Origin of the sequence: Nostoc sp. 'Peltigera membranacea cyanobiont' 210A, from assembly GCF_002246015.1 — a bacterium.
GTDB lineage: Bacteria > Cyanobacteriota > Cyanobacteriia > Cyanobacteriales > Nostocaceae > Nostoc.
Genome location: NZ_NOLJ01000002.1, coordinates 639791 through 735005, shown reverse-complemented (window position 1 = coordinate 735005; position 95215 = coordinate 639791). Strand labels below are relative to the sequence as shown.

The 95215-nt window shown below is 42.2% G+C and carries 77 protein-coding genes and 1 pseudogene (1 of these 78 only partly in view); 45 read left to right on the top strand and 33 right to left on the bottom strand.

Going from position 1 to position 95215, the window contains the following annotated elements; translation table 11 throughout:
• Positions 1 to 43 precede the first annotated feature (43 nt).
• On the bottom strand, positions 44 to 3304 hold the full coding sequence (gene carB, locus CDG76_RS08065; protein ID WP_094348516.1) for a carbamoyl-phosphate synthase large subunit: 3261 nt from the start codon (positions 3302 to 3304) through the stop codon (positions 44 to 46).
• Between the two features lie 580 nt (positions 3305 to 3884).
• On the bottom strand, positions 3885 to 4439 hold the full coding sequence (locus tag CDG76_RS08060) for a Dps family protein (protein WP_094348515.1): 555 nt from the start codon (positions 4437 to 4439) through the stop codon (positions 3885 to 3887).
• A gap of 453 nt (positions 4440 to 4892) precedes the next feature.
• Between CDG76_RS08060 and CDG76_RS08055 the strand changes: the two genes are divergently transcribed.
• Together CDG76_RS08055 and CDG76_RS08050 are read left to right on the top strand one after the other, a co-directional pair.
• On the top strand, positions 4893 to 5141 hold the full coding sequence (locus CDG76_RS08055) for an Asr1405/Asl0597 family protein (RefSeq protein WP_094348514.1): 249 nt from the start codon (positions 4893 to 4895) through the stop codon (positions 5139 to 5141).
• A gap of 72 nt (positions 5142 to 5213) precedes the next feature.
• Positions 5214 to 5882 (top strand): (2Fe-2S) ferredoxin domain-containing protein, encoded by a 669-nt coding sequence (locus CDG76_RS08050; RefSeq protein WP_094348513.1) that lies wholly within the window; start codon positions 5214 to 5216, stop codon positions 5880 to 5882.
• 553 nt (positions 5883 to 6435) lie between these two features.
• Here the strand turns inward: CDG76_RS08050 and CDG76_RS38210 are convergent.
• A complete protein-coding gene (locus tag CDG76_RS38210) occupies positions 6436 to 9006 on the bottom strand; it encodes a tetratricopeptide repeat protein (RefSeq protein ID WP_223265175.1) in 2571 nt (856 codons plus the stop codon).
• Positions 9007 to 9750: 744 nt separating this feature from the next.
• On the bottom strand, positions 9751 to 10224 hold the full coding sequence (locus tag CDG76_RS08040; RefSeq protein ID WP_094348512.1) for a hypothetical protein: 474 nt from the start codon (positions 10222 to 10224) through the stop codon (positions 9751 to 9753).
• A 166-nt stretch (positions 10225 to 10390) separates the two neighbouring features.
• Here CDG76_RS08040 and tumA point away from each other — a divergent pair, with 166 nt between their 5' ends.
• Both tumA and tumE read left to right on the top strand, forming a co-directional pair.
• Positions 10391 to 10621: an antitoxin TumA gene (tumA, locus tag CDG76_RS08035; protein WP_094348511.1), complete on the top strand. Its 231-nt coding sequence runs from the start codon at positions 10391 to 10393 to the stop codon at positions 10619 to 10621.
• Entirely contained in the window at positions 10611 to 10994 is a 384-nt protein-coding gene (gene tumE / locus CDG76_RS08030; protein WP_094348510.1) for a toxin TumE, read from the top strand. The genes tumA and tumE overlap by 11 nt, the downstream gene beginning before the upstream one ends.
• A 73-nt stretch (positions 10995 to 11067) precedes the next feature.
• Here tumE and CDG76_RS39365 read toward each other — a convergent pair whose 3' ends face one another.
• Positions 11068 to 12375, bottom strand: coding sequence for a Rid family detoxifying hydrolase (locus CDG76_RS39365; RefSeq protein ID WP_094348509.1), 1308 nt, complete (start codon positions 12373 to 12375; stop codon positions 11068 to 11070).
• A gap of 110 nt (positions 12376 to 12485) precedes the next feature.
• Positions 12486 to 12917: an NUDIX domain-containing protein gene (locus tag CDG76_RS08020; RefSeq protein WP_094348508.1), complete on the bottom strand. Its 432-nt coding sequence runs from the start codon at positions 12915 to 12917 to the stop codon at positions 12486 to 12488.
• A 232-nt stretch (positions 12918 to 13149) separates the two neighbouring features.
• On the opposite strand from CDG76_RS08020, the gene malQ reads away from it, so the two are divergent.
• The gene (gene malQ / locus CDG76_RS08015) at positions 13150 to 14658 is read left to right on the top strand and encodes a 4-alpha-glucanotransferase (RefSeq protein WP_094348507.1); all 1509 of its coding nucleotides are present in this window, start codon (positions 13150 to 13152) and stop codon (positions 14656 to 14658) included.
• A 234-nt stretch (positions 14659 to 14892) separates the two neighbouring features.
• Here the strand turns inward: malQ and CDG76_RS08010 are convergent, their stop codons facing one another.
• On the bottom strand, positions 14893 to 15705 hold the full coding sequence (locus tag CDG76_RS08010; RefSeq protein ID WP_094348506.1) for a helix-turn-helix domain-containing protein: 813 nt from the start codon (positions 15703 to 15705) through the stop codon (positions 14893 to 14895).
• A 29-nt stretch (positions 15706 to 15734) separates the two neighbouring features.
• Positions 15735 to 16493: a pseudouridine synthase gene (locus tag CDG76_RS08005; RefSeq protein ID WP_094348505.1), complete on the bottom strand. Its 759-nt coding sequence runs from the start codon at positions 16491 to 16493 to the stop codon at positions 15735 to 15737.
• Between the two features lie 134 nt (positions 16494 to 16627).
• Between CDG76_RS08005 and CDG76_RS08000 the strand changes: the two genes are divergently transcribed.
• Positions 16628 to 17341, top strand: a complete 714-nt coding sequence (locus CDG76_RS08000) for an LmeA family phospholipid-binding protein (RefSeq protein WP_094348504.1) — start codon at positions 16628 to 16630, stop codon at positions 17339 to 17341.
• A 167-nt stretch (positions 17342 to 17508) separates the two neighbouring features.
• Here CDG76_RS08000 and CDG76_RS07995 read toward each other — a convergent pair whose 3' ends face one another.
• Both CDG76_RS07995 and cbiT read right to left on the bottom strand, forming a co-directional pair.
• Positions 17509 to 18396 carry a phosphatidate cytidylyltransferase gene (locus tag CDG76_RS07995; protein ID WP_094348503.1) on the bottom strand — a complete coding sequence of 296 codons (888 nt, stop codon included), beginning with the start codon at positions 18394 to 18396 and terminating at the stop codon, positions 17509 to 17511.
• 146 nt (positions 18397 to 18542) lie between these two features.
• On the bottom strand, positions 18543 to 19145 hold the full coding sequence (gene cbiT / locus CDG76_RS07990) for a precorrin-6Y C5,15-methyltransferase subunit CbiT (RefSeq protein ID WP_094348502.1): 603 nt from the start codon (positions 19143 to 19145) through the stop codon (positions 18543 to 18545).
• Between the two features lie 93 nt (positions 19146 to 19238).
• On the opposite strand from cbiT, the gene CDG76_RS07985 reads away from it, so the two are divergent.
• Both CDG76_RS07985 and tatA read left to right on the top strand, forming a co-directional pair.
• On the top strand, positions 19239 to 20642 hold the full coding sequence (locus CDG76_RS07985) for a serine/threonine protein kinase (RefSeq protein WP_094348501.1): 1404 nt from the start codon (positions 19239 to 19241) through the stop codon (positions 20640 to 20642).
• A gap of 81 nt (positions 20643 to 20723) precedes the next feature.
• Positions 20724 to 20897 carry a twin-arginine translocase TatA/TatE family subunit gene (tatA, locus tag CDG76_RS07980; RefSeq protein ID WP_094348761.1) on the top strand — a complete coding sequence of 58 codons (174 nt, stop codon included), beginning with the start codon at positions 20724 to 20726 and terminating at the stop codon, positions 20895 to 20897.
• A gap of 48 nt (positions 20898 to 20945) precedes the next feature.
• On the opposite strand, the gene cphA is transcribed toward tatA, so the two are convergent.
• Entirely contained in the window at positions 20946 to 23651 is a 2706-nt protein-coding gene (gene cphA / locus CDG76_RS07975) for a cyanophycin synthetase (protein ID WP_094348500.1), read from the bottom strand.
• A gap of 171 nt (positions 23652 to 23822) precedes the next feature.
• Positions 23823 to 24686 (bottom strand): cyanophycinase, encoded by an 864-nt coding sequence (locus CDG76_RS07970; RefSeq protein ID WP_094348499.1) that lies wholly within the window; start codon positions 24684 to 24686, stop codon positions 23823 to 23825.
• Positions 24687 to 25224: 538 nt separating this feature from the next.
• Between CDG76_RS07970 and trmD the strand changes: the two genes are divergently transcribed.
• From trmD to argH, 8 genes are all read left to right on the top strand, one after another.
• Positions 25225 to 25956, top strand: a complete 732-nt coding sequence (gene trmD, locus CDG76_RS07965; protein WP_094348498.1) for a tRNA (guanosine(37)-N1)-methyltransferase TrmD — start codon at positions 25225 to 25227, stop codon at positions 25954 to 25956.
• A 17-nt stretch (positions 25957 to 25973) separates the two neighbouring features.
• Entirely contained in the window at positions 25974 to 26459 is a 486-nt protein-coding gene (gene ispF, locus CDG76_RS07960) for a 2-C-methyl-D-erythritol 2,4-cyclodiphosphate synthase (protein WP_094348497.1), read from the top strand.
• Positions 26460 to 26514: 55 nt separating this feature from the next.
• A complete protein-coding gene (locus CDG76_RS07955; protein WP_223265174.1) occupies positions 26515 to 27027 on the top strand; it encodes a hypothetical protein in 513 nt (170 codons plus the stop codon).
• Positions 27028 to 27036: 9 nt separating this feature from the next.
• Positions 27037 to 27636 carry a PIN domain-containing protein gene (locus tag CDG76_RS07950; protein WP_094348496.1) on the top strand — a complete coding sequence of 200 codons (600 nt, stop codon included), beginning with the start codon at positions 27037 to 27039 and terminating at the stop codon, positions 27634 to 27636.
• Positions 27637 to 27660: 24 nt separating this feature from the next.
• Positions 27661 to 29442 (top strand): ABC transporter substrate-binding protein, encoded by a 1782-nt coding sequence (locus CDG76_RS07945; RefSeq protein WP_094348495.1) that lies wholly within the window; start codon positions 27661 to 27663, stop codon positions 29440 to 29442.
• Positions 29443 to 29521: 79 nt separating this feature from the next.
• Positions 29522 to 30310: a nickel pincer cofactor biosynthesis protein LarB gene (larB, locus tag CDG76_RS07940; RefSeq protein WP_094348494.1), complete on the top strand. Its 789-nt coding sequence runs from the start codon at positions 29522 to 29524 to the stop codon at positions 30308 to 30310.
• 106 nt (positions 30311 to 30416) lie between these two features.
• Positions 30417 to 30623 (top strand): hypothetical protein, encoded by a 207-nt coding sequence (locus CDG76_RS07935; RefSeq protein WP_094348493.1) that lies wholly within the window; start codon positions 30417 to 30419, stop codon positions 30621 to 30623.
• Positions 30624 to 30727: 104 nt separating this feature from the next.
• The gene (gene argH, locus CDG76_RS07930) at positions 30728 to 32113 is read left to right on the top strand and encodes an argininosuccinate lyase (RefSeq protein WP_094348492.1); all 1386 of its coding nucleotides are present in this window, start codon (positions 30728 to 30730) and stop codon (positions 32111 to 32113) included.
• A 172-nt stretch (positions 32114 to 32285) separates the two neighbouring features.
• On the opposite strand, the gene CDG76_RS37150 is transcribed toward argH, so the two are convergent.
• On the bottom strand, positions 32286 to 32453 hold the full coding sequence (locus CDG76_RS37150; RefSeq protein WP_012412073.1) for a hypothetical protein: 168 nt from the start codon (positions 32451 to 32453) through the stop codon (positions 32286 to 32288).
• A 715-nt stretch (positions 32454 to 33168) separates the two neighbouring features.
• Between CDG76_RS37150 and CDG76_RS07925 the strand changes: the two genes are divergently transcribed.
• Positions 33169 to 33663 (top strand): NUDIX hydrolase, encoded by a 495-nt coding sequence (locus tag CDG76_RS07925; RefSeq protein ID WP_094348491.1) that lies wholly within the window; start codon positions 33169 to 33171, stop codon positions 33661 to 33663.
• Positions 33664 to 33862: 199 nt separating this feature from the next.
• A complete protein-coding gene (locus CDG76_RS07920) occupies positions 33863 to 34705 on the top strand; it encodes an alpha/beta fold hydrolase (protein ID WP_094348490.1) in 843 nt (280 codons plus the stop codon).
• 2 nt (positions 34706 to 34707) lie between these two features.
• On the opposite strand, the gene CDG76_RS07915 is transcribed toward CDG76_RS07920, so the two are convergent.
• Both CDG76_RS07915 and CDG76_RS07910 read right to left on the bottom strand, forming a co-directional pair.
• Positions 34708 to 35154, bottom strand: a complete 447-nt coding sequence (locus CDG76_RS07915; protein WP_223265173.1) for a hypothetical protein — start codon at positions 35152 to 35154, stop codon at positions 34708 to 34710.
• A 119-nt stretch (positions 35155 to 35273) separates the two neighbouring features.
• Entirely contained in the window at positions 35274 to 36122 is an 849-nt protein-coding gene (locus CDG76_RS07910; protein WP_190240789.1) for a pantothenate kinase, read from the bottom strand.
• Between the two features lie 109 nt (positions 36123 to 36231).
• On the opposite strand from CDG76_RS07910, the gene CDG76_RS07905 reads away from it, so the two are divergent.
• Both CDG76_RS07905 and CDG76_RS07900 read left to right on the top strand, forming a co-directional pair.
• The gene (locus CDG76_RS07905) at positions 36232 to 37956 is read left to right on the top strand and encodes a diflavin flavoprotein (RefSeq protein ID WP_094348488.1); all 1725 of its coding nucleotides are present in this window, start codon (positions 36232 to 36234) and stop codon (positions 37954 to 37956) included.
• A 160-nt stretch (positions 37957 to 38116) separates the two neighbouring features.
• Positions 38117 to 39829: a diflavin flavoprotein gene (locus CDG76_RS07900; protein WP_094348487.1), complete on the top strand. Its 1713-nt coding sequence runs from the start codon at positions 38117 to 38119 to the stop codon at positions 39827 to 39829.
• A 295-nt stretch (positions 39830 to 40124) separates the two neighbouring features.
• Here the strand turns inward: CDG76_RS07900 and CDG76_RS07895 are convergent, their stop codons facing one another.
• From CDG76_RS07895 to ribBA, 3 genes are all read right to left on the bottom strand, one after another.
• Entirely contained in the window at positions 40125 to 40364 is a 240-nt protein-coding gene (locus CDG76_RS07895; protein ID WP_094348486.1) for a type II toxin-antitoxin system HicA family toxin, read from the bottom strand.
• Positions 40364 to 40588, bottom strand: coding sequence for a type II toxin-antitoxin system HicB family antitoxin (locus CDG76_RS07890; RefSeq protein WP_094348485.1), 225 nt, complete (start codon positions 40586 to 40588; stop codon positions 40364 to 40366). Before CDG76_RS07890 ends, CDG76_RS07895 begins: the two co-directional genes overlap by 1 nt.
• A gap of 107 nt (positions 40589 to 40695) precedes the next feature.
• Complete coding sequence (ribBA, locus tag CDG76_RS07885) at positions 40696 to 42369, bottom strand: bifunctional 3,4-dihydroxy-2-butanone-4-phosphate synthase/GTP cyclohydrolase II (protein ID WP_094348484.1); 1674 nt, start codon at positions 42367 to 42369, stop codon at positions 40696 to 40698.
• A 306-nt stretch (positions 42370 to 42675) separates the two neighbouring features.
• Here ribBA and argC point away from each other — a divergent pair, with 306 nt between their 5' ends.
• Complete coding sequence (gene argC, locus CDG76_RS07880) at positions 42676 to 43734, top strand: N-acetyl-gamma-glutamyl-phosphate reductase (RefSeq protein WP_094348483.1); 1059 nt, start codon at positions 42676 to 42678, stop codon at positions 43732 to 43734.
• 110 nt (positions 43735 to 43844) lie between these two features.
• Here the strand turns inward: argC and eno are convergent, their stop codons facing one another.
• The gene (gene eno / locus CDG76_RS07875) at positions 43845 to 45134 is read right to left on the bottom strand and encodes a phosphopyruvate hydratase (protein ID WP_094348482.1); all 1290 of its coding nucleotides are present in this window, start codon (positions 45132 to 45134) and stop codon (positions 43845 to 43847) included.
• Between the two features lie 269 nt (positions 45135 to 45403).
• Here eno and gloA point away from each other — a divergent pair, with 269 nt between their 5' ends.
• From gloA to CDG76_RS07820, 11 genes are all read left to right on the top strand, one after another.
• Entirely contained in the window at positions 45404 to 45838 is a 435-nt protein-coding gene (gloA, locus tag CDG76_RS07870) for a lactoylglutathione lyase (protein ID WP_094348481.1), read from the top strand.
• An 895-nt stretch (positions 45839 to 46733) separates the two neighbouring features.
• Complete coding sequence (clpB, locus tag CDG76_RS07865; protein ID WP_094348480.1) at positions 46734 to 49376, top strand: ATP-dependent chaperone ClpB; 2643 nt, start codon at positions 46734 to 46736, stop codon at positions 49374 to 49376.
• 633 nt (positions 49377 to 50009) lie between these two features.
• Positions 50010 to 55004, top strand: a complete 4995-nt coding sequence (gene hpsA / locus CDG76_RS07860; RefSeq protein WP_094348479.1) for a hormogonium polysaccharide biosynthesis protein HpsA — start codon at positions 50010 to 50012, stop codon at positions 55002 to 55004.
• Positions 55005 to 55208: 204 nt separating this feature from the next.
• Positions 55209 to 55856 carry a hormogonium polysaccharide secretion pseudopilin HpsB gene (gene hpsB, locus CDG76_RS07855; protein ID WP_094348478.1) on the top strand — a complete coding sequence of 216 codons (648 nt, stop codon included), beginning with the start codon at positions 55209 to 55211 and terminating at the stop codon, positions 55854 to 55856.
• Positions 55857 to 55921: 65 nt separating this feature from the next.
• The gene (gene hpsC / locus CDG76_RS07850; protein ID WP_094348477.1) at positions 55922 to 56914 is read left to right on the top strand and encodes a hormogonium polysaccharide secretion pseudopilin HpsC; all 993 of its coding nucleotides are present in this window, start codon (positions 55922 to 55924) and stop codon (positions 56912 to 56914) included.
• Between the two features lie 38 nt (positions 56915 to 56952).
• Positions 56953 to 57654 (top strand): prepilin-type N-terminal cleavage/methylation domain-containing protein, encoded by a 702-nt coding sequence (locus CDG76_RS07845; RefSeq protein ID WP_094348476.1) that lies wholly within the window; start codon positions 56953 to 56955, stop codon positions 57652 to 57654.
• A gap of 188 nt (positions 57655 to 57842) precedes the next feature.
• Positions 57843 to 58811 carry a hormogonium polysaccharide biosynthesis glycosyltransferase HpsE gene (hpsE, locus tag CDG76_RS07840; protein WP_094348475.1) on the top strand — a complete coding sequence of 323 codons (969 nt, stop codon included), beginning with the start codon at positions 57843 to 57845 and terminating at the stop codon, positions 58809 to 58811.
• Between the two features lie 19 nt (positions 58812 to 58830).
• Positions 58831 to 59826 carry a hormogonium polysaccharide biosynthesis glycosyltransferase HpsE gene (gene hpsE / locus CDG76_RS07835; protein WP_094348474.1) on the top strand — a complete coding sequence of 332 codons (996 nt, stop codon included), beginning with the start codon at positions 58831 to 58833 and terminating at the stop codon, positions 59824 to 59826.
• Positions 59819 to 60784, top strand: a complete 966-nt coding sequence (locus tag CDG76_RS07830) for a glycosyltransferase (protein WP_094348473.1) — start codon at positions 59819 to 59821, stop codon at positions 60782 to 60784. Before hpsE (CDG76_RS07835) ends, CDG76_RS07830 begins: the two co-directional genes overlap by 8 nt.
• Before the next feature lie 53 nt (positions 60785 to 60837).
• Entirely contained in the window at positions 60838 to 61488 is a 651-nt protein-coding gene (locus tag CDG76_RS07825; protein ID WP_094348472.1) for a pilus assembly FimT family protein, read from the top strand.
• Between the two features lie 30 nt (positions 61489 to 61518).
• Positions 61519 to 62154, top strand: a complete 636-nt coding sequence (locus CDG76_RS07820; RefSeq protein WP_094348471.1) for a TIGR04282 family arsenosugar biosynthesis glycosyltransferase — start codon at positions 61519 to 61521, stop codon at positions 62152 to 62154.
• Positions 62155 to 62312: 158 nt separating this feature from the next.
• Here CDG76_RS07820 and CDG76_RS07815 read toward each other — a convergent pair whose 3' ends face one another.
• Positions 62313 to 62969 (bottom strand): NAD(P)H-binding protein, encoded by a 657-nt coding sequence (locus tag CDG76_RS07815; protein WP_094348470.1) that lies wholly within the window; start codon positions 62967 to 62969, stop codon positions 62313 to 62315.
• 178 nt (positions 62970 to 63147) lie between these two features.
• On the opposite strand from CDG76_RS07815, the gene CDG76_RS07810 reads away from it, so the two are divergent.
• Positions 63148 to 63819: a DUF1997 domain-containing protein gene (locus CDG76_RS07810; protein ID WP_094348469.1), complete on the top strand. Its 672-nt coding sequence runs from the start codon at positions 63148 to 63150 to the stop codon at positions 63817 to 63819.
• An 81-nt stretch (positions 63820 to 63900) separates the two neighbouring features.
• On the opposite strand, the gene CDG76_RS07805 is transcribed toward CDG76_RS07810, so the two are convergent.
• A complete protein-coding gene (locus CDG76_RS07805; RefSeq protein ID WP_094348468.1) occupies positions 63901 to 64371 on the bottom strand; it encodes a DUF4079 domain-containing protein in 471 nt (156 codons plus the stop codon).
• A 196-nt stretch (positions 64372 to 64567) separates the two neighbouring features.
• Between CDG76_RS07805 and CDG76_RS07800 the strand changes: the two genes are divergently transcribed.
• A complete protein-coding gene (locus CDG76_RS07800) occupies positions 64568 to 65851 on the top strand; it encodes an ankyrin repeat domain-containing protein (protein ID WP_094348467.1) in 1284 nt (427 codons plus the stop codon).
• A gap of 571 nt (positions 65852 to 66422) precedes the next feature.
• Here CDG76_RS07800 and CDG76_RS07795 read toward each other — a convergent pair.
• From CDG76_RS07795 to nusB, 3 genes are all read right to left on the bottom strand, one after another.
• Entirely contained in the window at positions 66423 to 67814 is a 1392-nt protein-coding gene (locus CDG76_RS07795) for a PP2C family protein-serine/threonine phosphatase (RefSeq protein ID WP_094348466.1), read from the bottom strand.
• A 1359-nt stretch (positions 67815 to 69173) separates the two neighbouring features.
• Positions 69174 to 70847, bottom strand: a complete 1674-nt coding sequence (gene ftsY, locus CDG76_RS07785) for a signal recognition particle-docking protein FtsY (RefSeq protein ID WP_094348464.1) — start codon at positions 70845 to 70847, stop codon at positions 69174 to 69176.
• Between the two features lie 254 nt (positions 70848 to 71101).
• Positions 71102 to 71743, bottom strand: coding sequence for a transcription antitermination factor NusB (gene nusB / locus CDG76_RS07780; protein ID WP_094348758.1), 642 nt, complete (start codon positions 71741 to 71743; stop codon positions 71102 to 71104).
• 117 nt (positions 71744 to 71860) lie between these two features.
• Between nusB and CDG76_RS37145 the strand changes: the two genes are divergently transcribed.
• Entirely contained in the window at positions 71861 to 72100 is a 240-nt protein-coding gene (locus CDG76_RS37145) for a hypothetical protein (RefSeq protein WP_190240788.1), read from the top strand.
• Here the strand turns inward: CDG76_RS37145 and CDG76_RS07775 are convergent.
• The 3 genes and pseudogenes from CDG76_RS07775 to hpsJ-B form a co-directional block, all read right to left on the bottom strand.
• A pseudogene (locus CDG76_RS07775) lies at positions 72078 to 72841 on the bottom strand (DUF502 domain-containing protein). The gene CDG76_RS37145 and the pseudogene CDG76_RS07775 overlap by 23 nt on opposite strands.
• Before the next feature lie 622 nt (positions 72842 to 73463).
• A complete protein-coding gene (locus CDG76_RS07770; protein ID WP_094348462.1) occupies positions 73464 to 74372 on the bottom strand; it encodes a glycosyltransferase family 2 protein in 909 nt (302 codons plus the stop codon).
• A gap of 126 nt (positions 74373 to 74498) precedes the next feature.
• On the bottom strand, positions 74499 to 75341 hold the full coding sequence (gene hpsJ-B / locus CDG76_RS07765; RefSeq protein ID WP_094348461.1) for a hormogonium polysaccharide biosynthesis protein HpsJ: 843 nt from the start codon (positions 75339 to 75341) through the stop codon (positions 74499 to 74501).
• A gap of 790 nt (positions 75342 to 76131) precedes the next feature.
• Between hpsJ-B and CDG76_RS07755 the strand changes: the two genes are divergently transcribed.
• The gene (locus CDG76_RS07755; protein WP_190240787.1) at positions 76132 to 76779 is read left to right on the top strand and encodes a glycoside hydrolase family 24 protein; all 648 of its coding nucleotides are present in this window, start codon (positions 76132 to 76134) and stop codon (positions 76777 to 76779) included.
• Between the two features lie 24 nt (positions 76780 to 76803).
• On the opposite strand, the gene menH is transcribed toward CDG76_RS07755, so the two are convergent.
• From menH to metG, 5 genes are all read right to left on the bottom strand, one after another.
• A complete protein-coding gene (menH, locus tag CDG76_RS07750) occupies positions 76804 to 77622 on the bottom strand; it encodes a 2-succinyl-6-hydroxy-2,4-cyclohexadiene-1-carboxylate synthase (RefSeq protein WP_094348458.1) in 819 nt (272 codons plus the stop codon).
• A gap of 229 nt (positions 77623 to 77851) precedes the next feature.
• Entirely contained in the window at positions 77852 to 78253 is a 402-nt protein-coding gene (locus CDG76_RS07745; RefSeq protein WP_094348457.1) for a metal-sensing transcriptional repressor, read from the bottom strand.
• A 92-nt stretch (positions 78254 to 78345) separates the two neighbouring features.
• On the bottom strand, positions 78346 to 79512 hold the full coding sequence (gene lptC, locus CDG76_RS07740; RefSeq protein WP_094348456.1) for an LPS export ABC transporter periplasmic protein LptC: 1167 nt from the start codon (positions 79510 to 79512) through the stop codon (positions 78346 to 78348).
• Between the two features lie 44 nt (positions 79513 to 79556).
• Positions 79557 to 80186 carry a LabA-like NYN domain-containing protein gene (locus CDG76_RS07735; RefSeq protein WP_094348455.1) on the bottom strand — a complete coding sequence of 210 codons (630 nt, stop codon included), beginning with the start codon at positions 80184 to 80186 and terminating at the stop codon, positions 79557 to 79559.
• A gap of 166 nt (positions 80187 to 80352) precedes the next feature.
• Entirely contained in the window at positions 80353 to 81957 is a 1605-nt protein-coding gene (metG, locus tag CDG76_RS07730; RefSeq protein WP_094348454.1) for a methionine--tRNA ligase, read from the bottom strand.
• A 379-nt stretch (positions 81958 to 82336) separates the two neighbouring features.
• Here metG and CDG76_RS07725 point away from each other — a divergent pair, with 379 nt between their 5' ends.
• The 9 genes from CDG76_RS07725 to fabD all read left to right on the top strand — a co-directional run bounded on the left by CDG76_RS07725 (position 82337) and on the right by fabD (position 91644).
• Positions 82337 to 83062, top strand: coding sequence for a lysophospholipid acyltransferase family protein (locus tag CDG76_RS07725; RefSeq protein ID WP_094348453.1), 726 nt, complete (start codon positions 82337 to 82339; stop codon positions 83060 to 83062).
• 246 nt (positions 83063 to 83308) lie between these two features.
• Positions 83309 to 84127: an alpha/beta fold hydrolase gene (locus CDG76_RS07720; RefSeq protein ID WP_094348452.1), complete on the top strand. Its 819-nt coding sequence runs from the start codon at positions 83309 to 83311 to the stop codon at positions 84125 to 84127.
• Between the two features lie 170 nt (positions 84128 to 84297).
• A complete protein-coding gene (locus CDG76_RS07715; protein WP_094348451.1) occupies positions 84298 to 84534 on the top strand; it encodes a hypothetical protein in 237 nt (78 codons plus the stop codon).
• Positions 84531 to 84878, top strand: coding sequence for a type II toxin-antitoxin system PemK/MazF family toxin (locus CDG76_RS07710; RefSeq protein WP_094348450.1), 348 nt, complete (start codon positions 84531 to 84533; stop codon positions 84876 to 84878). Before CDG76_RS07715 ends, CDG76_RS07710 begins: the two co-directional genes overlap by 4 nt.
• 152 nt (positions 84879 to 85030) lie before the next feature.
• A complete protein-coding gene (locus CDG76_RS07705; RefSeq protein ID WP_094348449.1) occupies positions 85031 to 86197 on the top strand; it encodes an EcsC family protein in 1167 nt (388 codons plus the stop codon).
• A 566-nt stretch (positions 86198 to 86763) separates the two neighbouring features.
• Positions 86764 to 88245, top strand: coding sequence for a leucyl aminopeptidase (locus CDG76_RS07695; protein WP_094348447.1), 1482 nt, complete (start codon positions 86764 to 86766; stop codon positions 88243 to 88245).
• Positions 88246 to 88503: 258 nt separating this feature from the next.
• Entirely contained in the window at positions 88504 to 89526 is a 1023-nt protein-coding gene (gene plsX / locus CDG76_RS07690; protein WP_094348446.1) for a phosphate acyltransferase PlsX, read from the top strand.
• A gap of 155 nt (positions 89527 to 89681) precedes the next feature.
• The gene (locus CDG76_RS07685; protein WP_094348445.1) at positions 89682 to 90674 is read left to right on the top strand and encodes a beta-ketoacyl-ACP synthase 3; all 993 of its coding nucleotides are present in this window, start codon (positions 89682 to 89684) and stop codon (positions 90672 to 90674) included.
• 88 nt (positions 90675 to 90762) lie between these two features.
• Entirely contained in the window at positions 90763 to 91644 is an 882-nt protein-coding gene (gene fabD, locus CDG76_RS07680; RefSeq protein WP_094348444.1) for an ACP S-malonyltransferase, read from the top strand.
• 275 nt (positions 91645 to 91919) lie between these two features.
• Here the strand turns inward: fabD and CDG76_RS07675 are convergent, their stop codons facing one another.
• A protein-coding gene (locus CDG76_RS07675) for an ATP-binding sensor histidine kinase (RefSeq protein ID WP_094348443.1) crosses the window boundary here: on the bottom strand, positions 91920 to 95215 show its 3' portion. It continues 2083 nt past the right edge of the window; only the last 3296 of its 5379 coding nucleotides appear in the window; its start codon lies off the right edge, out of view; the stop codon is at positions 91920 to 91922.

Genomic DNA, 95215 nt, shown 5'->3' with positions numbered 1-95215 from the left:
CTGCTTCCCCTACTTCCCTTGCTTCCCCTGCTTCCCCTACTTTCTACACCCTCGCACAATACTCTTGGATAGTTTTTACATCCAAAGTCGTATTTTGTAAGGAACGGATGGCGGCGACAGTAGCTTTTGCACCGGCGATGGTAGTAATGATGGGAATTTTGTAAGCTAAGGCTGTGCGGCGGATTAACCTAGCATCAGTCTGGGCTTCTTCCCCGGATGGTGTGTTGATAATAAGTTGGATTTTTTGGTTTTTGATTGCATCTAGGACGTGGGGACGACCTTCATGGAGTTTTAAGACTAATTGAATATTTAGCCCCTGTTCCAGAAGAACTCGGCGTGTACCAAGGGTAGCCATCACTGTAAAGCCCAAATCGATAAATTCCTTCACCACACCACTTGCAGCAGCTTTATCGCGATCGCTCATTGATACAAATACAGTTCCACTTAGTGGTAAACGCTCCCCAGCACCCAATTCTGCTTTGGCAAAGGCACGGCCAAAGTCGCTGTCAATCCCCATCACCTCACCAGTGGATCTCATTTCTGGGCCCAATATTGTATCAGTTCCTGGGAATTTATTAAAGGGTAATACTGCTTCTTTTACAGCAATGTGAGTTGGGATGACTTCCTCAGTGAAATGTAGCTCCTCTAAGGTTTTGCCTGACATAATTAGGGATGCTAATTTCGCCAATTGTATGCCTGTTGCTTTAGATACAAAGGGGACTGTGCGGGAAGCGCGGGGGTTGGCTTCCAAAATGTAAACTTGGGGAGAATAGCTGCTTGCGCCGACAACGGCAAATTGGATATTCATCAATCCCACGACTGACAGCGCTTGTGCTAGCTGCACCGTCCAAGTGCGAATTTGATTGAGAACTGCTGGTGATAGGGAAATGGAAGGTAAGGAACAAGCGGAATCTCCTGAGTGAATTCCTGCTTGTTCGATGTGTTCCATGATGCCGCCAATGACTACCCGTCCCGTGTGATCGGCGATCGCATCGACATCGACTTCAATGGCGTTTTCCAAAAACTTATCAATCAAAATCGGATGTTCTGGTTCCACTAGTACCGCAAAGGTCATGTAGCGTTCCAACTCAGCATCGGAATAAACGATTTCCATCGCCCGTCCCCCCAACACATAGCTGGGACGCACCACCACCGGATAGCCAATACGTTTAGCAACAATCAGCGCATCTTCGTAACTCCGGGCAATACCATTAGGTGGTTGGGAAATATTCAACTGTTGGAGAATCTTTTCAAACCGTTCCCGGTTTTCTGCCATATCTATGGAATCGGGTGATGTACCCCAGATTTTAGTCAGGAGTCCAGAGGTGTCATTGTTAAGAAACTCTTGTAATGGGATAGCCAACTTTAGCGGGGTTTGTCCGCCAAACTGGATTATCACCCCAACTGGATTTTCAGTTTCGATGATGTTAAGGACATCTTCTTTTGTTAACGGCTCAAAGTAAAGGCGATCGCTGGTATCGTAATCTGTCGAAACTGTCTCTGGGTTGGAGTTGACCATAATCGTCTCATACCCCGCTTTCTTCAAAGCATAGGCGGCGTGACAACAACAATAGTCAAACTCAATTCCCTGCCCAATGCGGTTGGGGCCACCACCCAAAATCAACACTTTTGGCTTGGTTGCTGGTAAAACCTCTGTTTCTTCTTCGTAGGTAGAGTAGTAGTAGGGGGTAAACGCTTCAAACTCAGCGGCGCAGGTATCTACGGTTTTATAAACTGGGATGATTCCTAGTGACTTGCGGTAGGCGCGAACTTCATCTTCGGTGGTTTTGGTGGCATAAGCAATCTGGCGATCGCTATATCCGTCTCGCTTCACTTCATAAAGTTGCTCTTTTGTCAATTGCTGCAAAGGTGTCCGCTTCAAAAATTTCTCGACATCTAGAAGTTGCTGCAATTTATCTAGAAACCAGCGGTCAATACCTGTGAGTTCGTAGATTTCCTCAATAGTCATCCCTTGCTGCAAGGCATGACGCACAGCAAAAATGCGATCGGGGTTAGGTGTCCGTAGTTGGGCGCGAATTTGTTCGCCACTAGGTAATTTTTCGGCTTTGTCGCAACCCCAACCAGCGCGTCCGGTTTCGAGCGATCGCAGCGCCTTTTGAAAGGATTCGTTGAATGTGCGCCCAATTGCCATTGCTTCCCCCACAGATTTCATTTGGGTTGTCAGCACTGGGTCAGAACCAGGGAACTTTTCAAAGGCGAAGCGGGGAATTTTTGTCACCACATAGTCAATTGTCGGCTCAAAGGACGCGGGAGTTTTCTTGGTGATGTCATTTTTAATTTCATCCAAGGTGTAACCCACAGCCAATTTTGCGGCCATTTTGGCGATGGGGAAACCCGTGGCTTTGGAAGATAAAGCTGAACTGCGGGAAACACGGGGGTTCATCTCAATTACAACCACATCTCCATTAACCGGATTGACAGCAAACTGGATATTAGAACCACCAGTTTCCACCCCGATCTCACGGATGATTTTAATTGCCATATCCCGCAGCCTTTGATATTCTTTATCAGTGAGGGTTTGCGCGGGAGCGACGGTAATCGAGTCCCCTGTGTGAATGCCCATAGGGTCAAGGTTTTCGATGGAGCAGATAATCACCACGTTATCTGCCAAATCACGCATCACTTCGAGTTCATATTCTTTCCAGCCGAGTAAAGACTGGTCAATGAGAATTTGCGAAACGGGGCTGGCATCTATACCTACCTGTGCCATTTCTTCAAATTCTTCTTGGTTGTAGGCAATACCGCCGCCACTTCCTCCCATTGTGAAAGCTGGGCGAATAATTAGGGGATAAGTACCAATTTGGCGGGCAACAGCTTTGGCTTCTTCCAAAGTTTCGGCTGTATCGCTGGGACAAACAGCTACCCCAATCCTTGCCATTGCTTCACCAAACAGTTTTCGATCTTCGGCTTTTTCGATCGCTGGGAGTTTAGCGCCGATTAACTCAACGCCGTACTTTTCCAACACGCCATTTTTGGCTAAAGCAACGGCGAGATTGAGGGCGGTTTGTCCTCCCATTGTTGGTAGTAAAGCATCGGGGCGTTCTTTCTCAATGACTTTTTCGACCAATTCCGGCGTCAGCGGCTCAATGTAAGTGCGATCGGCCGTTTCCGGGTCGGTCATAATCGTTGCAGGGTTGGAGTTGACCAAAACCACTTCATAGCCTTCTTCTCGGAGCGCTTTGCAGGCTTGAGTGCCAGAGTAGTCAAACTCACAGGCTTGTCCGATCACAATTGGACCAGAACCTAACAGTAGAATCTTCTGGAGGTCGTCACGGCGGGGCATAGTCGTTGCCTTGGAATATGAGAATAGAAATCCTGATCATTTTAAGGGTCTTTACCCCCTCTGGTGCTTTTTATTATTAAGTTTTCTAAGTTTGATGACACGAAGGAGTGGGGAACGGGGAGCAGGGGAACAAGGGGACAAGGGGACAAGGGGGAATTATTGAACTAAGTCTCTCCCTTGTCTCCCCTCTCTTCCTTGTCTACCTTGTCTCTTTCTCCATGCCCAATGCCTAATGATTATTTTGTATTTTTAATTTTATTTAATTATGATGCTCAAATTTCTAAAGCTTTTGCGAATCTTTATTATTTAATCTGATAACTCTTGCGATAAATGATGATTTATTTTGGTATCTATCTGTCTGCTTATTTATACACAAATAGATTACTTAGATAAAAAATTATCTTAACTAGCTAATTGCTAAACATTTTCAACGTTAAATATTATATAAATATGTTTACTTAGATTAAAAATGGCAGAGAAATAGGGATACCATTCTCTGCCATTTTTTATAATATTTTAATAGTTGGTGCTGCCAACTTTTGCTTTCAGTCTAGTTAGACAAATCTAGATTATGAAAATTTTAGCTTTGAGCAGCTTGCACAAACCCTAAAGTTAAGCTGTCTTTGGCGAGGAAGTGAGATAAATGATACGCACGTTCCTCAGTTTTCAACAAAATCTTTTCGTATAGATAGCGTGTGCCCCGATCGCCTAAACTCTCTGCCTGAGCGGCTTGGCGACGAATTACGCCAATGATTGCTTGTTCGGCAGCTAGGTCATTTTCCACCATTTTGCGAGAGGAATATACGCCTTCAGATTCTTGCTCAAAACAGGTTAATTCTGCTAATTTGCTGAAGGTAGCTACTGGCACACCGCCCAGTCCATCTAAACGTTCTCCAATTTCATGAACGTGGTCTTGTACTTGGTTGTAGCTTTCGTTAAAAAACTCATGCAGAGAGTAAAATTCTGAGCCTTCAACTACAAAATGATGCTTTTGGTACTGCAAGTACAGTGCCTGGAAACTAGCTAATACAACGTTAAATCCTTCTGTAACTGGAGCGGTTACACTGTGATCCAGCAACACAGGATTGTCATATACATGACCAAAGTTCCGTAACAAAGTTTGCGTTTCAGACATTGTTCTCCTCGTTATTTAGCAATTATAGATTTTAACTGCTTATTCCTTACATATTAACATTTTCACAATAATAGCAAGCCAATTTGCCATCACAAGATTTTGTATTTTTGTTTACTAAAAGTCTTAAGTTTATCATTGGCTAAATTATGGCAAGCTCATCAAGTTGTGTATATTTCTCATTACTATTGACATGAACAGTTAAGTGTGCATACCTACCGAAGGAGTGAGGGGAGATGGAGGAGTAAATGCCTCCTTGCCCTAATACTCCTTGTCATCCCCCGATCTCTCTCATGGGACGATCGCAAGAATTTTATTTTTTTTGCAAAATTAATGAGAATTGTTTGCACTTAAGGTATGCTGGTTTGAAGAGGCTAGACTACTAATATTTTCAAAAAGCAGGGAGTTAAATGGCGGTAGTTACTGCAAGTTTGTTGCACTTTGAGGGCAATTCTCTTGAAATCGTATAGTTCGGAAATAGAAATAAACCACCTTGTAGAGGTGAATTGGGTAGACCGCTGGCAAGTCTATCAACGCTTAGAGGAGTTAGACATTCCCTGTAGTTGTGCGGCTAACCAGCCATTAAAAGTTGAAATTAGCAATCTGACTGCGGCTGTTCAACTTTGGAGTGTAGTACAGCGATTTACAGCCTCTCGTCAAGACCAGATTTGGACTCTTGAGTGTTGCTGGAAAAGTCGCTATTAACAGTTCTAATGTTTAGCTACTGCTGAGAATATCTCGCTTGACAGCTTGTCTTAACTAAAAGGAGGTTAAAAAATGGGTGCATCTCAGAATATGGAAGTATCAGAATTTTGCCTTGAGGGCAGATTTATAGATTTTGTGATTAAAGACGGCTATAAGCTGAAAGGTTTAGTGCTAGGTACTCATGAGGGTGAATGCTACGTTAAACTTGCTAAACACTTACGGGCTGCTTTTGATTTGCGGCTACCAGCAGGTACTTGGCTACAAGTTGTTGGTTATAAAGAATACGATATAAAAAAAGACAAAGTTACACTGAAAGCTGAACGTGTGATGGCGGCGCGTTCTGAAATAGCAACAATTCAAACGATCGCAGCACCACAAGAACCCCCATCTATTGATAATGTCAAGGTAAAACCAGCTAAGACTAAGGCCACGATTTTGGTGTGTCAAAAGTCTGATTGTATGAAACGCGGTGGTAAAGCAGTTTGTCAGGCGTTGGAGGCGGCTTTAAGCGATCGCGGTTTAGAAGACCAAGTTACAATCAAGGGCACTGGTTGTATGAAGAACTGTAAAGCTGGGCCGAATTTAGTAATGCCAGATAAAACCCGCCATAGCCGAATTCAAGCTGCACAGGTTCCAGCCTTGATGAATCAGCATTTTGGCGACAAAAATTTGTCAGCACAGCCTGAGAATTTAAGGAAAGTAGCGATATCTAATGGCAAACTTTGGGGAACTAGTTCATAAAATCTTGACATTTGAATGAGAAAGCTTAATAATATCTTCTCAAGTGTGTTCCGTTAATACTCGGCCGTAAAGTCCGATAGAAGTTTGCAATAAAATCAAAAAACTGGCTTTAATTAAGGCCAGTTTTTTGAATGAAGAGGATTTTTATTAAGCAATTTTTAACTGGGATGCTTCGATAATTTGGAAAAGTTCAAGGGAATGTGATTGATTGGTGAGTAGGTAGACGCACTGTATCTAACATCTCTATGCAATTGAATTGAGCGATCGCTTACGATTTGTCATGAGCAAGGCAAAGTAGTTGCGATCGCTTAATATTTGTATGTAATTAATTTTAGCCGCCAGTCTCCCGAAGGCAAGCTAGCTGGGATTTTGCACTTACCCATGCGTCCGCCAGAGATTGAAATCTCAGGCTCATAGCGCAAGTCCACTCAAGTGGACTGAAACCCTTTTCTAGTTTTGTTTAGAAGACTTTAGGTATAAGAGAGGGAATTGATTCCCAGGCGGTTGTTGGGACTTGTGAATTTTCTGGCGGGTAGGTTGGAAATTACATGACCTAAGTTAGAGAAGACTGTAACAACTGTCGCATGGATGTAGCCTGCACATGGTCAGGGAAGACAGTTAAAAAGTCATTGAGGTTTTGGATAGCTTCACGAATAGATTCTGAAGAAGTACCTTGAGATAAGGCATAGCGATATAACTGCTCTGCTGGTTGATTATATTGAGCAGCTAAATAGTAAAGGGCTAAGTTAAAGGTATTACTCCAGTCTTTAGCATCTTTTTCGCAATGCTGTTTAGCAAGCTTGATGGCAAGCATGAAATCAGCCCGTGCTTTATCTGCTAAGTTAAGGGCTTGGTAGGCTAAAGCGCGATTATACAATTTCCAATTACTGTCAGAATCTAAGTTAATAGCGCGGTTGAAATCTGCAAGAGCCTCATTATGTAGCTTTAGCATCAAGTAAGTTTGACCGCGACTTGCGATCGCCCAATTGGATTTGGGATTGAGTTCAATAGCACGGTCAAAATCTTGTAGAGCTTCCGTATAACGCTCCATTAAGCGGTAAGTTTGACCGCGACTTGCGATTGCCCAGTCAAGTTTGGGGTTAAGTTCAATCGTGCAGTTAAAATCTTGTAGAGCTTCCGCGTAACGCTTCATTAAGCGGTAAGTTAGACCACGACTTGCGATTGCCCAGTCAAGTTTGGGGTTAAGTTCAATAGCGCGGTCAAAATCCTGTAGAGCTTCCGTGTAACGCTCCATTAAGCGGTAAGTATAACCGCGATTTGCGATTGCCCAGGCAAATTTAGGATCAAGTTCAATAGCACGGTCGAAATCTCGTAGAGCTTCTGCGTAACGCTTCATTAAACAGTAAGTATAACCGCGACTTGCGATCGCCCAGTCATATTTGGGATCAAGTTCAATGGCGCGGTTTAAGTCTTGCAATGCTTCCTCGTAACGCTTCATTAAACGGTAAGTCTGACCGCGCCAACCTAGAGCAATTGGTTGCCATTTAACCTCAATTCTAGAATCCTGTAAAACTGCGGTAAACATTTCTAATGTAACTTGATAAAGGTTTTCTTCATAAGCTTTTAACCCATTTGCTAATTGCTCACCCCAACGCTGAACTTCAGCAGAATCTACATCTTTACCAGCCTGAAGCATCGTTTCTGCATGTTGTTGGGCAAATTTGCCTTGATTTTTGAGTGCTGCAAGAAATTGATTCAGAGATACAGATAAATTCCTTTGCGGTGACTGACATAACCTGTGATACAACACGTTTAAAGTATGACTTTGCCAGCTAGGATCGCGCTGTTTTTCCTCTTCTTCCAATTGAAGATCATTCCGCAGGCTGTCATAATAGTCTGCCAACTTACCATGTATGTCAGCCCAACCTTGCGGTGACGAAAGGCGCTTGTGGCGTAACATTTGGGTTTTAACGACATCATGATAAGCCCAGCCGTCGGTACGTTCGTTGACAAAGGATGTTTCTTTTAGCCAAGTAAATAGCTCATCAGCTTCTTCTTCTGCTCTCAACTTAGCTATAACATCTCGATTCAAACACCGAGGAATGGCAGCATCAAGCGCCACTTGTCGCCGATTGGGGTCATCAATCCATTTTAAAAAGCGTTCTACAGCACTGCTGCTAGGCTCAACTACTTGGTTAGGGTCATTGGGATGAGCATCTGCTAGCATTCCTACCAGCAGGGGTAAATTTCCAGAAAGGCGCAAAATCACTTCAATAATGCGATTGTCTGTAATGCCTTTCCGAATTAGATATTGTTGGGCTTCTTCTTCTGTAAAGGGTTCCAGAGGAAAACGAACTATTACCCCCTCGTAAGGTTCCCAATGATTTTTATCTAATTCCTGCCGACCAGCAATGGTTATCAATATATTGAGAGAGACTTCACCGTGGCGACCCTCTAGAATTTCGCGTAGCCAGTTATCTAGGAATTCTCCAGTGCGTTCATAAGTATCAAAAAACAGGACAACAGGAGTTTTCTCAGCAATTTTAAAAATATCTTGCAAAAATAGCGGGGTCAGCACTTCTTCAGGTTCTTGAACTAAGCGCACCTCGTCTTTATTTGTTATTTTTTTAGCAACATAAGAAGCCCATTCTCCAGCTTGGGTAGCCAAAGCATCCTCATCTACAAAGTCAAATACAGCACCGCCAACGGGAACTCGACGCGCTAGACGCACACCAGTTTTTACCATAGTTTTCCCGACAAAAGCCGAAAAGCCTTGAGGAGCTTCTGGATCAGTTTCTAATTCTTGGCGCTTTTGACGGTAAACTTTGTAGCGTTCTGTAAACTGCGTTAGTTTATGACCTTGCCGTTCTAACTCCTCAGCTAAACGACCCATGACTTCTGGTACAGTTTTTTCAGCTTCATCAATGTAAGCCGAAATGATTTTTGCTTCGTCAGCAATTTTACGAAACTGTCGCAGCAGGGTACTTTTACCAACTCCGCCTTGACCCCAAACGTTATACACAAAACGACGGCGATCATCTTCTGGAGGTAATGCTAAATTTTGACGAAATTGGTTTACTTGGTCTTCACGACCCACAAAACCTAATCGCTGGAGTTGCTTAAGTTTATCTTGTAGATTCTTGGGCTTATTTTGCGGGTTCATTACAAGATTCAATTTTGAGATACGAATGCTTACAGAATAACTACTAAATATACAAGGTGTATTTCGTAATTTACTGAACTTTGCCTGGGTAGTTTTTATGCATTGACCTTCTGAGGCTCAATGTTGACCTTCTGAGGCTCGACGTTGACCTTCTGAGGCTCGACGTTGACCTTCTGAGGCTCAACTTTGACCTTCTGAGGCTCGACGTTGACCTTCTGAGGCTCAATGTTGACCTTCTGAGGCTCAACTTTGACCTTCTGAGGCTCGACGTTGACCTTCTGAGGCTCGACGTTGACCTTCTGAGGCTCAATGTTGACCTTCTGAGGCTCAAAAATGCCCTAGCGACTAGAAGTCGCGGCTACACAGACAAAACCCGCATTTCTCTACGAGACGCTGCGCGTAGCTTGCTTCCCCGTTCGCGTAGCGTCCCGTAGGGAAGGGGTACGACATGGTTCGACTCCGCTCACCAGCCGCTCAGTGACCACCTGCGCGGGTTTCAAAAATCTTTAAATTCAAAACGCGAAAAGGGCATAACATTGTTATGCCCCTAGAAATGATATGATGTCCGCCAAATTACCCATAATAAAAGAACCCCACCCCGCCAAAGCTGTGCTTTGTCTCCCCTCCCCGCAGGCGGGGAGGGGTTGGGGGTGGGGTTCTTCGGGTTTAATAAGTAATCAAGCGGACATAATATGACGTGTATTTTACCAAGTTGACAACTGGTATAATTGCCTGTTTCAAGCTTTAGCTAACTGGGACTTCGGATTGCTTTTTCTTAGAACGGCGGTTAAACCTGCGTCCCATCTCATCAATTACTGCATCTAAACCTGCGATATCACCGCTAGCTTTGGCATAGCTATAAACTGCTAATGCTGCTGCATACGCTTCACTAGCAGCAGCTATACAGGTATCATCCACCAATTCTTGCAGTTGCGTTAGAGACAACAGCACCGGATACAAGTCCTCATATATTTCCAAGTCCCGACGCATTTCTTCTAAATCAAAGTAACGAGGCAAAAAGTTAGGGTTTTGTGTTGCCACTTGTAAGGCTTTGCTGACAAAAGCCCGACTTTTATCTCCCATCTTCAGCATTGTTCGCCGATCTTCAGGGGTCAAATCAACCAAAAACGGTAACTTTTCTCTAATTGTAGCGATCGCCTGCATAACCGCTTCTTTGTCTGCTGGGGCTAAACTGGCACTGATACGATTTTCTGCCATTTTTAATACTCCTTTAGGGTACTTAATTTCAGTATTCCCAAAGTTGTAGAGGCGATCGCGTTTGTTGAGAGGTAATTAACAGAATTTTATCTAGATTTGCAAAAAAGAGACGGGAGTTTATAAGAAGAGGCTTAGGATAAACTAATGAAAATGAATGCAGAAATAAATGCGTAAACAAATCATCGAATATACATCTCCACTAGATGCGCTGATTGCTTTGACCAAACAGTTAAATACTTATGAAATAAAGTACCAAATAAATTCAGAAGAATTTTTTGCTAAATATAGCCAAGGCGAAACTTCTGACGATGAAGTGTTTGTCGAATGGGCAGCAAACTACCAACATTATCTAGCTCTACACCAAGAACTAGAGAGCAAACTCAGAGATGTCGCGTAAAGTTCTTCAAGCCTATTTAGATGAAGTTGAGCAACTTTTACTCAACTGCCCTAACACATACGTTGAGGAATTTAATGCAGTAATTTTAACGACAGAGAGAGCCAATCTCCGCATTAGGATACGTTTCGCTCTTAAATATTTACTGGCAGTCAGTGAAGCCTTTGTTATTGTAGATAATCAAATTACATATATCTATTACCGCTATCACTTTCAAGATGAGCAAAATAGTCTGATTTTTGGTTATGACAGTACACCACACTTTCCCAACTTGCCTAGCTTCCCGCACCATAAACATCTTTTCGACAACGTAATTGCTTGCGAAAAACCACATATAGCCGATGTGCTACAAGAAGTGATGGAGTTTTTAGAGTAGAGTATGGAATTTGTATCGCAAAACAGAACCATCAAATGTAACCGTTAAAATTTTGCTCATTGTTCTATTTTCTCTAACCGCTAATCACCGCGATCGCATCAATTTCTACCAACACGTCTTTAGGTAAGCGCGATACCTGCACACAAGCCCGCGCTGGGGCTGTATCTTCCGGGAAATATTTAGCATAAACGGCATTCACCGCCGCGAAATCATTCATATCAGCTAAAAATACAGTGGTCTTCACGACATCTTGAAAAGTCGCTCCGGCTGCTGTGAGGATGGCTTCAAGATTAGCTAATACCTGCTCAGTTTGCTTTTTGACATCATCAGTGTAGACGACATCACCAAGGCGGGGATCGATGGCAATTTGTCCAGCGATGAATACAAATTGACCTGAAGCTGCGATCGCTTGATTATAAGGGCCCACTGGTGCGGGTGCGTTATCAGTATTAATTACTTTACGGGTCATAGATATTACTTTCTCTAACGATGTTTCCTGTTTACCGATTTCCGCTTCAGAAGCGATCGGCTTGTAGACTTCTCCATCTGGCATTATCGCACCAGTTAGGTCAGCATCTTTAAAGCTCATACCGTAAGTTATTGCACCAGTTAAATCTGCTCTTTTCAAGTTTGCTCCATCCAGATTTGCCTTAGTTAAATTTGCCCGTCGCAAGTTGGCTCTTTCTAAATTTGCTCCTTGGAGAAATGCTTTTGTAAGGTTTGTACCTTGAAAAGATGCTGCTGTAAAATCTACACCAGCCAAATTCATACCTGACAGATCAACTTGGTTTAAATTTGCTCTATAAAGTTTAGCTCCTTGAAGGTTGGCACTTTTCAATATTGCCTCAGTTAAGTTTGCTAGAGTTAAGTCAGATTCAATTAAGTACGCTTCACCCAAACTTGCTTTATTTAGATTAGCTTTACTGAGATTAGCTTTAGCTAAGGAAGCCGCAGTCAGGTTTGCACTACTAAGGTTTGCTCCACTTAAATTTGCTGTATCTAAGTTTGCATTGATTAATTGTGCATTACTTAGGTCTATAGCTGTTAGGTTTGCCTGTTCTAAGTTTGCATGATTCAAATTTGCGCTATTCAGAGTTGACCGACTTAAGTCAGCGCCATTAAAGTCTGTCCAAGCAAAAATTGCTGAAGAAGCACTTACCAAATTTAACTTTGCATCTGCTAGAGATGCGTTAGTGAGATTGGTACTATTAAGCTTTGCTTTGGTTAGATTTGCCCCACTTAAATCAACTCCAGTCAAATTTGCACTAGTTAGGTCTATCTCACTGAGGTCTGCACCTTTGAGATTTTCTTCACTCAAATTTACTGAATGAAATTTCCGTTCGCCTGCCGCGTATTTCTCTAAAAGTTCTTCAGCATCCATAATGCACCATTAAATACCACTGACACAGTATAATCACAAAAACTTTGTGTCACAGATATTCCTCTCTCCTCTTCTCTCTGCGCTCTCTGCGCCTCTGCGGTTCGTTCCTCTTACCCCAACCTCGGACGTATCCCATAATGCCGATATCGCCAATAATCCCGCAAAATGCGATCGTGGTCAAAACATAAATTACCAGGCACACACCAATACTCAAAAATGCCTACACCCTGAGCATCATCACCAGCCTTTGGTTCACCCTTAGCTGTCGCCAAAAACACAATACTAATCGTATGCTGACGCGGATCGCGATTTGGGTCAGAATATACCAGTAATTGTTCAACTAATTCCACCTGTAAACCCGTCTCTTCCTCAGCTTCTCGCCGCGCCGCCACTTCCACAGCTTCGCCATAATCTACAAAGCCACCAGGAATAGCCCAACCTAAAGGTAGATTATGTCTTTCAATTAACACTATTGGCCGATGAGGTCGATCTACTAGTTCAATGATGATATCAACTGTTGGTGTAGGATTTCGGTAAGTCATAGTTATTTAGTCATTAGTCATTGGTCATTAGTCATTAGTCACTTGTACTGAGCGTAGTCGTTGGCGCAGCCTCTCGTAGAGAAGTATTGGTTATTCCCAAAGGACAAAAGACAAATGACAAACAAAATGAGTTTACTTGATTTCCCCTGCAAATACCGTTCAGTGATAAATTCGATGCGATCGCATCTTGTCTCTATCAGATAATTGCTCCCTCTCATAATTCAGGTTATTTATGCCTTTTCCTAGATCCAGTGGCATTTTGCTGCATCCTACCTCCTTTCCCAGTCGATTTGGCATTGGGGATTTAGGCTTAGAAGCCTATCGCTTCATTGATTTTCTTAAAGAGAGCCATCAACAATATTGGCAAGTTTTACCACTGGGCCCCACTGGATACGGGAATTCTCCGTATATGTGCTACTCGGCAATGGCAGGAAATCCTCTGTTAATTAGCCCAGAAAAACTCTTAGAAGAAGGTTTACTATCTGAAGAAGACTTTGCTAATTTACCAGGATTTCCGGTAGAAAAGGTAGATTTCGACCAGGTTGTGCCGATTAAGATTGGGCTACTCAAAAAAGCCTGTGACCACTTTAGAGCCAATGCTACGCCTATCCAGCAGAAAGAGTTTGCAGGTTTTTGCGATAGTAAAGCCTATTGGCTGGATAATTACGCCTTATTTATGGCGCTGAAAGATGCCAACGAGAATGCAAACTGGCACGCATGGAAGCCAGAATTTGTCAAGCGCGATCCCCAAGCATTGGAGCAAGCACAGCATCGGCTCAATGGAGAGATTTATTATTACAAGTTCGTCCAATTTGAGTTTTTCCGGCAATGGTCTGACCTGAAAGCCTACGCTAATATGCGCGGCATTGACATTATTGGCGATATTCCCATCTACGTAGCTCATGATAGTGCCGACGTGTGGGCGCATCCCGACATATTTTGCTTAGATCCAGAGACTGGACAAGCAGCACAAATGGCAGGAGTTCCACCCGATTACTTCAGCGCCACCGGTCAATTGTGGGGAAACCCGGTTTATAACTGGGAGGAATTGCAAAAACAAGATTTTAAATGGTGGGTACAGCGCTTTGAGGCAATGCTGGATTATGTAGATATAATTCGCATTGACCACTTCCGGGGCTTTGAGGCTTATTGGTCTGTGCCCCAAGGTGAAGAAACTGCCATGAATGGGAAATGGGTGGAAGCACCTGGAGATGCTTTTTTTGCAGCGATTAGGGAGAAGTTGGGCAAGCTACCCGTCTTGGCAGAAGATTTGGGAGTAATTACACCAGAGGTAGAAGCGCTCCGAGACAAGTATGAATTTCCTGGGATGAAGGTTTTGCAGTTTGCTTTTGGTTCCGATCCTGGTAATCCATTTTTACCATTCAATTACCCGCGAAATGCTGTAGTTTATACCGGCACTCACGATAATGACACAACTGTAGGCTGGTTCAATTCAGCTAATGACAACGAAAAGCATAACTTATGGCTTTATTTAGGTTGTATTAGTCCTGAAGGCATCCAGTGGGATTTAATTCGCCTAGCTTTGAGTTCCATAGCCAACCAAGCGATTATTCCCTTGCAAGATATTTTGGGATTAGGAAACGAAGCGCGGATGAATTTTCCTAGTGTTGCTGAGGGGAACTGGGAGTGGCGCTATCAAGCAGGAGCGATAACAGACGAATTACGCGATCGCTTAAAAGTTCTTACCAGACTCAATGGACGCGCCCCGGAAGCACAATAAGGTAGTTCTTGAGCAGGGAAGCAGGGGGAGATGGGTAAAAGAAGGCAGACAAGGAAGACAAGGGAGAGGGAAGAGTAAATCCTTCCTTTTCCTCCTTTTCTCCTTGTCCCCCTTATCCTTCTCATCTCCCACAGTCTTTTTGTTCTCTATGAGACGCTGCACCTAGCTTGCTTCTCGGTAAGAGTACAATTTTGAATTTTGAATTTTGAATTTTGAATTGATTTCTCCCTCATCTCAAAACTTAGGCTTGGCAGCAATCCTAACTTCTTCCTCTTTCCCTGGTTCTCCCATTTCCTTAGCTTTCTCTTGATTGACGCTCACCAACACACCACCAGCATTATCAGTTTTCACTGTCAGTTGCTCTTGGGCTTTCCAAACTCGGTGAGTTCCCTCTGGCAGGATACCCTCAAACTCGGTTTTGCCATCGGCTACTACACGAATCCAAGATGAGGCTTTCAAAGTCACACCAACCTGTACAACCTGTCCCTTTTGGACACCGCTCAGGGTATCGCTGACAGGTTGTACCTGAGTTGACTCTTTTAGTTGAGCTAGTTCTGGTTTAACAACAGACTTTTGTTTTGGATATTGCTGGTTTGGGCTATTACCTGCTTGTAGTAACGCGTTATTTAATAACTGAGATAACCCATTTACAGAGCATACTATTAGCAATATGTAAAGAAAGTAAAGATGAACTGGACGTAGTTGAGCCAAGGGTGAATTATTCCCCCTACTTAGAGGGCTAACTTGTGCAGAACTGATCGGAAAAGTGCCAGAAAATTCTACTCCATTCAGGCCTAGTGCATCGGCAAATTGCCTGATTAAACCCTGAATATAGACTGGTTCTGGTAGATCGTTTAAATTACCTTCTTCGATCGCCTGCAATAATCTTCGGGGAATCCGAGTCAATGCAACCACTTGCTCTAGAGATAAACCCTGTTCTTGACGCAATGCCCAAAGTTGAGCGCCTAACTCTGCCAACTTTTCGGCTCGTTGTTCCTCTAATGAAAGTGATGGCTGGTGCTTATTCTTCTTTCTTAGCCATTTCATGCCTACTGACACTCCTTAACTCCACTGAATCAATAATTAGGTTGCGTTATCTGATCTTGCAAAAAGTGAATCTCACGATCTTTGAGGGAACGATATTTACCCTCTGACAAAAAGGGTTGCTTTGGAGTTTGTAATTGAATTGGGCCGATAGCAGTCCGATGCAGTTTGATTACTGGGTATCCCAACTGTTGAGCTATACGGCGAATTTGGCGATTTCTTCCCTCCTGCAACACTATTTCTAAAACGCTTTCCTCGGTACGACGTTCGATTAGGCGTACCTTAGCGGGCCTGGTTTTTCTACCCTCCAACATCACACCTTGACGCCACGTCTGTAGTACTGTTTCTGGAGGATGTCCTTTGACCAAAACATGATATGTCTTGGAAATACTGTGACGTGGATGGGTTAGTCCAAATGTCAGTTCTCCGTCATTAGTCAGGATTAATGCTCCTGTAGAGTCTGCATCTAGACGGCCAACTGGGTGAATACCTGAACCCTCCCGTAATTCTTTCGGTAGTAGATCCAGGACTGTTGTTCTGCGATGAGGGTCATAGCAAGTAGAAACCACTCCCGCTGGTTTGTGCAGCAATAGATATATTAAAGCCGGACGCTGCTTTTCGGATACAGGCTTACCATCAATTGCGATCGCATCTTTTTCAGGATCAACTTTTTGACCTAAATGTGCCAATACCCCATTAATCCGCACCCGTGAGTGCCTAATCATTTCTTCGGCTTCACGACGTGAGGCGATACCCCATTGAGCAAGAATTTTTTGTAACCGTACCTCCATGTGGAAATTGCTTATTTACTGTTATCAATTAAATGATATTTGCATTTTGTAGCGAGTAGGCATAAATGTTACATTTAAAGCTTATTTAATTTCGGTTCGGTTGTTGAGCAAATACTCCTAAATAGATTGGTTAAATGCCAGAGCAAAATCCCCAAACAACAAGTGGAAATAAAATCCGCATAATTACGCAGGTACTCACAACAGCAGTCAAGCTCTGGTTGAGAGCGCAGGTCAGCCAAATATCGGAATTAGAAGTGGAGATTAAAGCTAGCGATCGCCAACTTTTCTCTGGACGCATTCCTTCGGTATCTGTTTTTGCTACTCATGCAGTTTATCAAGGTCTCCTAATTACACAAATTCAATTAATAGCAGAAAATATTCGGGTAAATATCGGTTCCGTACTCAAGGGAAAATCTCTGCGACTGTTAGAAACAGTACCAGTGGTTGGCGATTTAATCATAGACGAGAAGGATCTGAATGCTTCTCTCTCATCAGACTTATTATCGACTGCTTTGAGCGATCTCTTGGTTAAGGTTTTACCAAAAGATTATCCCCAGTCACAACCAATCAAGTGGCAAGAAATTCTCCTTGGGAACAACCAAATTATACTGCGAGGTTTGAAAGTAACCAATAGCGAAACAACGCCTTTAGAGATTTGTCTGGGCTTACAATTACTCAGTGGACATGAGTTGCAACTGTTACATATCCCAATCAAACGCGATCGGGAAGATATATTAAAGGACAATTATGAGTACAATCTGGATCTCGGCTCAGATGTCGATATACAAGAACTAACGCTGATCCCAGGCAAGCTAGTATGTCGTGGGCGGATTAACGTTAACCCTTGATGATCGCAAATTAAAAAATATTAATACCCTATTTTAAATGATGTGGCATCTCTTGGAATAAGAGCAGGGGGCAGGGGAGCAGGGGAGAAGTTGCAGTAAGTTTTTCCCCTCTCTCTGCCTCTCTGTCCCTCTGCCCCTCTGCCTCTTGTTCCAAATTCCCAACTCACCTATTTACTAAGTAGTGGCAAAAGTAATGTCACAAAATAGTAAACCAAAGGAGCAGTAAAAATATAACTATCGGTACGGTCTAAAATACCACCATGACCGGGGATTAACTGCCCAGAATCTTTAACTCCAGCATCCCGCTTGAGCATAGATTCTGTAAGATCCCCTAAAAGACTAGCAATACCAATCAGCAAACCTAATGCTAAACCTGTGAAGGGGGATTTAGGCAAGTGAAGATAATAAGCTCCTGCTATGGCTACGGCAACACTTGAAGTAATACCAAAGACAGCGCCTTCGACTGTTTTTTTCGGGCTAATATCAGACAAACGGGTTTTTCCAAAGAATTTGCCAATGGTATAAGCACCGATATCAGCTGCCCAAATACACAAAAAAGTTAGTAGTGTGGCTGTAAAACCTTGTGCTAAAGAAGCGGAATTTGCCTTTTCCCAGAAATCTGTCCAGGTTGTGGGCCAGTAACCTCCGAAAGGGAGATTACTAAAAGCAGCACTATCAATTGCTCGTAACCGCACCCAGTAACTTGGTAAATAACCGACGTAAAATAGCCCCATAATAGAAGCGGAAACATCAGCGATCGTGGCAAATTTGGGTTGAAACAGCAAGTAAAAACAAATAAGTGTGCCAGCTATTGGCATCACAGCGTCAGCTAAACTGCCATCAAGGGTACAAATCACCAGCAAGACTTGGCTGACACCCATAGTGGTTTTAGCGGCGGGAGCGATGCCTCTGGCTCGCACCAAATTAAAATATTCCTGTTGACCCAAAAAGATGATGACCGCAAAGATGATGGTAAAGTACCAACCCCCCAAAAGGGTTGCGGAAAGAGCAAGAGCGATCGCAACAATTCCACTTATAATCCGAGACCAAGGCATAGAAGTATTTGGGATTGGGTACTGGGTACTAGGGATTGGGTACTGGGTACTGGGTACTGGGAATTGAGTACTGGGTATTAGGTATTTATTTGGAAAACTTTTTCCTAGTCCCTAGTCCCTAGTCCCTAGTCCCCAGTCCCCATTCCCTAATCCAGTTTCTCACCACTGAGGATAAAAATGGGATCGACGGCGGTAAAGGTTTGAGAAAAGCCGCGTGTCTCTAGGCGGTTAACCGCAGATTGGACGACTTCGATATTTCTAGCCCTTAATAGGGAAAAGCTTTGGGAAATAGCATACAGACTTTCTAGATTAGCAGCTGTGGCTACAACCCGACCGGATGGCGGCAAATAATGCCAAGCTGCTTGCAGTATTTCTTGAATGGGGCGACCTCCCTCAATACAAACACGGTGAGGGGTAATCTTGAGGTCATGTAAACACTCTGGGGCGCTGCCTTCAACAACTTCGACATTTTTTACATCAAAGCGATCGCAGTTACGCTTGATCAAATTAGCTACTTCTTCATCCCTTTCGATAGCGATAATCTGTCCGCCTGGACACAATAGCCCCACCTCTACCGGAATTGTACCCGTCCCTGCGCCAATATCCCACAACACAGAATCTGATTTTAGCCGCAGTTGAGAAATCAATAGCAGTCGGACTTCTCGCTGGCTCAGGGGAATTCCTGGCAAATGCTCAAACAAGTCATCGGGAATACCTGGGGTAATATAAGGCCAAAGTTGGGAGAGCATAGAATTACGCAATTATACTAAAGATATCGATTTGCCAAATTGAAAAGCTATCAGCTATAAAACTTTTCAACCGTAGCATTACAAGAAAACATAATGATTGGTGAAATATTAAGCGATCGCTACGAAGTTCAGCAGCTATTAGGAAAAAAAGCAGGGCGGCGGACGCTATTAGCTCGTGATTTGCAAACTCAGGAATTAGTTGTCATCAAGTTACTCTCTTTTAGTAGTGATTTTGAGTGGGATTCACTCAAGTTGTTTGAGCGAGAAGCCGAAACTTTAAAAAACCTAGCACATCCCTCAATTCCTGGCTATTTAAACTATTTTGAGGTAAATTTACCAACCATCAAAGGATTTGCTCTAGTACAAACTTATATCCCTGCACAAACTTTAGAGCAATACTTACAAGCTGGACGGACTTTTACAGAAACTGAAATCAAACAGATAGCTAAAGCACTTTTAAAGATTCTCGTTTACCTACATGAACTACATCCGCCTGTAATTCACCGTGATATTAAGCCTAGCAATATTTTATTGGGGGAGCGTTCTGGAAATAGTGTCGGTCAAGTTTATTTAGTAGATTTTGGCTCAGTACAGACAGTTTTAGCTAGCGAAACCGGGACAAGAACTGTGGTAGGAACCTATGGCTATATGCCACCAGAGCAATTTGGCGGACGCACTGTTGCAGCATCAGACCTTTATAGTTTAGGCGCAACTTTAATTTACTTGGTGACGGGTACTCACCCAGCCGATTTACCCCAAAAAGATTTTCGCATTCAGTTTGAACAACTGGCGAATCTCAGTCCCAGCTTTAGCAATTGGTTAAAGTGGATGATTGAACCTAATTTAGAACGGCGTTTAAGTTCTGCTACCGAAGCGATGGCAGCTTTAGAGAAACCACAACCGACAAACTTACCTACTTTGATTGTTGGCAAACCAGATGGGAGTAAGATTCAACTAACCAAAAATGGGGATTCTTTAGAAATTATCGTTCCACCATCTGGTTTTGATCCATCAATAATATTTACAGGTTTATTTGCGATCGTCTGGAATTCATTTATCTTATTTTGGACAATTGGCGCACTCTCAGCACCTTTTCCTGTCAACATCCCCTTTGCCTTGTTTTCACTTCCATTTTGGGGTGCTGGCTTTATGATGGGGTATAAATTTTTCTTTCATTTATTTGGACGCATCTGCTTACGCCTGAATCCCGAACAAATAACCCTAACCTGGGAGTTGTTTGCTTGGAAATTTTATCGTCCCCGTGCATTGCCAAGACAAAGTATTAATAAGTTAGTTTACATTCCCAAACATTTTACTAAAGATTCTGAAGGCACTAGAAGTGCCGTTCCCGCACAATTGGATATTTGGGTAGGAGTAAAAAAATATCAGCTTGGTGGTAGTGGTGGTGCAATTAAATCTGAAGCAGAACTGGAATGGCTAGCTCAGGAATTAAGCGATTGGTTAGGTTTGCCAATTACCAATCCAATTAGAAGTTAGTTGCGCTCATCAATGGCAAACTTATGGGATGTGAGCCATCAATGTCTATATTTAATTACAGATGCCTTAGAGGAAATTTATATGTTTGGACTGGGATGGCCAGAAATAGCTGTAATTAGCATAGTCGCTATTCTAATTTTCGGCCCAAAAAAAATTCCTGAACTGGGAACTGCACTGGGCAAAACCCTACGAGGTTTTAAGGAGGAGATGAAAACTCCCAGTGAGGAAACCAATCAGGAAGAAGAAAAACAGTAATTAAAAGAGTCAGGAGGAGCCAGCACACTGCTTTCTCCTGATTACTCGCTACAGCAAGGTATTAACAACAGAAGAAGGTGCGATCCCATTTTGGGAATCGATGACAGTTGTACCGGGATTTTGTTGGTGTGTCTCTTCCTTGGCTAAACCACGCAGCTTAATTAATTTAATCGCGCGAGTAACACTTTCTGGCAAAATTACCACCAGGCTGTTATCAGGAGCCATGTCTAAGCCTTTATTGATCGCTTGGGTTTCATCCAGAATTGATTCATAGCGGCTATCAGGCTTAACTTCCGTGATGCCTTGAATAATCAACTGGGCAGCTGATCCCCGTAGTCGTCCCCGTGTATCATCATCTTCTTTGATGATGATGTAATCAAAAATTTGTGCTGCTAATTTACCCAAAGTAACAAAATCTTCGTCACGGCGATCGCCTGGCCCGCCAATTACGCCAATCCGTTGTCCTGTAGTCCAGTTCCGCACAAAGGAACCTACAGCTTCGTAACTGGCTGCGTTGTGGGCATAGTCCACCAAAGCATGGTAGTTTCCTAAATTAAATAGATTCATTCGTCCCGGTGTTTGGCTAACTGAAGCCCGGAAGGTCTTCAAACCAGCCCGAATCTGTTCAATTGTGACGTTTTGCACAAACGCTGCCAAACTTGCTGCTAAAGCGTTGGCAATCATAAACGGCGCACGTCCGCCCATTGTTAAAGGTATATTTTCGGCTCTTTCTATGCGGTGTGTCCAATCACCTTTAACAATTGACAAATAGCCATTTTCATATACTGCCGCTACTCCACCCTTTTGGATGTGCTTCCGCACTAATTCCGAATCGGGGTTCATGGTGAAGTAAGCAATATTAGCTTTAGTTTTTTCTGACATAGCGGCGACGCGGCGATCGTCGGCGTTAAGTACAGCATAGCCATCAGGGAATACAGCTTCCGCTACTACGCTTTTGAGGTTAGCTAACTGCTCAATGGTATCTATATCGCCGATTCCTAAGTGGTCGGACGCTACATTCAATACCACCCCTACATTTGCGGCTTCAAAGCCTAATCCAGAGCGGAGAATGCCACCGCGAGCCGTTTCCAGTACTGCTACTTCTACTGTTGGATCTTGGAGGATGACGTGGGCACTTTGGGGACCTGTATTATCGCCAGATTCTACTAAGTAATCACCGATGTATGTCCCATCGGTAGTCGTATAACCTACTACTTTGCCCGTCTGTTTATAAATATGTGCTAGTAGTCGAGTAGTGGTGGTTTTGCCATTAGTACCCGTGATGCTGAGGATGGGAATTTGGCTAGATTGCTCGTTAGGAAACAGCATATCCATGACTGCGCCAGCGACGTTGCGGGGAATACCAACACTTGGGGCAACGTGCATCCGAAAACCGGGAGCGGCATTAACTTCAACAATCACGCCATCAACTTCCCGCAGAGGACGGCTAATATCCGTGGTGACAATATCGAGTCCAGCAATATCCAAACCGATAATCTTGACAACTCGTTGTGCCAACCAAAGATTTTCTGGGTGAATTTCATCGGTACGGTCAACGGCACTACCACCTGTACTCAAGTTTGCCGTGGCTCTGAGATAAGAAATAGTACCCTTGGGTGGCACGCTATTTAGGGTGTAACCTTGCCTTTCTAGCAACTGGTAGCTGGTGCGGTCTAGTTCAATTTTGGTCAGGACGTTATCATGTCCTTCACCGCGATTCGGGTCAAGGTTGGTTTCTTCGATTAGTTCGGAGATGGTGGATCTGCCGTTGCCGATGACATGAGCCGGGACACGTTCCGCTACTGCTACTACTTTCCCATTTACCACCAGTACCCTGTGGTCACGTCCAACGTAATATCTTTCGACAATAATTGACCGGGAAACTTGTCTGGCAGCTTCATATCCGGCTTCAGCTTCTTCCCAAGTTCTGATATCAATGGTGATCCCACGTCCATGATTGCCATCTAGTGGCTTGATAACGATGGGATAGCCGCCAACGAATTCAATGGCTTGTTCTAAATCGTCTAAGAAGTTGATTACTGTACCTCTGGGTACTGGCGCACCAGCCGCAGCGAGGATACGTTTAGTGGCTTCTTTATCGCAAGCTAGTTCTACACCCAGAATGCTGGTGTTGTCAGTCATTGTCGCCTGCATCCGCTTCTGGTTGACGCCGTAGCCTAGCTGAATCAAAAAGCGGGCTTCCAGGGACATCCAGGGAATGCCTCTTTTTTCTGCTTCTTTGACGATCGCTTCGGTGGAAGGGCCTAAAGAAGCATCACGGGTGAAGTCTTTCAGGTCTTGGATATCTTGCTCTAATTCTGCTTTGGGATAACGGCCTCGATCAACGATACTCTGGCACAGCCTTACTGCGGCTCGTCCAGCGTAGCGTCCCGCTTCCTCATTCAGGTACTCGATTACTACTTGGTAAATTCCGGGTGTGGCAGTTTCGCGGGTGCGACCAAAGCCGACGTGCATACCAGCTAATTCTTGGAGTTCTAAGGCTACGTGTTCCACTATGTGGCCAATCATAGTGCCTTCTTTGACTCGCATCAGAAAACCACCGCGACAGCCAGGCGAACAATAGTGACCCTCCAGACTCGGCAGCGCCTCAACTAATCCTTCATAAAAGCCAGGGATTTCATTCGAGGGCGTCTCGCCAAGGGTTTCTAAATCGAGGCGCATGACGATCAGTTTGTGGCGTCGAATGCTCCAATAGTTTGGGCCGCGTAATGTCTGGATCTTGAGGATTCTCATGGGAATAGGTAGATGGAGATTCGGAACCAAAATTCTAGTTTCTTACTGGAATTGACCGCTAAACTGTTCATCACAAACAGTTTTTTCTCTTTACATGGTATTCTTATCATTTTTCTACGGTAAGAAATAAATGTGCGGTCAACTCAGTGTAACCTCAGATACTCTATCCCGTCAGCTGGAGATTCGGTGTACAGCAGGCAATACAGTCCGCTGGTACAAGTGGAAGCGATCGCCGTAGCTGAGGATATGGAGACGTAAATTATGTACGGTTAAGGGTTCATTAGCGCCGACGTGGGGTTCGTTGGTGTGGGTTAGCTCAGTGGGATCAACAATAGTTACACTGCCTTTGCCCATGACTTGTAACCAACCATCACGTTCAAACACAGCACAAGTATCTTCGTCAATGCCGATACCTAAGCGATCGGGATGAGCTGCGATCGCACTAATCAGTCGCCCCATCCGATTACGGTTGTGAAAGTGTTGGTCAACGATTACTTCAGGAATAAATCCCAAACCCGTTGCCATATCCACTAGAGAACGATTGGGCGTCTCTCCACTACCGCCGCCAGCAATCATGTGATGCCCCATCACCGCCGCTCCTGCACTGGTGCCTGCTAACGTCAGTTGCCCCGCCCTCACCCGCTGGCGAATAATTTCCATTGCTGGCGTATCTGCCAATACGCCACAAAGACGCAGCTGGTCTCCTCCTGTCAAAAATACCCCACTACAGGCTTCTAAGGATGCTTTGATCTGGGAGGCTTCACACTGTTCTCGTTCGCGGATGTCTAAAATCTCTACCTTCTGGGCACCCATTTCTTCAAAAATGCGAATATACCGACCACCAATGATGGCAGGTTCGCGAGAGGCAGATGGAATAATTGTAATATAAGCCTTACTAGCACCGGCGCGTCCAAAAAAAGTTCGTAGGATTTCGCGCCCATGAACTTTATCTTCTGCACCTCCGATAACCAGAACGGCGGTTTTAGTTGCTTGGGGTGTCCTCATTTCTAGCGATTTAGCTTGTAATTGCGGCATTTTGGTTCTCCTGTCAACAACTTCAGGTGAATTTAACAAGGTTCAGTTGCCTGATAGTTTTTGCACTTTGCAACTTTCGAGAGGACACTTTTTGGAAGTTTGGAACTGGGTCAGCCACTCTCCAAATTCTCGCTTAACGCTCGCGTTGCCTCAGTCTAAACGTGTTTGTTCACATTCCTCAAAGCCAGCGCCTTGTTTTTCACCTGTCCACTTGTAGCAGGGCAAAATAGTCTTTAAGTGGCTATATTCCCCCTTTAGGGTTGGGGAAGAGCAGTTAAGACTACGCTTTTTTCTGAGGCTGGCTCGATGCATCCTGGAAGTTGTTAACTTGATATGATTATTAATTTAAATGTAGTTGTGACAACATTTAAACATAAATTAAGTAATTAGAAAAACTTTTGATCCCATCTAAAATCCAGGAGGTCTGGTAGTTTTAGATACTATTGATAAAGTTTAACTGGAGTTTAACCCGACCTTGGCTTGCTGGTGTTTGCTAGACATTCAAATTTAAGATTAGTGTCCTCGAATACGAATAACTGTGCGCTTTGATATAGTTACGCTTTTTCCTGACTGTTTTAACTCTGTTCTCAATTCTGGGCTGCTAGGTAAAGCCTTAGCCAAACAGATTGCTGAAGTGCATCTGATTAATCCACGGGACTTTACCACTGACAAACACCGAAAAGTAGATGATGAACCCTACGGTGGTGGTGTTGGGATGCTAATGAAGCCAGAACCTATTTTTACCGCTGTGGAGTCGCTGCCGATTCTATCCCGAAGAGAAGTAATTTTGATGAGTCCCCAGGGTCAAACAATTAATCAACCTCTTTTGAAAGAATTGGTGACAAATTATGACCAGTTAGTAGTTATTTGTGGGCATTACGAAGGAGTTGATGAGAGGGTGCTACATTTGGTAACTCGTGAAGTATCTTTGGGCGATTTTATTCTGACTGGTGGGGAAATTCCAGCAATGGCTTTGATTAATGGCGTCGTGCGGCTGCTCCCAGGAACTGTGGCCAAAACTGAGTCCCTCATAGCAGAAAGTTTTGAGGAAGGGTTGTTGGACTATCCCCAATATACTCGCCCTGCGAATTTTCGCGGTTTGAAAGTGCCTGATGTCTTGCTCAGTGGGAATCATGCAGCGATCGCCCGGTGGCGTTACGAACAACAAATTCAAAAAACCCGCGATCGCCGCCCCGATCTTTTGGAGAAATTGCAGCAGGGGGAACAGGGGGAGCAGGGAGAGAATAATAATTTCATTTCTAACTCTTGACCAATGACTAATAACTAATGACTAAAATTCGTATTGGTAACGGCTACGATATTCACCAACTGGTGAGCGATCGCGCTTTGATTTTAGGTGGAATTAAAATTCCCCATGAACTGGGTTTGTTGGGGCACAGTGACGCTGACGTACTAACCCATGCGATTATGGATGCCATGCTTGGGGCATTATCTTTGGGGGATATTGGTCATTATTTTCCGCCTAGCGATCCTCAATGGGCGGGAGCAGATAGTTTAATACTATTAACTCAAGTAAATCAACTGATTCGCGATCGAGGCTGGCAGGTGGGAAATATTGACTCGGTGATAGTAGCAGAACGTCCAAAATTAAAACCGCATATTCACAATATGCGTGACAAACTAGCGGCGGTTTTAGAATTAGAACCAAATCAAATTGGTATTAAAGCTACCACCAATGAAAAATTAGGCCCCGTTGGACGGGAAGAAGGTATATGTGCTTATGCTGTTGTCTTACTAGTTGCTTCAGAGTAACTTTTGTTTTAGCCGCTGATTCAAAGATATTCAAGACTGATTAGGATGGAAATAAATGATTGATAGCGTTAAACAAAGCTTAACTTGGTGGGGAATTAGAACCATGCAAGCTACAAACTTAGAAGATGTAGACTTTCCCGATATTGTCGCCCTCGACAAAGAGGGGCAAATTATTCTCATAGCTGAAGTTAAAGGTTTCCCCTTAAAATTTCAAGAAACAAAAGCCCAAGATTATGCTAATTTACGGCTAATCGATTACCTGCAAGCTGCAAAGATAGCGATTCCATTTGCCATGCTTGTTGATGTAGATAAAATTCAAATTGTAAAATGGGATGGCAATAATTTATCAGAGCCAATTGTCTGCTTTAATACTGCTGATGTGCTGAGTCATTACGAGCCAAAATTCCGCGACAAAAGGATATTTAGTCTTTATCTTAAAGGTCTTACAGAAGCTTGGCTACGTGACTTGGCATATCATTGGAAATCGGCAATACCACCTTTCACAAAGGAAATGGCAAAGATTGGTTTATTGCAATTAATAGAAGATGGAACAACTGAAATTTCTTAATGTTGTGTAGTGATCATTTACGTTGAAACTAATTTCTTGATGAGTATTGCTAAAGGGCAAGATTCACAAGCACAAGAATTACTGCAAAATCCACCATCATCTCTACGTATCGTAGTGCCAAGTATTTGTTTTGTAGAATCGTTGACAACATTAGAACAAGAAGAAAAATATAATTTAGATTTTCTCCGAAATTTAGATATACAAATTAATCAAGCAGAGCGAGATAATTCAAGCAATGCACGATCACTACTGTCTCACCTAGAGAAATCAAGAATTAGCTTTCTTCAAAGAAGTAATGAAGTTAAAGAACGTTTTGATGTAGCTTTTAATCGGCTTATCAATACATCAGAAATGATTATATTAAGTAAAGATATTTTTCAATTAACCTTAAATAGAGCAATCTTTGAGAAGCACATTATAGATAGAATAATCTTGGAATGTATAATTTTTCATGCTGGCTTACATCCTAATGAAAATAAAGTATTTTTAAGTAGCAATTCTAAAGAATTTGGCAGACGTGAAGTTTTAGAGATTTTACGAGATAGAGAAATCCAGTATTTCAATAAAACCCAAAACTTCCTTGGTTGGCTACAATCTCAATCAAATTAATGACACTACTCGCGTATTGAAAGTATGAAATCTTTTAGAAAAATATTTCTGGCAATTAAATATTTTTGGTTGCCAATAATTTTGACTTCAGCAACAGCACTTACACTTACCGCCTGCAACCCCGCTAACTTTAAAAGTGCAGCTGCTCAAATGCCGCAATTGGTCAGTGCCATTCTCAGCGATCCCAAAACCTTTAACTACCCTTTGAGTCAGGAATCTCCGAATGTTTTTCCTCTGATTTATGAAGGGTTAACTTCTGAAAACCCCATAACTGGCAAAATTGAGCCTTCTTTAGCAGAATCTTGGGAAATTTCTGATAACAAATTGCGATTTGTTTTTACCTTGCGTAAGGAATTGAAATGGTCTGATGGGGAACCCTTAACAGCAGATGATGTAATATTTACCTTCAACCAAATTTACCTGAACGAAGCGATTCCCGCAGATGCTAGAGATGTGCTACGCATTGGTGAAAGTCGGGCTTTACCAAAGGTACGAAAAATCGATACTCAACGGATTGAATTCACAACTCCAGAACCATTTGCACCATTTTTGGGAACTCTAGGACTACCAATTTTACCTGCTCACACCCTAGAACCATTTATCAAGACAAAAGACCAAGAGGGTAAGCCCATATTTTTGTCAAAGTGGGGTGTTGATACTCCTCCAGATCAAATTATCGTTAACGGCCCTTACAAACTAGAGCGCTACGACACCAGCCAGCGTGTAGTGTTCAGGCGCAATCCCTATTATTGGCGCAAAGGGCCAAAGGGAGAATCCCAGCCTTATATTGAACGGATTGTGTGGCAAATTGTAGAATCAACAGATACCTCCTTGCTACAATTTCGTTCTGGTGGATTAGATACTGTGGGAGTCTCACCAGATTATTTTTCTTTGCTAAAGGTGCAAGAAGAGCAGGGAAATTTCAAAATTTTCAATGGTGGCCCAGCAACTGGTACGACGTTTATTTTATTCAATTTAAATAAAGGTAAAAGGGATGGAAAACCGCTGGTCGATCCAGTTAAATCGCGTTGGTTCAATACTGTAGAGTTTCGGCAGGCAGTAGCCTATGCAATTGATCGGCAAACAATGATTAACAACACTTTTCGTGGCTTAGGTAAACCACAAAATTCGCCAATTTCTGTGCAAAGCCCTTATTATTTGTCGCCAGAAGAAGGCCTAAAAGTTTATAACTACAATATAGAAAAGGCGAAGGAACTGCTACTAAAAGCAGGATTCAAATATAACAACAACCAACTAATTGATGCTCAAGGAAACCGAGTTCGCTTCTCGTTGCTTACCAATGCTGGTAACAAAATCCGCGAAGCAATTGGATCGCAAATTAAACAAGACCTGAGTAAAATTGGTATTCAAGTCGATTTCACTCCTCTAGCGTGGAATACTTACACAGATAAGCTGTCAAATTCATTAGACTGGGAAGTTTCTATGCTGGGTCTGACTGGTGGGTTAGAACCAAATGATGGGGCTAATGTCTGGTCTCCCGAAGGTGGATTACACATGTTTAATCAGAAACCCCAAGCTGGACAAAAGCCAGTGCAAGGTTGGGAAGTGGCTCCTTGGGAAGCAGAAATTGCTAGGTTATACATTCAAGGAGCAAGGGAATTAGATCCAGCAAAGCGGAAAGAAATTTATGCCGAAACCCAAAAGATTACCCAAGAAAATTTACCGTTTATTTATCTAGTTAACGCTTTATCAATGTCAGCAGTGCGTAATCGCTTTGAAGGCATCCAATACTCTGCACTTGGTGGCGCATTCTGGAACATTCATGAAATTAAAATAACAAATTAGTTATTAGTCATTGGTCATTACTTGCAGATAAAAATAAATGACAAATGACAAATGACAAAGGACAAAGGACAAATGACAAATGACTGATGAAAAAACTTTGCGATCGCTACTCGTTGCGGTTGCCAATGGTAAAGTTACCCCAGATACGGCATTAGACTCCCTCAAAGACTTAACTTATGAATCTGTGGGTGAGTTTGCCAAAATTGACCATCATCGCCAGCTAAGAACTGGTTTCCCAGAGGTGATTTGGGGCCCTGGTAAGACTCCCGATCAAATTGCTCAAATTATGGAGGTGATGCGTCTCCGTAATCCGGTGGTGATGGCGACTCGGATTGAACCAGCAGTTTATGCCGTATTAGAATCAAAAGTTAGCAGTTTGCGATATTACGAATCGGCGCGAATTTGTGCGATCGCTCCCCCTACCATCGAACCACAATTCCAGGGTGAAATTGGCATTCTTTCTGCTGGTACCGCCGATTTACCTGTTGCTGAAGAAGCAGCTGTCACTGCTGAACTTTCTGGTTTTCGAGTACAGCGTCTCTGGGATGTTGGCGTTGCGGGAATTCACCGCTTATTAAGTAACCGTCACCTGATTGAGTCAGCATCAGTGTTGATTGTCGTAGCTGGGATGGAAGGCGCTTTACCCAGCGTTGTCGCAGGTTTAGCGAGTTGTCCCGTGATTGCCGTACCCACCAGCATTGGTTATGGCGCAAGTTTTGGTGGTTTAGCACCTCTATTGACAATGCTTAACTCTTGTGCTGCGGGAGTAGGCGTAGTAAATATCGATAATGGTTTTGGCGCAGCAGTTTTGGCGGGGCAAATTTTGCGGACAGCCGAGAAATTGCGGTTGGCATCGGCTACATCTTGAGTTAAGACATTGAAGTTACATCCAATATTTCAGTAAATATCAGTAATTAATGTAAATAATAAGCTGATGCTGAAATTTGCCACCCCTAACTTCTTAATCACCAAAGATGAGTAATTACAGCGATTTGACATCTCAGTTACTTTGGCATTTGCCTGTAAATTTGACAGCATTAGCACAAACAATCACCGATCCAAACGTTATGGGTCAGATGCAAAAAGCTTGGAGCCACTTTATACAAACAGGTCAAGTGTGGGCATTGTTGATTGGTTTAGTCATTGGCTATATGATTCGGAATCTAACTAGCTACGGTTAAATTTAAAAGTTAGGAGTTAAAAGTGAGGAGTGAGAAGTTAGGAGTCAAAAACTCATAACTCCTCACTCTTAACTCTTAACTCTCGCCCACTCTTTTCATAATTTATGACCAAAAAAGAAACTTGGAGCCAGCGGTTTGAATCAGCGTTGCATCCAGCGATCGCTCGTTTTAATGCCAGTATAAGTTTTGATATTGAATTAATCGAATACGACCTGACTGGTTCTCAAGCTCATGCCAAAATGCTTGCTCACACAGGCATTATCTCCCCAGAAGAAGGAGAGCAACTGGTTGTCGGTTTAGAACAAATTCGCCAAGAGTACAGCCAGGGAAAATTTCAGCCCGGTGTCGATGCTGAAGATGTACATTTTGCAGTTGAAGGCCGACTGACAGAAATTGTTGGCGACGTGGGTAAAAAGCTGCATACAGCGCGATCGCGTAATGATCAAGTTGGTACTGATACCAGACTCTACCTCCGTGACCAAATCCAACAAATCAAAAGCGAATTGCGAGAATTTCAAGGTGTTTTACTAGATATAGCCGAAAAGCACGTTGAAACCCTGATTCCTGGCTATACCCACCTCCAACGCGCCCAACCCGTGAGTTTAGCTCATCACCTCTTGGCATACTTTCAAATGGCGCAACGTGACTGGGAACGCTTAGGAGATGTTTCTCGCCGCGTGAATATTTCACCTTTGGGATGTGGTGCTTTAGCGGGAACGACTTTCCCTATTGACCGCCACTACACAGCCAAACTCTTGAATTTTGACGATATTTATGCTAACAGCCTCGATGGAGTGAGCGATCGCGATTTTGCGATCGAATTTTTGTGTGCTGCTAGCTTGATTATGGTTCACCTCAGCCGCCTTGCAGAAGAAGTCATTCTTTGGTCATCTGAAGAATTTCGCTTTGTCACCCTCAAAGATAGCTGTGCTACGGGTTCCAGTATCATGCCCCAAAAGAAAAACCCCGATGTCCCAGAATTGGTGCGGGGGAAAACGGGACGTGTATTCGGTCATCTCCAGGCGATGTTAGTGATTATGAAGGGGCTACCTCTGGCATATAACAAAGACTTACAAGAAGATAAAGAAGGTCTATTTGATAGCGTTAATACAGTCAAAGCGTCTCTAGAAGCGATGACGATTTTGCTCAGGGAAGGCTTAGAATTTCGTACCCAACGGTTAGCATCAGCTGTGGCAGAAGATTTTTCTAATGCTACCGATGTAGCAGATTATCTGGCAGCACGGGGCGTTCCTTTTCGGGAAGCTTACAACCTTGTGGGTAAAGTGGTAAAAACTAGTATTGCCGCAGGTAAACTCCTAAAAGATTTGAAATTGGAAGAGTGGCAACAACTACATCCGGCATTTGCAGCAGATATTTATGAGGCGATATCCCCCCGTCAAGTTGTTGCTGCGCGCAACAGTTACGGAGGTACTGGCTTTGTACAGGTAAACAAAGCACTTACAGCCGCCCGTGCCCAAATTGCTCAATAGAGGAATTGGGGAAAAGGAGACAAGGGGGAGTTTTTGAATAAATCTCTCCCTTGTCTCCCTTGTCTTTTCTCTATGCCCAATGCCCCAATCCCCAAAAATAAATAAGGGCGTACAAATAAATGTGCGCCCCAAAAGGTAAATAACCCAAACAATAAGGATTTAGGCAAGCAGCTTAGTCAGTGTCAGCTGCTGTTGCTGCGCCTTCTTCTTCTTCACTCTTTGGTGGTCTTTGTTGGAACCTTCTCTGCATTCTTCCTGTCGTAGTCCGTTTACGAAACTTTCTGGCATACGCCTGGTTACGTAGCGCCTTTTCTTTTTTCGGGTTACGGCGCTTGGCCATGTTCACCTCTATTAATAAACAACAAAAAAGTAGCAACTAGGCATCACGTAGGCAATATTAGCTACCAATGTTATTGATATACTTTTAACCTAGTGCAGCAATAAATACGCTTTAAACAGTGTACTAGTCTATCGCATTATACCTAAATTTGTCAATAAAAATTATGAATTTTCCCTGGTAGCAAGACGAAAAATATCTTTTCTGAGATTCTAATCTATTTAATAGATTGGAAATTAGCTCATTAGTTGTTGTTCTTGAAACAAACCAATATTATCAAGAAATAATTCAGAAGGCATCGGTGGGTTTAAGCATAGAGTCTAAATATTTGATTTAGCTATCTTTAATTAATTGTAGGTTTTAAACCCTACTTAATTGCCTCTTATAAATTCAGAATTCATAATTTTGGATTTTGACTTATTATTCATATTATTTCTTTTAATGTGTTCTAAAAATCTATTAGTAACAGCTAGTTTCAACAGCACTAATGCTAGCTATCAACTGAAAATTTACCTGATTCAAGAAATATTATGTATATATAAACACAGTGCTTCTATTGAAACTTGATGTTAGAATTGATAATATTCTACGTAAATCGTGAGAATAAAATCTCAACCCACAAACATTTTTGTATAAAACAAAACTCAGCAAAAATTTTATTAGTTGAGCCTATGTAAGTGGTAGGGAACTATAGAATACAACACATAAATTTTGAAGATTGAACGTTATTGCTTTTTTTCCGGCAGCTGTAGAGTCCACACGTAGCTTATGGCGTATTGGACAAACAGTATTGGGTATAATATTTCGTCATCCCATTACTGGCACTAGTATCATCCCAATTTTACCCGATGGTCGGATTGTACTGATCCGGCGGCGCGACAATGGTCTTTGGTCATTGCCTGGAGGGATTGTGGATTGGGGAGAAGATATTCCCAATACAGTTCGCCGGGAATTGATGGAGGAAACCGGGCTAGAATTGGTGAAAATTAACCGTTTGGTAGGAGTTTACTCTGCACCAGACCGCGATCCCAGAATCCATTCAATTTGTATTGTGGTTGAAGCCGAAGTGTATGGGACAATGGAGATTCAAGACACTTTAGAAGTCATGGAAATCCAAGCTTTCTCTCCCAGTTTACTACCTTCAGAAAAGATGTCTCACGACCATACTAGGCAGTTGCAAGACTACTTGAATGGCTTGACAACACTGGCATAATAATATTTTGTCATTTGTCATTTGTCATTGGTCATTGGTCATTTGCCACCAAAGTTATGATTTAAGGAATCTTCTCTACGAGAGGCTCCCCCAAGGAGACGCTAAACGAATCGCACCACATCTTTGTGTTTGTAATTTGACTAATGACTAATAACTAATGACTATTTATTATGGTGCTAAAAGTTAACTACTAAATAAAATGGATACACTATTCCGTAACTCCCGGAGAAAGCTCTCTCAAGGGCTACTTTTCTGGCGTGAAGTTGGTGAAAAAACTCCTATAATTTTTTTACATGGGGCTTGGAATGAGAGCAGTCAATGGTTATCTGTGATGGAATCCCTTGCACAAGATTTTCATTGTTTTGCACCTGATTTGTTAGGATTTGGTGAATCAGAAAATCCCAATATCCACCATTCGATAGATTTACAAGTTGAATGTCTAGCTGAATTTTTGCAAGCTGTGAAGCTAGAAAAAGTATATTTAGTGGGGCAGTCTCTTGGGGGTTGGATTGCTGCTAGCTATGCTTTAAAGTATCCAGAGAAAGTTGATGGTGTGGTATTGGTAGCACCAGAGGGCGTGGAGATAGCAGGACAAGAAGAGTATTGCCGGAAGATGCGGCGATTATTGAATTATCCACCACTAGTAGTTAAATTGTTGCGATCGCTAACTCCCTTGACTAAAATCCTGGGTTGGCATGAAAAAATTGCACAAGACTTACAGTTGCGTCAATCGCTATTGCCGTATCCCATAGGTTGCCAGTTACTTTTCAAACGGCGACAAGTAGAAATTGAGGCGGAATTACTGCAAAAGCAGCTTTATATGATAGATGTCCCAGTTTTTATTTTACAAGGTGGACAAGATACACCAGATGCTTTAGCCAGAAGCCGTGTTTATGCTCAACTGATACCGAAAGTCGAGTTAAAAATGGTTGCCCATGCTGGAAACGATTTACCAGAATCTTGTGCTGAGGTTGTGGCGACCGAAATTCAGGAGTTTATTCAAGGTATTTTAAAAATCCATAATTTCAACGAATTAAACTAGCTTTACATCCGGTTTGGATTCAAGCCTGTCTCAATCTGTGGGTAACTTTGTTCATCATATCCCGATTCATCAGCTATCCATTCGTCAACCAATCCTATTACTTTTTTTAAGGTATCATCCACTTTTGCTTCCGATTCAGAAAATTGGGCAAGTTGGTTTTGCCTTGATTCTCGTAACCAGGTTGGCAAGAGATTTGTTGCATTTGTTCCAAGTGTGTTTATGGTTGCAAGTGCAGCAAGGATGTCTACATCGTTATTATCATTATGAATGAATGTAAATCTACTAAAACTCCCACGATATGCAATATTTTCAGTGTTCCGAACGTTACGCCAAGGAAACAAAGGTGGTATAACTTTACCCAATGGCAACGATTGTCCCTCAATCAAGGCATCGATTTTTGCCCTAACTACTAGCAATTCTGCTGAAGAAAGGGCATCCAAGTGCTGCATAATTACATCTAGCTGTGAAGTTTTGGGAATAGTTTATTTAGGGGTAAACTTCTCTTTTAATTCTATGCTATCTGGGCTTTGGATTTTGGATTGTCTCTTTGCCGGGAAAAATTGGATTCCTATTCCTTATTCTCCATTACTATTTCGCGCATTCCCAAAAAAATCAAATTTTGTTCCACAATTAAACGTGCTGCAATTTCAGGATATAAAGCTTGCAAATAGTTAATTAATAAAGTGCGATCGCCCCCTTTAATCGCAATTTTTCCATCAGCAAATAAATCCCACCATGCTTCAATAAAATTTCTAATTCCAGCTAATACTGTGTAAATTACTCCACTTTTAATTGCTTCTGTAGTATTGAGAGCAAAATGTGGTGGTAGAGACGGAAAATTTTGCATTTCCACTAATGGTAATTGTCCTGTTTGTTGACCAAGTGTTGCAAATTGCAAACCTAATCCTGGCAAAATTGCACCTCCAACTAAATACTCATTCGCATCCGTAGCTGTAAAAGTTAGCGCTGTACCAGCATCAATCACCAACATCGGAAAACCCCAAGTTTTCCCCGCACCCCACAAAGCTAAAGCGCGGTCAATTCCTAATGTGGGATACACTCCTTTTAGTGGTATTTGGTCTAAGGTAATAACGTGAGTATTTGGGTAAGTTTGCCAAATAGCAGTTTGGCTGGGAACTACCGAGGCGAGGAGAAGAGGGCACGGGGGCAGAGAGACAAAAGTGCAAAGGGGTGAAGTATTTGTGAGAAAATTACTTTGTTGATCGGGTGGAGAAATTGCTAGCAATAAATCATCTAGGGTTTGACATTCAGCTAGATGTTCTATGACAGACTGAGGAAAATAGTCGGTATCCCAAGCTGAGTAAAGTGTCTCGCCAAAAAACAATGCCCAATGCAGCCGAGAATTACCAATTTCCAAGGCTAGCCAAATTTCCTCTATGTGCCTCTGCGGTTTCACACTTTTAACTTTTTTAAGTCAACTATAGGTTTTTTAATAAAAATTAACATTCAAGCCGTGTCACAATAAAAGAAGAGGAACAAATACTCATTGTGTCAAGGAGGGAGTTATGGTAGCACTCACCGAAAAAACTGAAAAACGGCTCACCATACAGACTGTAGAGATTGCTCAAGAGACGACGGCTATTCGCTCTTTGGATTGGGATCGCGATCGCTTCGATATTGAGTTTGGTCTGCAAAACGGTACTACTTATAACTCGTTTCTCATTTGTGGAGAGCAGACTGCCTTAGTTGATACCTCCCACGAAAAGTTTCGTCAACTATATTTTGATACGCTTACTGGACTAATCAACCCAACAGAGATTGATTATTTAATTATCAGCCACACTGAGCCAGACCATAGCGGTTTAGTTAAAGATTTGCTGCAAATGGCTCCAGAAATAACCGTTGTCGGTTCTAAAGTGGCGATTCAGTTTCTTGAAGATTTAGTACATCAACCATTTAAGCGGCGGATTGTGAAAAATGGCGATCGCTTAGATTTGGGCAATGGGCATGAATTTGAATTCGTGATTGCTCCAAATTTACATTGGCCGGATACCATTTTCAGCTTTGACCACAAAACAAAAGTTCTCTACACCTGCGATGCATTTGGGTTGCACTATTGCTCAGATAGCACCTTTGATGAAAACTTGGCAGCGATCGAAGAAGACTTTCATTACTACTACGATTGCTTGATGGGGCCGAATGCTCGGTCAGTTCTGTCTGCCCTGAAGCGGATGGCAGAACTGAAAACCATCGACATGATTGCCACAGGACACGGGCCATTATTATCTCACAATGTTGAAGAACTAGTTGGACGTTATCGCACTTGGAGCCAAAGCCAAACCAAGGCAGAAACAACAATTGGGATATTTTACGTTTCTGAATACGGATATAGCGATCGCCTTGCCCAAGCAATTGCCAACGGTATCGGTAAAACCGGTGTAGCAGTGGAAATTGTCGATTTGGGATCTGAAGTAGATTTACAAGAACTGCGGGAACTAGTTAGCCGCTGTGCTGGACTAATCGTTGGTTTACCTCCGGCTTCTGGTGCTGCTAGTATCCAAGCTGCACTCAGCACAGTTTTAGGATCTGCCAAAGAAAAGCAAGCTATTGGCGTGTTTGAAAGTGGCGGTGGCGATGATGAGCCGATAGATCCTTTGGTGAGTAAATTCCGCAATTTGGGTTTGACAACAGTTTTTCCAGCGATTCGGATTAAACAAACGCCTACGGAAAATACTTACAAACTGTGTGAAGAAGCGGGTACAGACTTAGCTCAATGGGTAACACGCGATCGCAGCATCAAAGCTATGAAATCTCTTGGCGCTGACTTAGATAAAGCACTAGGTAGAATCAGTGGCGGCTTATATATTATTACTGCTAAAAAAGGCGATGTATCCAGTGCCATGTTAGCCTCTTGGGTTGCTCAAGCTAGCTTTAAACCATTGGGATTCTCCATTGCAGTCGCCAAAGATCGGGCAATTGAATCACTTATGCAAGTAGGCGATCGCTTTGTTCTCAACGTCTTAGAAGAAGGTAATTTCCAACCACTAATGAAACACTTTTTGAAACGGTTCGCTCCTGGTGCTGATCGCTTTGAAGGTGTGAGAACTCAGCCAGCCGAAAATGGTGCGCCCATCCTCAATGACGCCCTAGCTTACATGGAGTGTGAAGTCGTTAGTAGAATGGATTGCGGCGACCACTGGGCAGTATACAGCAACGTCTACGCTGGACGAGTTTCTAAACCAGATGCTTTGACTGCTGTGCATCACCGTAAAGTTGGAAACCACTATTAATTTTGGATTTTGGATTTTGGATTTAAGATTAATAATCCAAAATCCAAAAATACTCAATAAAGCATTTGTGCAGTATAGCCCTTCCTACTTAATATCCCGAATTTAGATGTTGAATTAATAATCCAAAATCTAAAATCTAAAATCTAAAATTGTTTCAGCCATGTCAACAAATAAACCCCGTGACGTTCAAGTTGTTCCCATTGCTACAAATACGAGAATACTGCGATCGCGCAGTTGGTCAAGGCTGAGATTTGAAATTGAATATGCTCTTGCTAAGGGTACAACTGCTAATTCTTATTTAATCGAAAGTGAGAAAACTGCCATAATCGATCCTCCAGGGGAAACGTTTACGGAAATTTATTTAGAAGCTTTGCAGCAACGTTTCCATCTCGAAGATTTAGATTATGTAATTTTGGGACATGTAAATCCTAACCGCGCTGCAACTTTGAAAGCTTTGTTAGAAATTGCCCCGCAAATCACCTTTGTGTGTTCTAATCCAGGGGCGAGAAATTTACGTGCGGCGCTGGAAAATCCAGATTTGCAAATTCTTGTCATGCGCGGCGAAGAAACTCTAGATTTAGGTAACGGGCATAATTTACAATTTATTCCCATCCCCAATCCCCGCTATGCAGATCAACTTTGTACCTACGATCCACAAACAGAAATTTTGTACACAGATAAGTTATTTGGGGCGCATGTTTGTGGAGATCAGGTATTTGATGAAGGATGGGAAGTATATAACGAGGATCGGCGCTATTATTTTGATTGCCTCATGGCTCCCCACGCCCGTCAAGTTGAAACAGCACTGGATAAACTTGCTGATTTTCCCGTGCGAATGTATGCCAATGGACACGGGCCTTTAGTACGCTATGGCTTAATCGACTTAACCAAAGCTTATCGGGAATGGAGTCAACAGCAAACTTCTGCTGACTTGACAGTAGCGCTAATTTATGCATCAGCTTATGGAAATACAGCCACATTAGCCCAAGCGATCGCTCGTGGCATTACAAAAGCTGGCGTCGCCGTAGAATCCATTAACTGCGAGTTTATTGAACCAGAAGAAATCCGGGCGGCTGTGGAAAAAGCTGGTGGTTTCATCATCGGTTCTCCTACTCTCGGCGGTCATGCACCGACACCCGTACAAACAGCTTTAGGAATTGTCCTATCCACCGCTACTAACAATAAACTCGCCGGTGCTTTTGGTTCCTTTGGCTGGAGTGGGGAAGCAGTTGATTTAATTGAAAGTAAATTAAAAGATGCTGGCTATCGGTTTGGTTTTGATACCATCCGCGTAAAATTCAAACCCGACGATGCCACCTTACAATTATGTGAAGAAGCTGGAACCGACTTTGCCCAAGCACTGAAGAAAGCGAGAAAAGTGCGATCGCCAAGTCAACCTGCAACAAATGTAGAACAAGCAGTTGGTCGGATTGTAGGTTCTCTTTGCGTGCTTACAGCAAAAGAAGGCGATCGCTCCAGTGCCATGTTAGCTTCTTGGGTATCTCAAGCCAGCTTTAATCCACCTGGTTTAACCATCGCCGTCGCCAAAGATCGGGCAGTGGAAACACTGACGCATACAGGAAACAAATTTGTCCTCAACATCCTTAAAGAAGGCAATCACTTGGGATTGATGAAGCACTTCCTTAAACCTTTTGGCCCAGGACAAGACCGATTTGCTGATGTCGCCGCCCAAGAAACAGAAAGTGGTTCTCCCATACTTACGGATGCCCTAGCATATCTCGAATGTTCCGTACAAAATCGGATGGAATCTGGCGACCACTGGCTGGTTTATGCAACTGTCGAGAGCGGCAAATTGTTAGATAATGATGGCGTTACAGCCGTCCATCATCGCAAGTCGGCAACTCATTATTAATTGGGAATTGGGAATTGGGAATTGGGCATGGGGCATGAAGTGAGATGCTAGAGGGTAGTGTAAAACTATTCTCTAAACTCCATTCGTCTCTATAAAACTGAAGTGTCGAGTTATCATCTCGGAGTTCCGAGTTCAGAGGCCAAAAGTAGAAGCTTGGAGAGCGATCAGCATATCATCTTGTTTTCACGAATCGTGTATTGATAACCTTCTCTGGAGAAATGCGATCGCTTAGTTAAAGAATATATTTGTGACTGTATCTTTTAAAGTGTTTTGAGTGAAAATGGAACGCAGCCTTTCAGATTTGCTCATAAGCAGATAAAAAATCCTCTCTTGAGATACCCGCTTGAGTACAGATGGATCTCAACGTCGAACCTTTAATTTGAGAGTGGTTAGGCATAGTCAGTGGGGTTTTTGTTCCATCTTCGTTTTCTCGTTCCATAACAATATGTTCCCGTTCTCTAATAACAGTGAATCCCAGAAATTCCAATGTCTTAATTACTTTAGCTTTCGGTACGTCTACTGGGAATTTAACCATTAAATAGGAACCTCAGCTTCCGCCACAAAAGCTTCTAGAACTGGTGATTCCTGTTCTAAAACCTCTTGACCAAATATCTCTATATGGCAGTGGATAGCAGATTTAACATCAGCTAGTGCTTCTTCATAGCTGTCACCTTCGCCAACTACAACCCCCTTGATACCCAACGGATAGGCTACGTAACCGTCATTATGTTTTTCAACAATAATTTTGATTGCTCTCATTGGTTTTTGCTGTAGTCTGGTCACAAGCAGGGTATATTGCGATATAATTTATCGCGTAAAAAATGACACGAGCGCCTAACGCACCGCCATGATAATATGGTGCGTGGCTATTTGCTAAAGCTGTAAATTTGCTGTGTCTCCAAGCGATCGCTAATTGATGAAGGCAGTGTACCTTCCGCGAATGTCTGCCGGTCTAGTTGGACTTGTAAATTACTCAAAGGATCGCAACCAGAAGAAATTAGAAATTCTAGTTTTTGGATGTATGGCAAAGTAGCAAGGTTGTCCAAAATTTGGAAGATTGCCTGTATGTAAGGATGGCCACTCTGCTGATACCAATCACAGCTAGCAACTTTTGCCTGATCGAAACCTAAGTGTACTGTTAAAGATGGCTCGTCAAATATAGCGATCGCTAACGGACGCGCTTCTTCCTGCAACAAAAGATCGTTAGTTTTCGCTAAGTGTCGCAGTTTCTCTAAGCGTTCATAACGTTCCGTTACAACTTCCGGGTCATCTTGCCAATGGATTGCTACTGTCACCAGATAAGTCTGTAACAGCATGTGACCCAGCTTTTTCGCCTTTGTTGCTAGATAATAGGAATTGTAATCGGTTGCCTCAATCAACAATGGCACGCGATCGACTACTTCCAATCCATAACCCTTGACTCCAGCAATTTTGCGGGGATTATTAGTAATCAAGCGAATCTTTTTGATGCCCAAGTCCATGAGCATTTGTGCCCCCATACCGTAATCTCGCAAGTCAGCAGGAAATCCCAAACGCTCATTAGCTTCCACTGTATCTAGTCCCATATCTTGCAACGAGTAGGCTTTCAGCTTATTAATTAAGCCGATTCCCCGCCCTTCTTGACGTAGGTATACAACTACACCTTGACCGGCAGCCTCAATCATTTTCAGTGCAGCTTCAAGCTGCATCCGACAGTCGCAGCGCAAAGAACCCAAAGCGTCACCAGTTAAGCATTCTGAGTGCATCCGCACCATCACTGGCTCATCCTTGAAGTTAGCTGGATCGCCCTTGACAATTGCAACGTGTTCTGTATTATCCAGGGTATGGCGATAGGCGTAAATTTCAAACTGACCGAATTGACTAGGCAGCTTGGTAATCACCTCACGATACACTAAGTGATCGTGCTTTAGGCGATAGCTGATTAAATCCGCAATACTAATAATTTTTAAATTGTGACGTTTCGCGTATTCAACTAACTGCTGCAACCGCGCCATTGAACCATCGGGGTTTTGAATTTCACAAATTACCCCAGCTGGGTATAGCCCTGCTAACCGAGCTAAGTCCACAGCTGCTTCCGTATGTCCTGCACGTTTGAGTACGCCTCCAGCCTTAGCCCGAATGGGAAAAATATGACCAGGACGACGCAAATCGGTAGGTTTTGTGGCTGGGTTGAGAGTAACCTGGATAGTTCGGGCGCGGTCTTCTGCTGAAATGCCTGTAGTGACACCTAATTCTGGCCCGGCATCAATACTGACAGTGAAGGCAGTTTGGTTAGTATCTGTAATATTGCTTACCATCAAGGGTAAGTCTAGCTCGTCTAGGCGATCGCCTGTCATTGCCAAACAAATTAGTCCTCTTGCTTGCACCGCCATAAAATTAATCATGTCGGGTGTGGCAAATTGGGCAGCACAAATTAAATCGCCTTCATTTTCTCTATTTTCATCATCTACCACTACAATGACGCGACCAGCTTTTAGGTCTGCTAAAGCGGCATCAATCGAATCAAATTTAAAAGCTTGGGTAGGATTAGTCTGTGACACAGAAAGATTTCCAGCTATAAACGTAAATTTTTTTTACAATTTCTTCTTTTAGATTGTAGCTCCTTTATAAGGCAGAGAAGTAGACTAGCAATGATTTGATAACGGGGCAAAAATTTTTGCCATAAAAAGTGGAGCGACAGTAAAAGATGAAGGGGATGAGGAAGAATAATAATCGTTTGTTTGCTCGCCCATCTTCCCAGAACAAAGTAGAGGGGTTTAAGACGTTTTGTGCGCTGTGCGTCTGGTCGCTGATATTGTTGATAGCTGAGAACGAATTAACCATTCATGGGATAAGGATTTCAGATCATGGGCAAATTTAGACGCGTACCGGTTGGGATTGTTGGCGCGTCGGGCTATGGTGGAGTGCAGTTAGTACGACTACTGATGGATCACCCAGAAGTCGAAATCGTTTATTTAGGAGGTGAGAGTAGTATCGGGAAATCCTTTGGGGATCTCTACCCACATCTGGCTCATGCAACTAACCTGCTAATAGAGGCAGTAGAACCAGAAATAATTGCTCATCGCTGTGAAGTAGTTTTCCTGTCTTTACCAAATGGTCTGGCTTGCCAAATCGCGCCCAAACTGTTGGAAAAAGGATGTAAAGTACTAGATTTGAGTGCAGACTATCGGTTTAGTGATTTGACAACTTATACAAATTGGTATGGTACAGAGAGAAGCGATCGCACAATCGCAGCTACAGCAGTTTATGGATTACCAGAACTTTACCGCGATCGCATTACCGAAGCTCAACTCATTGGCTGTCCTGGTTCCTATCCCACTGCTAGTCTCCTTGCACTTTCGCCACTTTTAAAGCAAGGTTTAATCGTACCAGAAACAGCTATTATCGATGCCAAGTCTGGTACATCTAGCAGTGGACGACAGCCTCAAACCAACTTATTACTAGCTGAAGCAGACAACTCGATAGCCGCTTTCAACGTCGGTCGTCACCGTCATACCCCAGAAATTGAGCAAATTTGCAGTGACTTAGCTGGTCACGAACTCATGATCCAATTTACGCCACACCTAATCCCAATGGTACGCGGTATTTTGGCAACGGTATATGCCAAAATGAGCGATCCTGGTCTAGTGCGAGATGACTTAATCACAATTTTCTCAGCCTTCTACCGCAACTCTCCTTGGGTAAGAGTCTGCGGTAGCGGCGTTTACCCCCAAACCAAATGGGCTAACGGCAGCAATCTTTGTTATATCGGTGTAGAAGTTGACCCACGGACAGGTCGCGTAATTGTCATGTCAGCAATTGACAATCTAATTAAAGGACAGGCGGGCCAAGCTATTCAGTGTCTAAACCTGATGATGGGCTGGGATGAAACCTTGGGGTTGCCCAAGTTGGGGTTTTATCCGTAATTGGGGATTGGGGATTGGGGATTGGGAAGAATTCTAGTCCCCAGTCCCCAGTCCCCAGTCCCTAGTCCCTAGTCCCCAATCCCTAGTCCCCAGTCCCTAGTCCCCAGTCCCTACTTCGGCCCTAACCCCACAGCACCAGCATAAACGGCGCGATCGCCTAGTTGATCTTCAATTCGCAGCAAGCGATTATATTTTGCTACGCGTTCGCTGCGACACAGAGAACCTGTTTTGATTTGACCGGCACGGGTTGCTACAGCTAAATCAGCGATCGTTGTGTCTTCTGTTTCACCAGAACGATGGCTAATTACTGAACGGATACTGTTGCGAGTTGCCAAATCAATCGTTTCCAAGGTTTCGGTGAGTGAACCAATTTGATTGAGTTTAATCAAAATGGCATTAGCGGCTTTTTCCTGGATGCCTCTTTGCAAGCGAGTAACGTTCGTTACAAACAAATCATCCCCTACCAATTGCACCCGCGAACCTAACTTCTGGGTCAACAATTGCCAACTTTGCCAATCTTCTTCGTGCAAGCCATCCTCAATTGACACAATTGGGTATTGGTCAACTAGTTGTCCTAAATAATCAATAAATTCAGCCGGGGCGTGAGGTTTACCATCGTAAACATACTGACCATTCTTGTAAAATTCGCTAGCCGCCACATCCAACGCCAAAGCGACTTGTTCCCCTGGTTTGTAACCAGCTTTCTTAATGGCAGCAACCAGCAATTCTAAAGCCACCTGATTTGACTCTAGGTTAGGGGCAAAACCACCTTCATCACCCACGCCAGTAAGCAAACCCTTTTCATCTAATACTTGACTGAGGGTAGCAAACACCTCTGCACCCCAGCGCAATGCTTCTCGAAAAGAAGTTGCACCAATTGGGACAATCATAAACTCTTGAAAGTCCACGTTATTTGAGGCGTGTGCGCCACCGTTAATCACGTTCATCAACGGCACTGGGAGCAAATTCGCTAAAGGGCCACCCAAATAGCGATATAGAGGAATATCTAGAGATTCAGCACCTGCTTTGGCTGCTGCTAAGGAAACCCCCAAAATCGCATTCGCGCCCAAATTGGATTTGTTAGGAGAACCATCTATGGCGATCATCGTGCGGTCTAGGAGTTCTTGGTTGAGGGCATCTAAGCCTAGTAATTTTGGTGCAAGTGCTTCCTTGACATTTTGTACTGCTTTGAGTACGCCTTTGCCCCCATAACGGCTTTTATCACCATCACGCAGTTCGTGAGCTTCAAAAGTGCCAGTAGAAGCACCACTGGGAACTTGCGCCAGTCCGACAACACCGTTAGCTAAATGCACTTCGGCTTCAATTGTCGGTCTACCGCGAGAATCAAGAATTTCACGGGCTGCGATCGCCTCAATGGCAGTATCTAGAAATTTACTCATCTGTACTTTATCCTTTATTCGAGTGTGTTACGCATCCAGTCCAGTTGCCTAACCCAATCGCTAGCATAGGCGGTTAAGAGACTTTCTCGGCTGAGATTAAAGAAGATTTCCATTATAGGGATCGGGAGCAATGCCCAGAATGGGTAATTGTTTATTCTGTCCTTTCGGCTTTTAATTCTTTCTGTGACAGCATTTTTACCTTAAGACTTTGAGCTAGGTAAAATGTTTGCAGAGAATAACACTAAATCAATTACAGAGAAAAGGTCAATATGCGATTACTACACACAATGCTGCGGGTGGGCAACCTTGAAGAATCCTTAAAGTTCTACTGTGAAATTCTCGGAATGAAACTGCTGCGCCGAAAAGATTATCCAGGAGGAGAATTTACCCTGGCTTTTGTTGGCTATGGCGACGAAAGCGATAACTCGGTAATCGAACTAACCTACAACTGGGGCGTGGAAAAGTACGAATTAGGTAATGCTTACGGTCACATTGCTCTTGGCGTTGATGATATTTACGCTACGTGTGAGGAAATTCGCAATCAGGGCGGTAAAGTCGTGCGCGAACCAGGGGCGATGAAACATGGTTCGACGGTAATTGCTTTTGTGGAAGATCCAGATGGGTATAAAATTGAACTGATTCAACTGGGAACTCAAGGTTCAGGAGTCAAACAGGAATCACAAGAGCAACTTGTGAGTCAATAATTTTATCAGGGATTTCCAAAAAATCAATTATCCGGTAGGGTGGAATGTCATTTATTTAAGCTAGATTCAGATCCTCGACTTCTTCAAGAAGCCGGTAATCTGGGCAGCAACTTGTGCTTAAGAGCCATAGGAAAATCCACACAGATGTCTTAAAAAGTTGAGCTAGAGAGAGATTGATTCTTCCTGCACACTGTCGTCTCGTGTCAGGAAACCCAGACGCGCGAGACTTTTCCCTTTTTAGGCGGGTTAAGGGATCTCCTCTACGTAAATCCTATTAGTATTACTCCAATACTGTTCTTGATCAGCAACACTAATAGCGACATCGATAGCGTTCGCGTAGCGTCTCGTAGAGAAGCGTTAGCGAGTCCGCGTACTCTTACAGAGAAGCAAGCTCAAGCTACGCGCAGCGTCTCGTAGAGAGCGTCATAGCCCGTCGTAGACATCGCTCCAATAACACCATCGGGGAAAGTCTGCCCATAACAGTGTTTTCGTTTTAAATTAGGAAATAGGCAATCGATTAAACTATCATCAATTGCCAATCCCAAATTGCCACTGGAGATACACGCGGATATACGCTGAGAATGTTTGGATAATTATCTGGGTATTAAAGAGTAGGGTTACAACCATAGGTGTCAACTTAACGCTAAACCCGCTTGGTGAAAACGTTTTGCCCTCACCCCCAGCCCCTCTCACGGATGGGAGAGGGGAGCTAGACATTCAATTCCCCTTTTCCCAAGGGAGAAGGGGTTAGGGGATGAGCGTGTAAGGGATTTGCAAAACGCCTGTCCGATATAGTTTTCGGCTTAAGTTGACACCAATGGGTTACAACCACTCCCTACTCCCTTTAATAATCCCCAATCCTTAAACTAAAAATTCAAATTCCAAAATTCTAAAGATGCAACCTACAGATCCCAATAAATTTACTGATAAAGCCTGGGAAGCAATTGTTAAATCTCAGGATATAGTCCGTGCTTATCAACAACAGCAACTAGATGTTGAACATTTAATTATTGCCCTGTTAGAAGAACCCACTAGTCTAGCAATACGTATCCTGGCTCGATCTGAGGTCGATCCAATCCGCTTGCAGCAACAGCTAGAAGCCTTTACCCAACGCCAGCCCAAAGTTGGTAAAAGCGATCAGCTTTACCTTAGCCGCAATTTAGATATTTTACTAGACCGAGCCGAAGAAGCTAGAGTTAGGATGAAAGACTCCTACATTTCCGTGGAACACATACTTTTGGCCTTTGCTGAAGACGATCGCATTGGACGAAAGATACTCAAAGGCTTTAGCGCGGATGCACCTAAACTCGAAGCTACTATCAAAACCGTTCGCGGTAGCCAAAAGGTGACAGATCAAACCCCAGAATCCCGCTATGAAGCCTTACAAAAATTTGGCAGAGATTTGACAGAACAGGCAAAAGCTGGAAAACTCGACCCAGTGATTGGGCGGGATGATGAAATTCGGCGGGTAATTCAAGTATTGTCTCGTCGTAGCAAAAATAACCCTGTATTGATTGGTGAACCTGGGGTAGGTAAGACTGCGATCGCAGAAGCATTAGCACAGAGGATGGTAAACGGTGATGTTCCTGAATCTCTGAAAAACCGCAAGTTGATCTCGTTAGATATCGGCAGTTTAATTGCTGGAGCAAAATTACGAGGTGAATTTGAAGAACGCCTAAAAGCAGTTCTCAAGGAAGTTACTGAATCTAACGGTGACATTGTTCTGTTTATTGACGAACTGCACACCGTAGTCGGCGCAGGCTCTACTCAACAAGGGGCAATGGATGCCGGAAATCTGCTCAAACCAATGCTGGCACGGGGAGAATTGCGTTGTATTGGCGCAACTACCCTTGACGAATTCCGCAAACACATTGAGAAAGACGCTGCTCTAGAACGCCGCTTTCAGCAAGTATTTGTTGATCAGCCAACTGTGGAAAATACTATTTCCATACTGCGGGGGTTGAAAGAACGCTACGAAGTGCATCACAACGTCAAAATTTCTGATTCGGCTTTGGTAGCAGCAGCAACTCTGTCAGCACGTTATATTAGCGATCGCTTCTTACCAGATAAAGCTATTGACTTAGTAGATGAAGCAGCAGCACAGTTGAAAATGGAGATTACCTCCAAACCAGCCGAATTGGAAACCATCGATCGCCGCCTCATGCAGTTAGAAATGGAAAAGCTGTCATTAGCTGGCGAAGAAAAGGGTACTCCCCAAACGAAAGAACGTTTAGAGCGCATTGAACAAGAAATCGCCAATTTAACTGTAAAGCAGCAAATATTTAATGAGCAATGGCAAGGTGAAAAGCAGATATTGGAGGCTATAAGCGCCTTAAAGAAAGAAGAAGATGCGCTGCGAGTGCAAATTGAACAGGCAGAACGCGCCTACGATCTAAATAAAGCTGCCCAACTGAAGTATGGCAAATTGGAGGGAGTACAGCACGAGCGCGAAGCCAAAGAAGCGAGCCTTTTAGAAATTCAAAACCAAGGTTCCACGTTGCTAAGAGAACAAGTTACTGAATCCGATATTGCCGAAATTGTCGCAAAGTGGACAGGAATCCCCGTCAATCGCTTGTTGGAATCGGAACGACAAAAATTACTGCAATTAGAAAGTCATTTGCATCAACGAGTCATTGGGCAAGAAGAGGCTGTAGAAGCAGTAGCAGCCGCAATTCGCCGCGCCCGTGCGGGGATGAAAGATCCCTCTCGTCCCATTGGTTCATTTCTGTTCATGGGCCCCACAGGCGTAGGCAAAACCGAACTCGCCCGTGCCTTAGCTCAGTTTCTCTTTGATTCTGATGATGCATTGGTGCGCTTGGATATGTCTGAGTATATGGAAAAACACTCAGTTTCTCGCCTTGTAGGAGCGCCTCCAGGATATGTAGGATATGAAGAAGGCGGCCAACTTTCCGAGGCGATTCGCCGCCGTCCCTACTCAGTGGTGCTGTTGGATGAAGTGGAAAAGGCGCACCCCGATGTGTTCAATATTTTATTACAGGTTTTAGATGATGGGAGAATTACTGATTCTCAGGGAAGAACGGTAGATTTTCGTAACAGCGTTATTGTGATGACCAGTAACATTGGTAGCGAACATATTTTGGATGTATCTGGTGATGATTCCCAGTATGAAACGATGCGGAAACGGGTAATGGAAAACTTGCGATCGCATTTTCGCCCCGAATTTCTCAACCGCGTCGATGATATTATTCTCTTCCATACCCTAAATCGCACAGAAATGCGGCAGATCATCCGTATTCAACTCAAACGGGTAGAAAATCTCCTCCGCGAGCAAAAAATCTTCTTTGAGATATCCCAATCTGCTTGTGATTATCTTGTCGAATCAGGCTATGACCCAGTTTACGGTGCGCGTCCACTGAAACGGGCAATTCAGCGAGAAGTAGAAAACCCCCTCGCCACCAAATTATTGGAAAATACTTTTATCTCTGGAGACACAATTATCATAGACAAAAATGAAAACGGTTTGTCTTTTAGCAAAAAAGTGCTGGTGAAGGTGACAGTACCACAGATTGCTACATAGCACCTAAGTGGATAAACTCCGTGTAGTTGCAGTTTCTAACCGCCCTTTTTAACGTTAATCCCTTTTTGCTTCTGCCACAGGGTACTAATTTCTCGTACCTGTGGTATGAGCTTGCTTGCACTTAAAGGTAGTAGTGGGATTTATGCCAAGCTCTACTAGTGAGTAATTAGTAATTAATCAAAGCAATGTCAACAACAAGATTCCTGACTTCTTTAAATTAAGAAGTCGGGAATTTAAGCTGCACATCTGATTATTTTGCACCTAACTGATATCTTTCCTTTAACGGATGGGTATTATAAGCCTACTCTGTTGATAACATCTTCATAAATTTGTCTTCAAATAAAACACATTTACGCAAATATACTGTGAAGTAATGCTCTTATGATTTATCAGACTGGAGCCAAATAATTCTGAAAAAATCAGTGTTTACCGGATCAAATGAACAATTCATAAATGATATAACTTTAATAAATTATCTTTTTTATAACTACTTTGTTTGGAGGTTAGCAAAGCCAAATAAAGTAGTTAGATAAATATCGTCTCATCCAATGCCTGTAGAAATACTTGATAGGTATGAGTGAAACTTTGAAAAAATAGAAAATCCGCTATAATCTACTCGTTCAGGAAGCAGATATGTCTCGAAAACGTCAGCTATTCAAGGTAATTCAAAAAAACTTCAGACAAATTAATAAGCAGCTTTTATCTGCAATCAATAAGCAAATTATTTGGCTTTTGCGAACTATCTTTGGTACTCAAAGAAGACGCGGTTCGGTTAATTCTGGCTTTGTATTGCCAACAGTGGCGATGGTAGTTTTGGTAGTCGTACTGTTAACAACTGCAATTTTATTTCGGTCTTTTGAGCGTTCTAAAAATGCTAGTAACGTCCGTGTGAATGAAGCAACAATGCAAGCTGCTACCCCTGCTTTAGACAGGGCTAAAGCCAAAATAAGCGCACTGTTTGCCGACCCGACTTTACCACGTTCTGTCCCATCAAATCTAACCCTATACAATACCTTAATCAATAAACTTTCTATCTATACATTTGGTGATGAAACTCCTATAACCCTGGCTTATAACATTGATAAAAGTACTACAACTCCGAAGATTCAAGCAGGTAGTACTATCGCTTTAGAAAATCAAGAAAACATACAAACAGCCTGGAAATTTCCTGCCGATACAGATAATAACGGTAAATTTGATAGCTTTATTCTCTATGGGATCTACTTCCGTACTCCCCCCCAAACTGGTACAACCCAAACTAGAAGTAGAAGCCCACTAGATGCTAGAACCCCTCCTATGCTACCAGCTAAGGCAGGTGGAGCTTGTGACGTAGCTGGTGATACTAGTGCTAGCTTAGTAGGTAGTTCGGGTTGGTATAAACTACCAACTGGCGAATTGAAAAAAAGCTTTTTCGTATATGCAGTAACGGTTCCAATTAGTGATATTGCTCAAGCGACTTCTCTTGATACAACTAAGTATGAGAAGTATCGAGGTAATAAGGGCTTCTCGGCATTAGAAATGCAACAAGATCGTAGTCAAGTTTCTATTACTAATAATGCCGTTGTCTATGAAGATGACTTAGATATTACACCAGGGCCTAGATTCCGTCTCAATGGACGCATCTTTACCAACAGTAACTTATTTACTGCTAAAACTAGTGAAGATATAACCTTATTTCAGGTCAGTAGTAGGTATTCATGTTACTACGAACGAGAAAATAGCAAGATAGTTGTTGGCGGCAATATTGCAACTAGTAGTCCAATCAGTACAAGTAATACAGGTGGAACATACGTAGATTTATTTGTAGAAAATGGTGCGCCTACTACAAATAAAACTTTAGCATCTACTAATAAAACTACCTCAAATAACTCAAATGACATTGCCTATAACACTCAGGCTTATGCTCAACGCATAGACTTATTAGTGAAGGCACAACTTAACAATGCTGCTACTACCGATCCTCAAGAAATCAGAACTAATATAACTAACCGTACTCTAAACGATCCAAGTTTAGATGCGACTAAAGTACGCAAGGAAGAATTAGAAAACTGGTTCCGTAAACGTACTAGGCGTGTACCATTTAAAGAAGTTCTTTATGGTAATTCTGCTATTATAAAAACTGGCACTACTGAGTACGACTATATAACAGATGCAACAACCTTTATGAAAGGTTCTGTTAATACGCTACGTCCAATGGATGCCTGGATTTATCCAACAGATACTAATACAACACTAACACTAGATACAGCGCAACTACCTACCAGAGATCCAGATGTTGTAGATAATACTCCCGTAATAGAAACACAGTTAGGCGATCGCATCGTACTAGGCAACAACCTACCTGAACTAATATGGGACAGCACAAAAGGAGACTTTGTAGGAGACAACGATCCTCAACCCATCAGTCCTGCTGTGAGGTGGACAAGTAGTACTACCAAAGATCGAACTCGTACCACTCGCGTCAGACAATTATCAGATTTAGGGGTAACAGGACGTGATGGTTTTTGGGAAATTTCAGCCGCTTCACCCCGATCTAATCCCCTTGATGTGGTCGGTGGACTGAGGGTGATTACAGGTGCTGGAGTATATACACCTACAGGTTCTGGACTAAGAACACTCGTTCAACCTACTCTTTCAACACGAGGAGGAAAGCCCGAACTGATTGACGATCCAAGCACGTCGGGAGTCAACGAAAGTTATGGCACTGTAGTCTGGCCTGATACTATGCCTATGGTTGTACCCGATCCGACCGATCCTCTGAATGCAAGTAAACAAAAACGTGGTGATTTGGTAATGCGTGCCACGGTGGTGTATCACTACAACCGGGATTCCTATAATCCTCAGGCGAGTACACCAGACGATTATCAAACACCCATGGCCTGTGTAAGTAGCTACTACAACCCTACTAATCAGACAACAGCAACTACAAACACTTATGATCCCCTTACTTCGACAGCAGTAGCAGCATCTAACAATGGGCTTGTTTATGCTGCTCCCGCTACTGCATCTGATGGTATAACTAGAGGACAAACAGTAGATGCCAATGGTTTTTTTACACCTGGGGCTAATGCTGATGATGTGACCAACACTGGTGTAACTTTGCTAAATCGTTTGAAATATCAAGCTAACTTGGTATTTCCGAATGGCCGCCTTGTGAATCCTCTACTACGGCAAGCACTGGCCAAAGCAACAACCAGCAAACTTACTCTCTCTGAACAATCAGCAATTGACTCTACTATCTGTGCAATACAGATTGCTGATGGCACTCTGACTCGGAGTACTACCTATATTCCTGATGGCGCAATCAAAGAAATTACATTTCTTGATGCCCGACAAATTAAGGCTATAGATAAAGGTGGTACATTAACTGGCAACTACAATTTAGAAGTTGAACAGCGTCAGCCTCTAGAAATTCGTGCCACTACTATAGATTTAGGTCTGCTTCGCACACAAGCAATCGGCACTGCATCGGTTGCATCGGATAACGAATATCTATTGCCCAATAGCGGCATTATCTATGCCTCTCGTGATGATGCTCAAAAAGATCGCAGTAACCCAACTAGCGAAAATATCAGCGCTAGTGACTACAATCTCGATCCAGAACGGCGACCTAACGCCATTATGTTGATTAATGGCAGTAACTTGAGTCGCCAGACTGATTACAGAGCACAAGAAAAAGGCTTAATTTTAGCAACTGAGCTACCAGTGTATGTTAAAGGCGATTTTAATCTACACACTAAACAAGAATTCAAAACCCCGGATCTTTTACCTGCTCCCAGCGCTGCTACCTACGATACTAAATTTTACACTCGTGCTGCGGCAAATCGCGATCGTGACTTTGCTTGTCGGCCTAATGACCCTAGACTACTACCCAATTGCACAACAGGCGAAACCTGGCGACCAGCATCAGTAATTGCCGATGCTGTTACCTTGCTCTCTGGTAACTTCCGTGAAGGTTTCCGCAATGAGGGTGATTACGATTTGCGAAATAACCAAGGGAGCGATCCTAACGTCGTACTCAGTCGGCTGAAGGTAGGTTTCTGGAATAACAACTTTCTCACTTCATCTAAATTCTTGACTGACTCTGGTGGTGATACCTACTATACAGGTACTCCCGCTGCTGCCGACTCAGTAAACAATAACAGTTCTTACGTGAACAACTTCGTCACGCCCATTCAGCGTCGAGGAAGTTTCCCAGAGTATGTAATGGAGATGTGCTTCAAAATACCAGTTTCAGAGTGTCAACCGGGTGACTGGTATGTGGGTTTAGATAATGATAATGACAAGTCTAATGATAAAGATGCAACCAATGGTTTGAAGCTAACAGATATCCTAAAAAGGTCTAGTGATGTAACTGTAATAGGTGCAGATCCTGAAAGACTCTTAGCTGGTACAACTGCGCGATCGCCAAGGGCTGATTTTGCTCAATTTGCTCGTAGGGTTGCGTTCAAACGGAAATACACACCAACAAGTGATCCTGATTTTGGTAAGCTTGTTAATACTAGTAACAACGCCATAAATTATACTAGTGCTAATCCCATTCCACTAGGTATTAAATCAGGTGTAGTAAGAGAATTGCCGATAAATTTCATAAGTGGTGTGTTAGACCCGCTTAGTATACCTGACATAGCAACTAATGCTCTATGGTTTGCAACCACAACAAATACTAGTTCCCCTAATAGCCCACCACCATCGACAATGAGCGAGATCAAATACAACAACACCGATCGTGTATTTTACAGATACCCCAGACTACCGGCTTCTGGTTCGCTTAGGGATTTTCCTGGAGATACAAGCGCGTCACTATTTAACCCTGCTTCACCCGCCAGAGATGCGTCATACCAGCCTCTATTTGAACCTGTATTGCAATTACAAGTAACAACCGCAACACCACCTAGTACTCAAAATTACGCCGCTTTAGCAGGATCATCTAGTGTCGTTAAAAACACTAGATGGTTGTCTCAGGCAAGTCAAACAAATTTTAATCTAGTAGTTGCTGCTGGTGATACTCCGGCTCGTGTGGGTGCAAGTACCTACGAAATCAATGGGGGTTTGCATAACTTTGTGCGCTTCTTAGAAAACTGGGATGGGGTTGATGCCAATATCAACGGTTCATTCATCCAATTTAAACGCAGTATCTATGCTACTGCACCATTCCAAGCTCTTGTCAGACCAGGACCAACAACTCCTCCTGCAACCACTTCTGACCCTAATAGTACTAGCGCTGCTGACCTTTTGAAGAATAACAGTATCTTTTTCAGACTTCTGAATTCTGCAAGACCTGGTTACACATCAGATAGTACTTTCATTACTAATCCTAGTGGTGAAGCGCCTTATTATATGCCTCCTAACCGTAACTGGGGTTTTGATGTAGCGTTATTGGCGCAAAACCCCGACTTGTTTGCCCAGCGCTTTGTAACTCCAGCAGCAGATCCTCCAAATGAATACTTCAGAGAAGTAGGCCGCGATGACCTTTGGGTGAAAACTCTGTTGTGTGGTGTACAAACTCAAACATCGGATGGGTTTGATATGGATGCTACTGCGGACACTAATTATTATGGCAGTGGTTTCAAATTTGCACTACCTGCAACTGAACGTCCTACTAGCTGCCAACTCCAACCATCCTAAAGTGTTTGAATGAGAGTTTTTACATCACTTTTCGGGTGAATAGACCACGTTAACAGACCTAACCCTCTAGCCCCCTTCCCTAATAGGGAAGGGGGAAAATTCAAAGCTTCTCCCCTTGTAGGGGAGAGGTTTTAAGAGAGGTTACGAGTGTATTACACCCGATCGCAAATTACTTTAAAACATAGCCTTATTAAGAAATTGAGTATGAACCCACGCCAACTACAAAAATTATCTGCTCAGTCTAACGATTCTGGTTTTACGATCATTGAATCGCTTGTGGCGATCCTCGTGGTTGCCATTTTGCTGGTAGCGATCGCACCTGTCCTAGTCATGTCAACTGCAACCCGTGTCCAAGCTAGACGCATAGAATTAGCAACAGGAGCAGCTAAAGCCTTTATTGATGCTATTAAGTCTAAAACAATCTCAGATCCGACAATCACCGTTACACTGGCTGCTAGCACAACTAGAAATGTATCCAGTTCAAGTGGTGACTATTTATTGAGTAGTACGTCAGCTCCTACTGTTAGCACTGGTTTGTATTGCTTTAACAAAAATGGCAGCCTTGCTAATCCCGACTGTACTAGCGATCTATTTTACATTCAGGCTATTCGCGTTGCTGTCACAGGTAGCGACGCTGATAAAGGTCAAGGCTATCGTTTGGGAGTTAGGGTATATCGTTCAGATGCTGAATTTGGTACCTTAACTGCGGGTAGCAGTGGAAAAAAAGCAGCAACATTCACTGGGGGACTAGGCGATCGCAAAGCACCACTAGTAGAAATGACAACTGAAATTGTCAGGGGTCAAAGCTCGTATAGCGCTTTGTGCGATCGCCTTGGTGGTTGTCAACCATAATTAACCCGGTAAACATAAATAATTTCATGACTCAGTATCAGTCACTAAGGAGAATCTGTAACAAAATGAATATATTGAGGTGGCTGTTAAGTACTCAGCTAAAACCCTCTCACAAGCAAAACAAAAATAGTGGTTTTACCCTGATTGAATTATTGGTGGCTATGCTCATTGCATTTTTAGTAATTACGCCGTTACTAAGTTTTATGATCAGTATTTTAAACACTGATGGTCAGGAACAAGCCAAATCAACCTCTGAGCAAGAAATTAAAGCTGCACTAGATTATATTACTCGCGATCTCCAACAAGCAATATATATATATAATGCTACCGGAATTGCTTGTCTAAGCGGTACTGTTGATACTAACACTTGCCCAAATGCAAGTACAAATCAACTACCTAGTCCAACAAATGGAGTTCCTGTGCTTGTCTTTTGGAAACGAGAATTAATTAATCAAGCAATTACAATTACAGGCACTCAAAAAGATGATACTTTTGTTTACTCATTAGTTGCCTACTATTTAATTAAAGACACTAGTACTACTTGGTCTAACGCTGCACGTATCGCCAGATGGGAAATTAAAGATGGCGTTCCAAATACTGCTGCTACAGTGACTTGCCCTGGATTTGCTGCAACCGACAAATATCTCCCATGTCCAGATAAAGGTTTTAAACCATTTGACTTGTCACAAAAGGGCATAACGTTACAAGCAAAAATGAATAGTTGGACAGGAGGGGGAGCTTACAGTCAAGATCCCGTGGTTTTGGTTGATTTTATAGATCAAACAACAATAGCACAGGGAGCGCCAGCAGCAACATGCTCTACTAACTTTAGTCAAGTTCCAGTAGCAGCAACTAGTGTTAGAACAGGATTCTATGCTTGTATAAATTCAGTTAGCGCAGATAATAGAAGTGCTGCGGAAGTTTATTTAAGAGGTAATGCACAAGCTCGCCTAATACAAAATGATGAAACTAAAGTACGTTACGCGCAGAGCAAATCTAGTTATTTCCCAAGTGCAAACATTAAGGTTCAAGGAAGCAGCTTCATTTTTACAAAATAGCTTCTATCTTTGATAAATATTAATAAAAGCAGGATAGTATGCCGAATATTCTTAGTTTAAAACTATTAGATTCTTTCCAGTTGCACAGCCGAAAAACAAAGCTAAAGCAGCAATATTTAGCAAATAGACCCTCTACCAATGGCTACAATCAACAAGATGCTGGATTTAGTCTTATAGAGTTAATAGTAGTACTGCTGCTAGTAGGAATTTTAGCAGCGATCGCAGCTCCTGGTTGGGCTGCCTTTGTAAATCGGCAACGGATAAATAAGTTTAACGACGCCGTTTTCGCAGCATTGCAACAAGCACAGCGCGAAGCTAAAAACAAAAAACTTAGCTACAGTGTCAGTTTTCGGAAAAATAGCACAACCCAAGAGGTTGCTATTTATCGTACCGATATTGGAATCAGCACATGGAAACCTTTAGGAACAGATGTAGGCGTTAGCTCTGATAAATTTTTGCTCGGTACAAATCTAAATAGCACTACTGAAAACACTGCCGATTCTACTGTATCCTATTCTTTAAATGCATCAGCAAAAATTACTTTTGACTATATGGGAACTTTACCCAATGCCAGCTTTGGAACACCTATAGCCCCTTCGACAGAGCCACCTGGGTTAAAAATAGTGGTAGCTGTACCAAGCTCTGCAAATCCTGCATCGGCTAGTAGCGTAAAGCGATGCGTCATTGTAAAAACTCTCTTAGGCTCGATGCTGACAGCAAAAGATGATAAATGCAGTTAAGTAATTTAAATACCACCATTTATTTAAAAATAGGTAATATTGCTGAACATAAAACTGCACGTTGATAGCAAAATTGAAACATCATGTGCAGTTTTAATATTTGATAGAGTTATTTAAGAGCCATTGATAAATTAGCCATTGCCTGAACATAATAAAAAGCGTCATCATCAAAATATACTTTTCGGAAAATGACTAAGAACCTTGACTTTACTGTAGCTATCCCAACTTATAACGGTGAAAGTCGTTTGCCTGAACTACTAGAACGACTACAAAACCAAGTTCACACCGAAAATTTATATTGGGAAATCATAGTTGTAGATAACAACAGCACTGATAATACAGCTAAAGTTGTTCAAAACTATCAAAAAAATTGGCAGTCTCCTTACCCTTTAAAGTATTGCTTTGAAGAAAAACAAGGTGCAGCTTATGCGCGAAAAAGGGCAGTTGCAGAAGCTAAAGGTAGACTCATAGGTTTTCTAGATGATGACAACTACCCAGTATCAAATTGGGTATCAGCAGCTTGTACTTTTGGTGAAAAATATCCGAAAGCGGGAGCTTATGGCAGCCAAATTCATCCTGACTGGGAAGTAGAACCACCTGAAAATTTTCAGAGAATTGCTCCATTCTTGGCAATTACAGAGCGAGGTAATTTACCACTATTATATGAAGCAGCTAAAAAATTGCTACCACCATCTGCCGGACTTGTTGTCCGTAAACAAGCCTGGTTAGAAAGTGTACCAGATAAGCCTATTCTAACTGGGAGAGTTAAAGGCAGTATGCTTACCAGTGAAGACTTAGAAATGTTGTCTTATATCCAAAAAGCAGGATGGGAAATTTGGTATAACCCAGAAATGGAAATTTCTCACAAAATACCAAAATTTCGTTTGCAAAAAGATTATTTAATTCCATTTTTTCGAGGTATTGGACTTAGCCGTTATGTAACTAGAATGGTAAATGTAAAACAGGTGTATAGACCAGTTGCTCTTTTCGCCTATATGGTAAATGACGTGCGGAAAATTACTTTACACTTACTAAAATACCGGAATCTGTTGAAAACCGATTTAGTTGCAGCTTGTGAAATGCAACTTTTTCTAAGTAGTTTAGTTAGCCCTTTTTATCTCTGGAAAAATGGCTATTTAAGTAGAAAATGCAATTAAAGATTAAATATTTACAATCATGAATGAAGTAATTGAAAAACTGGATTTTACCGTTGCTATTCCTACATACAATGGTGCAAAACGCTTACCTCAAGTTTTAGATTTGCTACTTAAGCAGACAGGAATAGAAAAGCTAAACTGGGAAATCATTATTATTGATAACAATAGTCAAGATGATACAAGTGAGGTAATTAAACATTATCAAAAAAGTTATAGCCAGAATATTTTTTTGAGGTACTTTTTAGAGAAAAAACAAGGTATACCCTTTGCAAGAATGCGGGCTATAAGTGAAGCTAGAGGCGAGTTTATTGCATTTGTAGATGATGATAATCTACTAGCATCTGATTGGATTTTACAATCTTATAATTTTGGCAAAGAGCATCCTCAAGCAGGTGCTTGGAGTGGACAGATTCATGGTGCTTTTGAAGTAAAACCGCCAGAAAACTTTGAACGAATTCAAGCTTTTTTAGCTATAAGAGAACATGGATCAGATCCACATCTATTTGATGCAGCTAATTTAAGACTTCCTCCTGGTGCGGCGCTTGTTGTTCGGAAACAAGTATGGTGTGAAAATGTACCACAACGACCTAATTTAAGCGGAAAATTACCTGGTATTTTTGTGCAAGGTGATGACTACGAAGCATTGCTTTATATACATTATGGAGGCTGGCAAATTTGGTATAACCCCACGATGCATACTTATCATCAAATACCACATTGGCGACTGGAAAGAGATTACCTCTTAACTCTAGCACGCGGCTGTGGCTTGTGTATTTTCCAGCTACGCCTGATAAATGCCAAAAATTGGCAAAAACCAATAATTTTGGTTAAAACTATCTTGGGCAATTTACACCGAGTATTACAGCATCTCATTAAATATAGAGGTCAATTAAAAAGTAATTTAATCGCACTTTTTGAAATTAATTTTTACTTTGCTAGTATGATGAGTCCCTTTTATTCTCTAAAATTGAAGTTAGACAGAATATCAGAAAATACAACTCTACAAAATGATTAATTCAACTTTAGATACAATAGTAATTTCTGTTATTATACCAGCTTACAATAGCGAAAAAACTATTAGAGAAACAATTGAATCTGTTTTAAATCAAACTTTTGCTAACTTTGAATTAATTGTAATTAATGATGGTTCACAAGACTCAACTTTAGAAGTTGTCACACAAATACAAGACTCACGAATAAAAGTATTTTCCTATTCCAATGCTGGCGGAAACGTCAGTCGTAACCGAGGGCTTCACCGTGCAGTTGGAGAATTTGTTAGTTTCTTAGATGCTGATGATCTTTGGACACCTGATAAGCTTCAGTCTCAGTTACAGGCTTTGCAAGAAAACACTACTGCGACAGTTGCTTACAGTTGGACTGATTATATCGATGAAAATGGTGAAATAGTACTCTCTGGTACACACATTACAGCCAATGGAGACATTTATGAAAAGTTATTGTTGACAAACTTTTTAGAGAATGGTTCCAATCCTTTGATTCGTAGAGAAGCTTTAATAAAATTAGGTGGATTTGATGAATCTCTAAGTGCTGCTCAAGATTGGGATATGTGGTTGCGATTAGCTTGCCAGTTTGATTTTGTATGCGTACCATCTGTACAAATATTGTACAGAATAAGTGCTAATTCAGTTTCTGCTAATCTTATAAGGCAAGAAAAAGCTTGCTTGCAGGTGCTTGAAAGAGCATATAAGGAAAGACCTTTAGCACTTAAGAGTACTAGGAATCTAAGTCTGACAAATTTATATAAATACCTGACATGCAAAGCCCTACAAAAGCCATTTAATCGACAAAACGCTTTAACTGGGGCTAAATTTTTATGGAATTATATTCTGAATAATTCTTCAAGATTTCAGCGGATAAATTTTACTTTAAAATTATTATTAAAAATTTTCATAATGATTTTGATGCCTACGTTGCTCGAAAATATTACTAACCAGCGCGAAGTAAAAAGCTAAACAAACTGAAAATTGTTTAACGGCTAGTTAGCTGAAAAACTCTCAGAATAAAAATGGATAGCCTAGTATATCTACCATCTTTAGTTTATGCAAAAAATCTCTTGAAGCATAATCATTCTAACAGTGGTTTTACCTTACCAGAGATGTTAGTAGTTATTGTATTAATTGGTATATTAGCTACGATCGGAATATCCAATTGGCTGGCTTTTGTGGAGACTCGTCGTCTCAACACTACCCAAAATGAGGTTTATTATGCTATACGCCAAGCGCAAAGCCAAGCCACTAAAGATAAATTAACTAGGCAAACCAGTTTTCGCATACAAAATGGTGTCGTGCAATGGGCAGTTCATCAAGCAGAGGCAGGACAATTCATTCCTGATACTGTTAAAAACAATGGCAGCCTATGGCATAATCTGGAGCCGAACATTCGCATTGATGAAGAGGAAAACAATAAAGGAAAAAAGGAGACAACTTTACTAAAACACCCTTCACAGCAAATGTGGCGAGTTTTATTTAACTATCACGGTTGTCCTATCTCTGAAATTGGAAATCAGTGTACTATAGGCGGATTAGGACAGATAACCTTCTATAGCTTGAATGGTGGTAAAGCTAGACGTTGTGTCTATGTTTCTACAATTTTGGGGGCTATGCGAACGGGAAAAGATCATGCTAGAGCCAACGAAAACGACAAGTATTGCTATTAAAATATTTTTAGTTGTTAAACAAGGTATTGTGTGCTGAACTTACCAGCAAGCCCAAAACAGCACCTGATTATTTTCACCCGTTATCCAGAACCAGGTAGGACAAAAACCCGATTGATACCTGCTTTGGGAGATGTTGGTGCTGCCAATCTTCAACGGGAAATGACTGAGCATACAATATTTCAGGTTCAAGAATTGCAAAAAGCCATTGACATATCTGTGGAAGTGCGGTTTGCAGGTGGCGATTCGCAACTTATGCAAGACTGGCTGGGGTTAGATTTAGTTTACCAGTCTCAAGGTGAAGGCGATCTAGGTTTGCGGATGGCGCGATCGCTTTTTGATGCTTTTCAATCTGGTGCAGAAAAAGTAACTATCATTGGCACAGATTGTCCTGGAATGAATGCCCAGATTTTAGCAACAGCCTTTGAGAAGTTACACGACTTTGACCTTGTACTTGGCCCTGCGATCGATGGTGGATATTACTTAATTGGTTTGCGCCAACCCATCCCGGAGCTATTCGTTGATATCGAGTGGGGAACTGCTCAAGTATTCCAGAAAACCGTGGATATTGCCCAGGAACTTAGTTTGTCATACGTGGACTTATTGCCCTTAGCTGATGTTGACCGACCGGAGGATCTGCCAATTTGGGAACAAGCCCTTGCAGAGTAGATAGAGCGATCGCTTTAGTGAGTTAAATCAAAGGTCAGCCAATTTAGATAATGCAAGCTAATGGAAAAGTTTGTAGGCATCACTTTTTCATGAAAATGCGAGCCGATTATCTTGGGGATGAGAATAAGAGACAGAAGCAATAAAATCTTGTGGAAATATCAGCACTGCTGAAATAGCTCCTTAAAGCTTTTTGAGGCTGCTTCAGGTTTGGCAATAATTTCGACAATTTTATTGCGTGCATCTGCTTCAAACAGCGCCTCAACAGCAACTTGGGCGACTTTCTGTCTGGGAATACTACCATCAAACAGTGTATCTGCACTCTGCATCACTATGCGGTCGGAGTTGTCTTCATTCTTCAACCCACCAGGCCGCACAATCGTATAAGTAAGACCGCTTTTCTGAATATACTCTTCAGCTTGTTTTTTCCACAACAAAATTAGCCAAAACAAGTTTAGCGGATGGAAAAGGCGGGAAGTACACAAAGAAGAAACTAAGATCAGATGTTCAATTCCCTTTGCCTTAGCAGCATTTACTAAATTTTTAGTCCCTTCAAAATCCACTTTATAGGGGCCAGTGGGGTCAAAGCTAGGTTTTGCCCCAGTCGCAACCAACAGAATTGTGCTATCTCCCAAGGCAGCAGTTAAACTTTCTGGTTGTAATACATCACCTACCACTAATTCGGCTTCAGGAGACAGAATAGCCCTAGCTTTCTCTATATCCCGCACCAAGGCTCGGACGGGAATATTCCGCGCAATCAATTCTTGCACAATCCGGCGACCTGTTTCACCTGTTGCCCCTGCTACAAATGCTTTCATGATAAATGCTATCCTGGGAAACTATTGTGTGCTTGTTCAGTTCTTTATTTTAGTAATTCTATGGAGTCGATCGCAGATTAATGAGGTTTCGGTCAAAATGGGATCTGAATGCGAAATGACCCAGGTGTGTGGGGAATCATTAATATAGACTAACGCCAAAATATACAGTAATGCATTTATGCTTTCAAGAAAAGGCGAATATAAATCCTGGGAAATAACAGAAGCAGTTTTACCTGTAGCCTCCAGCCAAGAAGCCGAGGACACATTAACAGAACCAAATGTAGCGACGCTGACAAAATTTTACGGTCGTTATCAAGATTTTATGGAAATGGCTGCTCCAGTAGAGAAGGTTGCTGAGTATCTCAATTCTCACTCCTCATGGTTTTCGCGCTGTGCTGAACCCATGAAGGTACAATCACTTGGGGAAAATGGCTATGCTTTAACAATTGGTCGTTTTGGTTCTTTCGGTTATGAAGTAGAACCGAAAATAGGTTTGGAATTGTTGCCCCCAGAAGAGGGTATTTACCGCATTCGTACAATCCCCATTCCTGACTACCAGCCGCCTGGTTATGACGTAGATTATCGGGCATCTCTACAGTTAATCGGAAACGATGCTTGCAGTAGTATTGCCGAAGTTACAAAAGTTGAATGGGAATTGGATTTGATAGTTTATCTTCACTTTCCCCGATTTATTCAGCGATTACCCAAGTCTATAATTCAATCTACAGGCGATCGCTTACTTAATCAAATTGTCCGCCAAGTCTCCCGCCGCTTAACTCGCAAAGTTCAGGAAGATTTTCATAAATCTTTGGGAATACCCTTTCCTGCTAATTCTAAGCAAAAGCGTTGATAGGGATTTCTAAAAAATCAATAAATCCAAATTATTTATACGTTTGTAGGGTAGCACAATTGTGCTACCCTGCTTTGCTAACTATGCTTGAGTGAGAATTTTTTGGACAATTTGCACGCCAGTAACAGCCTGCCAAGCAAAAAGTCCCAAAAGCGTGAAATTTATTAAAATATGAGTTGCACGTGCCCAATTTGCCCCTTTTTGCATATAAGGGGACAAGGCAGCAGAAAATGCAATCAAACCTGTCATACCCAGTCCTGCTAGTAGGTGAGGCCCGACAAATAACTTTTGGTTATTAATGTAAGTGACAGCCATCCCGCCGATCGCACCTGCCACCATCAAAGCTAGGAGTATAGACCCGATTTGGTAGTGTCTGACGTTATATTTACCTTTAATCAATTCTTTTTTTTCTTCCCCCTGAGCATTTCTGGTACGCTGCAATTGCAGTCCTAAATAGGCAGCATAAATTGAGAGTACTAATAGCGCCCACATCAGCACCGGATGGAAGAAGTTCAGCCAATATTTCACCGACGTAGAAAGTTCTAGACTCATCGTGTTCTCGCCTAATGATTAAATCTTCATAAAAATTAGCATAACTCTATTTTCTGTGCTTAAAGTTGCACAAATTAAAAGAGACTTCCCCATCTCCCCGGACTATTTTGCTTCGCCCTCTTGCCAAAGTGGATAAACAATCTCAGACTAAATTTTGAGGGTAGACGAACAAAACCCCCTGCGTGGGATCTCATTCATGACTGAAAACAACGATACTTTGCTGCTCAAAGCTGCTAAAAGTGGTGATATCAAGGGGCTGTGTGCGCTACTAGCTGCTGGTGCGAGGGTGGACGCGTGCGATCGCCAAGGCACCACGGCGTTAATGTTTGCTGCCAATTTAGGTTACACCGAAATTGTGCGATCGCTTCTGGATGCTGGGGCAAATATCAACTTGCCGAGAAAACTCTATGGTTTGACGGCTTTGATGTTGGCGGCTAGTGCCAAACAGCTTGACATTTTGCAACTTTTACTATCTAGAGGTGCGGATGTCAATGCCACTAATGAAGATGGCAGTACAGCTTTAATGGCAGCAGTACTCAAAGGTAACATTGATGTAGTGCGAGTTTTATTGGCTGCTGGTGCCCAAGTTAATATCGCTGATAAAGATGATGATACGGCGTTGAAACTTGCCGTTAAGCAGGGAAAAATAGAAGTTTTACAAGCAATTCTCCAAACTGGTGTCGATGTCAATATCCCAGATGAGGAGGGTGAGACACTTTTAATGCTAGCAGCAGACTTGGGACATTTGGAGATTGTGGAAGCACTGCTAGCGGCAGAGGCTGATGTGAATGTGAAAAACGCTGATGGTGGAACTGCCCTATCGGCCGCCGCAGCGGCTGGACACAGTGCGATCGCAGCAGCTTTACTAGATCGAGGTGCCCAGATCAATCTTCAAGATCGAGATGGTGAAACTGCCTTACACCTTGCCGTTGTGGAAGGCTACATTGATGTCGTACAAATATTACTTAACAGGGGTGCAGATGTCCAAATTAGCAACCACCTGGGCGATACACCACTACTTGTAGCAGCATTGCAGGGACATAGCCAAATTGTCGAGGCACTGCTAGGTTCTGGCGGAGATATAAATGGGAAAAATCTTGGTGAAGTTCCTTTGACGTTGGCTGCATCACAGGGACACATCCAAACGGTGCAAGTGTTGTTAGACTATGGTGCTGATGTCAACATTCCAGGGGATGATGGCAAAACTGCTTTGATTAAGGCAACCGAACGCAAACACAAAGAGATCGTACATTTGCTGCTGGCAAAGGGGGCAGATGTGAATTTTCAAGACTCAGCGAGAGCCACATCATTGATGTGGGCTGCCTCAGCAGGTTATGACGAAATTTTGCAGTTATTACTCCAAGCTGGGGCAGATGTGAATTTAAAAAATCGGGGCGGTTATACTGCTTTAATGATTGCAGAATTTAATGGTTATAAAAATGTGGTGCGGAGTCTGCAAAAAGCTGGGGCGCAAGAATAGCAATCTAAATTCTTCATCTAAAATATTTTCAGAAATATCTTGACAAATCATTAAATGAAGGCTTTCACCTTAAATATCAAGGAAGTTTAAAAAAGCAAATCTAGGACGAAGAAATAAAGAAAGCAAAACTCCGTCGTAGCTGTTGTGAACTTGCTACGGCGGAGAAAGAAAAATTAAAACGCCAAAAGGGAGCAGACCAAATGCTTGCGTCACAAGGATAGAAAGAAAGCAAAAATGAAGAAGTAAATTTACCTTTTACTTTTTACCTTGTACATTTTACCTTTTACCTGCTCTCCCCCTTGGCGTTTCCTACTGTGCTAGATGTGCAAAATATATAGTTTTTAATTAAACGGAAAAGTATTCTAAGGATCATTTTTTATGTATTATCCTAAAGGCTAAATACAAACAAGTTACCAAAAAAGCTTGATGTACAATCATTTGGGCGATCGCTACAGAAATTCAAATAAAAATAAATAAAAAATTAAATTTAGTGGAATCACTGTAGTGAATCCTCTGTCACCATAAACTCAAGCATTGACTCATGACTTGACCGAGCATAAATGCCCAATGATTATAAAATTTGCAGAACAACTAGTGTCATATCATCAGTGTTTTGTTTATCAGCACCGATGAATTGCTGAACTTGGTCAAATAGGTAATCCACAATCTCCTCTGGCCCATTGCAGTATTTACAAGCCGTATTGAAGCCAGCAACAAAATTGTCTTCATCGAAGCGATCGCCACCAGCAGCAGCGGCATCGGTTAAGCCATCTGTATAGTAGATAATTGTATCCCCAGGCTCTAACTGTGCCTGGGCATCTTCATATTGGCTGTTAGCATCCAAACCGATTAACATTCCCAAAGTATCTAAACGGCTGACAGTTTTTGTCGCTGCGTGCCACCATAAGGGAGGATTGTGTGCCGCATTGCTATAAGACAGAATTCGGCTGTAAGGGTTATATTCTGAGTAAAATAGCGTTACAAAGCGGTGGGAATTTTCCAAATCCGCATACATAACTCTATTTAAGTTTTGTAGAATTCCGGCTGGGGAATTACCATGTAGCACTTCTCCCCGTAGCATTCCCCGCATCATCGTCATAATCAGCCCAGCGGGGACACCTTTGCCCATGACATCTCCAATAACCAAACCCCAGCGACTAGTTTCGCTGCCACCTTTGAGCTTGGGCTGAATCTTATTATGATTGGTAGCAATAAAGTCGTAATAGTCTCCACCGACGCGATTGGCAGGTTTACACCGTGCAGCCAGGACTGCACCAGGAATTGTGGGGCATTGACGTGGTAGAAGTCGCCGTTGGATTTCTGCGCCAATTTCTAGTTCTTGGTCTAGGCGTTCTTTTTTTCTTAGTTCTACAGCTAGTTCATCGTTTTCGATCGCTACTGCTGTTTGGTCTGCCACTAACCTAACTAACTTTTGCCTGGTTTCTGTCCAACTATATTCTGGATCGCGGCTCAAGACATATAGCCATCCCCGTTCTGTATGCTTTACCAGAATCGCCGTACCAAAGATTTGCACATCTGGCCCTAAATAGCGATGCATCTGGTCATCCAAAATCCCCGTGGCATTGGCTAGGGGAGCAGTATTGGGCAAAAGCGTGATTTGACTACTGGCTATTTCTAGCGCTTTGCGGATATTCTTGCGCTGGCCACTATCTTGCCAGTGTAACTGTTCTAACCTGACTTGACCATTAGGTTTGTAGAGAAACAGGGCACTACCGTCTGCATCTGTCACTCTTGTTGCCATCAGCGGAATCAGTTCCAAAAACTGATTCAAATTATTGAAACTTCTCAGGGCAAATCCTAAAGAACTTAGCAAATCTTGAATTTTGTTCTGTTCCCGGTGCAACCTTGCCACGAGTTCTTTGAGTGCCACGACTGGTGTGACATCCGTCGCGGCACTACTATTATTATCAGTGGGTTGAGAGGGCAGTTGAGACACAGGCACGGGTATTATTGCACTTTATATTGGCAGATTTTAGATGATTTATAAATCTTTTGGCTTTGGCATTGCTAAACCATATTTAGGCAAGACTTGCCATTTTAGCAAGAGTATAAAGACGTAACAGGCAAATTTTATAAGTATTTTATTTGCTTATTGTATTTCTGATGGAATATTAGTAATTTCAAATCATGTATTTTTAGTCCAAATTCTACCCGTAAAAATTACTAGTTTTGCTGATATATCAGAAAGCTTTTCATTTTTTCATAACTTAATTACCAAAGCATATCTCTAAAGTCATAAAAATACTTTATTCAAAGAATAATTTATAACGCTCTCAGAGGGACGTTTTTGGGCAGAAGCAACTAGGAGACTAGAAGTTTTTTGAGTAAAAACCTCTATAAGCGCTCAAATCGAGCTTGATTTGCTCAAAAACAGAATTACACTCGTTTCCACACCTGAGAATATGTAAATAAGTTTTCAAATACTTAATTTGTATACCATAATCGCTGGGATAATCGCCAAAATTGAGCTTTTCCATTTTTAATTTCTCGTTTTGCGAATTTTGAGTTGCTGAAGGTGCAAAACTTAAACCCATCAAAACAAGATAAAAGTGAAGTGACTCTATCTTTTTAGTCAGATGTAACAGAGTTAAACCATTCGCCTGTAATTTATTTTAGGGGTGAGTCATTTGGTAAGTGTAAGATATGAATAAAAGAGATGACACTAAAAATAGAAGAAATATCTTCTAAGAACTTTAAGTCAAAAGTCAGAAAGAGTGTTTTCATTTAACCATCAGAATTCCAACCTCTCGATAGACGTTGCACGAGTAAGTCACCATAGCCAACACCAAACACCTATGGAGAAATAAACCTCCAGCAGCGCTGAAATCACCCGCGCTGGTTCCCCAACGCACTGCTCACCATTGGCACTGCTGTCTATCCCACAATAGAGTTGTATTTGTGGGGGTGAGCGTCTCGATTCCCTTTTCAATTGCTGCAAGATGAAAGTCTAGGGGATTATGTCGCAACTAAATACCGTGCTGCTACATTTAAAAAGCCCATTTCAGACTTCAAAAAGGGCATTAGCTAGAAATTTTAGCAAAAGTCACCTATTTATTGTGACAAATTCATAATTTTAGGACTTGAGCTGCTTCTAGTTAGTTCAAGTGATAATACCAGATCAGTCATCCCTAAATTTATGAGTTTTAGGACTTACGCAAAAATAGCTAAAAAGCTTAATTTATCGAACCTCCTTCTCTGTCAGAGGCTGACGCCAACGCGCAGTGTCTCCCAGAGAAGAATAATACAGTATTGCGTAAGTCCTAAGTTTGGTAAGAAAAATTTTTCACTCGAAATTTTTCAACTAACCACTCAAGAGAGCTTCGACAAACTCATAGCTCGAAAAGGGGCGTAGGTCTTCAATTCCTTCGCCAGCTCCAATAAAGCGAATGGGTAAACCTAGTTGCTGCACAACGGCAAGGGCAACGCCGCCTTTGGCTGTACCATCTAGCTTGGTTAAAACAACACCACTGAGTTGGGCAGCTTGGGAAAAAACTTCGGCTTGCCGCAGCCCATTTTGGCCTAAAGTGGCATCTAGAACCAAAAGAGATTCTACTTTGGCATCTGGGGCTTTTTTGTCGATAATTCGCCGAATTTTACCGAGTTCGTCCATTAAATTTTTCTTGTTTTGCAGTCGCCCAGCTGTATCTACGAGAAGTAATTCGGTTTGACGCGCTTGGGCGGCTGCGATCGCATCAAATACAACTGCTGCCGGATCTGTATTCTTTCCCGGATTGGCAATTACATCCACACCACTTCTACTACCCCAAACCTTCACCTGTTCCACGGCGGCGGCGCGAAAGGTGTCTGCTGCGCCAATTAAGCATTTATAGCCAGATTTTTGTCCCAGGTGGGCAATTTTGCCGATGGTGGTGGTTTTACCGGCACCATTTACCCCAGTGATTAACCAAATATTTAAGGTTTCTTTTTCTGGGGTAAAGGTAGTCTTGTGGGAGGTTTTGCTCGGTGCATCCAGCATATCCCGAAGGATTTTTTTCAGGAAAGCGATCGCTTCTTCAGGTGCAGTAACTTCTTCTCGCAGTTTTGTCTGTAAGGCATTGATAATAAAGTCTGTCGCCTCTACACCAACATCAGCTTGTAAAAGCAATGCCTCAATTTCCGTCACAGCAGCTTGGTTAAGCGGCCCTTGACCAACGATCGCCTTCAGTTGATTGAGAATACTACGGCGAGTTTTGTCTAATCCTTGCCGGAGCTTTTTCAGCCAGGTAATTTCTTCAATAGAAACGTCTTCTGCACTTCTACCTTGAGCTGCTAGAACTTTCGCTGACCAAACAAACCCATCATCAAATAGCAATCCGGGAATTTCCTCTCCTGTTTCTGAGGTTGTCGCTACTGGCTGTACTACCTCCGGTTCTGGAACTTCAATGGCGGTGGCTATTAGTTGTTCTAGCTTGGTTTGCCGTTCTGCTGCCGCTCGTTCTAAAAAGGATAAGTTAGCTGGTGCTGTTGGCTGTGTTGCCTCTGGCGTAGCTAGTAGTTCAGTGGGTGTTGGTTCAACTTCACTTGCCGTGAGTTCTGGGCTAGAAACATCTGGCTGTTCAACAATTGCTGCCACTGAGGAATCTTCTGTAATTTCTTCCTCACTAGCAGCTTGTATAACTTCTGGCTGTGCTGTTTCTACGGTTGTACTAGCAGGTTCTTCAGTTGCTTCTGGTTCAGCTATTGCCGCAATTACCGTTTCTGCGGTTTCAGGTTGTATTGATGGTGATAAGGTATCTGCTGAATCAGGTGGGGTTTCTACTACCTCAACTTGCTGTTTTTGCTGAATATTTTTGTAGGCAGCTTTAGCAAATGCCAATAAGTCTGCCGTTGTGTCTGGTGCAGTTTCAGCAGTTGGTGTTGAGGTGTCGGCTGGCTCTGGTTGGGGTTCTTGTACAGGAGGAGTTTCTTCCTGTTTCTTATCAGAGGGAGTATTAGAGGAATCGTTATGTTGACGACGGAACCAATTAAAAACCATTGCAGCAGTATTGTTTATATGAATTATGAGTTATGAATTATGAGTTTAATTTAACTTTGCACTTTTTCTTGGGGTGAAAACTTCCGAGTTATCCTCACCTTTCAACGCCAGTTTGAGGAGAATCGTGACAATAGACGGCTCCTTGCGTTCGCGCAGCGTCTCACTTTGAGTGAAGTTCCGCTTGGAGGAAGCCGCAGAAGCGGCTACAGACTTTTCTCCACGACAGTATAAAAATTATGAATTCCGCAGCGGTACTACGCAGTTTTTTTCTGCTCAGTGACTCGGCGCAAAACACCGTTAATAAACCGATGACCATCGTCTCCACTGTAGCGTTTGGCTAGCTCCACAGCTTCGTTGATGGCGATACTGTCTGGTACTCCTAAGAACTTCATTTCTGCCACGGCAATTTGCAAGATATCGCGGTCAATTTGCGCGAGGCGAGTTACTTGCCAATCTACTAAGGCAGCAGAAATGAGTTCTTCTATAATGTGTCGATTTTCATTGACGGTAATCACAAGCTCTTTAGCGTAATTCCGAACTCCCTTATCCTGATTAGCTAACTGAATCAATACTGGGAAATCAACAGCTGTACCCAACTGATTGATTGCTGTCTGGGTGCAGGCGATCGCTTCTTGAAGCATTGTTCTGGCAGTATTGAGGTCGGAGGCCCGAGTTTGGCTACTTAAGAGGCGATCGTTACTGCGTTGCAGTTCACCTGCGGCATTATCAAGGGTATCTTGAACTTCTGAGGTCAGAGTGCGTACTGCACCTAGTACCAACTTGGATACTAGTTGGTCGTCTTCCAATTTATCTAATTTCTTTGGGTTGACTGGCAATTGGCTAAGGCTTAAAAGCGCCAATTCACGAGCAATTTGCTGGGGTTTACGAGGTTGCATAAAACTGAGGGGTGATTGTGCGAGAACTGAATTTACTAGGCAAGACAAACTTATAAGCCTATCAATTTTGGCACAGTTAAACAACAACATTACGCATTTGCTTGTGACTATGCCAGATTGATTCCAGAGAGGCAGAGGGTGGGAGGTGTGGGAGGTGTGGGAGGTGTGGGAAGTGTGGGAGGTGTGGGAGGATGGGGAAGAAGTCTTACCCCCCACACTCCCCACACTCCCCACACCCCTCTGCCTACACTATGCGTGAGAAATCCGGGTGTGAGCCACTATTCTTTATTGAACCTCCTGCCTCCTGCCTCCTGCCTCCTGCCTCCTCCCTTCTTCACGTTTCTTCAACGGGAATAACCTGCTGCTCGATCTCTTTGTGTTTCACTTCCAATGTGGACTCGTTGGAAAAAACCAAAGGCGTATTGGGGGCGACAATGCCACCTGATACAACTATTTTAAAGGCGTCTTCAATCGACATGGAAAGGTTCACCACCTCGTCTTCAGGAACGACTGCGTACCATCCGGTAGTCGGATTTGGCGTGGTGGGGATAAAAACACTTAGCACGGGGCGAGACATCTGGGCTTGGATATCACTGCTGATTGCACCAGTAACAAAAGCGATCGCCCAAATTCCTCGGCGAGGATACTCTACCAAAATTACTCGGCGAAACTTGCCATTAGAATCTTTCAGTATTGTTTCTAAAAGCTGTTTAAGAGTTTTGTATACCTGCCCTGCTAAAGGAATTGCTTGTAATAATCGCTCACCGAAATCTAACAACCACCGCCCAGCTATATTCCGAGCCATCAAGCCCATTAGCAATATACTTAGTAACGGTACAGCCAAACCTACAAATAAATTAAGTATATTTACTAAAACTGGGTTTAACCCATCAAAGGGATTCAATTGTTTAGGAATTTGGGTGAGGAAGTTGATTACCCAAGTCGCAATGGTAATTGTTAGCCAGATAGTGGTTGCTAGGGGAATTATTACCAACAAACCAGCAATTAGGTCGTTTTTTAAGTCCTGTTTTAGGCGATCGATTACCAAGCCCGATTCTCCTGTTTTAAGCTAGAGGAACTTTTGTTATTCGTATCCATACCAGCAGATTCGTCAAGTTCCGAAGGCTTTAACTTTGGCAGATTCTGCCGCAAGTAACTGTCTAAAACGCTAGCAAGTTTCCTGCTGCTGGAAATCAGCTATTTTCCTATAAGCATACACATAGACATTAACCAATCCGATGGCGACTGGTTATTCTTAGAGGATGTTACTTTTATTTATAAGACTTGTAAATAATTGTTGCAAGTTCTTGGCTATTATTAATCTAGCGCGCTTAATCAAAAGCTGCTCATGATTGTGAAAGTACTACAGGGTAAACTAATAAATTATTTTATCTGGTCAGTCACTCACTTTTGAGCAGGAGCGGCTTTTATGAAAATATTCTGTTAAGAGTAGTAATTTGTTAGGGATTATCCAAGAAATAAATTATCTATCTTGTAGGGTGAGTATCCTGCCCGCCCTGAATATAGAAGCGATGGAGATACCCTTCCTGCTAGAGAATTTGGGATGTTTTTTATTTGGAAGTCTGTTTTATCGAGTCTTAAATTATAAAAAACAAGATCCCCGACAACTTTTACGAAGTCAGGGATCTGTATATCACATCTGGGCGCCCTATAATTTTGCGATCGCTATCCGGGAAATCCTTCTAATCTCCAGGTCTTTTCACGCTGCATCAACCTGTGTAGTTTCAGAATCCGCGCCCTGCAACTGTTGCGTACTCTCTTGTACCAAAATCGCTGTTGCATCTAAATTAGGTTTTGGTAGATACTTCATTTCCCAGACTTTGAGCAAAATCAGGTATTCGTAGAATGCTTGCAATGTACACCAAGCGACTCCAGCGCGTCCATCTAAACATCCGCCTAAGATAAAATACATATATATAAACCGTAGCAACGGTCTGGCGGGCAAACGTAAAGACAAATCTTTCAGGGCACGCCGTCTTTCGACTTCCGATTTGCCAAAGAATAAATCTTGCCAGTTAACCTTTCCTTGTTCTAGCTGATACAAGGTTTCTTGAGCTTCATCCGTAGAATAACGGTTGTGCTTGTCAATCCAGCGGCTCAAACCTTTGCTACAAGTGTAGTGTGGGTATGTTTCTTTTAAAAAGCTAGTTGCACCCTCACAAACTTCTCGCTCAGTATGACCGTAGTCTGTAAACCACACTTTTCCGTGGCGGAAGAGTCGCATTTGGTAACGCGGATACTGTGTGCTGTAGCGAATCCAACGATTCATGAACATGACGCGTTCAGCCACGTAGTAACCGATGTAGTCTGGATTCTGACTTGCCTTTTCGCATTCCGCAAACAGTTCTGGGGTCATACGCTCGTCAGCTTCGAGGATATAAACCCATTGATGCTTCGGGGGGATAGACTCTAACATCCAAGTGCGTTGGCGTCCGTGGCTTTCAAAAGCGTGTTGGACGACGCGGATGGGATAGCGACTGGCGATTTCCACAGTGCGATCGCTACTGCATGAATCCACAACAATGATGTCATCTGATAACATCGCCGATTCGATACAAGCAGCAATATCTAGTTCTTCGTTATATGTCAGTATGTAAATTGAGAACATTACTCAAGTTTTATAGCGATTTTACTCAGTGATAATTGCTTTGTTATTGTTATTAGCTCTTAGGCGCATGGCAGTATCAGCCGTCAATAATTTTTGGATACGTCCTACTGCCATGCCAATAGTGGATTAGCGTGCGGCAGTTCTAGGTTTACCACCTTGTACAGCACCACTACCTCTTAGGCTTGTCCAGCCGATGATAATGTAACCAATAGACAATAGCAAACTGCTAATACCAATCCGCAGCCCAGACTTCCAAGCAGTATCTTTAGCTTGTTGCAGTGCTTCATCTCGGCGCTGGCGAACTTGGCTCAGTTGTTGAGTTTGCAGCGTTTGAATATCTGTTTGCTGTTCGATAGCTTTGTCAAGTACTTGGGGATTTGTTTTAGCCTTCTTCAGTAACTCTTTTATATTTGCGGGAATTTGAGGGCTTTCAATTGCTTGCTTATATTTTTGGTCATCTTTGAGGATTTCACTAAACTGAGCTTTGGTTTGGTTTCGCAGCTGGTCTAGTTGCGCTTTTCCTTGATCGGTATTCAGTTGTGCTTGCAATTGCGATAATCGAGTGTTTAGTTGAGTTTCTGCCTGATCTGCTTCTTGGGTGATTCGGTTGAGTGTTTGAGTCTTGGCTTGATTGACGTTATTTAAGTGCAGGGGAAAAATCAGCAAGAACATCAACCCTAAAATACTGGAGATAATCGCGGCAGGAAATCTTAAATCGATACCTTGGGGGCGATCGCTTGCTGGATCGGCATTCTCAATCCAATAGGCAGCAAATAGAAGCCCCAAACCGACTAGAGGAACAATTCCTCGATCGACAAGCGCTGTTGCCAAATTGATTTGCCATACCCGATCGGTGGGTTGAAAGGGTAACAACAGAATCAAAAAGTCAACGAAAAAGGACAAAATGCAGATTATTCCAACTACCTTAAGTGTGAGAGCAGTAGTCACGGAAGTAAAACGGTTAACCATAGTTTTTCAAACTGGTGGAGAATACGAGTGATTTTCATATTTCAAGCTACTTGAATATTGTGCCCATGACTATGACTATTGTGTAAAAACACAAAGCAGACTCAATATTGGTAAAGGCTATCTGCCTCTTGGTTTTTAACTAGGCCACAGTAACATTTGTTATCTCCAGTGTCTTCAGGAAATTCCTGGTATTTTAAGATACGAATTTGATACTGAGCTAGAAGAACAAACTCATTAATTACCCAATCACCCTGATTGCAGTTCTCAATCGGTCGTAATACAGACCTTTTGTAAGGGTTCACAGATGTGCATCGGTGTCAACTTAAATCGAAACCTTTGCAATGACGTTGTATCGACTTATCGTCCGATTTGAGCAAGGAAGCAATTATTACCGAGAGTAAATGCTACTAGAAGTGATTGAGTTTATACTTGTCCGGGATTTTTACGAATATCTCGCTTGTTATAGTTAGAATAGTTTTCTTTTGCATAAAGTAGAAAGCTACGGGTTTTGAGGCAGGAGGTAGAAACTCTTTATATCTGATGCGTGAGTCCTGCATTTTTTACCTCAGTTACTTGAAACTCCTGTATTTATACTCTTTTTCGCTAATTCCTAAAAAAATGGGCAAATCAGAAATAATAACTAACAATCAGGTATGAACTTTACTAGAATCAGTTCGTCGATGATTTTTGTTAGCAAAAAGAGTGAATTTAAAGGAGTTAGACTCTGAAAGGCTTTGAATTCAAAGGTGTTGAAAAACTTATTGGCCCAATAGCCGCGCTTCTCGGCTTTGTGTATTTGTTGCAATGGTATATTGGAGACTTGCGATCGCCTTCCGATCCCATCTTTGAAAATAAACAGCCGCCTTTGGTGATGAAACAGGGCGACCCTTATATCCGCGCTTTAATGCGAACCATCTCGGCAAGTGAGGCTAGTGGAAACCGTCCCTATTCGCTGTTATACGGTGGACAGCAAGTCAACGACCTTAGCCGACATCCTGAGATATGCGTCACAATTATCACAGGCCCTAACACAGGTAATTGTTCTACCGCTGCTGGCAGATATCAAATTATCAACATTACTTGGTATCGTTTAGCCCCTCGTTATCACCCAAAGCCGATGCAGATGATGTTTTGGACTGCTTATAGTTTTGAAGCAGAATATCAAGATATAGTAGTTTACCGTTGGTTAAATGATTCTAAAGTTTGGGGAACTGATATTTCTCAACAGTTGCGTCAGGGAAAGTTAAATGATGTTTTGCGGCGGCTCTCTCCCACTTGGACAAGTTTGGGATATGGCATAGAAACTAATTCTGTTAGTAACTCTTTGCCCAAGGTTTATCAGAAAATGTTACAAGAAGAATTAACCGCAGCTAAACAACCAACAGCCCCGAATTTGCCACCATCCCCAACTCCTTCTAGCAAGGCAGTAAAGAAGTAGTGAGGTTATCCTAATTAATTTTTTTTAATTTGCTGCGGACAAAAAACTTTTGATATTTTCCACAAACGCGAAGGTATTTTCAAAGTGGATATTATGCCCAGCATTACTAATTATTTTTATGTGAGCAAATTCACATATTTTAGCCATTTCTGTATTAATAGATATAAATTTTTGATCGTATTCACCGACTAGTAAAAGCATGGGAATTGTATTTAATTGTAGCTTTTCCCATAAAGAAGGTTGACATCCAGTACCCATAAAGCGCAGCGATTTATCTAATTCCTGTGGATTGTTCTGCAACCGACTTTCAACCATGCGATCGTATTCTGGATGATTTTTTATATAACCAAAAATCGGTTGATTATACCAATTTGATAAAAAAGCGGCAAAATCGCTTTTTTCAATAATTCTTGTTAATTTTCTACCTATTTGTGTATCGATTTTAATCCGTTCTAATCGTTCTGCTGCTGTTGGTAAACCTGGGGAAGCTGACTCAAGCACAACTTTATGAAAACGTTCTGGAAAATGCAGGGCTAGGTATAAAGCCAATCTTCCACCCATTGAATAACCAACTAAAAAGCATTTGGCAATTTTTAACTCATCTAGTAAGTTGATTAAAGGATGAGCAGTATTTGCCATTGTATAGTATTCGTCCTCACCTAAAACTTGAGTTTTGCCATGTCCGGGGAGATCAAGTGTTAAATAGGAAAATTCATTAAATAGTAATTTTATGGCTTCATCAAATTCATCCATGTTACCCATGAAGCCATGCAAAAAAAGAATTAGTGGTTTATCTAGAGTGCCAATTAAAGAATAATGAAATTGATAATTTTTTAGAATCATAGTCTAGGTAAAAATCATCATTGCACAGCATATTATCTGATGTAATAAGTTTTTCCCTCGTTGCCTATTAGAAAAAGTGAACAAAGGAAAGTCTATAAAAATAGCTTATCTACCAGTTGGCAATATGATGTCGCTGGAGTGAATTTCAGGATACACTATTGAATTTTGATATATCGCTGGTAGTGCATCACTAATTTTGCGAATGCATTTTAGATTATTTTTCTCATTCTTAAGGTAAAAATCGATCTAAAGCAGCCTTTAACTGTTTTATTTCAACGTCAATATTACCCTCTTGTGCGGCTCTACCAATACACTCAGTTAAATGTTCATCCAAAACAATTCGCGCGACTCGATCCAATGCGCCCCGCACTGCGGCAATTTGCAGTAGAACATCAGGACAAGGGGTACTTTGCTGCACCATTGCCTTAATACCACGAACATGTCCCTCTATACGCGATAATCGATTGACAATTCGCCGTAAAGACTCTTCGCTATGGATATGAGGATGAGTCAACTCTCCAGTTCCATGAGTACCATCTGTATGCTCGTGGTCTGTATCGTGATAGTGGGAATGTTCTACTTGCTGGGATGTTGGCAAGGATTCCTTACCTAATCGGTTTGATCCATTCATGGGCTATCAAAAGGCTTGTATTACTAAGATCCTAGTTTAGTACTCGACCAACCCAAAATTTCTGGGTGAAGGTGGGCCCCATTCACCTAACTTTACTGCTGACGATTGGCTTTTTCTTGAGGAATAATCTCCGTTACTACCCTACCGCTAGAACTGCCACCTTTGACAACAATATTTTCTGTTTGCAGATTACCAACTGCTGTTTCACCCACAAAATTTAATGGTGGGTCAATTTGTCGGTAAACAACATTTCCCTGAGCTTCAACTAACTTATTGTCTAAATACCAAGTTAGTGTATTGGATCTTAGAGACTGGCGACGCTGACCAATAGCATTGACGTTACCTTTTAAATAAACGGTTTTTTGCGGTATTTTCATTTCACCTTGATTGGCTGTCACTGTGACATTTTCAGCACGATGGAACATTCGTGTGGGCGAGTTTGTAGTGACAGTTTCTGTATTCATGTTCCAGGTCATAGAATTACTAGATATTTGCATTGGTGGGTCTAGTAATTCTAGTTGAGCATTTTTTTGGACAGTGGCAATTTTTGTTTTTAAGTTGACTTCGGCAGAATTTCCCTTACCGCGATCGCTAATTTTATTATCTTTGTAGCGGTCGATTTCTAGGGGGCGATCGCCAATCAGTTTTTCTTCTTTAATATTCCAAATTAAATGTTCAGTTCTCACTTGCATCTGGGGATCGATAGAATTTGCTACCACTCCTCCAGAAAATTCCATCCGCTGTTCACGGGTTTTTACTCGCACTTCCTGCGCTACTGCTTGTAGTTTTTTATGGGTGCCGTTAATCTTGTTACGAACAATCAACAAATCTTCTTTGGGGCGCCATTCTAATTCATTACCTTGCAACACAATCCCATTACTAGGATCTGTAGCAAATATCTTACCTTTTAGAAACAACTGCTTACCATCTTGTTCAATGTCTGCTACATCTGCCTTGATTTGGTAAACAATTTTTCCATCTTGATATAGTTCACCATAAGGACTTTCAGCCTGACCAATTTGTTTTTCTTTGGTGTATTTTGCGGTTTTAGCCCTGACTTTCCAAATTGGTCTTCCCACTTCATCTGCTTGTTCTAAAGTGACATCAAAGAAAGTCAAATTGCTATCTTTGTTAGATGAATCCGCAGTATTTTGTTGGGAAGCTGGGGGGGATTTGCCCCCGCAGCCAACTAAACCAAATACCAAGAAAAAAGTCAAAGGTAAAATAAGAAAGGAGGGAGTGGAGGAGAAATCTTGCATTTTTCTCTTTCCCCATCTCCCTCTTTTATGAAATTGATACGCCATTATTCTTGGATTTCTAGGTGTCCATCACTAGTTCTGGGGTCTTCCAAAAAACCGATACCAGATAACGGCCGGTATGGATAGCTTTGACGAGGGGTTTTTTGAATATCTTCTTTGATCGCTTCTAAATCAATGTAGCGATCGCTTACATTAATTAAGCTGTCGCTGGTCATGGAACGCAAGCTCACAACTTCTACCCGCACGCCACGATAGCTGACCGAATTGACCGCATAAGCTAAATCTCCATCACCGCTAACTAAAACTGCGGTATCATAAGAATCTACTAACGCCATCATGTCTACTGCTATTTCTACATCCAGGTTAGCTTTTTTAGAGCCATCTGGTAGCTGGACTAAATCCTTAGCAATGACTCGATAGCCATTGCGACGCATCCACAGCAGAAACCCCTGTTGCTTCTCGTTTGTCCGATCTACGCCAGTGTAGAAAAAAGAACGCAGTAATCTAGAACCTCCTGTTAATCGACATAATAGCTTCGTGTAATCTATTTCAATACCTAGTTGCAGTGCAGCGTAAAATAAATTTGAGCCATCAATAAATATGGCGACCCTACCCCGATTCTCCAAAACCTGTTCTGGCGTAAAGATTGAATCATTTTCCAAATTATTCAACATCATTCTGATACCTCAATTTTTATCCCTGTTATTTTTGATACAAATTACCAACTTTTAGATGCTAGTCACAGCGGCTTATGATAATGTTCTGCGGCTAATTTAAATTGAGCCACGATAAATTTTGTGAGAAAATAAGAAATTGAACAAAATCAGAGTTTGATAAGGACTAATCGTTTTTCGGGGGTTCTATTCGCTTAAAAATCGGTTGGGGTGTACCCAACTGTTGTTTGCTCGATAGTAGTCCCCATGTAGCATGGATGGCAAAAGGAGCAGTTACTGAACTTTGTATTCGATCGTTAAAATTTATTCTGAAGCCTAGCTGCTGATAAATATCGCTACTAATGTTCGGAATAATTGGGGATAGCAGATAAGCTGCTAGTCTAACTGATTCTAGAACTGCGTAGAGAACCTTTTCCACCGACTCCTGCTGTCCCTGTTTATATAATGACCAAGGAGCCTGTTCATCAATAAACTTATTACTGGCTTGTGCCAGTGAAAGTATGGCCACGCAGGCTTGACTGAAAGCTAGCTCTTGGTATGCTTGTTTTACTTGTTCCCCTAGACGTAAACCAATTGCTTTCAAAGGATTTTCGTCAGGAATCCCTTCATTGCCGATTGATGGGACATTATTCTCAGCACAGTACTTTTTCACCATGCTCAAAGTGCGATTGAGCAAATTACCTAAATCATTTGCCAAATCTGCATTCAGAACATTAATGAACCTAACTTCATTAAAATCTCCATCCTTACCAAATTCGATTTCCTTAAGGAAGTAATAACGAACGGCATCACTACCATAGCTCTTAACTAATGCCACAGGATCAAGGGTGTTACCCAGACTTTTGCCCATCTTCTGCCCGTCTTTAGTCAAAAAGCCATGTCCAAATACTCTCTCTGGCAAGGGTAAGCCTGCTGACAACAGCATTGCTGGCCAGTAAACTGCATGGAAGCGCAGAATATCTTTACCAATTAGGTGCAAATTAATCGGCCACCATGTTTCTAACGCATTTGCTAAAGTCGGTTCTGCATCTGGTTCTAGTAATGCTGTGACATAACCTAGCAGCGCATCAAACCAGACATAGAGAGTGTGCTTGGGATCAACTGGTACGGGAAAACCCCAATCTAAATTCACTCGTGAAATGGAAAAGTCTTGCAGTCCTTGATTGACAAAGCTGAGGACTTCGTTGCGCCGACTTTCTGGTTGAATAAAATCCGGTTTAGATTGATAAAATTCTGTCAGCTTAGTTTGATATTTGGATAAGCGGAAAAAATAGTTTTGTTCGTCTCGCCACTCCACTTCTTTGTTAGTATGAATTGGGCAACGGTGTCCTTCTAACAGATCCCGTTCTTCTTTGAATTCTTCGCAAGATACGCAGTACCAGCCTTGTTGTTGTCCTTGGTAAATATCACCAGATTCCCAGACTCGCTCAAAGAATTCTTTGACGATCGCTTGATGACGAGGCGCAGTAGTCCGACTAAAGCGATCGTATTGAATGTCTAATAATTGCCATAAACTCACGAAACTAGGGACAATTTCATCACAAAATTCTTGTGGCGCTTTGCCTAAATTTTCTGCCGATCGCTGAATTTTTTGCCCATGTTCATCTGTACCTGTAATTAGTAATACTTGATGTCCCAGTAATCTCTGAAATCGCGCCACTACATCGGCTGCGATCGTCGTGTAAGCACTGCCTATATGGGGGACATCGTTTACATAATATAGGGGTGTGGTCAGTGCAAATGTCAATTCTTTTTTATTCACTAGATTCATGCAAAATAAAAATTAACTTATTAAAAGGTTTTATCTCTTAGCTTTCAGCGGCAAAACCACGCAATTATACAATATTATTCCTATTTTTTCCAATAACATCTTCATACTAGCAAATTTATCAAGTCCAGAATTGTTTTTTAATATGCATCAATTAAACTCATTTTTACCTAAAAAATGGAAATTAACTAATCATAATTTTTTTGAATAGTTTCTATTAGATATTATTGTGATTGAGAATACATAATCGGGAATACAGAAAATTTAGTTGCTTTTGGAGATTAGATATTTCTATCTTAAGACGGTCATGGCATTAGTAAAGAAATGTAAAAATTAAATTAAGACAAATTGCCATATTTACCGGAAAATATATTGATTAGGTATGAGTGGAAATAGCCCCCTAGAGATTTCTCGCGCTTTGGTGGCGGCATTCTCAACGCAAATGTTCCGCTATTACGAAGACCGCATTCCCCAGGATGCGAGCGTCTTGGTAGTCAGCAATCATCGTAGCTTTATGGATGCACTGATTTTAATGGCGGCGTTATCGAGTCCGATTCGCTTTGCTTGCCATCACTACATGGGACAAGTTCCAGTCATGCGAGAGATTGTCACCGGTCAATTGGGGTGTTTTCCTTTGGAAGAAACTCAAAACCGCCTGCAAAGCTTTTTTTTGCAGTCGCAGGTGCTATTGCAGTCCAAGCAGATGGTGGGAGTATTTCCAGAAGGGACTGAACCAATGGTGAAATTTACTCAGCCAAACCAGGTGGGTGAGTTTCATCGGGGATTTGCCCATTTGGCTTTGCGGGCGAATGTGCAGGATTTAGCTATTTTGCCGATCGCGATCGCTTCCTTAGAAGAAATAAACACCAATGGCTTCCCATTAAGACTTTTAAGTGTATTCGACCCTTCAGAACCTTTATTTAATCAAAGTGGTTGGCATCCCTTGGTAATTTATCGTCGAGTTGCGGTGTTAATCGGTCGTCCTTATTGGATTACGCCCCAACATCATAAAAAATATCATGGCAAACAAGCCAGAACTGTTGTGGCTGAACTGACACAACACTGTCAGGATGAAATTAGCAATTTACTGCTTCAAGGTTGCTATTAAAGCTATTCGATTTGGACTTTCCTGGGGAACGCTACGCGTAGCTTGCTTCCCCGCAGGGGTACGGCTCCGCTCAGTCGAACAATTTTGGATTGTCTGCAAAACTTTGAGTAGCTTGTTCCGAGACTTTTTTGTTTTTGCTCAAAAGTACCGAAGCTAATAAAAGCAACAATTCGCAGTCCAAAAGTTTTATACCATTGACTAATGACTAATGACCAATACTTCGACTACGCTCAGTACAAGTGACCAATGACTATCACAGAAGTTGAGCTAAACCCTTGTTTTCTGACTCCTAAACGAGTACAGCCAGAGTATCCACTATTGGTATATTTGCCAGGAATGGATGGAACTGGTCAACTATTGCGATCGCAAACCGCAGGATTAGAAACTGGCTTTGATGTGCGCTCTTTGGCGCTCCCCCGGAAAGACCTTAACAGTTGGGATGCCCTAACTAAGAGTGTATTGGACTTGATCGACGCCGAATTAGAAAAAAGCTCTCAGAGGCCAGTTTACTTGTGTGGTGAGTCCTTTGGTGGTTGCTTGGCAATGAAAGTGGCAATCCAAGCACCCCATTTATTTAAGCGAATTATCCTAATTAACCCAGCTTCGTCCTTTCATCTTCGCCCTTGGTTAAGTTGGGCATCCCAGCTAACTTACTTAGTGCCATCAGGATTGTATGATGTTGGCGCACTAGGCTTGTTGCCATTTTTAGCATCTTTGTCACGCATTTCTCGCAGCGATCGCCACGATTTGCTGAAAACTATGCGTTCTGTCCCGGCAGAAACCGTTCTTTGGCGGTTGTCTTTACTGCGAGAGTTTAATATTGATGAGGAAAAGTTAGGTCGCTTAACTCAACCAGTTTTATTGATTGCTGGTGCTAGCGATCGCCTTTTGCCTTCTGTAAGCGAAGTGAACCGGATAGCGAACATCTTACCAAATAACAAGATTGTGGTGTTGCCCCATTGTGGACACGCTTGCTTGCTAGAGCAAGATACTAATCTCTATGAAATTCTTAAGGATAACGACTTTTTAGAAAGTAAAGCTGATATAGGTAGAGTTAAAAAGTAAAAAGTGTGATACACATAAATTCATGCGGATCGCAACCATTTTTTCTTTTGTTTTTTAACTTTTGCTTAGTTCGGTGAGAAGATAGGGAAAAGGACATCTAATATCTCATCACTTTCAAACAATACTTGCGTCCTCAAAAACCTTAACCATGTATTTTTGGAGACTCTCAAATGGTTGCTCTCAAAGACTTACTTGGACAAGAATTAGACAAATTGAATGAAGAACAACTCAAACAAGTTAGTGATTTTATTGCCTTCCTCAAATTCCGTAGCAAAAATATTAGCTGGCAAATAGATAAAAATCAAATAGCTGCTCTTTATACTGAATTTGCCCAGGAAGATCGTCAACTAGCTGAAGCAGGATTAGATGAATATGCAGAACTTCTTACACAAGAAGATTTAAGATGAGGGTTCAACGAGGTGAAGTATGGCTAGCCAATTTAGACCCTAGCAAGGGTTCTGAACAAGGAGGCACAAGACCAGTTATTATCTTTCAAGATAATATCGTCGCCGAATTATCTACCACTATCATCACCATTCCTTTAACAACAAATTTGCGTCGTGCGTCTTTGCCAACCTGTTTATTAATTCAAAGTAGTGAAGGTGGATTAGAACGGGATTCAGTTGCTCTTTGCCACCAATTGCGGGTAATTGATAAAACAAGATTGCAAACAAAAGTGGGCGTTCTGACTCCAGAAGTACTCACTATTTTAGAAGGTAAAGTGTTATTGACATTAGGTTATCAGTGGTAAAATCACAACCTCTGTCATCCATCTTATGTCTATAGTTAAAGCTCAGAATAATTCCTATTTGCTCTGACGAATTGTACTTATCGAGAGATGTCAAAGCCCCTCAAACTTCGCTACAACCAAAAGAGAGAGGCTTTACAAGATGGTGTCAAGCAATGGCAGACAAACCCCAAGAAATAGAGGTGAATAAATTAGTTAATTCACCCAGAGAGACTTCAGAAGTAGGAATTCAGGCTCAATCATCAATAGAAAATGAACCGTCTGTATTAGAGTCTTTTGTTAAAACTGTTGTTCAGACTGGCCAAGCAGTTTTAGATACAGCAGTAGGGGTGGGAGAAGCGACGGCAAAAGAAACACACAAGTTAATTGAGCAAACAACTCAAACCAGCGGTCAGTTTGTGAATCGCCTCAGCGAAAATTGGCTGATTAGAAAACTATCTGGAGTCTTAAATCTCAATTGGCTCATTAACGATAGTAACCTTGTTGATTTAGAACAAGCAGAAGCGGCGGTAAACAAGCTTAAGAAACAGTATCCAAATGAATCACCCAGCCAGCTTGCTCACCGAATCATGGTGGAAAAAGCAACTCAAGCAGCCACAGTTGGACTAGCTACTAGTTTTTTGCCAGGAATAGCAGTGGCATTATTGGCAATTGATTTAACAGCCACAACAAAATTGCAGTCAGAAATGCTTTATCAAATTGCATCTGTCTACGGGCTAGATTTAAAAGATCCTGCCCGTAAAGGTGAAATTTTGGCAATTTTTGGGTTGGCTTTGGGTGGAGGGCGTTTGTTGAAAGCTGCGGGATTAGGCTTGCTGCGAAATGTGCCCTTGGCAGGTGCAGTTATTGGAGCTAGTTCAAATGCAACGATGATCTATTCATTGGGGTATGCTGCTTGTCGATTTTACGAAACCAAGCTGGATGAATCTACTTCTCTGGCATCGCCACAGACATTAGCAACATTAAAAGCTGAAAGTGAAAAGTATCTAGAAAGTGCGATCGCTCAAGAAGCCGTCATGGATCAAATCTTAGTTCACATGATTTTGGCTAGCCATCCAAATAAGACTTTGGAAGAAATTTTGCCAGAATTACAAGCTGTAAAACTCAGTCCTACCTCGTTGGATGCCATTGCCCAAAATATCAAATCACCTAAGTCTTTAGATATACTGCTCAATCAGCTGAATCGTGATTTTGCTATACCTTTGCTCGTTCAGTGTGAAAAAATTGCCCAGCTTGACAATAAGACTACACCACTTGAGCAAGAAATAATAGCAGCGATCGCCAACAAATTTGACATTGACACAAACAAAATTGGGGAATAGGCATTGGGCATGGGGCAAGAAGGAGGACGTAAAAGAATCTGACTTTTCACGGTATCTGGAAAACCTCTCTCTAAATCTCTCTCCTTGTAGGAGAGAGACTTTGAATATTCCCCCTTTCCGCGTCGGGAAGGGGGTTAGGGTGTTAGGTTTTTGGTGGACTTTTCCACATAATGTGAAAAGTCAGGTAAAAGAATGGAGATCATAGCTTTATTAACGAGTATCAAAGCCTCGTTAACGGAGTTCTGAGGTGGATTGACGAGGAGCAAAGACTCGTTAACGGAGTTCTAAAATGGATTGACGAGGAGCAAAGACTCATTAACGGAGTTCTGAGGTGGATTGACGAGGAGCAAAGACTCATTAACGGAGTTCTGAGGTGGATTAATGAGGATCAAAGACTCGTTAATGAGTGCTATTTATACCAATTGGCTAAATTATAGCTACTGACCCCTGCTTCCCCATATCCACTTGCCCTGAGCGAAGCCGAAGGGATACCCACTCCCCTCACCATGAAACAAGAATTTTGAGCAATACTGGTACAAGAAGGAATATTTACACAAAATCCCAAAATGACAATTCAACCTAGTGATAAGCCTTTACTAGAGTGGGCAGGCGATAGTTTGGCAATTGGATTATTTGAAGATGCAGTAGAGTTAACCGGAGAACTAGCTACTTTAGATCAAAACTTTTCTGGGGTTTTAAAAGAACTGATTGCTGAAGAAGAATTTAAAGGTAAAGCCAATAGCACTATTTTCACCCGTGTAAATGCTGGTAGCCCAGTGCGGAAATTGATTTTGGTAGGTTTAGGTAAACCAGATTCACTAAAACTAGATACTCTGCGCCGTGCTGCTGCGGCTGTAGCCAGGGTAGGAAAAAAGCAAAAAAGCAAAATTTTGGGTTTTAGTTTTCCATTGTGGAATAACGATCCAGCAGCCAGTGCCCAAGCGATCGCAGAAGGTGTGGAATTAGCACTTTACCAAGATATTCGCTTTAAATCAGAACCAGAAGATAAAGGTTCACAAATAGAAAGTGTAGATTTACTGGGTTTCGGTGGACAAGAAGCTGCCATCACCCGCGCCAATCAAATTGTTTCCGGGGTAAATTTGGCACGGCAATTAGTGGCAGCACCAGCCAACGCGGTAACACCACTTACTTTAGCGGAAACGGCTCAAGCGATCGCCAAGGAATACGGTTTACAACTAGAAATTCTGGAAAAAGAAGACTGTGAAAAGTTAGGCATGGGTGCATTTTTGGGAGTAGCCCAAGCTTCCGATTTGCCACCGAAATTTATTCACCTAACTTATAAGCCAGAAGGTACACCCAAAAAGAAATTAGCAATTATTGGTAAAGGTGTAACCTTCGATTCCGGTGGACTTAACATTAAAGGTGCTGGTAGCGGCATCGAAACCATGAAGATGGATATGGGGGGTGCAGCTGCTACCTTGGGGGCAGCAAAAGCAATTGCTCAAATTAAGCCAGATGTTGAAGTTCACTTCATCTCAGCAGCGGCTGAAAACATGATTAGCGGTCACGCCATGCACCCTGGAGACATTCTCACAGCATCAAACGGCAAAACAATCGAAGTGAACAACACCGACGCTGAAGGACGTTTGACCCTCGCAGATGCCTTGGTGTATGCCGACAAATTGGGATTAGATGCGATCGTTGATTTAGCTACCCTGACTGGTGCCAACGTCATTGCCTTGGGTGACGATATTGCTGGTTTGTACACTCCCGATGATGCTGTAGCTTCCCAAATCGAGAAAGCTGCCCAAACTTCAGGGGAAAAGATTTGGCGGATGCCAATGGAAGAAAAATATTTTGAAGGGTTAAAGTCTGGTATTGCGGACATGAAAAATACAGGGCCGCGTCCGGGTGGTGCAATTACTGCTGCCCTTTTCCTCAAGGAATTCGTTAAACAAACCCCTTGGGCGCACATAGATATTGCTGGCCCAGTGTGGACAGATAAAGAAAATGGTTACAACAGCGCAGGGGCAACTGGCTACGGCGTTCGGACGTTAGTTGATTGGGTGCTGGGTGCTGGGGACTAGGGACTGGGGACTGGGGACTGGGGAGATAAGGCAGCAATCAATTCAAAAATCAAAAATCAAAAACTTCTGCCTTGTGCCTCCTGCCTTCTCTTTCCCAATCCCCAATCCCCAATCCCCAATCCCCAAATTCGTGCTATCTTGAGCTTGCCAGCAAAAATTGTTGCAATAGTAACAGAATTAATTTGGCGGTCAGAAAATTAAGCTTTTTCGGGCTTTGCCATCTGGTAAAATTTGTAAGGTTTCTAGAAGCTGTGAGCAATGGGATCGACTCGCGTACGGATCGCAATTGACGCAATGGGAGGGGATCATGCACCCGGTGAAATCGTTGCTGGCGCATTGCGAGCAAGAGAAGAATTGGGTGTAGATATATTTTTGGTTGGCGATCCCCAACAAATAGAAGCTGCCTTGCCATCAAAAACAAGTTTAGGGCAGGTAGAGATCGTGACTGCTGAAGAAGCGATCGCGATGGATGAGGAGCCTTTAAATGCAGTTAGACGCAAACGCAAGGCTTCTATCAATGTGGCGATGGATTTGGTCAAGCAGCAAAAGGCAGATGCCGTATTTTCTGCTGGTCATTCTGGAGCCGCTATGGCATCAGCTTTGCTCCGCTTAGGACGATTGCCAGGAATCGAACGCCCAGCTATTGGGACAGTTTTCCCCACAATTATTGCTGGTAAGCCAGTGCTGGTACTTGATGTTGGCGCTAATGTAGATTGCCGCCCCAAGTTTTTAGAGCAGTTTGGCGTTATGGGATCGGCTTACAGTAAGTATGTCTTGGGTACAGATGAACCGAAGGTGGGTTTGCTGAATATCGGTGAAGAAGACTCTAAGGGCAATGATGCAGCCGTCCGCGCCCACCAACTGCTACGCGAAAATTCCCAAATTAATTTTATTGGCAATGCTGAAGGGCGGGATGTGCTTTCCGGTCGCTTTGATGTAATTGTCTGCGATGGTTTTGTAGGCAATGTATTGTTAAAATTTGCCGAAGCCGTTGGAGAAGTGATTCTGCAAATTTTGCGGGAAGAATTACCCCAAGGATTGCACGGTCAAATCGGTTCCGCACTCTTAAAACCAAACCTGAAGCGGATTAAGCAGCGAATGGATCACGCAGAACATGGTGGTGCTTTACTGCTAGGCGTGGCAGGAGTCTGTTTTATCGGTCACGGTAGCTCCCAAGCACCTTCAATTTTTAATGCAATTCGCATGGCAAAAGAAGCTGTTGACAACCAGGTGATACAACGAATTCAGTCCCAATATATCCTAGAGCGCGAGAGCGGTTAGTCATTGGTCATTAGTCATTGGTCATTAGTCATTAGTCATTAGTCATTCGTCATTTGTAAAGGACAACTGACAAAGGACAAAGGACAAAGGACAACTGACAAAGGACAAAGGACAAAGGACAAAAGACAAAAAGCTGATAGCTTGGGAGATAAAGAGTGCAAAACTTAGGCGTAGCAATCACCGGAAGCGGCTCGGCAGTACCAGCAACTTCCCTACACAACGATACATTAAGTGAACTAGTTGAAACATCAGATGAGTGGATTGCCACAAGAACGGGAATTCGTCAACGGCGATTAGCATTGCCATCTGAGTCCTTGAGTGTACTCGCGACTGCCGCCAGCAGTCAGGCGATCGCAGCTTCAGGAATTAAACCAGAAGACCTAGACCTGATTCTGCTAGCGACTTCCACCCCTGATGATTTGTTTGGTAGTGCTTGTCAAGTACAGGCTAAATTGGGAGCCACCAACGCAGTCGCCTTTGACTTGACCGCTGCCTGCTCCGGCTTTGTGTTTGGTTTGGTTACAGCAGCCCAATACATTAGAACTGGTGTCTATAGAAACGTACTATTGATAGGGGCAGATATCCTCTCTCGCTGGGTAGATTGGGAAGATCGCCGGACTTGTGTATTATTTGGTGACGGTGCTGGAGCAGTGGTATTACAAGCTGCCAAAAGCGATCGCTTATTAGGATTTGCACTTAAAAGTGATGGTACTCAAAACCATTACCTCAACCTTGCTTATGCAGGTACTTCCCAAGAACTGCTGACTGATATAAATATCACCAAAGGCACTTACCAACCGATTACGATGAACGGCAAAGAAGTCTATCGTTTTGCTGTGCAAAAAGTGCCAGAAATCATTGATAAAGCATTATTTCAAGCCAATATCAACGTCGATCAAATAGATTGGCTGATATTGCATCAAGCTAATCAGCGGATTATCGATTCTGTTGCCCAACGCCTGAATATCCCAGAACATAAAGTTATCAGTAATCTCGCCCAGTACGGCAATACCTCAGCTGCTTCCATCCCCTTAGCTTTAGATGAAGCAGTACGACAAGGTAAAATTAAACCCAATGACATCGTTGCGACATCCGGCTTTGGTGCCGGTCTTACCTGGGGCGCGGCAATCTTTCAATGGGGAAGATAAATATTTTGTCATTAGTCATTAGTCATTTGTCCTTTGTGAATGACCAATGACAAATGACAAATGACCAATGACCACTGACTATTGACAAATGACAAAAACTGCATGGGTGTTTCCCGGACAAGGTTCCCAAACGCTGGGAATGGGAATGGATTTACTAGATATACCGTCCGCTAAAGACAAGCTTGCCAAAGCTGAGGATATTTTGGGCTGGTCTGTAACTGAAATTTGTCAAACTCAAGAAGAGAAGTTATCACAGACACTGTATACTCAGCCAAGTCTTTACGTGGTTGAAAGCATTCTTGCTGACCTGCTTCGAGAACGAGGACACCAGCCAGATTTAGTTGCTGGCCACAGTTTGGGAGAATATACTGCCCTTTATATAGCGGGTGTCTTTGAGTGGTCGGCTGGTTTATATCTGGTGAAGCGCCGTGCAGAACTTATGGATAGTTCCATCGATGGGATGATGGCAGCTTTGATGAACTTTGACCGCGAACAATTAGAAAAAGTCATTGCCCAAACGCCTGATGTAGTGATAGCAAATGATAATAGTTCGGCTCAGGTGGTAATTTCAGGCACGACTGAGGCTGTACAAGCGGTGATGACTCAAGTTAAAGCAAAGCGTGCGGTTCCCCTAAAAGTTTCTGGAGCATTTCATTCACATTTAATAGCACCAGCAGCTGCGGAATTTCAAGACATTTTAGAATCTGTGGAATTTCAACCCGCGATTGTGCCAGTGCTGTCTAATGTCGAACCAATTCCGTCTATTGATGCCGAGATTTTAAAGCAACGCCTGAATAAACAAATGACTGGTTCTGTAAGATGGCGAGAAATTTGTCTGCAATTACCAGTTAACGGTATCGAGCGAGTAATGGAAATTGGCCCTGGTAAAGTTCTAACTGGCTTGGTTAAACGTAATAGCCCTGATTTGATTTTACAAAACATCCAGAATGCTAGTGATTTACCTGTTTAATTTTTTTAGCTTCTATTAGGTAGGGTGAAGACACGAAAATCATTATTTGCAGTGCTATCTAGAACTCTGCAAGGGTACTCCTACCAACCTGTAGTGTGGCGGGATGAGGAATTGTAGGACTATTGTTGTCACATTCATTAGTGTTTTGTGGGTAAGTTAAGGTAGGGCGATTCTTAACAACATGGCTACACCTCAAAGACCACGGTAAGCATGGAGTAGCAGAGATAAGTAAGATTTCCTGAAAGTTCCTATGGATGTGCAGATGGATGTATATGCTACAGAGATAGCTGGATCGCAAATTCAGTACCTTCGCCTGGTCTAGAATCTACCTCAATCACTCCTCCATGTTTTTCTACGACAATTTGCCGAGCGATCGCTAATCCTAACCCCGTACCTTTACCCACGCCTTTTGTAGTAAATAAGTGGTCAAATATCTTTTGTTTCACTTCTTCACTTATCCCATTGCCATTATCCGCGATCGCAATTTTCACGCCTTTATTTTCTACTGAGGTTTTAATTGTAATTCGGTTGGGATTTTTCTTAATCTCCTCAAAAGTCCGTCCCCTATTTGATTCATCTAGCGCATCAATGGCATTTGCCAGAATATTCATAAATACCTGATTTAATTGCCCAGGAAAACATTCAATCTGAGGCAAATTACCGTAATCAGTGACCACTTCAATTTCTGGACGTTCTTCATTAGCTTTCAGACGATGTTTGAGAATTAAAATAGTGCTGTCAATACCTTCGTGGATATTAAAAGGCACCTTGTAATCTTTGTCAGCACGGGAAAAAGTGCGAAGACTGGTGCTGATGTTGCGGAGGCGATCGCACGCCATTGTCATAGAATCAATTATCTTCGGTAAGTCTGATAAACTATAATCTAAGTCAATATCTTCGGCATGGTCTTTAATTTTATCACTCGGATTTAGTAGACTTTCTTGATATAGTTTTAAGTGTTCAAAAATATCTGCAATAGTGGGTTTAGCTTGTTGGAGACTGGCAGAAATAAAGCCCAAAGGATTATTCATTTCATGAGCTACCCCTGCAACTAAGTTACCCAGTGCCGACATTTTCTCACTTTGAACAACTTGTAATTGTGCTTGTTGTAAGTCTTGTAATGCTTGCCCAGCTTGTTGATAAAGTCGAGCATTCTCTAGAGATATTGCGGCTTGAGATGAAAGAAGGTTAATTACACTGAGGCGATCGCTATTAAAAACCCCTTGAGTCAAGCTATTTTCTAGGTAGAGAATTCCTACCAAATGCACTTGATTAATAATCGGGACACACAACACACTTTGAGGTTGATGTTCCAACATATATTTCCCAATTACCCCAGGAATATCTGTTTTGCAATTGTCTATAACAATTGTTTGTTGAGTATTTTTGACATAATTGATAATTTTTACGGGAATATCTTGACAATTGTCTAGTAATTCTGAGTTGAGGATAGTTTGTATTTCCTCATGCTCAATAAAGGTAATTGCTCTAACTTGCCAAGTGTCATCATCTTGGGGAAGAATGAGTACAGCTTTTTTCGCCCCAGAGTTTTCTAGGATAATGCGAGTGAGGCTGGCAATGAGTTGATCTGATTTTAGAGAACTGGAAATAGCTTGAGCAGCTTTGAAAACAGAGGTAAAATCCAGAACATTAGCAATACTAGTGCTGCCAGTGCTAGAAGATGAGGAGGTGCCACGAAAAGCAATGGTTTCTAAGGGATTGAGATTGATTCGTTGGTGTTGCAAGATGGGTTGGAGTAGTTGGGGATAAGTTTTTTCTAAGTGATTAACTTTGGCTTTTGCTCCCCAACGGGCGTAGCAGTAGTATGCTTCTTGTATATAGACTTGGGCGATTTTTTCTTTACCCCAGTCGAGGTAGAATTTGGCTGCTAGTTCGTTGCTAAGTGCTTCTTCTTGAATGTAAGCGTTTTCTTTGGCAAGAGATATGGCGCGATCGTAGAATTCTATTGCTTCAGTTTTTTGTCCTAATATCCGAAAGCTTTCAGCTTCTACCAAGTTGCATTTGTGAGCATAATTTTGTGGCGCACTTTCTGCCCATTTTTTGAGTTTTTTGTGAGTTTCTGCTACTCGCTCAATAATTAATTTTTGCTCAGTTATTGAGCAGTCTTTATATAAAGCTAAATTAGTCAAAGATTCATAAAAATAAAAGGTTGGAATTAGCACTAATCCAGTCACACTGATTAAATATTTCTCGACAATATCGGCATTTTTTAGTGCTTCTTGATAGTTGCCAAAGAGATAGCACAAAAGCAATTTACAAAAATGAAGTTGACAAATAATACTAGTTTGACTGGCAGCTTGATGCAGAGGTAACATTGCGACTTCATCATAAATTTCGCCAATTAAAAAACAAGGATTATCTGACATTCCCAACAAATTCAAAACTGATTGATAATAGATGCTATTGAAATTCAAATAGGTGGTTTGCTTAAACTGGTGCATAATTGTGCCATAGTTTCCCATAGCTTGGGCTAATTCCTCTAATCCATAACCACTCAAATAGGCATATCTGCCAAAAACATAGGCAGACATTACAGCATATTCAATATCTCCAGTTTCTAAACCGCTCGTATAGGCTTGCAAAAGAGGATTTAAAGTGTCTTTAACAGGCGATTTCCAATGTCGAATAAAACAATTTACTGCAAATAGAGTTTTTGATTTAACTTTGAAAGCATTTAAATGTTCAAGTAACAGTAATGCCATTTCCCCAAATTCATATCCTGTATCAATTTCTCCTAAAACACCGCAGAGTATAAGTCCATAGCTAGCATAAGCATAGGTAGATTCTGGAGCATTACCATAGAGGATTGACAATTGAACTTGTTTAAATACAATTACTCGAAACAATGGGGGATTTGCTTGGTAAGCTGCTGACATAATGCTCGACAAAATTCGCATTGCTGCCAGAATATTCTCATCCGTCATTTTTGGCAGTTCTAGTAAATCCATCGCTGGTTTATCTGCCAAAAGACGTTTTGTTTGTTCCAGTTCAGACTCGATATCAATTTGATTGACTTGTTGAGGCAGTTCCACTCCTATTGATTGAAGAACAGTCAGTGCAATTTGCAAAGCATTCTTGTGCTGTGCCTGTGCCATGTAAGCTTGAATTTTTACATTGTAGACAGGAATTTGTTCGAGGAGAGTTTTTGCTTGTTGTATAACGACAGTTGCATAGCTTTCCATGCGTTCAAAGTCACCACTCAGACAAAGTACTTCTGTAATGGATTGATATAGTAATAGTGTTAGCTCATACTGGCTATACCAACTCTCATGAGGTAAAAGTTCTAAGCCTATTGTTAAATATTCAACTGCTAATGTATAAGCAGTTGCCAATTGTGCTTTCCTACCCGCTTTTAAATTCAATTTGAGGAGTTGTTCTCGTTCAATTGGATCAACAATCAGTATTAATGCAATATTTAACTGATTAACAATTTCAAAAAGTTTTTCTTCTTTTTTGATTTCAGGTGTGTTTTGAAGTAATAGCTTACCTATTTGTAGATGGGTAGCTTTTTTCTGTTCTTCAGGGATAAGAGAGTATGCAGCTTCTTGGA

Excerpts from the sequence above, each read along its gene's own strand:
- carB (WP_094348516.1), bottom strand. The coding sequence starts at position 3,304 with ATGCCCCGCCGTGACGACCTCCAGAAGATTCTACTGTTAGGTTCTGGT.
- CDG76_RS08060 (WP_094348515.1), bottom strand. The coding sequence starts at position 4,439 with ATGTCTGAAACGCAAACTTTGTTACGGAACTTTGGTCATGTATATGAC.
- CDG76_RS08050 (WP_094348513.1), top strand. The coding sequence starts at position 5,214 with ATGGGTGCATCTCAGAATATGGAAGTATCAGAATTTTGCCTTGAGGGC.
- CDG76_RS38210 (WP_223265175.1), bottom strand. The coding sequence starts at position 9,006 with ATGAACCCGCAAAATAAGCCCAAGAATCTACAAGATAAACTTAAGCAA.
- CDG76_RS08040 (WP_094348512.1), bottom strand. The coding sequence starts at position 10,224 with ATGGCAGAAAATCGTATCAGTGCCAGTTTAGCCCCAGCAGACAAAGAA.
- tumA (WP_094348511.1), top strand. The coding sequence starts at position 10,391 with ATGCGTAAACAAATCATCGAATATACATCTCCACTAGATGCGCTGATT.
- tumE (WP_094348510.1), top strand. The coding sequence starts at position 10,611 with ATGTCGCGTAAAGTTCTTCAAGCCTATTTAGATGAAGTTGAGCAACTT.
- CDG76_RS39365 (WP_094348509.1), bottom strand. The coding sequence starts at position 12,375 with ATGGATGCTGAAGAACTTTTAGAGAAATACGCGGCAGGCGAACGGAAA.
- CDG76_RS08020 (WP_094348508.1), bottom strand. The coding sequence starts at position 12,917 with ATGACTTACCGAAATCCTACACCAACAGTTGATATCATCATTGAACTA.
- malQ (WP_094348507.1), top strand. The coding sequence starts at position 13,150 with ATGCCTTTTCCTAGATCCAGTGGCATTTTGCTGCATCCTACCTCCTTT.
- CDG76_RS08010 (WP_094348506.1), bottom strand. The coding sequence starts at position 15,705 with ATGAAATGGCTAAGAAAGAAGAATAAGCACCAGCCATCACTTTCATTA.
- CDG76_RS08005 (WP_094348505.1), bottom strand. The coding sequence starts at position 16,493 with ATGGAGGTACGGTTACAAAAAATTCTTGCTCAATGGGGTATCGCCTCA.
- CDG76_RS08000 (WP_094348504.1), top strand. The coding sequence starts at position 16,628 with ATGCCAGAGCAAAATCCCCAAACAACAAGTGGAAATAAAATCCGCATA.
- CDG76_RS07995 (WP_094348503.1), bottom strand. The coding sequence starts at position 18,396 with ATGCCTTGGTCTCGGATTATAAGTGGAATTGTTGCGATCGCTCTTGCT.
- cbiT (WP_094348502.1), bottom strand. The coding sequence starts at position 19,145 with ATGCTCTCCCAACTTTGGCCTTATATTACCCCAGGTATTCCCGATGAC.
- CDG76_RS07985 (WP_094348501.1), top strand. The coding sequence starts at position 19,239 with ATGATTGGTGAAATATTAAGCGATCGCTACGAAGTTCAGCAGCTATTA.
- tatA (WP_094348761.1), top strand. The coding sequence starts at position 20,724 with ATGTTTGGACTGGGATGGCCAGAAATAGCTGTAATTAGCATAGTCGCT.
- cphA (WP_094348500.1), bottom strand. The coding sequence starts at position 23,651 with ATGAGAATCCTCAAGATCCAGACATTACGCGGCCCAAACTATTGGAGC.
- CDG76_RS07970 (WP_094348499.1), bottom strand. The coding sequence starts at position 24,686 with ATGCCGCAATTACAAGCTAAATCGCTAGAAATGAGGACACCCCAAGCA.
- ispF (WP_094348497.1), top strand. The coding sequence starts at position 25,974 with ATGACTAAAATTCGTATTGGTAACGGCTACGATATTCACCAACTGGTG.
- CDG76_RS07955 (WP_223265174.1), top strand. The coding sequence starts at position 26,515 with ATGATTGATAGCGTTAAACAAAGCTTAACTTGGTGGGGAATTAGAACC.
- CDG76_RS07945 (WP_094348495.1), top strand. The coding sequence starts at position 27,661 with ATGAAATCTTTTAGAAAAATATTTCTGGCAATTAAATATTTTTGGTTG.
- larB (WP_094348494.1), top strand. The coding sequence starts at position 29,522 with ATGACTGATGAAAAAACTTTGCGATCGCTACTCGTTGCGGTTGCCAAT.
- CDG76_RS07935 (WP_094348493.1), top strand. The coding sequence starts at position 30,417 with ATGAGTAATTACAGCGATTTGACATCTCAGTTACTTTGGCATTTGCCT.
- argH (WP_094348492.1), top strand. The coding sequence starts at position 30,728 with ATGACCAAAAAAGAAACTTGGAGCCAGCGGTTTGAATCAGCGTTGCAT.
- CDG76_RS37150 (WP_012412073.1), bottom strand. The coding sequence starts at position 32,453 with ATGGCCAAGCGCCGTAACCCGAAAAAAGAAAAGGCGCTACGTAACCAG.
- CDG76_RS07920 (WP_094348490.1), top strand. The coding sequence starts at position 33,863 with ATGGATACACTATTCCGTAACTCCCGGAGAAAGCTCTCTCAAGGGCTA.
- CDG76_RS07915 (WP_223265173.1), bottom strand. The coding sequence starts at position 35,154 with ATGCAGCACTTGGATGCCCTTTCTTCAGCAGAATTGCTAGTAGTTAGG.
- CDG76_RS07905 (WP_094348488.1), top strand. The coding sequence starts at position 36,232 with ATGGTAGCACTCACCGAAAAAACTGAAAAACGGCTCACCATACAGACT.
- CDG76_RS07900 (WP_094348487.1), top strand. The coding sequence starts at position 38,117 with ATGTCAACAAATAAACCCCGTGACGTTCAAGTTGTTCCCATTGCTACA.
- CDG76_RS07895 (WP_094348486.1), bottom strand. The coding sequence starts at position 40,364 with ATGGTTAAATTCCCAGTAGACGTACCGAAAGCTAAAGTAATTAAGACA.
- CDG76_RS07890 (WP_094348485.1), bottom strand. The coding sequence starts at position 40,588 with ATGAGAGCAATCAAAATTATTGTTGAAAAACATAATGACGGTTACGTA.
- argC (WP_094348483.1), top strand. The coding sequence starts at position 42,676 with ATGGGCAAATTTAGACGCGTACCGGTTGGGATTGTTGGCGCGTCGGGC.
- eno (WP_094348482.1), bottom strand. The coding sequence starts at position 45,134 with ATGAGTAAATTTCTAGATACTGCCATTGAGGCGATCGCAGCCCGTGAA.
- gloA (WP_094348481.1), top strand. The coding sequence starts at position 45,404 with ATGCGATTACTACACACAATGCTGCGGGTGGGCAACCTTGAAGAATCC.
- clpB (WP_094348480.1), top strand. The coding sequence starts at position 46,734 with ATGCAACCTACAGATCCCAATAAATTTACTGATAAAGCCTGGGAAGCA.
- hpsA (WP_094348479.1), top strand. The coding sequence starts at position 50,010 with ATGTCTCGAAAACGTCAGCTATTCAAGGTAATTCAAAAAAACTTCAGA.
- hpsB (WP_094348478.1), top strand. The coding sequence starts at position 55,209 with ATGAACCCACGCCAACTACAAAAATTATCTGCTCAGTCTAACGATTCT.
- hpsC (WP_094348477.1), top strand. The coding sequence starts at position 55,922 with ATGAATATATTGAGGTGGCTGTTAAGTACTCAGCTAAAACCCTCTCAC.
- CDG76_RS07845 (WP_094348476.1), top strand. The coding sequence starts at position 56,953 with ATGCCGAATATTCTTAGTTTAAAACTATTAGATTCTTTCCAGTTGCAC.
- hpsE (WP_094348475.1), top strand. The coding sequence starts at position 57,843 with ATGACTAAGAACCTTGACTTTACTGTAGCTATCCCAACTTATAACGGT.
- hpsE (WP_094348474.1), top strand. The coding sequence starts at position 58,831 with ATGAATGAAGTAATTGAAAAACTGGATTTTACCGTTGCTATTCCTACA.
- CDG76_RS07830 (WP_094348473.1), top strand. The coding sequence starts at position 59,819 with ATGATTAATTCAACTTTAGATACAATAGTAATTTCTGTTATTATACCA.
- CDG76_RS07825 (WP_094348472.1), top strand. The coding sequence starts at position 60,838 with ATGGATAGCCTAGTATATCTACCATCTTTAGTTTATGCAAAAAATCTC.
- CDG76_RS07815 (WP_094348470.1), bottom strand. The coding sequence starts at position 62,969 with ATGAAAGCATTTGTAGCAGGGGCAACAGGTGAAACAGGTCGCCGGATT.
- CDG76_RS07810 (WP_094348469.1), top strand. The coding sequence starts at position 63,148 with ATGCTTTCAAGAAAAGGCGAATATAAATCCTGGGAAATAACAGAAGCA.
- CDG76_RS07805 (WP_094348468.1), bottom strand. The coding sequence starts at position 64,371 with ATGAGTCTAGAACTTTCTACGTCGGTGAAATATTGGCTGAACTTCTTC.
- CDG76_RS07800 (WP_094348467.1), top strand. The coding sequence starts at position 64,568 with ATGACTGAAAACAACGATACTTTGCTGCTCAAAGCTGCTAAAAGTGGT.
- ftsY (WP_094348464.1), bottom strand. The coding sequence starts at position 70,847 with ATGGTTTTTAATTGGTTCCGTCGTCAACATAACGATTCCTCTAATACT.
- nusB (WP_094348758.1), bottom strand. The coding sequence starts at position 71,743 with ATGCAACCTCGTAAACCCCAGCAAATTGCTCGTGAATTGGCGCTTTTA.
- CDG76_RS07770 (WP_094348462.1), bottom strand. The coding sequence starts at position 74,372 with ATGTTCTCAATTTACATACTGACATATAACGAAGAACTAGATATTGCT.
- hpsJ-B (WP_094348461.1), bottom strand. The coding sequence starts at position 75,341 with ATGGTTAACCGTTTTACTTCCGTGACTACTGCTCTCACACTTAAGGTA.
- menH (WP_094348458.1), bottom strand. The coding sequence starts at position 77,622 with ATGATTCTAAAAAATTATCAATTTCATTATTCTTTAATTGGCACTCTA.
- CDG76_RS07745 (WP_094348457.1), bottom strand. The coding sequence starts at position 78,253 with ATGAATGGATCAAACCGATTAGGTAAGGAATCCTTGCCAACATCCCAG.
- lptC (WP_094348456.1), bottom strand. The coding sequence starts at position 79,512 with ATGCAAGATTTCTCCTCCACTCCCTCCTTTCTTATTTTACCTTTGACT.
- CDG76_RS07735 (WP_094348455.1), bottom strand. The coding sequence starts at position 80,186 with ATGTTGAATAATTTGGAAAATGATTCAATCTTTACGCCAGAACAGGTT.
- metG (WP_094348454.1), bottom strand. The coding sequence starts at position 81,957 with ATGAATCTAGTGAATAAAAAAGAATTGACATTTGCACTGACCACACCC.
- CDG76_RS07725 (WP_094348453.1), top strand. The coding sequence starts at position 82,337 with ATGAGTGGAAATAGCCCCCTAGAGATTTCTCGCGCTTTGGTGGCGGCA.
- CDG76_RS07720 (WP_094348452.1), top strand. The coding sequence starts at position 83,309 with ATGACTATCACAGAAGTTGAGCTAAACCCTTGTTTTCTGACTCCTAAA.
- CDG76_RS07715 (WP_094348451.1), top strand. The coding sequence starts at position 84,298 with ATGGTTGCTCTCAAAGACTTACTTGGACAAGAATTAGACAAATTGAAT.
- CDG76_RS07710 (WP_094348450.1), top strand. The coding sequence starts at position 84,531 with ATGAGGGTTCAACGAGGTGAAGTATGGCTAGCCAATTTAGACCCTAGC.
- CDG76_RS07705 (WP_094348449.1), top strand. The coding sequence starts at position 85,031 with ATGGCAGACAAACCCCAAGAAATAGAGGTGAATAAATTAGTTAATTCA.
- CDG76_RS07695 (WP_094348447.1), top strand. The coding sequence starts at position 86,764 with ATGACAATTCAACCTAGTGATAAGCCTTTACTAGAGTGGGCAGGCGAT.
- plsX (WP_094348446.1), top strand. The coding sequence starts at position 88,504 with ATGGGATCGACTCGCGTACGGATCGCAATTGACGCAATGGGAGGGGAT.
- fabD (WP_094348444.1), top strand. The coding sequence starts at position 90,763 with ATGACAAAAACTGCATGGGTGTTTCCCGGACAAGGTTCCCAAACGCTG.